Here is a 112938-nt window from a genome sequence, read left to right on the forward strand (position 1 = left end):
ACTTCAATAATTTTTTGCTGCTGTTCATCTAGCGCGCTGTAAAGGCGCTGGCAGCGCTGGGCATTGATAGCGAGAAAGCGCTTGCGAATAGTACTTAGATTTTGCCTGTCAAAACCGTTGGCAATGCGCTTTATGCTGTGCTGATTGTGTTCCACTGAGACCTGCTGTTTGCTGTCGAGCGCACAAACGCACTCCAGCTTTCAGCTTAGTCGAGCGGCGCTGTTCAGGCTTTGAACTTTTCTCGCAGCGCCGCTTCTACTTGTCGTGGCACAAATTTGCTGACGTCGCCGCCCAGAGAGGCGATCTCTTTGACCAGTGACGAGCTGATGTAGCTTAAGTGTTCGGCCGGGGTCAAAAACAGGCTCTCCATAGACGGGGCGAGCGCGCGGTTCATATTGGCCAGCTGGAATTCGTATTCAAAATCGCTGACAGCGCGCAAGCCGCGAACCACGCCGTAGGCGCCTTTGTCTTCGACCAGGTCTTTGAGCAGGCAGTCAAAACCACAGACTTCGATATTGGGGATGTGTTGCAGCACTTCTTTGCACATGTCGACGCGCTCGTCGATGCTGAACAGCGGGTTTTTCTTGCGGCTGGCAGCAACGGCGACAACCACGTAGTCGCTGAGCTTGCTCGCTCGCTGAACAAGGTCGATATGGCCGTTGGTGATCGGGTCAAAGGTGCCTGGATAGACAACACGTTTCATGGCAAACCTGGGGTCTGAGGAAAGAAAGTGCGCGGATTTTAGCGCTTTTTTAACTTGTGCGTCAGTTTTCTTAACTGAGCTGAATCAAATGCCGAGGGCTGTGATTACTCGAGAGAGATACTTTTCTTGTACTGCCGCTTAGCCAAGATAGCGAAACAGCTGCACTGTCACTGCGCCGGCCTTTAACTGTTTGTGCACAACAAAACCCTCTGGCAGCTCAAACTTTGTCTCATTCGGGCTTTCGACGTATATTAGCGCTTCGTCTGCCAGCAGCTTTTGTTCGACAAGCGCGGTTAAGCTTGTTTGCCAGAGCTCGGCGGCAAAAGGGGGGTCGACAAAGACTAATTTAAATTCTTTGTTGTGCTGCTGTTTAAGCCACGTCACGGCATCGCCGTTGTACAATTGCCAGCGATCTGGTTCGGCCTTAAGTGTCAGCAGGTTGTCTTTCAGCTGGGATGCTGCCTGAGAGTGTGTTTCGATAAACTGTACAAAGCCGGCACCGCGGCTGAGTGCCTCGAGGCCGAGTGCGCCGCTGCCTGCGTAAAGATCCAGGCACGCTGCGCCGTACAGCTCCGTTGCCAGCCAGTTGAACAGGGTCTCGCGCACGCGATCCCCGGTGGGCCTGAGCCCATCGAGCTCGCAGACGGGCAACAGGCGCCGCCGCCACTGGCCGGCAATAATACGAATTTTGGACTGGCCGTGCTGGCGTTGTTTCGAGCGCGCTTTATTCAAGGTCAGGTCTCTTATCTAAGTTTGAGCGAAGTTTAATGTTTTTCCGACGTAAAAAAAGCGAAGAAAAGAAGCAGCTTGACGAGCCGCAGGCGCAGGATCTTGCGCAGACAGCTGAACCGCCGCAGGCCGAGGTTGAAGCCGGCGAACAAAAGCCGAAAAAACTCAGCTTGTTTGAGCGCATTAAACAGGGCTTGGCGCGCACAGGAAAGCCGCTGAGCTCCGGCCTTGGCAATTTGCTGCTCGGCAAAAAGAAGATTGATGATGAGCTGCTCGAAGAGCTTGAAACCATTTTGCTGACAGCCGATATCGGTGTCGAGGCGACCGAGCAGATTATTGATGAACTGACGGCCAAGGTTGCGCGCAAGCAACTCAGCGACAGCGAAGCCCTGCTCGACGAGCTTAAGTTAATGCTGAAAAACATGCTGCAACAAGTCGAGAAACCTCTGCAGATTGATGCGGCCAAAGAGCCTTATGTGATTTTGGTTGTCGGTGTGAACGGTGTCGGCAAAACCACGACAATCGGCAAGCTCGCCAAGCGCTTACAGAACGAAGGTAAAAGCGTGATGCTCGCTGCCGGCGACACCTTTCGCGCGGCTGCAGTTGAGCAGCTGCAGACCTGGGGCGAGAGAAATAATGTGGCGGTTGTGGCGCAGCATACCGGCGCTGATTCCGCATCGGTGGTATTTGATGCGCTGCAAAGTGCCAAGTCCAAAGGTGTTGATGTACTGATTGCCGATACTGCCGGGCGCTTGCACAACAAGAGCAACCTGATGGAAGAGCTGGCTAAGGTCAAGCGAGTTATGGCGAAGCTCGATGACTCTGCGCCGCACGAAGTGTTATTAGTGCTCGATGCCGGTACCGGGCAAAACGCCGTTAGCCAGTTGGATCATTTCTACGAAAGCGCTGGGGTCAGTGGTTTGGCTTTGACCAAACTCGACGGCACCGCTCGCGGCGGGGTTATTTTTGCGTTGAGCCAGAAACACGGCGTGCCGCTGCGTTTTATCGGCGTCGGTGAGAGCATTGATGATTTACAGGTCTTCAATGCTCAGGCCTTTGTTGATGCTCTTTTTGCTTAAAAGAGCCAGGTAGTTACTCTGAGTTTTACATTGTCGCGACCTTGTATCTGGAATAATTCGCAATGATCAGTTTCAGCCATGTCTGCAAGCGTTACGCGGGCGGCAAAGATGCTTTGAACGATATCAGCTTTGATATTGGTGAAGGCGAAATGGTGTTTTTAACCGGCCACAGCGGTGCGGGTAAAAGCACTTTGTTAAAGTTAATTATGCAGATAGAGCGCGCAACCACGGGGCAGCTGGTTATTGCCGGTCGCAATTTAGGCCGTATGCGCAGCGCTCGTGTGCCCCAGCACCGGCGCCAAATTGGCGTCGTATTTCAGAACCACTCTTTGCTGTTTGATCGCAGTGTTTTTGACAACGTCGCTCTGCCACTGCAAATCGCCGGTTATAAACCGAGCGACTGCGGCAGGCGTGTGCGCGCTGCGCTCGACAAGGTTGGCCTGCTCGATAAAGAGCGGCAAATGCCCATTGCGCTAAGTGGCGGGGAACAGCAGCGCGTTGGCATCGCCCGCGCCATTGTCAATAAACCTCCTATCGTGCTGGCGGATGAGCCGACGGGGAATTTGGACCCGGCGCTGTCGGCGGAAATTATGCGTTTATTTGAGCAGTTTACCGAGGTGGGGGTGACGATGCTGATCGCCAGCCACGATCACGGGCTTATCAAACGCATGGATAAACGCATACTCGCCTTAAATGAGGGCTCTTTAGTTTTTGATGGCATGTTGCCGAAGGAGCCGCGCTGATGCCGGAACAACGCAGTGATGGAGCCTCGCTCGCCAAGCGCAGTTTGGCCGATAATTTCAGCGCCTGGCTGGCTCATCACAAATACAGTTTTCGCTCGACTTTAGCTCGCCTGGTCGCCGACAAGGCGCAGACCTTGCTGACGTCGCTGGTTGTGGCTATTGCTCTGGCATTGCCGGCACTGCTTTTTCTGGCCCTGCTCAATTTGCAGCAGCTTGGGCACAGCTGGGATACGGAGCCAAAATTAACCCTCTATTTGCACGAGCGTGCCAGCGAGGTGGCGATAGACAAGCTGCTAGTGAAGCTGCGCGGCGATGCTCGTATCGCCGAGCTGCGCTATATCGACGCCGACACGGCACTGCGCGAATTCGAAGCTTTGAGTGGTTTTGGTTCGGTATTGGAGGGGCTGGAGCAAAACCCGCTGCCGGCCGCTGTTGAGTTGAGCCCGGCTTACGGTTTTCAGAGTGCCGAGGCGCAGAGATTGTTGGCGCAAGAGTTGGCGGTTTTGCCGCTGGTGGCGGAGGCCGATATAGATTTGGCTTGGGTGCAGCGCTTTTTGGCTATCACTGAGCTGCTGCGTCAAGTTGTCTGGTTTTTGGCGCTGCTATTGGCGCTTGGGGCGCTGTTGGCCATCGGTAATACCGTGCGCCTGATTATAGAAAATCGCAAGGACGAGATTGTTATTATTAAGCTGGTTGGCGGTACCAATGGTTTTGTGCGCCGCCCTCTGCTTTATACCGGCGGTCTCTACGGTTTTTTTGGAGCGCTGCTGGCGCTGCTTTTGCTCGTATTGGTGAGCTTGTTGTCAGCGGCTAAAGTTGAGAGCATCGCCCAGGCCTACAATTCGTCTTTTTCGCTGCAGGGCTTAAGCCTTGTGCAGGTGTTGCAGTTGCTCGGCTTAGGCACTGCTTTGGGTTGGCTCGGCGCAGTGATTGCCGTAGGGCGCCACTTGAGCAAAATAGAACCGAGCTAGTTCGGCATTTAGTTGTGGTGTTTTGATGCTTTAGGTGACGTATCGCTGCATGTTGGCTTGTTTTCCCTTACTTTTGTAAGAAAACAGGAACTTTTGACTACTATAAATAGTCGGAGTTTGTGGAGCCCCGGTTGTGTCTCAATTCTTGCTATCTAGCTTATCACTAGAACTGATGACTTATGCCGGTTTTGGGATTGGAAGCAGTGCCGCCGCGATGCTAGTATTGGCGGTCCTATAGTTGGAGGTCTACCTAGATGGGAACCAGTTTACAAACAGTTGATGCATTGGCACCGGGTCAGAATCTGGCCGCATACATGCAGACTGTTAACTCGATTGCTGTGCTCAGCGCCGAGCAAGAAAAGCAGCTGGCCGAAGATCTGTATTACAACGAGAATCTTGAAGCTGCACGCCAGTTGGTCATGAGCCACCTGCGTTTTGTTGTGCATATCGCCAAAAGCTACAATGGTTACGGCCTGAACCAAGGTGACTTGATTCAGGAAGGCAATGTCGGTTTGATGAAGGCCGTCAAGCGTTTTAACCCGGAAAAGGGTGTGCGCCTGGTCAGCTTTGCTGTGCACTGGATTAAAGCTGAGATTCACGAGTTTATCTTGCGCAACTGGCGCATCGTCAAAGTGGCGACAACAAAAGCCCAGCGCAAGCTGTTCTTTAATTTGCGTGGACAAAAGAAAAAACTGGCGTGGTTGACGGCTGATGAGGCCAAGGCAGTTGCCGCAGACCTGAACGTTGATGTTAAGCAAGTACATGAGATGGAAGGCCGCCTTTCTGCTTACGATGCAGGTTTTGATGCCGGTGCTGACGACGATGATGAGACGGCATTTCAGGCACCGGCCGCCTACCTTGAAGACAAGCGCTACGACCCTTCCGTGCTGGTTGAAAACGACGATTGGCAGCAAGATAGTGTTAACGGCTTGCTGCTTGCTCTCGATGAACTTGACGAGCGCAGCCGGGATATTCTTCAGCAGCGCTGGTTGAACGATGAAAGCAAAGCTACTTTGCACGAGTTGGCCGACAAGTACGGTGTCAGTGCCGAGCGCATTCGCCAGTTGGAAAAAAACGCGATGAAAAAAGTTCGCGCAACAATGGAAGCTTAACTCGCTGTTTTTGCTCAAGGTTAAGTGCTCAAAAAAGCCGCTCTTAAGCGGCTTTTTTGTTGTCTGTAGATATTGTTTATGTATATAAAAAGTACCCGAGCAGTGCTCTTGTGGGCTGCGTTTTTTGGTTTTGCTGGTGTGGCTTTAGGAGCGTTTGCTGCCCACGCGTTAAAGCAGGCCCTGAATGCTTATTCGCTCGGCGTTTTGCGCACGGGGCTCGACTATCAGTTGTGGCATGTGCCGGTACTGCTGTGGTTGGCTAGTGCAATTAAGCTCTGGCCCCACCGTTTTTGGCTGTTGGCGGCAAATTTATTTATCGCCGGTTTAGTGCTGTTTTGTGGCAGTCTCTACCTTATCGCTTTTGGCGCACCCCGCTGGCTGGGTGCAGTTACGCCGCTTGGTGGCTTGTTGATGCTTGCCGCCTGGCTCACTTTGGCCTGGGCCGTACTAAAACATCGAGAATTATGAAAACAGAATTTAAACAAAAAGCTATTCGCAGTTATGTGATTCGTGGCGGCCGCATGACCGATGCGCAGCAAAAAGCCTTTGATCAGTGGTGGCCACACTACGGTCTGAGCTTGCACGATGGCATGATTGAACTAGAACAGGTATTTGGCCGCCGCGCTGAGCTTGTGGTTGAGGTTGGTTTTGGCATGGGGGATTCGCTTTTGGCGATGGCTCAGGCCGAACCTGAAAAAGACTTTATTGGCATTGAGGTGCATCCTCCCGGCGTTGGGCGGCTTATTAACGAGGCGGGCAAAGCGGGTTTAACTAATTTAAAGGTGTATCTTGCCGATGCTCTCGATGTGCTCGAAGACTGTTTACCCAAGGCAGTAGCTGCGCGCTTTCAGCTTTATTTCCCCGATCCGTGGCACAAGAAAAAGCACAACAAGCGGCGCATTGTTCAGCCCGCTTTTGTTGAGCAGGTCAGGCAATTGCTGAAAATCGGTGGTGTCTTTCATATGGCTACCGATTGGGAGCACTATGCAGAACACATGATGGAGGCGATGTTGGAGGCTCCGGGTTTTGTTAATCAGGCGGGCGATTATCTTTACAGCCCACGCCCGGACTTTCGCCCAATTACAAAGTTTGAACAGCGCGGTGAGCGCTTGGGGCACGGTGTTTGGGATCTGCTGTTTGAGCGCCGGGATTAACCGGTGTTGTTGCAGGGCTTTGCGATTGAACTTTGGCGGCAGCCTGACTTAAAAAGTCTGTGCTTGAGCCTGCAGGAGCAGTTTCATTTAAATGTAAACTTAGTTTTATTTGCGCTTTGGCTGGAAGCTCATCAGCTACAGTTAAGTGCAGGGTCTTGGTCTAAGGCCGAGCGTGTATTAAATGAATCCAGTCGCGATTTCTTACTTAACCTAAGAGCTCTGCGCAAGCAGCTTAAATACGAGCATTCAGAGCTAGCCTGCGCGCAGCAATTAAAACAGGCTCTGTTACAAGCTGAGCTGGAACTGGAACTGCGCGAACTTGCTCTGCTGCAAGAGCTGGCCGATAGCGAAGCTGTTTCGGGTGAATGTGATCAGCTCCGGCAATATCTAAAACAGTTTGATAATATCGACGCACAGCAATTTGCCGAGCAGTTAAGGTGTTGCTGCAAATAAAAAAGGCCGCTGATCGCGCAATGTTGTTCACTTAAGTGCAAGCTTCCCGGAACGAAGCTGATGCGGGCTTTCTTGGGATGCCGTAAACCCGTCCATGGGGGCTTCGCCGCCGCATCCTTGCGGCAGAGACCCAATCAAACCCACTTCAGCTTCGCTCCTTTCATTTCGTTACATCATTAAGTGAACAGTGTTGCGCTGATTGCGGCCTTTTTCGTCTGAGCGTAGCAGAATTTAGCTATCGAACAGGCTGCGAGTGCCAGCTTGTTGCTCTTCTTTTTTTTCATCACTTGAGCTAGCTGGTGAGCTTGCCGGAGCGGGGCTGCTAACTTTTTCCGGGCTTGTTGCCGTAGTGGCATCCGTTGTAGTTGCTTCGGGTACTTTTACTACTGGGCTTGCGGCTGGCTCGGCTGCTGGACTAGGTGTTGGTGCTTTACTCTCCACCGGTTTAACAGCGGCGTCACTGGAGTCCACTTTACTTGGTTTTGCTGCAGGAGCAGTTGTAGCAGCTGTTTTATCGGCGACAGGGGCTTTTTCTACAACAGCTTTTGTTTTAGCTGCACTTTTTTTAGCTGGGGCTTTTGTCGCGGCTGCTTTTTTTACAGCTGCTTTTTTGGCAGGGCTCTTAGCTGGAGCTTTTTTTACAGCGGCTTTTTTAGGGGCTGATTTTTTGGCCGGAGCTTTTTTAGCGGGGGCTTTGCTTGCCGCTGTTTTACTTTTTGTGCTTGTAGCCGTCGTTGTCGCAGGGCTCTTTGGTGCTGCCGCTTGCTTGCTTGTAGCTTTACTTGCCGTGCTGCTCTTGCGTTTTACTGGCTTTTTAGCTGCGCTTTTACGTGCGAGCTCTTTGCTGACTTTAGCGATGGCTTTGGCTAAGTCCGCAGCGTTTTTAACGGCTTCTTTCGCGCTTTTGAATTCTGTTTTTGCTGCACTTAATTCACCGTTAAGGTCCGCGAGCAGGTCGCGTTGTTTGGCAACGGCGGCTTTAGCACTAGTTGCTCGAGCTGGAGTTTTGGCTAGCTTGGCTTTATCGCGCAACGCGCTGAGCTTAGTTTTTGCACTTGCAACTTTCTTGCTTAGTGAGTTAACAGCGCGCTCGGCTTGAGTGGCTCGTTGATTGCGAAGCTTATCCAGTTTCGCACTACATGTTGCGATATCCTTTTCAAGCGTAGCGATAGGGTCGACAACTTTTTTCTTGGCGGCCATAGATCAATACCTGAGTAGAAATGTTGGGAAGGGAAGGTCGGTGAATAATAACCCTGTTCTACAAAAAGGTGTATAGACGATGAGCGCTTTTTCGTCGAAAAGTTCCTATCTTTTGATATTGGCGGCGCGGCCAAGTATTGCTTCACAAAACTAGCTTTGCTGTTTCTGTGCCGCACAATCTTGTTTGATGGCTTGCTTTGGGCTGTTAAGGCAATTGCTTTGCAAGATGCTGTGTATATTTGTTTTGATACTGAGCCTGTTGAACCTAGAACAAACTTGTATCGTTAAGGTTGAGTTTGTGCACGATGCCATTTGATGCCACCGCTACAAAATTTTGTTTGTCGCTGGTAAAGGCAAGGTCGATAACTGCTGCGCTTGTCGGTTTCCATACGTTGCGTTTGGGCAGGCGCCAGCGTTTTATTTCTTTAAGTGGTTGCAGTTGCCACAGCTGTACGATTTGGTCTGGACGCCCGGTTAATAACCATTGATTGTCGGAGCTAAAGCGCGCGGCGGTAAAGTGCAGCCCGCGCTTTACGCGTTCCGCTCGCAAAGGAATTTCCCCGAGCAAGCTCGCATCCTTGGTTCGCCAGACCAGCGCTTTGTCGTATTTGCTAACGCTCAACGCAAGTTCACCGTCGTCGGATAGCTTTACCAGTTGGACTTGTTCGCTGTGTTTAATTTGATTTAACAGCTCGCCGCTTTGTGCTTGCCAAAGTCTTGCGTAGTTGTCTTCCGAACCAGTTAACGCCAAGCTGCCATTTGCTGAAAGATCGACACTGCGCACTCTATTGTTATGAGCGAAACTGCGTTTGATGCCGCCGTTGCGAACGTCAAAAATAACAGCGCTGTGATCGCTGAGCCCTAAAAGCGCGAGCTGGGCGCGATTGTTGAGTTCGACATCGAGAATCTCAGCCGGTGCGCTCCAGTAGCGTTCGCCTTCGCCTGTTTGGGTATTCCACAGCACCATTGAATGCGGAGCTGCGCTTAGCAGCCACTGACCGCTGTCAGAAAAATCCATGGCGACTACGGTTGTGAGTTCTTCGGCCTTGTGGTTCCAGTTATAGAGCCGTTCATAATCACTCAAGCGCCAGTACGAAGCTCCGTGCCAGATAGATCCTATAGCAAGTTGTTCTCCGTTTTCGTCAATTGCAGCGCTGTGTAAACCTTTGCTGGCAACTTCAAAACTGTCTTGCGGGGCGGCGGCTCTGTCACAAGCACTTAATAAAACAAGAGCAAGAACGATCGCTTTTTTCATGGCTTGTCGCTGTTATTTATATTGCTACAAGCATAGCAGTCAAAACCTGTTGCAAGATCGGCGCGGGATTTGAATAAAATGAAAAAGTTGAGTGGCAACCCCGAGCCATAAGCGCTTGAGGTTGCCGCAGCATAAGCTGCTAGGAGGGCTTACGCGTTTTGCTCGATTTGATCTTGGTGGGCGTAGTGTAAAACTTCGATCATCTGATCTTCCGCTTCAAAGCGGGTCGCGAGTACTTCACCGAGGCGACTAAGATCGTTTTCGATGGCGTCGAGGTCATCGGTCTCTTGATATTTGTCGTTGAAGTCGAGGATAAACTCGGTGGTCTTGTCGACATCTTTATACAGCAGGCCCGCCGCCTTTAAGCCTTCGGTATCGTTCAGCTCCTGGCCTTCTTTAACGAGTTGATCGTAGATTTCAAAGTGGCCGGCGCTGATATAGTCAACCAGGATCTCGCAAAGTGCTGTCAGCTTGCTGCCGCAGGTTTTGTTATCGAGCTCTTCGACGCTCTCACTTAAAAAACAGTAATCAACTAACAGCTGCTGTCGCTCTTCGAGCCAGCGATCGATGATCTCGCTGACACCACCCCAGCGCTCTTGCGCGTTTTTGCAATTCTCTAACATGAAGCAACCTATGTGTGTATTCGTTATTAGTTTAACGCCGCTTTGTCTCGGCGTTAACCGTCTTGCTTAACGGATTTATTTCGCAAGGTGCGTATAAACAAAAATAGTTGAAAAACTACCAGTCCTGCAAATGCGACGAGTGTCCAAGCGGGGATAGTCAGGCCGAGAAAAGTAAAATACACATCGGCGCAGTTGCCGTCACCGGTAAACAGCAAACTCAATGCGTCAAACAGTGGCCGGGTTTCAAACATATAACCGAGGCCGGGGCCGCAGTCTGGCACCTGATCCGCTGGCAGGCTTTGTATCCATACGTGGCGAGCGGAGATACAGCCGCCAATAATTGCTAGCAAGGTACCGAGCACTTGGGCGCCGAGTTCGGCGACGCGCCAGCGACTAAGCAATAGGGCCAGGGCTGAAGCAAGGCCGACACCGATAATAAATATACGCTGACTTATGCACAGCGGGCAGGGTTCCATGTCAAAGCCGTATTGTGCAATCAGAGCGATGGCGATTGCACAAATGCTAAAAGCAATGATGAGCAGGTAGCCTATACGATTAGTGATCAGGTCGAGCAAAGCAAATAGTTTTTGCATGGCATTCATCTTGAGTACACGAAAGATGCCTCACGATAGGGCAAAGCCTGGGCTAACTCAAGCGCCGCCAATGGCGCTGGCGCGGGCCTGATCTATGCTAAGGGCTGAAACGAGAGGAAATTCACATGGCTTTGATGGCAATCAAGCTTCGCTATTTGGTCCCGGGGCTTTTTTTACTGTTATTTATCCCCTTATTGTCGGCACATGCCGAAGAGGAAACCGAAGAAGCAGAGGGTGAGTCGGCAGCGGCGGCTGCGCCGATATATATCCCGCTAAAACCCGCGTTTGTTGTAAATTACGGTGGTGCCGGGCGCTTAAAATATTTAAAAACAGAAGTGACTATTCGCCTGTCAAATCCCGAAGCGGCAAACGCCGTGCGCCACCACATGCCTTTTATTCGCAATAATTTGGTGATGGTGTTTGCCGCGCAAACAGATGAGACTCTGGAAAGCCAGGATGGTCGCGAGGCTATGCGCATGTCTGCGCTGGCAGAGATTCGCGACTTGTTGCAGCGAGAAGACGGGGTTGACCCCGAGTACGTTGTCGATGTTTTATTTAACCGCTTAACCTGGCATTAAGAGTTTTTTTGCTGTGCCTGCGGCTATGCCAGCAGCTTTTTGTACTGTTTGTAGTAACGCTTTAGAAATTCATCAAATTCACCCGCGCTAGCGTGTTCCAGTTTTTGTTGCGCGCTGTGGCTTTTTTCGGCCATATCATTAAAGCGCTGTGCCTGCCCTTCACAAACCGAGCGTTTTTGCAGCTCTAGTTGATTGTGGCGGCTCTGCTCGAGGCCGACATCAACAAAACTTTGTTTCTCCATTTTTTTTAACAGGCGCGCAGAAGGGCTTAGTTCCAAATTGTTCAGCACCTTTTGTTGTTGGCTCAAAGCTGCGCTGTGCTCGCGAGTGTCGTTGGCTTGGTCGAGCATTGACGCAATGGGCTGCATGGCCTCAACTAGGGCATCGGCCCAGTCTTTAAGAGCCAGATCGCCGTGCTCAAGGTGCTTGAGTTTGACGCCCGGGCGGCGGCCTTCGTTAATAACAAGGCGGTGGTTGTGAGCGATTAACGCCGTTTCTTCCATATTGGACTCAGGGCTCGGTGCAAGTGCGCACCAAAGTAAGAAACAGTCGATAAACGCACTCTGCCCGGCGGTGATGCCGAGCGCTTCAAAGGGGTCGACATCGAGGCAGCGCACCTCAATATATTCCACTCCCCGCCGGTGCAGGGCCGTGAGGGCTGTTTCTCCCGGTCTGGCGCTGCGCTTTGGGCGTATGCTGCTGTAGAACTCGTTTTCGATTTGCAACAGGCCGCGGCTAAGTTGTTGGTAATGCCCTTGCTGGTCTTTTAGCGGCAGGTTTTCATAGGCCGGGTGGTTTTCTAGTATGGCTTTAGCCAGCGTTTGGATATAGGTGTTTTTTTGGTTGTAGCAGACAAACAGCTCATCCTGAGCGCTGCTCTGATAACCCAGGTCACCCATGCGTAAACTGGTCGCCCAGGGCAGGTAGAGGCTCTGGCCGTCGTCGCTTTGTTCGAGTGTATGTTTGCGACCGTTGACAAAACTTTTATCCATAGCTGGCGATGCGCCAAACAGTAAAACTAACAGCCAGTAGTGACGGCGGAAATTGCGGATAAGCGAGAAGTAGCGCTGATTGCGATAGCGATCGAGGGTTTCCAGGCTGTTTTCTTTGTGGTGGAAGTGAGCCCAAAATGCAGGTGGCAGAGAAAAATTATAATGCAGGCCGGCGACGGTTTGCATACTGCGGCCGTAGCGCTGGCCCAAGCCGAGCCGGTAAATGGTTTTCATCTGGCCGTTGTGGCTGTCGCCGTAGCGCGCCACTGGAATGTGTTGTTCGCCCGGCAGGATGCACGGCATGCTCATTGCCCAGAGCAGCTCATCGTTTAACTGGCTTGAGGTGAAGCACTGTATTTGGCCGAGCTTTTCAAGCAGCTCGTCGCGCCGGTGGCTCGGCGGAGTAATAAATTCGAGCAGAGCTTCGCTAAAATCGGTGGTGATCAGCGGGTGGCACAGAGCGGAGCCGAGGCCGCTGGGGTGCGGGCTCTGACTGAGTTCGGCCCGGCCGTTAACACGCAGGGCTTCGCGTTCGACGCCGCGCATCAAGCCGTTGAGCAGGGCGTGATTGCTTTTATCGCGCAGTTCTTCAGGAAAGTCCTTTAGTTCAAACATTTAGCTGCCCTGGTTTTGAAATAAGCTGCTTTGGTCTGGCGTTTCATTTTTGATACTGGCTTCGGCTTCGGCTTCGGCTTCGGCTTCGGCTTCGGCTTCGGCTTCGGCTTCGGCTTCGGCTTCGGCTTCGATTGCGCGAGGCAGGAAGGTTTCACCGTCGATGCTCAGGCGGCCGTTGTTAAGCAGTTCAGCTTTTACAACATTTATACGCAAGTCGGGGAACTTTACTGTGAGTTCGACTTTCTCATTGATGATTTCATCGCGATGCGCGCTGCGCAACAGGGTCTTGGAGTCGCCGCTGGCGACCCATTCGTGACTTTTATTCAAATATTGTTGGTGTTGATTGCGCAGAATAAAGACGTTGGTGTCCATGGTGGGCCGCTAAAAACTACTGGTACTTGATAGGGTGAAATTACAGGCCAAGCTTAACCTTAAGCGCAACGAAGGCAAGGCTTGAATTTTTAAAGAAAGGCCTTAGGTGTCACAACTTCATCGCAGAAATGAGCTAAATTTCGTGGCGAACTGTGATCGGAAGCTCGTCAAAGCATAGGCACAGCGGCATACAGCCGGTACACTATTCGGTTCAAATAAGAGGATCGCCCGGCTAAGTTGGCATCCACGGGTAAGGTTCAGTAACGGGAACAAGCATGGCTGCACAAGCAGTGTTAACAAACCTTGAGCAACAAGCTCAGGTGCTGGTCGAGCGTTTAAAAACGCTGCCAGTCGACTTCTGGCGCGTGTCGCTTATGGTGTTGGCGCTTATTTGGGCCTGCCACAGCGCTGCCAATTTGTTCTGGTTGTTGTTTCCCGCGCCCGAGTTGGCCAGCCCCCCGAAGGTCGCATTGGCACCGAGTGTTGATGTCGGTGGCAACGAGAGCTACAGCGTTGATCTCGACGCCCTGCAGGAGCAGGAATTATTCGGCAAGGCCGAAGCGTTAGCGCCGGCTGCCCAGGCGGTACCTGCTGTAGCCGCACCAGATATCGGTGAAGATTTTGCCAAAACCAAACTCAACTTAAAGCTTGTGGGTGTCTTTGCCAGCTCCAATGCTCAGTTGTCATCGGCAATTATCGCCCAGGGCGCCAAACAGAAGATTTATCAGCTCGGTGACAAACTGCCTGCGGGCAACAATGTAAAGCTGGCCAAGGTGATGAACGACCGTGTCATTCTCGACAACAACGGCAACTATGAAGCGCTGTGGTTGTATTCCGATGCCGATTTGGCACTTAAAGCTCACTATGCTCCGGCTGCGAATCCGGTGCCTCAGCAGCAGTCGCGGCGCGCGCCGTCACCGGAATTCAGTGCCAAAATAAAGCCGTCACAAGTTCCTGAGAAAATTAGTGATGTGGTGCGCTTTAGTGTGCACCGCGAAGAGGGCCGCATGGTCGGTTTTCGCATCCGCCCCGGTAAAGACCGGGAATTATTCAGTCAGCTTGGCCTGCAGGCCAACGATGTCGTAACCTCAGTCAATGGCATTCCCATCGATAATGCCCAGGCGATTCGCGATAACTACCAACAGCTGAAAAGTGCTACCAGCGCCGATTTGGAAGTTAAGCGTGGTGAAGAAACTCTCTATATTAACGTAAGCCTGGATACAACAAGCGAGTAAGCAGTGTTCCTAACAAAAATTAAACCCGTCGTTCTTGGTTTGGCTATTGTAGCTGCGCCGCTAGTGCAGGCTCAAAATACCGATCAGCCCGAGCCAACTTATACGATCGGCTCAAATGAGCTGGACATCGTTAAGTTTATTCAGACGGTTGCCGCTGCAACGGGCAAAACCATCGTGCTTGACCCGGCAGTAAAGGGCAAAGTGCGCATCATGACCAACGATAATCCGATGACAAAAGACGAGCTCTACGAGCTGTTTCGTTCGGCGTTGGAGCTTAGCAATTTCGCAATTATTGAGGTCGGTGATGTCGCCAAGGTGATTCCGATTAAAGAGGCGCGCACCTCGCCTGTCGACGACGCCAATGCCCAAAGCGGTTTGCACGAGATCGTAACCGATGTGATCCCTGCGCAAAATATCAGTGCCGCTAAGCTGCTCGCGGCGCTTAGGCCTATGGTCAGTACCAATGCCAACCTGACCCATCACGACGGCTCCAACTCGATCATTATTACTGATACCAAAGCAAATATTGATCGCATTCGCCGCGTCATTCAGAAAATCGACACCGCAGCTGTGCCAGAGACAGAAGTTGTGCGCCTGCGCTACAGCGAGGCCGATGCCATGGTGCAGACGCTGACTAAGCTCGATGCCGCCGACAAGCAAGCGGCCGGCTTGAGCAACAAAATGACCATGGTTGCCGACAAGCGCAACAACGCCATTTTGATTGCCGGTGAAGATGTCCAGCGCGCACGTGTTAAGCACCTGATCAAAATGCTAGATCGCCCGGCGGCGCAAACCGGCAACGTTCGTGTGGTTTACCTCGAGTACGCCGAAGCGAAAAAAGTTGCCGAGGTGTTAACCAAGGTTGCGCAAAATATTACCAAGCTTGGCCCCGGCGGTGGCGGTGATAAAGGCGGCGCCAATGCTGCGACCGTTGAAGCCGATGAAGATACCAATGCGCTGCTGATTACCGCTGAAGGTGATACCTTAAACTCACTGCTCGCGGTGGTTGAACGCCTCGATATTCGCCGCGCCCAGGTTTTGGTTGAAGCGATTATTGTTGAGCTGAATATTACCGATGATAAAGAGCTCGGTTTCGAATGGCTGTTTAGCGACCCAGACAGCGGTGTCGTTGGCGCTGGGCCGCGCGGTGCTGGTTCCGGCACGGGCGCTCTGGCTTCCGGTATTCTCACCGGCACGCCTCAGTCTATCGGTGAAGGTTTGGCCGCCCAGGGCTCAGGTTCTGTGCTCGGCCTCGCCGGCACAACCGGCAGCGGTAATTTCCTGGCGCTGGCAAAAGCGCTCGATAGTTCGGGCAACGCAAATATTCTGTCAACGCCGACGCTGTTGACGATGGATAACCACGAAGCTGAAATCAGTATTGGCCAGGAAATTCCAGTGGCAACCGGTTCCTATACCTCAAGTTCGGGCAATGTTGGCAACCCGTTTACAACCTTTAACCGCGAGCAGGTCGGTATTTTGCTCAAGGTGACCCCACAGATTAACGAGGGCGACAAGGTGCTGTTAAACATCGAGCAAGAAGTTTCCGATGTCGATGATCAGCAAGCCGCAAACGGCGGAATTATTACCAAGCAAAGTAAGATCAATACTCAGATTATGGCTGAGGACGGCGAAATTATTGTGCTCGGTGGTCTGATGCAAGAAGAGGCCGATGGTTCGGAGAGCAAGGTGCCCATCCTCGGTTCGATCCCCATTCTCGGCAATTTGTTTAAGTATCAGAACTCCAATATTTCCAAGAAAAACTTAATGGTATTCCTGCGTGCCGATATTGTTCGTGAAGACGATGTTATTGATGCGGCGACAGCAGAGAAATACGAAAAGCTGCGCGAGTTGCAATTGCAGCAGCGCGAAGCAGGCCTGCCGCTTATGAGCGATGACCACATTCCTGTGTTGCCGGCCACAACCTTAGAAGAGTTGCGCGCTAGAACCGCCGCCAATGCCGCAGCCAAAGCTGCGAAGGACGCCCAGCAGTGAGTGAAGAAAATGTGCTGAGCCATACGCGCTTACCGTTTTCTTTTGCTTCGACTCACGGGGTCATGGTGGAAGATGGGCGCGTATTACACCGCAGTGATGTCAGTGCCGAGACCTTAATTGAGCTGCGCCGTCTGCTCGGTCGCTCCTATGAAATGGAAGAGCTCGACGACGAACCGTTTCAGGCCCGCTTGACCAAGCTTTATCAAAGCAGTGACGGCGAAGCCCAGCAGGCCGTTGACGATATGGGCGCTGAGTTTGATTTAAGCCAGTTGGCTGAAGATATCGACGATGGCGAACTGTTAAGCGGTGAAGATGACGCGCCAGTTATTCGTTTAATTAATGCGATTATCTCTCAGGCCATTCAAGAGAAAGCCTCGGATATTCACGTTGAACCTTTTGAAGACAGAGTGAGCATTCGCTTTCGAACCGATGGTGTGCTCGCCGAAGTTCTGAGCCCTAACCCTAAGTTAGCGCCGCTTCTGGTCAGCCGTCTTAAGGTTATGGCACGGCTCGATATTGCTGAAAAGCGCATTCCTCAAGATGGCCGAATCTCGGTGAAAATTGCCGGCCACGCGGTTGATATTCGTGTCTCGACCATTCCCTCTGCTCACGGAGAGCGTGTGGTATTGCGGGTACTCGATCAGGCTGCCGGTCAGTTGGGCCTCGGCCAGTTGAGTATGCCCGAACAGGTGCAGACCCGTTTCGAAAGTGCGCTGCGCAAGCCGCACGGCATTATTTTGGTAACCGGCCCAACGGGCTCCGGTAAAACCACCAGCCTCTATGCCGGCTTGAGCTTTTTGAATACGCGCGAGCGCAATATCCTTACCGTTGAAGACCCGATTGAATACTTGTTGCCGGGCATCGGTCAGACTCAGGTCAACACCAAGGTCGATATGACCTTTGCCCGCGGCCTGCGCGCGATTCTGCGCCAGGATCCGGATGTGGTGATGATCGGTGAGATTCGAGATACTGAAACAGCATCAATTGCTGTTCAGGCATCTTTAACCGGCCACTTGGTGTTATCGACACTGCACACCAATACCGCCATCGGCGCGGTAACTCGCCTGCACGATATGGGCGTAGAGCCTTTCTTATTGAGCTCGAGTTTAGAAGCTTTGATGGCTCAGCGTCTGGTGCGGCTTTTGTGCAAAGAGTGCAAGGCGCCACACCCGGCCAGTGAAAGTGAGCAGGTCCGCCTCGGTCTGCCCGAGGGCGCTGAAGTTTACCACGCCAAAGGTTGTGAACACTGCCACCACACAGGTTATCGCGGCCGTACAGGTATTTACGAGTTGATACCTATCGACGACGAGCTGCGCCTGCTGATTCACGAGGGCGCCGGTGAGCAAACCATGGTTGAGCACGCGCGCAAGACCAGCCGCAGTATTTTTGACGATGGCCGCGAAAAGGTGTTGCAGGGTATTACCAGTGTCGAAGAGGTACTGCGCGTTACCGCAGTTTCCTAACGGGATAGAATTGTGCCGGCATATAGCTATCAAGCCCTCGATCTGAAGGGCAAAAAAGTTAAAGGTGTTATCGAGGGCGACAGCGAGCGCCAGGTTCGCACCTTGTTGCGCGGCCGCGATTTAAAGCCGCTCGACGTAAAAACTGTCAAATCCAAGGCCGCTGCGCAGAGCGCAAATCAGGGTGGCCTGTTTAATTTTGGCGGCCCGCGCATGACCACGCGCGAACTGAGCTTGTTCACCCGCCAGCTCTCGTCTTTGGTTTTAAGTGGTCTGCCGCTCGACGAAGTGTTGGCGGCAGCGGCAAAACAAACCCGCAAACCGGCCGTTAAAAGTATTATTCTGCAAGTGCGCTCGCGCGTGGTTGAGGGGCTCAGCCTGGCTCAGGCCATGGCCGAGATGCCGAAGATTTTTGATAATCTCTACCGGGCTATGATCAAAGCCGGTGAAAGCTCCGGTTATCTCGGCCCCGTACTTGAACAGTTGGCCGAATACACTGAGCGCAGTCAGGAGACATCCCACAAACTTAAATCGGCGATGATTTATCCGATTGTTATGGTCTGTGTGTCGGTAGTCATTGTTTCCATTCTGATGGTCAAAGTGGTTCCGCAGCTGGTCGGCATGTTTGAAAGCAATAGTCGTGAACTTCCTGGCATAACCAAGTTCTTAATAGGCACCAGTGACTTTATGGTCAACTACGGTGTTTTTGCATTAATGGGGCTGACAGCGCTTATCGCCGGTATTCAGTGGTTGATGCGCGATCCTAAGCGCCAGCGCGCCTGGCATGTGATGCAATTAAAGTTGCCGCTGTTTGGTGGTTTTATTTTGCAAAGTGAAACGGCCCGTTACTCGAGCACGCTCGGTTTGTTGGCGCAAAGTGGTGTGCCACTGCTCGAAGCCCTAAAAATTGCATCACAGGTGTTAAATAACCTCGCACTGCAAGATGCGAGCAAGCAGGTCGCCGTGATGGTACAAGAGGGCTCGAGTCTCAGTAAGGCACTTGATCAGGTGGATATCTTCCCGCCACTTTTAGTGCAAATGGCCGCTTCGGGTGAGGCTAACGGCAGGTTGTCCGAGCAGTTGCTCTACGCCGCCCGCAATCAGGAGCGCGAGCTTGAGTTCAGCGTCAACGCGGTGATGAGCTTGATGGAGCCGGCGATGATTTTATTTATGGCAGGCATGGTCGGATTTATTGTCATGGCCATCTTGCTACCAATTTTCCAAATGAACGATCTGGCTGGGATTTAGCCGGCACAACGAGGATAGACAATGAAAATAAAACAACAGGGGTTCAGCCTTATTGAGATCATGGTGGTGCTGGTTATTATCGGCCTGCTTGCGACGATGGTTGGTCCGCGCGTTTTTGGTGTATTGAGCAAAGGTTATGAGGCGCGTGTAGTCAGTGACTTTGCCACGATCAAGACAGCGTTGACGACCTACAAGGTAGAAAACTACACCTTCCCAACAACGGAGCAGGGCCTTGAAGCGCTGGTTACCGAGCCGCAAATCGATCCCAAACCGCGCAACTGGTCCGGTTATCTCGACAAGCTGCCCCTCGACCCGTGGAAAAATCCCTACCAGTATGTCAGCCCTGCCGACGGTCGCCCGTTTGATGTTTACACTCTCGGTGCCGACGGCGTACGCGGTGGTGAAGCTGAAAATGCAGACGTCAGTATCTGGGACGAAGCCCCTTAAACCCAGGTTTTTAGTCCATGCTTGAACAGCGCCGCAGTGCCGGATTTAGTCTGATTGAAATCATGGCCGTGGTGCTGATCTTGGGCATGATGGCCACCGGTGCTATGGTGATTTTTTCCGCCGGCGGCCCGAAGCAAGACTATTACGGTGAACTTGAAAAGTTCACCGGTATTGCCCACCAAATTAATGACTTTGCCATTGTCACCGGCGAGCCGATGGGCCTGGTGTTAACACCGCCGCTGTGGTCGAGCCAGAGCCTTGAAAACCCCCAGTGGTCCTATACCTGGAAGCGTTTTGTTTCCGATCCGAGCAGCGCCGGCCAGGGTCAGAGCAGCTGGGAGGCCATCGACAATATTGAGCCGGTCAGGCTCGATGAAAACATCGAGCTCTATATCCGCATTCAGGGTGATGAGTGGGAGTGGGAAGACACGCCGCCAAACGACAACCCGATTTTTGTTATTTATCCAAGCGGCGAAGCTGAGCCATTTGAGTTTGAAGTTGAGTTTGTACATCGCAGCGGCGACTTCGAAGAGCAGCACGTCGAATTTCACAAAAGTGGCAAGCTGCAGTGGCGCGAAGCTTGGGAAGAGCGCGAAGCGCTGAAGGAAAAATTCTAATGCGCCGCCGTTCAAGTACCCGCGGTTTTGCGCTGATAGAAATCATGATTGCGATTACCATCGTCGGCCTTGCTTTGCCGGCGCTGATGCTGCGCATACAGAGCATCAGCAACAATGTGATTTTTATGGAAGAGCGCACGGTTGCCCACTGGATCGCTGAAAATTTAATGCAAGAGCTGTTGATTGATCAGCAGTTAAAGCAGGGTTTGGGTTCGGTGCGCAAAGACCAAGACCGGCTGGAATACGACGGCCGCGAATGGTTTTGGGAATACCAGTTAATTGAGGTCGAAGTACCCGAGCCCCTGAGGCCGGCAAAAATGTACCGTGTAGAAATTAATGTCGGTTTGGATGCAGAGCACCATCTGGCGAGCTTGTCGGGTTTCCTCAGCGATGCAAAATAAACAGCGCGGTATCACTCTGCTTGAACTGCTGATTGCAGCTGCGATCCTCGCCTCCATTTTAGTGGTTGCCGAGCAGGCAATTTCTACGTCCAATAAAAGTGCTGAGGTAGCTGCCAAGCGCGTACAGGATTTGCGCGATCTCGATAGGGTTTGGCTCTTGCTGGAAGCGGATTTGCGCAACGCCATCGCCCACGCTCAAGCGGGTGGCAGTTTTCAGGAAAGCTTGCCTGCCATGAAAATTGAGCAGGGTGGTGAGTGGACCTTGATGCTGCTGCGCGGTGGCCAGGCCAACCCTCTGTTGTTGCCTCGCTCGGAGCTTTTGCGTGTTGCCTACCGGCTCGAAGAAGAAGTGCTGTGGCGCGATTCGTGGATAGACCCCTACCAGATTGAAGAAGAGTTTGTTCGCCCTCAGCAATTGCTTGAAGGTGTCGAAGAGTTTGAGGTGCTGGCCTTGCCCAAAGCGCCGCGCGGGCGCTCGGTCAAAGAGGGGCCGTGGTTGGATGCGTGGCCCGAGGGGCAGATTCCCGCAAATGAACTGCCGCAGGCTGTAGAGATTATTTTGCGCTTAAAGGGCGAGCGTGAGCTCAAGCGTTTAATTGCCCTGGCCCCAGGTTCTTCCCCGGGAGCGCAGAACTGATGCGCGTCTTAGATAGACAGCGGGGCATGGCCGGCATGGGCATCTTGGCAGCGTTGATGGTTGTTGCGGTGGTTACCGCCGTGGCCGTCAAGCAGAGCTGGCAAAATGAGCTCGACATGCTGCGCAGCGGCCACCGCTGGGCGGGCATGCAGGCCGACGCCTACATGCGCGGCGCCGAGCAGCTGGCTATTTTGGGCTTAAAAAAAGACGCGCAGGAAAGCCAACACGACGGTCGCGAAGAAGCCTGGACCTCGGGTTTTGACTTTCCCACTGATCACGGCGGCTTGCGTATTGAAGTGTCCGATCCCAAAGGCCTTATCAATCTAAATGCTTTGGGCGCGCCCTATAAAACCGCGAACAACAGTACTTCACAACTGCCTGGTGCCGCGAAATACAATGAGGTGCAGCGGCGCTTTATCCGCTTACTGCAGACCTTGCCGCTGGATGAAGACGGCACGGTGCTCGGCCAGCCCGAGGCCGAGGCCATACTTGAGGCCGTTAAAGACTGGGTCGATAGCGATACTCAGCGCAGCGGTTACGGTGGTGCCGAGCGAGATTATTACGAGGGCCTGGAAGTACCTGTGACCATCGCCAATGGGCCGATGGTATCGACCAGTGAGCTGCTGCGTATAAAAGACATGACACCTGAGCTCTATTGGGCGCTCAGGCCTTATGTGACCGCGGTCTTGCCGGCGGCAGAAAAGTTGAATGTAAATACCATGCCTCAGCAGTTGGCGCGCACCTTTAATACGCCCGATTTACTTATTCCGCTCGACGAAGAGCAGGGCGCAGATTTATTCTCGGCTATAAGCGAACTCGATGACGACGGCAAGAGCCTTCAAGATGCGGCTAAGATTGATGATGCGATTGACGGCGCAGGTATTTTTGCCCCGCCGACAAATAAAGATCAGCAAGGCAACTCGAGCGTTTCTGCCAAAACCGGGCTGGATATCAGTGATTTGGCGGTGGCAAGCGGCTACTTTGAATTAAATATTACCGTCACAGTCGGCGATCATGTGCGCAGTGGGCGCTCACTTGTCGACAGAACAGGCAACCAAGTTCGCATTGTCAGAAGATCGGATAGCGCTTTTTAACAATCTTAATGGCTAGATGGGTACACAGAGGCCCAGACAGCGTAAACTAAAGTATTTCAAACAGATACAAAGCAATAACAACAGATAGGCATGCAAAATCAGCAATTAATAGCCCGAGAGCTCGGTGGCGGTGTTTGGCAGTGGGCCAGCCGTGACGCTGAGGGTCAGTGGCTCGAAGATGAGATAGCTACGGGTGATCGCGAAGCTTTGTTTGCCGCTCTGCCCGCGTCAAATACGCCGCTGAGCTTAGTCTTGCGCGGGCAACAAGTTGTGGCGACGCAGGTAGAGCTCGACAAAAAGCAGCTAAAGCATGCGGCCAAACTTATTCCGTATGAGCTTGAGGACAATTTAAGTGCGCCGGTAGACGACTTGCACTTTACCTTTAGTGCCCAAGCCGGCGATAGAGTGTCGGTGCTCTATACCGACAGTCAGGCCTGTGCCGAGCGCTTTGATCAGTTTGATGAGCAGGGCTGCGATGTGCGCTCAGCGCTTCCCGATTACCTGCTTTTGGCCCTGCCTGAACAGGGCATCACCCTGGTGCTGGAGCATGAGAGCCTGCTGGTTCGCTTGAGTAAAGACTGGGGTTTTGCGATCGAGCGCGAGCTTGCCCCAGTTTTGCTGTCGCGCCTGGCTGAGCACAGTGCGCTCGGAGAACAGGCCCCACACGTACTTCGCTTATTTGCTGCCGACGAAGATCAGCTCGAGTTGCTCAAGTCGTGGCTGCCCGATGGCTGGCAAATTATCGATCAAGACAGCTTTATCGGCAGCTTTTGGGATGCCATCGAATTTGACGAAGGTTTGCCCGCTCTAAATCTGCGCCGCGGCAGCTTTGCCCGCAAATTGCCGTTTGAGCGTTGGTGGTCCCTGTGGCGCAAGCCGGGCATTATTGTCGCTATCGCTTTTGTGTTGGCTCTGGTGGTCAATGTTGTTGCGTATTTTTCTGCCAAGGGCGAAGCCGAGCAGCTGCGCGAGCAGATCAATGCGGTATATCTCGACGCTGTGCCCAATGGGCGCCTCGGCGACGTCGAGCGCATGCTCGAAAGCAAGCTCTCTTCGGTCAAAAAAGTCTCGAATGACCCGAGCAATTTTGTATTTTTGCTCGACAAAGTGACAACCTTAATTGCCGGCGATAAAGACATCGAGCTGAGCAGCTTAAGTTATAACGGTGATCAACGCGCGTTACAGTTAACGATGAACTTCTCCAGCCTGGAAAAATTGGCCGATTTTCGCAATCAGTTGAGCGCGGTTGGTGTCGACAGCGATTCGCCTCGTACCACCTCGGTTGGCGATCAGTATCAGGCGCGTATGAAAGTGCGGGAGGCCCGCTAATGGACGCTATTAAAACATGGTGGCAAGAGGCCTCCAGTCGCGACCAGATGGCTGTGATGGCGCTCGCTTTTGCACTGATTATTTTTGCTTTATTTAGTTATGTGCTGACGCCGGTGCAGAACATGGCCGACTCACAGATAGCCAGAGTTGAAGCCCAGCAGGCCGCTCTTGAGCGAGTTAAAACCCTGGCCGCGCAGTGGAAAAACCGCAAACAAAGCGGTGCGGCATCGAGCTCAGCGAGCGTCGAGAAAAAAGTCCAGGGCAGTTTTGCCAAGCACGGTTTGCGCCCCTCGGGTTTTGACGCGAGCGGTCGCAGCGGCATTCGTGTGCGTTTTGACGCAGTCGAATACGTCAAGCTTTTGGGCTGGCTGTACGATCTTGAGTTGCAGCAGGGTATGAAAATGAAGGATATCAACCTCGCCGCGAGCAGCGATGTTGGCCGAGTGTCCGCGAGCATATTGATACAGAAAAAATAAACGCCAAAGCAATGAATTACAAAAACATCTTAAAGTTGCCGTTGGCACTGTTTCTCGTGCTGTATTTTCTCTACCTCGTGGTTTCGTCGGCACCCGCCGCATGGGCCGCATGGGCCGCGCACAAAGCCGTACCTAACTTGTGGTTAAATTCGGTCGAGGGTTCACTGTGGTCGGGCAAGGCGCAATCGGCTCAGGTGGATATAGGCCCTGAAAGTTTTGCTCTCGGCGCCCTCAACTGGCAGCTCAACCCCTGGACGCTGCTTATCCTCAAGCCCTGCGTCGATTTCAGCGCAAGCCTGCCAAATCAACAGCTCAGCGGTTCGGTTTGTCACGGCCTCGGTGGGACGACGGAGCTCAGCGATCTAAATATCGACCTGCCGCTCAGCGTAATCAAAGCTATTTTGCCTATGCCGGCTTCTGGCTCAGTGTCTGTGCAAGTGCTGAAGGCCAAGTTTGATAAGCAGCTGCACGTAGAGCAGCTCGCTGCGCGCGGCAGTTGGCAAAAAGCCAAAGTGCACAACGGCGAGACGTGGATGAGTTTTGGTAGCTTTGCCGCCAATGCTGAAGCTGATGGCCAAGGCGGCGTCAGTGCAAAAATCTTTGATCTTGAAGGGCCCTATAAAAGTGACTTCACTGCGTCGTGGGCGATGGGCAAAGACGCAAGTATTGCCGGTACGGTTGCGCCGCAAAACGGAGCTGACCAGGTGATTATTCAGGGCCTGCAGATCCTCGGTGAAGATCTTGGCGACGGCTCATATAGGGTTCAGTGGCCCTAGTTAGATGCCGTTTGAAAAGCTTTTGTTTGCAGCTTTTGGCTCAGCTCCTATAACAAAACAACAAGCCCACATTGCGCATTAATACATCCCATTGATGCGTCGGCTATTAGATCGGCAATACTACGAGAGGTGCCCTGGTTTGAAGCGCAGTGCTAAAGCATATTGCGGTCTGTTTGTTGTTTCTGTGCTGTTTTATTGCGCCGCGGTGCGAGCCGAGTGGCACAGCGAAAGCCAAGGAATTATGGGCACTGAGGTCAGCGTCACACTTTGGCACAAAGATAGCGCTGTGGCCAAGCAGGCAATCGCTGCGGTCATGCAAGAAATGCAGCGTATCGATGCTCAGTTCTCCCCTTACAAAAAAGACAGTGAACTCGCCCAACTTAATCGTCAGGCGGCCAGCAAGGCACAGCCAATTAGCGACGAGCTTGCGCTGCTAGTTGAAAAAAGTTTGGCGATTAGCGAACTAAGTGGTGGCGCCTTTGATTTGACCTTTGCCACACTTGCGCAGTATTACGATTATCGGCAAGCGCAAAAACCCAGCGAAGCGCAAATCGCCGAGTTAAAAAAACATATTAATTATCGTTTGCTCAAGTTTGACGCCAGTCAACCGAGCCTGTTTTACGCCCACCCAAAACTAAAAATTGATCTCGGTGGTATCGCCAAAGGCCATGCGGTTGATCGCTCTGTGGCTATACTTCAAAAGCTTGGCATAAAGCATGCCTCTGTAAGCGCCGGGGGTGACAGTCGTTTGCTTGGAGACAGGCGCGGGCGGCCATGGATAGTTGGTATCAAACACCCTCGGCAGCGGCCTGAAGAGCGGGAAGCTGTGTTGAAGTTGCCTCTGGAAAATTTAGCTATTTCCACCTCTGGTGATTACGAGCGCTTCTTTATCGATGAGCAAAGTGGTGAGCGAATTCACCACATTATCAATCCGCGAACAGGCAAGAGTGCTGCGCAATTGATGAGCGTTACGATCATTGGAGAGCGCGGCCTGGATACAGACCCGCTGTCGACAGCGGTGTTTATTCTCGGTGTCGATAAAGGCCTTGCGCTGATCAACGATCTCACCGGCTTTGACGCAATCATCATTGATGCCAACGGTAAAGTTCACTTTAGTGAAGGCCTGATGGAAGCCGAATAACATGAATTGAGCTGGCCAGTTTGTGTCGCGATGCACATCTGCTCAGCGCAAACTCGGTATACACTTGCGCCCGTATTGCAGGCGGGCTCTGGTTAGCTGCGCAGAGATTGGAGAAAGCTTTGAAGCGTCAAAAATTGTCATTTTTTGTCATTACGCTAGGTTTAATTTTGACCTGGCAGCCCCTTTCGGCAGAAGAAGCCGAAGCACAGCTGCACCCTGAGAGCTCAGATTCAAGCGCGCAAAACGAAGTCAAAATGCCCCGCATCGCCGCTGACGATGAATTAATGTTTGAAGCTAGTGATGGCGCTGCTGAAACAAACAGTGCCAGTGAAGCGGCTCAAAGTGAGCCTGTGCAAGCTGCAGAGGCCGAGCCGACAGCTGTTCCCGATAACCTTTCCGCTGAAGTTGAAGACCTAAAGCGCGCGACACTGCAGTTAAATCGCGACCTTCTCATTTTGGAAGAAGAGCTCTTATTCCCTGCTAACACACAGATCGCAGTATTTTTGTCTCTCGATCTCGGCGAGTATTTCCGCCTCGATGCAGTTAAATTAAAAATTGACGATACCCTGGTTGCCAGCCATCTCTATACCGAGCGTCAAAACTCCGCCCTTGAGCGCGGCGGCATTCAGCGCCTTTACGTAGGTAATCTTAAAAACGGCGAGCACGAGCTCACCGCCATTTTCACCGGCATGGGGCCCGACCAGCGCGAGTATAAGCGCGGAGCAACACTGACCCTGGTTAAGGATGACGACCCGAAGATGATTGAGATCAGGGTTTACGACTCGTCAGCCAATATGCAGCCGGAGTTTGATTTCAAAGAATGGGAGCTCTAATCCCCCGCACAATTGCCCGCTTGGCGCTCGGCGCTGTTCTGGCAAGTTCTACAGTAAGCTATGCGCGAGAAGAGCCACTGACAGCTGTGGCCGACTTGCGCTATGGCGTCGCGCTGTACCACTACCACCTCGATGACTATATGGCCGCGCTGTCTGAGCTGCTTGTGGCCGAGAAAAAAGGTGGTATAGGTGGCCACGGTGATAACCCCAAAATTATGGAAGCCGGCCTGGCTATGGGTTATCACATGGAGGGTTACGCCAGCGAGCTGTTTAACGAAGTGCTCGATGAAGATATCTCCGACGAAGTGCGCAACGCTGCGTGGTTTTATCTGGCACGCATCCGTTACAACCTCAGTGACTGGAGCGGCAGTAGTGAGGCTATCGCCCAGCTCGATAAAGAGCTCGACGCGTTTGTCAGAGACGACGTCAATGCGCTGCGAGTGAATTTACTGTTGCAAGAAGGCGATGCCGAAGCGGCAAACAGACTTCTGCAAAAAAGTAAGTTAGACAAGCGCTGGTTGCCGTATTTCTGGTTCAACCTCGGTTCTGCCTTGGCTCGAGAAGGCAGCTATCGCCGTGCAGCGGGCTTTTTTGAAAATTTAGCGCGAGACAAATACGCCGAAGAGCAGTACCGCGCGCTTTACGACAAAGCTATGACCGCCGCCGGTTATTGCTACATTTTCCTCGAAGAATACGAAGCGGCCGCCGAGCGCTTTTTGAAAGTGCGCCTGACAAGCACGCTGGCCAATCGCGCGATGCTCGGTTACGGCTGGGCAACCATTGAGCTCGGCCAGTACAGCGAAACCTTGAAGGCCTGGACCCATCTCAGTAACAGCGCCCTGATTGATGAAAACAATCAGGAGGCGATGATCGCTGTGCCCTATGTCTACGAGCAGATAGGCAATACGGTTAAAGCGCTTGAAGCTTATGAAAAGGCCTCGGAAAGTTTTACCCGCGAGATTCGCAAAATCGAAGAGGTGCGAGTCAGTCTCGATGCGGATGAAATGCTTACCGCATTAAACGTTGGCCCGGGTGAAGAGCTCGATTGGCTGCGCTTGGCCGAAGAACAAAACCTGTCGCCGAATCTGACTTACCTGATTCGCATGTTTGCGCGCGCCGAGTTTCAGACCAGTGTGATGCAATTAAGGGATCTGCTTTATTTAAAAAGGCATCTCAATGACTGGCACGCAAAGCTCGACTTTTATTTATCTATGTTGGCCGCTCGCGAACAGAAGCGCGGGGCCCGTGTTCGCCAAGCTGAACTCGAGCAGCAACAGCAAAACTATAGCCGTTTACGCCAGAGCCACGCGGATTTAGAACGCATTGTTTCAGCAATAAAAACAGAGCAAAACTGGCAGGCGCTAGCGAACGATGACGAAAAAGCATTGTTTGAGCGCGTAGAGCGCGGCCAGCAACGCGTAGAACTGTTGCGCGAAGAGGATCCGTTTGTCGACGAATACGATGAAGCACTTCGCCGCTATCGCGGCCTGTTGCTGTGGCAGGCAAGTGAGCAGTTCTCCGAGCGCTATTGGCAGCTTGAAAAAGCACTGCTGCAAGCTGAAGCTCAGCTTGTTGAAGCGCAACAAAAAGAGAAAAGTGTTCAAGAGTTGTTAAACAGCGCTGCCGACCTGCAGCCCAAACAGTTGGGTTTAGTTTCGGGGCAAAAAGACATTGCCGCGCTTATTGCTCGCATTGATTCAACTATTGTCAAAGCTGAAGAGGCTCTGCGTGAAGATATTCACGCTGAGTTAGCGCTGCAGCAAGAGCGCCTTTCTAACTATCTGGCAATGAGTGAGCTCAGTATTGCTCGTGTTCACGACGCCGCACTTCAGCAGCAGATGAAGCTTGATCTGGAGGCAAATGAACGAGAACAGCAGCGCCTGAAAGACGAGAACAAAACTAAGAAAGTATCGCGGCAACCTGCGTTATTGGCCGCGCCGACTTTAACTAAAAAGTCGCTGGCTGAGGAGGCCGACGCCGAGCCGAAGCTTGAACAAGCCGCTGAGGCAGCTGATACAACTGAGAGTGAAGCCACTGAGGCCGCGCGCGATGTCGACAGTAGTGATGACAAGGAGCAAAGCCAATGATGTGCTCCCGTTTGTTATTAGCTGTGGCTCTGGGCTCAACCGTGCTCAGCTCGTGCGCGTTTTTTGACCGCAGTGCCCACTACAGTAAAACCTTGGCGGATCTACCCGAGCCGCCGCGCTACGTCGCCAACTTAGACCCAGACCCGCTGCCGCCGGCGACACTGGATCAGATCGAAGACAGTTATCGCGGAGCGCTTGAAGCGGCAACAGACCCCGACGTACGCCACAAAATTCTGATTCGCCTGGCTGATATTGAAATGGCGCGCAGTGAAGATCGCCAGTTTGATGCGGTCGAAGAGCAGCGTTTCTTTGACGAAGCCATTGCCATGTATCAGGAATTACTGGTCTTGAACAAAGAGCGCGAAGACGAAGAAGGTATTCCAGAGAATCAGCGTTTGATGTACCAGTTGTCCAAGGCTTACGCTTTGGATGGTCGTATAGAAGAAAGTAACGCTGTGCTCAAACAGCTTGTTGCTGAGCACCCGGACTCGCCCTACGCTGCAGAAGCTGATTTTCGTCGTGCGGAGACGGCTTTTGTCGACTCTCAGTACGAGTTAGCCGAAGAGCTTTATACTAAAGTGATTGAGGCTGGCGACAGCACGCCATTTTATATTAACGCTGTTTATATGCAGGGTTGGAGTCGCTTTAAACGCAGCCGTTATCGCGCTGCGATTGCGCCATTTACCGAAGTGCTCGATCGAACTCTGGTGGCAGACAGCAACTGGGATGAATTGCGCAGCAGTCAAAAAAATCTCGCTCAAGATACTTTGCGTATTAGCAGCATCGTATTTTCTTATCTCGACGGCGCTAAGACCATCGACGAGGTTTATTCACAAGACGGCCTTGGCGAGCGCCACTACCAATATTTGTTGTACGCAAACCTCGGCGAGCTCTACTACGAAAAAGAGCGCTACAAAGACAGTGCCGATGCCTATCTGGCCTACGTGACGCGTTTTCCAAATACCGAGCACAGCCCGGCGTTTGCAGTGAAGGCAACAGAAGTCTATGAGCTAAGCGGTTTCCCCAGCTTAGTTCTGCCGGCGAAAGAGAGTTTTGTAAAACAGTACGGTGCTCACAGCGCCTATTGGGCCGGAAGTGATGAGGCCAGACAGCAGGCCTTGTCTCCATACTTAAAACAGTATCTGCGCGAACTCTCTAGTTTTTATCACGCGGAAGCCCAAGCGCTTGACGATGCCCGCGCAGTCTATGAACAAGCGCTTGCGCTCGGTAAAAAACCAAAGCGCCAGCCAGATGCGAGCGAAGCTGAATATCTGCGTGCAGCTGAACTTTACGGCGAATATGTCTTTACCTTCCCGGATGATCAAGCCACACCAGAGATGAGTTATCTGCAGGCCGAGGCCTATTATTCGGCCGGTAAACTGGCTGAGGCGGTAGCGGTTTATGACAAGGTAGCTTTTGACTACGTCGATGAAAAATTTGGTGCCGACGCGGCCTACAACGCTGTGGTCATTCTTGGCGAGCTGGTTGATGCAAGTGCCGATGCCCAGGATGAACAGGCGCTAGCTCAGCATCAGCTCTGGCAAGAGCAGCAAATCAGTACCGCAATTAGCCTTGCCGACTACTACGCAAATGACGAGCGCGCAGTTCCGGTGTTAACGCACGCGGCGGAAGATTTATTTGCCGAGCAGCAATATCAGCGCGCGATAGAAATAGCTACACGTTTAGTTGAGTGGCAGCCGAGCCCCAGTGTCGAGCAGCAGAAAACAGCTTGGTTGGTGTTGGCGCACAGCCAGTTTGACCTCGAGCTATACCCCGAAGCCGAGCAAGCCTATCGACAGTTGCTCGCGCGCCTCGGGCCTGAGGACAAGCAGCGCCCAGAAGTGCAAGAACGCATCGGCGCAAGTATGTACAAGCAGAGTGAGAGCGACATGCTTGAAGGGCCGAGCTTGCTTGCCGTTGAGCGCCTGTTGGCTATTGGTGAAATCGCTCCGGGCAGCGATGTTGCGCGCATTGCACACTACGATGCGGCCAATACCCTTATTGAGCTCGGCGAGTGGGATAGGGCAGAAGCTGAGCTCGATCGCTTTAAATACAACTATCCACAAGATGAGCTGACAAAAAATTTACCTGCCAAGCAGCTGGTTGTTTATCAAGAAACGGAGCAGTGGGCAAAAGCGGCCGCAGTCCTGGCCGGCATGGCGCAAAGTGGCGATCCCGAGCAAAAACGCACGTCGACCTACCTTGCGGCAGAACTGTACGAGCGCGCCGGTGACAAGAAAAAAGCGATTACCTATTACCGCAATTATGCCCACGATTATCCCGAGCCCTTTGATATTGCCACCGAAGCTCGCTTTAAGCTTTCCGAGCTTTATCTCGAAGCCGGTGATGAATACCGTCGAGATTACTGGTTAAAAGCTCTAATTGTTGAAGACCAGCGCGCCGGGTCTTTGCGTACCGCTCGCTCCAAGTCCTTGGCTGCGATGGCCAGCGCAAAGTTTGCCGACGATGATTTTGAACGCTTTAAATCAATTAAGCTGAATCTGCCGATTAAAAAGAGCATGAAAAATAAAAAGGCAGCGATGGACTCGGCGCTTGAACGTTACAAAGGCGTGCGCGAATACGGTATCGCCGACTATACCAGCGAAGCCAATCACCGCATTGCTGAGCTCTACGCAATTTTAAGTGCGGACTTAATGGAGAGTCAGCGGCCCAACGGCCTCGATGCGCTGGCCATGGAGCAGTACGAAATTCTTCTCGAAGAGCAGGCTTTCCCGTTTGAGGAAAAAGCCATTGGCATTTACGAATCCAACGCCGAACTCGCTCAACAAGGTGTTTACGACAACTGGGTTAAGGAGTCGTTTGCGGCGCTGGCAGCTTTACTTCCCGCGCGCTGGGGTAAAACAGAAAAACAAGTGGAGCTGAGCGATGAGCTGTTTTAAACGCTATGGCCTATGCCTGCTTGCTGTGCTGACGCTTGCTGCCTGTGGCGGTATGGCCAAAAAAGAAACGCCTGAACAGGGCGAAGCAGATACGCTGGCCGCGCCGAGCTTTGACACTGAAAATTTTGTTGCCATTGCCCGCCCTGCGCCTGAATTTATTCCAGTCATCAGCGATGCAGCCTGGGCAGAATTTGCCGAAGCAAAAAATGCGATGCTAGAGCAGAACTGGGCCGAGGCTGAAACCCGCCTGATATTGATGACTCAGACTTATCCTGAACTAACGGGCGCCTACACCAACCTCGCTATTGTTTACGGTAAACAAGAGCGCCTTGAAGAGGCCGAGCAAGCTTATCGTCAAGCGATTACAGGCAACGCGTACAATTTTGATGCCTACGCAAACCTCGGTGTTTTACTGAGAAGCGAAGGCCGCTTCGACGATGCCGAGCAAGTGTATTTAGAGGCTCTGGCTCTGTGGCCTCACCACCAGGCCTCTTTAATTAATCTCGGTGTGCTCTACGATTTATATATGGGGCGCAGCGCGGAGGCACTGCCGTTATTTATTACCGCGCAACAGTTAAACGATGAACCCGATAGGCAGCTTAAAGGTTGGATTATTGACTTGCAGAGGCGTGTAAAAACGCAAGCTCCGGTTAAAAAAACGCCGCCAAAGCCTGAAACTGAAGAAACGCCCGACGCGCAGTTAGAGACGGAAGTTGAGTCAGAGTCTGAAGTTGAAGCGGAGCCTGAAGCAGAAGGTGAGCCAGAGCCTGAAGCGGGCTCTGAGGTAGGGCTTGAGTCGGGCGCGGATGTGGAATCAGAAGCTGGCTTAGAGTCAGAGCCTGAAATGCCGTTAGAAGCTGACGCGGAGCTCAAAAATGAAAACGATTAGTTTTTTTAGCGCGATCTTTGTTATGTTGCTTGCCGCGCCAACGCTCGCGCAAGAAAACGATGAAGTGATCAGCTTAAGTGCAACCGTTACCGGTAATAAAGAGCAGCCAAAAGTTCTGTACATCGTTCCGTGGAAGCAAACCGAAGATAACCGCATTCTTGAACACGGCTTGCGCAGTTATCTGGGCGATGTTTTTGATCACGTCGAACCGCAAGAGCATCGGCGGGAAATAAATTATTTAGAAAAACTCGCCATTGGCGATAAAGAGCAATCAAGTAAGTAAATGAATGTTGTGGAGGCAACTAAACAATGAGTGCAATTGTTACTTTTTTTCAAACCGGTGGGCCTTTTATGTACCCGATTGCCGTGGTTTTAGTTTTGGGTTTGGCCCTGGCTATTGAACGGTGGGTATTTCTTAGCGCCGCTAAATCGTCCAACCGTCGCGCCTTTGATCGCATGCTGCCTATGTTGCGCAAGAAGGATTACAGCGCAGTGGTTGAACTCGCGCGCTCAAGCCGCGCTCCGATTGGCCGCATTGTTGCTGCCGGTCTTGCGCGCATGCAACAAACCCCGCGCCGCGAAGAGATCGAATACGCAATGGAAGAAGGTGTGATGGAAGCTGTTCCCCGCCTGGAAAAGCGCACCTCTTATTTGGCTACTTTGGCAAATATTGCAACGCTGTTGGGCCTACTTGGAACGATTATGGGGCTTATCGCTGCGTTTACCGCTGTTGCCAACGCGGAGCCCGCAGAGAAAGCAACGCTGCTTTCGCAGAGTATTTCTGTAGCGATGAATACCACCGCTTTTGGTTTGATCGCCGCGATCCCGCTTTTGTTAGTGCACGCGATGTTGGTTGAAAAGACAACCGAAATTGTCGACAGCCTGGAAATGGCTGGCACCAAGTGTCTGAACTTAATGAGTGGCTCAGCTAACTCAACAGCTCGTACTCGTAACACTGACAAATAACAGGCTTTAGTAATGCGCAGAAGCAGATTTCGCAATAAAGAAGCGGAGCTGGATATCACATCATTTATGAACCTGATGATTATTCTGGTTCCGGTGCTGCTAATGAGTATGGTGTTCAGTCACATCTCGGTCTTGGATCTGAAATTGCCGGATATTGCCTCCAACTCCCAGGCAAGTTCTGATAAAAAAAATGACGGCCTTGAGCTTGTTATTTTAAAAGATGAGATGGTTGTGAATTACCCTGCGGGAACGCCTTTGCGCCGCTTGCCTAAAGTCACAGACGCTGAGACAGCTGAGTTAGTTCACGACTTTAAATTGCTTTCAACTTTATTGCAGGAAATAAAACGCCAGCTTAAAGATCAAGGCAAAGAAAAGCGTGACATATTAATTTTGTCTCAGCCAGAAACCGACTATCAAACCATTGTTAAAGCTATGGATACTGTGCGCAGTTACAAAGCCGTCGTGGCAGCATCGGTGGTTGACGCCGAACTGTTTCCGGCTATTTCTCTTGGAGATGCGCCAGTTGCCGGCCCCGCAGTAAAGGGGACTTCAACTAAATGAAAAAATCCAAACGTACAAAGCGCATGGAGCGGCATCACCGCCGAGCAAAAAAGACGTCCAAGCTCAATCTGGTATCTCTGATGGATATCTTTACGATTTTGGTGTTCTTTTTGTTGGTGAACTCTTCTGATGTCGAAGTACTGCAAAATGATAAAACCATTAAATTGCCTGAGTCGGTTGCTGAGAAAAAGCCCGAAGACACTTTGGTAGTGGTGGTTAGTAAAGAAGATATTCTTGTTGGCGGCCGCAAAGTTGCGAGCTTAAAAACCATTATGGATGTTGATGCTGAGATAAGTGGCTTAAAGAAAGAGCTTGATTATCTGGCCAGCCGCAACCCCTATGCCGATGAAGAGGCAGAAAAAGCCGGGCGTGATATCAATATCATGGCCGATAAAGATACGCCGTACAAATTGCTAAAGAAGGTAATGGCGACCTGCGCAAAAGCAGAGTTTCGCAATATCTCCCTGGCGGTCAGTCAAGTTGCTTCGGATGATTCCTCAGCTGTTGATGCATCGGTGGAGGGATAATAATGGCCAGTTTTATCGCCCCTCCTAATTTGCAGTTGCCGTGGGCGTCGTCCGACGACGATAACCGCCGTTTTAAACGTATCTTTTTAGTATTGTTGGTGCCATTTTTGGTGCTGAGTATCGCTATTCCTTTAATTAAATTGCCGGAGCCTGATCGCAAGCAGTTAGAGAAACTGCCGCCGCAGCTTGCCCGAGTGCAGCTCGAAGAAAAAAAGCTGCCTCCACCGCCGCCGCCTCCGACTCCCGAGCCTAAAAAAGAGCAGCCCAAGCCAGAAGAAAAGCCGACGCCGCCACCTAAAAAAGAAGAGCCGAAGCCCGAGTCAAAACCAACGCCGCCACCGGTAAAAGAAGAGCCGCCGGCGCAGCTAGTTGAAGAGGCGAGGCAGGTTGCCGAAGCTGAGATCAATCAATTTGCCGATGCACTGTCGGATATGCGCGAAGCTTTTGATGTCGGCGATATGAGTGATGATGCTTCATCATTGACCCAGAGTGCCGGGGCAGCAGCGGAGGTGGATCGCTCAGTTATCGGTGCAGCTGCCAAGGCCGGCAGTGGCGGTATCAACACTGCTAAACTTAGCCGGGATACCGGCGGTAAAGCGCTCAGTGGTAAAAAAGATACCAAAGTTAAAAGTGAACTTGCCGCTGCGACGGGTAAAGCAAGTGTCGCAAAAGCAAAACCGGCCCGCGATGGCAGTAAGCGCAGCGAAGAAGAAATTCGCAAGACGATGGATAAAAACAAAGGCGCGATTGATGCAATTTATAATCGTGCTCTGCGCCGCAACCCTGCGTTAGAAGGTAAGGTTGTCTTTAAGTTGGTGATTGAACCGACAGGTAAAGTTAGCTCGGCCTCAATCGTCAGCAGTGAGCTTGAAGATCCTGCACTAGAGCGCAAGCTTCTTGCCCGTGTGCGTTTAATCAACTTTGGTCAGCGCAGTGTTGTGCAGACTACCATCAACTACAGCATTGATTTTCTTCCCTATTGATGCTCGAGCTCTAACCTTGTCACTGGGACAAGGTTAGAGCTATCACACACTGCCCGGGCAGTGTGTTTAACTGTCTGCTGGATTTATTAGTTTTAGTTTTTGTTTGCGACTTAGCTTCTTGATTTCGGCTTCTCTGCGACACGCTTGCTGGCGGCTGCTGACTTTTTCGCTGTAGGCTAGGCTGACAGGTCGTCTTGCCCTGGTGTAGCGGGCGCCTTTATTACTAAAATTGTGCTCCTTTACTCTGCGCTGCAGTTCGGTTGTTACGCCGCAGTACAGGCTATCGTCGGCGCAGCGTAGTAAATAAACGTACCACGAACTCATATGGCGCCCTGATTGTGCTGCACATACTTTTGCATTTTATTGTTCCTCTATTGCCGGCTGCGCTTGTTTGGCGAAAATGCTTTTGGCGCAGCTACGGCATAATGGTATTGACCATGCTGGTTGATATCGACCACCTGTTGGCCACGCCTATTTATGATGCAGAGCGCTGTTCTATTGGTTTTCATCCACTGCACGGGCTGTTGCCAATTATTGTTTATCTTTTAATGTTTCTACAGCCGCGTTTTTGCTACCTGCGCTACGCGGGCTTGGGCTTACTTATTCATATGGGCTTAGATAGCATTGATTGTTATGTCAATCAGGGTTACTGGTATCAGCCTTAAGCCTTAGTTAAGTTTGCTGGGCTTAATCAAGCTTTTTATCCAGCGCAGAGTTGAATTGTTGGCGAGTAAGTAGTGGTTTAATTGTTGTTGATTGTCGGCGTAGTCTGTTGCGCCGCTAAATAAAAACTCCCGCGTTAATCGGCGTTTATCTGCCTTGAGTCTTTTGATCACGCGGGCGGGGTTTCCGCCGACCACAACATTGGCTTCGACGTCTTCAACGACTACAGACCCTGCCGCAACGACACTGTTTTCCCCTATTTTTACCCCCTTGCCAACAACAGCCCTCATACCAATCCAAACATTATCGGCGATGCTTACCGGGGCCGAGCAGCGAAATGGGCGGGTGCGATTGTAAAGTCCGTGCCAGTCGCTGTCGCTAATATAGGCATCTGCTGCAATCATGCAATTTTTTCCTATCGTGATTTTTTCAGCTGAGGCGATGGTTACGCCAGGGGAAATAAGACAGAAATCCCCTATCTGAATATAACCCTGTTGGTTTTTACTGCTCCAGGTACTTAAGCCTATGGGTTTATCGCGACTGCAAATTAAGTGTAAGTGCCTGCCTGCATGAATATTGTGACCGAACAGCTTGAGGCTACGCGGGTGAAGTACGGCCAGGCCATCGCCGATGCTATCAAACTGAGGCTCGACAATATGACGGCAGTACAGGCCGCTAAGCCAGCTGTGTAAGCGGTAATACCAGTAGGGCTGATGGTTGTATCGCATGCCAGTTGAGTGTGTTGTGGGGCCAGTTAATCGCAAGCCAAATTGTACATTGCTGCTATGCTTTTACTACTAAGAGCGGCTCGGGAATTGGATTGTTCTTAAGATTGAAACAGTCGTTCATACATATTTGGCAATGTTTTAAACCGTGTTTTGAGTAGCCAGGTACGTGGGCATATGCAGGCTAAAACTGCGTCTCCGCGCTATCGCTGCTCAGAGGCAGATAACAAGATGTATAAAGGCGCTGAGTCGGCACAGCAGGGGCAAGATTCCGAGCAGCTCGAGCGCAGGGTTCGAGAGCTGGAGAACGAGCTTGCCGAGCACCACTATCTGTTCCGAACGGCCCTAGATAACTTGCCTTCACGAGTTTTCTGGAAAGATACCAACAGTTGCTATCTCGGTGCTAACAAGCAGTTTATTGACGATGCTGGCTGCAATTCGATTGATGAGCTCATAGGAAGAAGTGATCGGGAGCTACCTTGGGATAGTGAAACAGCCGAAGCCTATCGCCGCGATGATCAGCAGGTCATGCAAAGCTCTATTCCAAGGCTGAACTACGAAGAGCCGCAAGAGCGCAGCGATGGCAGTAAAAATTGGCTGCGTACCAATAAAGTTCCGCTGTTAAATGAGCACGGTGAGCTGATCGGGGTGCTTGGCACTTATGAAGATATCACCGAATTTAAGCTCAAGCAGCACGAGGCTCAACAGCAGTTAGAGCAGTTAAATAATTCGCTCGAGCAAAAAGTTAAGCAGCGCACGCTTGAGCTGGAAGCTAAAAACGCGGAACTACTTGAAGCTCTATTAGCTTTGCGCAGCGCTCAGGATGAACTAGAGCAAAACCAGAGTCTGGCATCGCTGGGAGCACTCGTAAGCAGTATCACGCACGAGATCAATACACCTCTTGGCGTCGGCTTGACGGCATCGTCACATATGTCCTCGACGGTGGACGAGCTTGAGGAAAAATTCCACAAGGGAAAATTAAGTAAAAGTGATCTCAACCGATTCTTTTTGATGGCCAAAGAGTGCGCTGAACTGGTACATGTTAACTTGAGCCGCGCCTCGTCACTTATCAGTAGTTTCAAGCGTGTCGCCGTAGACAAAAGTAGTGAGCAGATTCGAGAGTTTGAACTGGCCGCCTACTGTAAAGACATCGTGCTAAGCCTAAGCCCGCGTTTGCGCAGTGTGCAAGTAGAGCCAGCGTTACGGTATGACGACGACCTGATGATGAAGACATATGCCGGTGCTTTTGCTCAAGTGATCATTAATATGATTATGAATTCGCTGTATCACGCATTCAATGAGATAGATAAACCGGAAATAACCATCGAATTTAAGCGGCGGGGAGACATGGTTGAATTTATTTATTCTGATAACGGCGTCGGTATTGATGCCGATACCGTGCAGCATATATTTGATCCGTTTTTTACTACAAAGAGAAACTCGGGTGGCAGTGGCTTAGGTTTGAGTATTGTACACAATATCGTCACAAATAAGTTGGGTGGCAGCATTGAATGTACAAGCTCGCCGGGTCGCGGCGCCGTGTTTGTTCTAAATTTACCAATAGTAATTGATTTGTGAGTTTACAATGGAAGAATTTATTTTTGCTCCTGAACACGATTATTCCAAAGACGAACAAGTTCAGAAAAGTGGTAAAAAGCCGTGGCGTATAGCCGTGGTTGATGACGAAGAGAATATTCACAAGGTTACCAAGTTTGCTTTGTCGGATTTCAGCTTTGAGGGGAGGCCGCTGGAATTTGTTGATGCTTTTTCAGGTGAAGAAGCCCGGCGGCTTTTTAAAGATTACGACGATATTGCTGTTGTTCTGCTTGATGTGGTGATGGAGAGTGAACATGCGGGTTTGGATACGGCGCGTTTTATTCGAGAAGAACTGCGCAATACCAGCGTGCGTATTGTTTTGCGCACCGGTCAGCCCGGCCAGGCACCCGAACGAGATGTGATAAGTGAATACGATATTAATGACTACAAAGAAAAAACCGAGCTTACCTCGAGAAAACTCTATACGTTAATGTACAGCTGCCTGCGTTCGTACCGAGATATTCTTGCGCTTGATGAAAGCAGAAAAGGTTTGGAACGAGTTATTCAAGCATCAAAAAATATTTATGAAAAAAGGTTTTTTGATGAGTTTACAGCGGGTGTATTGCAGCAAATCACGTCGATACTTCATATAGATGAAGATGCCTTTTTTGGAAAGTTAGAGGGCCTGACCGCGCAAGATCACGACGGCGAATGTCGGGTGGTTGCAGGCACGGGAATGTTCGGTGAAAAATCTGGTGAAAGAGTTAGTGATTTACTTGATAGGGATTTTATCGAACTTATTAACTCGACTGACGATAGCCGGGGCTTGCATAAGGGGGATCAGTACTTAACTATTTCAAAAGGTCAGGATGGTCAGAAAAATGTACTGTTTTTAAGTGGTATTAAAGAACAGAATCAGCTCGATTCGCATTTGATAGAGCTTTTTTGTGACAACGTATTGATTGCGTTTGATAATCTCTATCTCAAAGATCAATTAGTAGAGACGCAAAAAGAACTGGTTTATCGCCTCGGTGAGGCAGTTGAAAGTCGATCTCGGGAAACGGGTAACCACGTTAAGCGCGTTGCTGCGATTAGCCGTTTACTCGGCCGTGCTTTGGGCATGAGTGAGGCTAGAGCAGAAGTTCTGCACTATGCATCTCCACTGCACGATCTTGGCAAAATTGGTATTCCGGATGCGATACTAAATAAGCCGGGAAAGCTCGATGATGCAGAGTGGCAGGTAATGAAAAGCCACGCGTCGATTGGCCATGATTTACTCGGAGACAGCAAAAGGGAAATATTACAGGTTGGCGCGTTGGTGAGTTTGCAGCACCACGAAAAATGGGATGGCTCAGGTTATCCAGAGGGATTGCAGGGTCAAGAAATCGCGCTTGAGGCGCGAATTACCAGCGTTGCTGATGTCTATGATGCGCTTGCGAGCGATCGAGTCTACAAGCAGGCTTGGCCGCTTGAAAAAGTAAATCAGCATATGCAAGAGCAAGCGGGCAAACACTTTGATCCCCAAGTTATTGCGGCACTGTTCGAAAATCTTGATGAAATAACCGCAATTCGTACCCGCTATGTCGATAAGTTTAGCGGCATCGACGACGTCGCGAGTTAGCGTTTAACTGACAAGCAATAACGCCAACCATGGCACAAGATTAAAAACAATGACAAGAATTTTATAGTTGCCAAGAAAGCGCAAGTATTCCAGTTTTAATTGTTGTGCTGGTATACCGCTAATGCGCTGGTGAATGTTTAGCACAAGCTTGGGGCCGATTAGAAGCACAGCAGAGGATATTAACAGTAAGGCAGCATTCACTATAAGTGACCAGCCAAGCCATGATTGAAGTAAGGCGAGATCCATAACCGCTCCTTGTGGTGTAAGTGCTGAGAACTTATTACCTTAGACTGTAAATGCAAACAAAAGATCCCTATGGTTTGGCGCAGGGGTATTAGCATGAATAAATTGTTGTTGGTACGTGTAAGCACACGCGATATTTTGTTAGCCCTGTGCGTTTTTCTGTCAACCGCTTGGGCTGACGAGCACTCAGCAAAACCAGTCTTGACCCTGCGTATCGCTGCAGTGGCTTCCAATATAGATATATACAAACGCGAGCTGGAAGATCAAAGCTGCGATAAATATGAGGTGCCTGAGCACCACAACTTTCCCCGCGGTGCGCTAGAGATGTTGCTGATCTGCCAGGCACTTCATTTGGCGGGTGTGCAGCCTAGAATTGAGTTAGTTGTAGCGCCTAGCTACGCCCGTGCACTGGAGATGGTGAAAAGCGGCAGTGTCGATATCAGTGGTGAAACTGTTTGGTCGCAAGACATCGATACCGACAGACTGCGCTACACCGTTCCTGTGATTCGTTATGGGGAATATGAAAAAGGTATTTATATTCTTGCTGGGCACGACTTGCAGGGTAAGTATGGCACTGCTGTTGAATTTCGTAGTTATCGCGGTGTTGTTGTTCACAATTGGCACATAGACAAACAAGCGCTATTTGATTTAACACCAAAGGTGCGTCAAGCGGTACGTTTTGATTCAATCTTTGAAATGATGCGTTTTGGTCGCGCCGATTTTACCTTATTGAAATTTCCGACGAGTAGCGATTTAAGTGTGCACCTTTACGGCCACGATTTGCTACCAATAAAAGGGGTGAAAGTTAAGCTCAACGGTGAGCGTCATTTTGTTGTTTCGCGGGTGAGCCCGGGGGCCGACGTTTTGTTTGAAAAACTTAACAACGGTATTGAGCTTATGCGTCGGCAAGAGCAGCTAGACGCGTATTTAAACAAGCTGGGTTTGGCTCACCCCGCGGTCAGTGACTGGAAAGTACTAAACCACTGGTGAGCTATATATTGTTATTTAAAAAACGTTTTTAGCCATCTTCACCGAGAAAACCGCCACTTTGGTGTTGCCACAAGCGCGCGTAAATACCACCTTGTTTGAGTAATTGCGCATGAGAACCCTGCTCAACAATTTTTCCTTCGTCCATAACAATTAATCTATCGAGTTCGGCAATCGTCGATAAACGGTGGGCAATAGCTATGACGGTTTTGTCTTTCATCAGTTTGTGCAAATTCTGCTGAATAGCATTTTCAACTTCAGAGTCCAAAGCTGATGTCGCTTCATCTAATATAAGAATTGGGGCGTTTTTGAGCAGTGCCCTGGCGATAGCGATGCGCTGGCGCTGGCCTCCGCTCAGTTTTACGCCGCGCTCTCCGACGTGCGCTTCGAGCCCTTTGCGACCTTTGGCGTCTTCGAGCTCTTGAATAAACTCCAGTGCCGAAGCCTGTTTGCAAGCTTGAATAATTTGCTCTTCGCTGGCATCGGGGCGCCCGTAACAGAGGTTGTCGCGCACACTGCGGTGCAGCAATGAAGTATCCTGCGTTACCATGCCTATGTGCTGGCGCAAGCTTTCTTGAGTCAGGTCTGCGATATTCTGCCCATCAATATTTATGCTGCCAGCGTCGATATCGTAAAAGCGCAGCAGCAAGTTAACCAGCGTGCTTTTGCCGGCGCCGCTGCGCCCGACTAAACCAACCTTTTCACCTGGCTGGATATCTAGCTCAAATTGCTCGATAACGTTTTTATCTTTGCCGTAACTGAAGTCGAGCTGTTTGAAATGAATGTGACCCTGTTTAAACTCAAAGGCCCTGGCATCGGCTTTGTCTTGTACGTGGCGTTTGGCGGTCAGTGTATTGATGCCGTCGCGCACCGTGCCCATGTTTTCAAACAGGGCTGATACTTCCCACATAATCCAGTGACTCATGCCGTTTAGGCGAAGAACCAGGGCGCAGGCCGCAGCGATGGCTCCGGTACTGATGGCATCAATGGACCAGAGCCACAGGCTAATGGCGCCGACGGAACCGATAAGCAGTGCGCTTGCTGCCCAGACCAGTGAAGTGAGGCTCGTGGCGAGGCGCATTTGCGGGTACACGGTGTCGAGAAAGCCTTGCATGGCGTCGCGCGCATAGCCGAGCTCCCGGCCACTGTGGCTAAAGAGTTTAACGGTGGCGATATTGGTGTAGGTGTCGACAATGCGCCCGGTCATGACCGAGCGGGCATCGGCCTGTTTTTCACTGATTTTGCCGAGCTTGGGCAAGAAAATTTTCAGCAGAGTAATGTAGCAAGCTAACCACAACAAAAAAGGTAGTGCCAGGCGCCAGTCGAGACTGGCAACAAGAATTAACCCACTGATGAAATAAATCACAACGTAGAGCAGCACGTCGACAAACTTCATAATTGTTTCGCGCACGGCCAGTGCCGTTTGCATAACTTTCGTGGCCAGGCGTCCGGCAAACTCATCCTGATAATAGGCCATGCTGTGACCGAGCAGGTGGCGGTGAGCCAACCAGCGTATACGCATCGGGAAGTTGCCCAGCAGCGTCTGATGCAAAAGCATGTTCTGCATAAAGATGCCAAAAGGTAATAACAGTAAGACCAGTGCTGCTAACCACAAAGTGGTATTGTCCGATGAGAACACGTCGCGGTGAGGCTGGCTGTTGAGCCAATCGACAATGTGGCCGACAAAGCCGTACAGAGACACTTCCAGCGCGGCGATCAGTGCAGTAAAAAAGCCCATATAAAACAAGTAGCGTTTGGCGCCGGTTGCGTAGTGCAGGCAAAAACCCAGCAAGCTCTTGGGCGGCTCACCTTGTTGCTGTTTTGGGAAGGGGGCTAGGAGGCGTTCAAAAAAAGCGTACATCTTGTTTCGGCTCTCAAAGGTAGCTTGGCATTATGCCACAGGCCCAAAAGTGATTTGCGAATAAGCTGTTATAGTGCGCTTCGAAGGAGAACAGCATATGATTTTTACTTTGCAAATAGATGTGTCAGGTCAGGGTTTGTTTGCTTTTACTGACAAAGTTAATGCGTTGGTTCGCGGCAGCGGCCTCGAGCAGGGCCTGTGCACCTTATTTATCCAGCATACATCTGCCAGCCTGTTGATACAGGAAAACTACGACGCCTCTGCTCAGCGAGACTTGGAGCACTGGCTCAATCGTTTGGTGCCCGAGCGGGACCCACTTTACACGCACACTCTTGAGGGTGATGACGACATGCCCGCGCATATAAAAGCGGCGCTGACTGCTAGCAGTATCTCTGTGCCGGTTGACGGTGGCGAATTGGCGCTGGGTACCTGGCAGGGAATTTATTTGTGGGAGCACCGGCGCTCAGCGCAGCGCCGCCGTGTTGTTGTGCACTTGGGGGCGTGAGCGTGAGCCTTAAAGCGCGCTCACTTTTTTGATGACGCAGCCCTGCTCAACTTTTAGTTTGTGAAAATCGAGGCCAAACTCGCTAAAGCACTCGCGTGGGTCGTGAAAAATTCGCACATCCCAAGATAAACCGTCGGCGAGATGTTTGTACCAGGCCGCCAGCGACAAACCGCTTTCATTGCGCTTAACGATGCTGGCGTTGCGGGCGTCCGGGCACAGGCGCGCCATTACTTTTAAGCAGGCCATCAGCTCGCGCACGTGTTCGGTACTAATTTCTGTGCGCTCTACCTGAGACCAGTCTCCGATAACGTACTTGATGTTTTCAAAGCGCTCATCGCCACTGGCGCCGAGCGCGTAGCTGATCAGTTGTTCACCGCTGACTACCCCAAGGTATTGGGTGTAGAGGACGTCGGGCAAGCTCCAGTTCTCGATAATCACGTTTGTTCACTTAAATACACTTATAGTTCAGTCTAGGAAAAGGCCCCTTGAACGCAAGCTGCTCAAAGGGCTTGTGGCCTTAAGTCTTAGTGGTGCTGGTGACCGCCCGGGCCGTGAGCATGGCCGTGAGCAAGCTCGTCGGCTTCGGCCTGCCTGATTTCTGCGATCTCGACATTGAAGCTCAAGTTTTTACCTGCAAGTGGATGATTGAAGTCGAGCTCGACCATAAACTTTCCCGGTTTTATGACGCTGGCATCAATCGCACCCTTTTCGCTGTTTACTTTAACAAATTGACCCGCTTTTAGCTTTTTAGGTTTACCGAGTAAGTGCTTGACCGGCACCTTCTTTGTGGCGTTTTCTCGTCGCTCGCCGTAGGCTTCGCTGGGGCTTAGTTCAACCAGCCGCTGTGCGCCAACTTCCAGGCCGGTCAGTTCGTTTTCTAGTTTTTTAAAAAGGTTGCCGTGGCCGTGGAGATAGCTCATCGGTGTACTGCCGAAGTTGTTTTCCAGTTCGTTGCCGTCGCTGTCGTGCAGGCTGTAATAAAAACTCACGACCAGGTCTTGCTCTACTTGCATAGTGTTTTTTCCAAAAAGTAATCATTGTAAATGCCGTGATCGGCGACATCGACCACGGTCATATTGGCTGCGCGGCCCGCGGCTAAGCCCAATACACTGTCTTCGAAAACGACACATTGCTCAGGCTTAACACCGAGCTCTTCGGCGCAGAGTAAAAAGGTATCGGGTTCGGGTTTGTGGCCACTTACTTTATCTCCGCCAACGACAACAGGGAAAAACTTGCGTAAGCCCAGTTGTTCGAGGATATTCTCAGCCTCAGAGCTTTCGGCGCCGGTACCGAGCGCGATTTTCTTTTTACCAGCCCAGTGGCGAACAAGGTTTGCCAGCGCGGTTTCTTTTAATAGTGTCGGGGCTAGTTCTGCCGCGAAGCGGCTCTTATCGAGCGCAACAGTGCGGGAATCCAGGTTTGGGTTCAGGGCAAAGTGTTGTTTAAGCCTATCGACAGTTTGTATTGTTGGTACACCTGCCAGCGAGCGCATCAGCGCAGCATCAATAGGAATATTGTGTTTTGTTAAAGCCTGGCTCCAGGCTTGTTCATGCACTTGGCCGCTGTCAACCAAGGTGCCGTCCATATCAAAAATCAGGGCGTCAAAGTCAGCCCACTGCTGTACATTGATTGTCATAAGCTACCTCGTTAGTACAGCGACTATACCTAGTTGGGGACGTACCCTAAAGCTCGATCAGCAAAAAAGAAGGATATCTGCGCCATCTTGTCTGGCGCATAAATTCTACTTGTGGCGCGCTTGAACATTGCTTCTTCGGGGGCGTTCAGGCTGTAATAGACTATAGTGAATTAACAGGGGCCGGGTGCCATAGGGCTCTACCGGCGTTAGACTAGAGCAGCAAGATTACACAAGAAGTGCCACACCTGTGACAGAAACGCTCGCTGTCGATGAACGACAGATTCAACGCGCTCGCGGCCCCAGATATGGCAGCTTACAGCGCTTTCTCCTTTTTATCGTGGTCATGTCGGTAGCCGTGCCCGCGACCCTCACAGGTTTTCTTCTTATTCGTGAAAATTTTTATCGAACGGTGGATCACGATAGCCGGGAGATGGCAAACAACTATATCGAGTTGCTTGAAGCGGGTATGACGATGCCGCTGTGGAATATTGCCGCAGATTTGGGCCAGCCGCTGATCGACTCGGTTAGTATTGATCCGGCGGTGACTGCGATTGAAGTCAAAGCGGTGCACGGTGAGAGTTTCCTAAGTTATACCCGCCAGGAAAGTTTTGCCGATGACAGCCAGATTGAAGTGACCCGCGACATTATTTACGAGGGTGAAAAACTCGGCCAAGTCACCTTGGTATACAGCTTGGCTCGGGCAAAATCTCGCGCAGTTGCCGAGAGCCGCTTGTTACTTACGATCATTATTATTCAGTTGGTGTTTACCATTGTACTGGTGAGTTATTTCTTGCGCCGGCGAGTTGTAACCCCGGTAAAACTTTTGGAGCAAGCCGCCGTTGGTATTGCCGAGGGCGATCTGAAAACAGCCATTCCACCGTTAAATGACGATGAATTCGGAGCTTTGAGCTTGCAGCTTGAGCGGATGCGGGGCTCGTTAGAAAGCTCGTTTACCACACTTGAAGATAGAGTGCGCGAGCGCACGGTTGACTTAGTAGAGGTGAACCAGGAGCTGCAACAGACTTTGGATCAACTCAAACAGACTCAAGGCAATCTGGTACAAAGTGAAAAGCTTGCAGCGCTGGGTTCACTGGTTGCCGGTGTTGCTCACGAATTGAATACGCCGATAGGTAATGGCCTGACTGTCGCTTCGTCTTTATTTGATGAGAGCCGCTCGCTGAATCGCCAAATGGAAGAGGGCTTAACACGCTCGGCCCTGGAGACTTATGTCAACGATATGATTGAGGGCACATCGCTTGTGGTTAGTAGCCTCGACCGCGCCTCTGAGCTCGTTAGCAGTTTTAAACAAGTGGCGATGGATAGGACCTCGGCTCAACGCCGCAATTTTGATTTGCTTGCGGTTCTGAAAGAAACCAAGTTGACCGTATCACCGGCCTTTAAACACACGCCTTATGTCGTCGATATCGAATGTGATGAAGCGATTTTGCTCGACAGTTACCCCGGGCCGCTCGGTCAGATTGTGACCAACCTGCTCAACAATACCTTGATTCACGCCTTTGACGGGCGCGATCACGGGCGTGCACTTATTCGCGGCCAGAAGCTTGGCGATGATCAGTGTTTGGTCTCCGTTACCGACGACGGCGCAGGTATTCCCGAGGCGAATTTAAAACGTATCTTTGACCCCTTTTTCACAACCAAGCTCGGGGAAGGTGGCAATGGTTTGGGCATGCATATTGTGCACAACTTGGTGACGGGCGTGCTCGGTGGCACTATTGAAGTTAGTTCCAAACTTGGTGAGGGTACGACCTTTACCATGGTGGTGCCGATCAAGGCTCCACAGCGCGATGACCACGGCATGGTCAGCGACGTTGAAAACTCTTAGGCTAGTAACCAATAACAATTAATAAAAGGATGCATGCAGTAACATGAGCGATGATCTGATGACCTTTCTCGGCGAGGAAGGGCCGGGAAAAGCAGAGCAAGCCGCAGAGAAGCCGGCCAGTTGGAAAGTGCTAATTACCGACGACGAGCAGGACGTGCACTCGGCAACAACTTTTGCGCTTCGCAATACTAAAGTGATGGGAAGGCGCCTGGAGTTTTTGCATGCAAACTCCGCGGAAGAGGCGTTAAAAGTCCTCAAGTCTCACGATGATATTGCCGTTATTTTGCTAGACGTGGTGATGGAGACTCCCAATGCTGGCCTGGACCTTGTTGCTGTCATTCGCAATGAGTTAAAAAACCATCGCGCGCGCATTATTCTGCGCACGGGCCAACCCAACCAGGCCCCTGAAATTGAAGTTATCCGCGACTACGATATCAACGATTACAAACTCAAGTCCGAACTGACCCAGAACAAGCTGTACGCATCGTTGACGGCGGCCATTCGCTCCTATCAGCAATTGCAGACGATAGAAGCCAGCAAAGTAGGGCTTGATCAGATTGTTCGCGCATCGGCTGAGCTGATGACTAAAAAGGGCATACACGAGTTTGCTCAGGGGGTGATTGTTCAGTTGGCGGCGCTGCTGGCGATTGAGCCGGAGGGGCTGATTTGTGTGCGTCGCAGTGGCAGCGATGAACCGCCGCAGATTATCGCGGCCGCCGGGCAGTACTGTGAATTAATTGATCACCCGCTGACGGATTTACAGAGTGAACACGAGCGCGGCATGTTGCAAGAGTGTTTAAGCAAGCGCCAGAATATTCTCGACAAACACGGTGTGGCGCTTTATTTAGGCAGCAGCGAGCGCGGAGATATGTGTGTTTATGTCGGCAGCGCAGGGCCGGTTGGCGAAGTCGACCGCTCCTTGCTTGAGCTTTTCTGCAGCAATATCGCTATCTGTGCCGATAACCTGGAACTGATTGATCGCCTGCGTCGTTTTGCTTATCGGGATTCATTGGTGGATCTGCCGAACAGCCACGCGCTCAATGAAAAAATTGCCAATTTGCAGGCAAGTGGTGAATTGGCAGACTACGCTCTGGTTCTGGCTGAAATCGATAACCTCGCTGAAATTCGTGCCGCTCACGGGGCTGAAATTGGTGAGCACCTGTTAAAAAGTGTTGCAGCGCGCTTGCGCCAAAGTTTTCCTGAGGATCAAGTTGAGCTCTGTCGGGTGGCGACTAATGGTTTTGCGCTGCTTGCAAATAAAGCGGCACTTAGTTCCGAGAGCGTCGATAAGGTTTTTAGCGATGAGTTTCAAGTCGACAATACTCAGTTGCAAGTGAATGAACACAGTGAGCTTGTTGCTTTGGATGAGCTTGAGGCCGGCGATCAGGATTGGTTGCGCGCAGCAAGTTATAAGCTCAGCCCTTCTTCCTCTCGTTAGTTTGGGTTCCACTGCCCAAGCCAGCGCTGATAACTGGCTTGGGCCATTTCGATATTACCGAGTTTGAAATGTAGTTTTTGCCCGGGGCGCCTCTGCCCGAGGGCTTCGAGGTCACAGCGGTAAACGCAACCTAACAACGGATAACCGCCTATGCTTTGGTGCTGTTTCATCAGCACTATCGGCTGCCCCTCTGGCGGCAACTGTATGCAGCCGGGGCTAAGCGGTGCCGACAAGCGGGGCCGTTGTGCTAATTCAAGTTTCTGCCCTTCCAGGCGCAGCCCCATTTGATTGCTCTGTGCGCCGATGCGCCACTCGCTTTGTAAAAACTCTTGCTGTTGAGCCGGGTTCAGTTGTTGCCAGTCGAAGTTCGGTATAAAGCGCAGTGCCAGCGCCGTGTCGTAGCGCGCTTGTGCGCTTGGGTGTACGCTGCTGCGGCTCTGGCGCTGTTGCTTGCGTTGGATAAACAGTAAGTCACCTTTAGTGAGCGCTTTGCCCTGTTTGTGGCCCAGACCTTCGCGCTCGTTCATCGCATAGCTGCCGAGGCTGGGGGCGAGCTTTTGTAGACCGCCGGCGAAGGCGACATAACTATAAAGGCCAGAGCGCGCCGGGCTTAGGCTTAGCTGCTCGCCTGCAGCTAAGTTAAAGCGGCTCCAATTTTGCTCGTTCCTGCCGCCGGCCTTGATATCGTACTCGGCGCCACATACGGCAACGACACAGTCACTGTGTGCTCTGAGCTTGAAGTTTGCCATGCACAGCTGCAGTACTGGGCTGTCAGCACTATTGGCAACTAAGGCGTTGGCCCAGCGCGCGGCGTGCTCGTCGGCAACGCCGCCCACAGAAACGCCAAGGTGCAGCCAGCCGCGGCGGCCGAGGTCTTGAATACTGCAGTGCAAACCTGCTTTTTCAATGCTTAAGCTTGCTGTCTCAGCTTTCAAGTTGACCTCCGAGTTCGATAAAGCGCGCTTCATCTATGGCTTCAAAACGCACGTGTTGCCCGGGTTTTAACAGGCATTTCTGCGCTCGCTCGGCGTTAAATAACTGCAGAGGGCAGCGGCCGATAATATTCCAGCCCCCGGGGCCTGCTTGGGGGTAGATGCCGGTCTGTCTATCGGCTATGCCGACACTGCCGGCGGCGACATGAATACGCGGACGAGCTAGGCGGGGGCTCGCCAGCTGAGGTGCAACCCAGCCGAGGTAGGGGAAACCCGGGCTAAAGCCTATGCAGAAAACCCGATAGCTGCGGCTTATATGCAGCTGAATTAGCTCTGCTGTACTCAGGCCTTTGGCTTGTGCAAGCCTTATAAGGTCGGGGGCGACACGCTCCGAGTATAAACAGGGCAGGGTTAGCACTGGCTCATTTGTACTTACCTGATCGACGCTGCTGTAGTTTGTTAACCACTGCTCGATGGCGGCAATAAATTGCTGTGGTTTGGCCCGGGCAAAATCAAACTGCACCAGTGCTGAGCGGTAGGCGGGCACGATTTCAATAACTGGCCAGTTTTGCTGCTTTAACCAGTGGGTAAAGTTCAACAGTGCGTCGGTGCAGCTTTGGCTAAGCTCGTCACTGTCGCTATTAAAAAGTGCGAAATCGATATGCAGGGCACTTTCGTTGATTTGCCTAATGTAGGGCGTCATAGATAGCCCGCACAGCCAGAAGTGCTGTATTGCTGTCGCCGTGTACACAGAGGCTATCGGCTCGCAATTTGAGGATATGATCGTCGATGCTGCGAACGCAGCCGTGTTGAGCAAAGCCAAGCGCTTGCTCGACAATGATGCTCAGCTGCTCGTGCACGGCGCCATTTTGTGTGCGTGGAACAAGCAGGCCACTTTTGCTGTAGGCTCTATCGGCAAAAGTTTCGTAAATCAGCTCTACGCCGTGCTCGGCGCCGAGCCGCTCTGCTTTGTCGTTGATTGGCAGGCTTTGCAGCATCAACGCGCAGTTAAAATCTCGGGCCAGCTGAACAAGCAGAGCCAGTAGTGCAGGGTCTTTGTTGCTGTCGTTATACAGCGCACCGTGCGCTTTAATATGTCGCAGTGTCACACCCCGACGCTGACAGAGCGCCTGCAGGCTGGCAACTTGTTCAAACAGGCTCTGCTCAAGTTTGTCGAGATCAATACTCATACTTTGGCGGCCAAAGTTGCTTCTGTCGGGATAGGACGGGTGGGCTCCGATGGCTACGCCGTACTGATCGGCGAGCTCTATGCAGTTGAGCATGCTGTGTTGATCGCCGGCATGACCGCCGCAGGCAATATTGGCCTGATCAATAAACGGCATCAATTTGCGGTCGAGCTCGGCAGAAATCTCTCCTAAATCGCAGTTAAGTTGTAAGTGTGTAGCTGCCACGGTGTTGTCTGTGTTGTCTTAGTTTTCGAGCAGAAAGGTTACGGGGCCGTCGTTGAGTAGCTGGACCTTCATATCTGCACCAAATTTTCCCGTTTCCACTTGGCAGCTGCTCTGCTTTAAATGTTGTAAAAATTCATCAAACAGTTGTTTGGCTTGTGCAGGTGCCGCTGCAGAGCTAAAGCCCGGCCTGAGCCCTTTTTTAGTTTCTGCAGCGAGGGTAAATTGACTAATAACCAGCAGGCCACCGTTTATTTGCTGAACGTTTAGGTTCATTTTGTCATCGGCGTCACTGAACACCCGATAGTTCAGTACTTTTTCAGCCATCTTTTTTAAATTTTCAGGGCCGTCGTGTTTTTCAATTCCGACAAGTAACACCAGGCCGCTGTCAATGGCGCCAACAATCTGCTTGTCGACGCACACCGAGGCCGGCCCGCTGCGTTGCAAAAGTACTTTCATGGATGGAAATTACCGCGATGTATGAAGCTGCAGTTTACACTGCTTTGTCGTCAGGCTGCTGCGTTGTCAGGCTGATTCGGGGTTTAGCCAGCAGCGGTCTTAGCTGAGTTGATCGCCGCCGCGGCCGAGCTCTTCGGCGATGCTTTTGGTGGCTTTGACCAGGGCATCGGCAATGCTTGGTTCAAGTGCACTGTGGCCGGCATCGCGGATAATTTGCAGCTCTGAGTTTGGCCAACGCTTGTGTAATTCAAACGCGTTGTCGAGTGGGCACACACAGTCGTAGCGACCGTGGATAATAATGCCGGGGATCTCCGCAATTCGATCGACATTGTTGAGTATCTGAGCCTCGTCTATAAATGCCTGATTGACAAAATAGTGCGCTTCAATGCGCGCAAGGCTCAGCGCCATATGCGGGTCGCTAAACGCGGCCACAACATCTGGATGGGGGCGCAAGGTTGCGCAGCGCCCCTCCCACAAAGACCAAGCTTTAGCTGCGGCCATTTTGGCAAGCTCGTTGTCGCCGGTTAGTTTGCGATAATACGCAGAGATCATATTGCTGCGCTCGGTTTCGGCAATGACAGAGACGTAATCTTGCCAATAGTCTGGAAATATACGCTCGGCGCCATCTTGGTAAAACCAGTGAAGATCGCGCTCGCGGCATAAAAAGATACCGCGCAAAATCATTGCGGATACTTTTTTGGGGTAGCGCTGAGCGTAAAGCAGCGCCAGTGTGGAACCCCAGGAGCCACCAAATAGAGCCCAGCGCTCTATCGACAAAAATTCGCGAATCTTCTCGCAGTCTTCGATAAGTAGTTCGGTGTTGTTATTTTCAAGCTCAGCGTGAGGCTGGGAACGACCACTGCCGCGCTGATCAAACAGCACGATGCGGTAGAGTTCCGGGTCAAAAAAGCGGCGGTCATCTTTGCCGCAGCCGGCACCCGGGCCACCGTGAAGAAAAACGATTGGCAGGCCGTCCGGGTTGCCACACTCCTCGATATAGAGAGTGTGTATAGCGTCAACCGCAAGTTCGTGGCGGGCGTAGGGTTTTATTTCCGGATACAGTGGGGTCATGGCAAGTCCTGAGCCTGGTTGTTGGCGGCTCTGTACGAGCCTGCCAACTTGCGCTTAAGTTCTTTGACCATAGTAGTACTCAGCGGCGTTTGACGAAAGCGTTCTCGGCCTTTTTATTCAAAGCTCAGAGGCTGACTGCGATATTCGCAATAGAACAGCTCGCTGTCGCAAATTTCGAGGATTAAATACAGGGATTCGGGCAGTTGCTCAAACAAAATGCTGGTATCGACGGCGGGCTGAAGTTCGGTATTTTGTGGCAATTCGCACTGCACACTGAAATCCTGTTGGTAATAACAGTACTGGTAGCTATCCCAGCCACAGTCTTGATTCGGGCCGCACCAACTGGAACTTAATCGCAGTGCGGATTCTAAGCTGGCCCTATTGTTAATAAATAGCTCGACGCGATGTCGCTCGCTGCTATCTACCTGCCAGTTTGTTTCAAACAGGCCGTCGTCGATGTAAGGCGATATTGAAAGTGTGTGCTGTTGTTCGCTGGCGTTTTGATAACTATCGACAAGGTTAAAGCTGATTAACCGGGGAGCTTCTGTGGAGCCTGGGTATTGGTGATCTGAGCTGCTACTACCGTGTTGGTCGGGGTGTTGCTCGCTGTAGCCGTGTTCGACGTACGAGCTCTCTTGGTAATAATAAGCTTCGTGGCAGGCACTTAGGCTAAACAGCAAGCTTAAGATCAGGGCGGGACGTAACATAAAAAAGCCTCCGTGGTGGGAGGCTTTAATTTAGTTTTGACGGGCTGAATTCGAGCTGAATAAGGGCCGCTAACAAAACAGCTTAAGGTTCTTCAGCTGTATGTTCGCTCTCATTTCGCTGTTGTTTGCGCTTGAGCATCAGCTTGCCAAAAAACAGGCCGGCTTCAAACAGCAGCCACATAGGGATGGCCAGTAATAACTGGCTGATCACATCGGGTGGTGTCATCAGCATGCCGAGCACAAAACAGAAGACGATGACGTAGGGCCGCTTTTTACCGAGGTTTTCGGCACTCATCATTTCTGCATAGATAAGTAAAATCGTTGCGATTGGAATTTCAAAAGCAATGCCAAAAGCAAAAAACAGCTTGGTGACAAAGGTTAAATATGAGCTGATATCGGTCATCACCGCGACACTTTCAGGGCCGATAGAGGTGAAAAACTGGAACACCAGAGGGAATACAACAAAATAGGCAAAGGCGGTGCCGGCGTAAAATAGAACAATACTGCTGGCCATCATCGGCACCACCACGGCTTTTTCTTTTTTGTACAGCGCGGGGCCGACAAAACGCCAGATTTGGTAGAGGATGTAAGGCATGGCGACGTAAATTGACGCAAACAGTGTCAACTTAAACGGCGTTAGGAACGGAGCGGCGACATCCGTCGCAATCATGGATGTGCTTTCAGGCAAAAAGCGCTGCAGTGGCTCTGCAATAAACTCGTAGATTTCGTTGGCAAAACTAAACAGGCCAAGGAAAACCAACAGCACAGCGACTAGCGCGTGCAGCAGGCAGGATCTTAGTTCAAGCAGGTGCTCGACGAGGGGTTGGCCCTTGTCGTCATCGGGCATGCTGGAGGATGTACTCATGGGCGGCGAAAGTGGTCGGGGTTGGCGTTGGTTTCGCTAAAAGGGTCGTTTTCGGCCTCTTGTTTGCTCTCAGCGCTTAAGTCGCCATCGGCAGCTTGAGTGTTCTGAGCTTCGAGGCCTTCGTTGGCATCGGCATTTGCATCGCGCTCGTGTGGCACGGGCTCGTCAATACTGTTTTCAATGCGTTTGATTTCAGCCTGTATCTGGGCATCGACCTTATTGATCTCTTTTTCAATGCCTTTGCTGCTGTCTTCGAGTTCGCGCAGAGAGGCCAGGACTTGTTCGTTGTGCAGTTCGCGCCGGATCTCATCCATGCCCAGTTGTTGTTCAAACTCGGCTTTGGTGTTGTTGATGGCTCGTTTCATGCGGCCCATCCACATAGCACCGGTGCGCAGGGCCTCGGGCAGGCGCTCGGGGCCAATAACTAGCAGGCCAACAACAACGATGACCAACAGTTCCCAGAAGCTCATTTATTTCGTTTCTTCTTTTTTGCTTTCGCTTTTAACGCTTTCGGTGGGCACTTCCTGGCTTTGTTCTTCAACCTTCTTGGTTTCTTTTTCGTCGTCGGTGACGGCCTTTTTGAAACCTTTAATGGCTCCGCCGAGGTCGCCGCCGAGGTTGCGCAGTTTTTTTGTACCGAATAGCAGCAGCACAATAACAAGAATAATGAGTAATGAAGGGATGCTAATACCGCCGAGTCCCATAGTTCTACCTTACTTAGTTGTTGGGTTGCGAGAGGCCTTTTCTTCGAGGCCGCTCAAATCAAAACGACGGCTGAGCTCGTTCAGCACGTCTTCACTGCTACAGTCTAGGTGAGAGAGCATGACCATGGAATGAAACCATAGATCGGCAGTTTCTGCTATCAGGGCCGCTTTGTCTTCGGCACAGTGCACATCTTTTGCAGCCAATATGGTTTCAGTGGCTTCTTCACCAACTTTTTCGAGGATTTTGTTAAGCCCTTTGTGGTGTAACTGGGCAACGTAACTGCTGCCTGGCTCGCCGTTTGCCTTGCGCTCAGCGAGCACGGACTCGAGCTGGGCTAATACCTCACTCATGAGTATATATCCTTTGGGTCTTTGATAACGGCTTCAGTACTTTGCCACTGGCCATCTGTAAGGGTTTTATAAAAGCAGCTTTGCCTACCTGTGTGACAGGCGATACCGCCGAGCTGCTCGACTTCCAGCACAATCGCATCGGCGTCGCAATCGAGTTTAATGGCTTTGACTAACTGAGTGTGGCCCGAGCTCTCACCTTTGCGCCACAGTGCCTGGCGCGAGCGAGACCAGTAAGTGGCGACCATGTTCTGTGCTGTCAATTGCAAAGACTCGCGGTTCATCCAGGCCATCATCAAGATTTTTCCGCTCTGTGCATCTTGTGCAATGGCGGGGCAAAGCCCGTCGGCTGTCCATTTAATTTCGTCGAGAAAACTGCTCACCTACTACTCCGCATACTCGGGTCATGGTTGTTGCCGCGAGGCGCTATTGCTCGGGCTCAAACTCGCTCAGTGTCAACTGACCATTCTGCTCTAACAGAACCTGAACTTTTTGTTCCGCGTCATTGAGGGCCTGCTGGCACTCGCGGCTCATTTTGATGCCTTTTTCAAAGTGGCTGAGGGCTTCTTCGAGGCTGAGTTCGCCGCTTTCCAGGGCCTGCACCAGAGCCTCGAGTTGGCCGAGGTTCTGTTCAAAGTTTTTAATCGCTGCTTTTTTGCTCACGTGGGCCTCCAGAGTTGGCACGAACAATAAAGGAGGCCTGCCACGTGGTCAATGCTCAAGGCCTGCGCTTGCTCGCCGATAGCTGAATAAGCCGGTCTGAAGGCGGCAAGGTTTATAACCTAGTGCTATTTATTGACTAGACTGACATAAGAGCTTGCCTAGCTAAATAAAGAGGAGTGCATTGTGGATTTAGCAACCATTGTCGGCATCATTGGTGCGTTTGCCCTGATTGTGGTGTCGATGTTGCTCAGTGGCGAACTCGGCATGTTTGTGAATGCCCCGTCTCTTGTGATTGTAGTGGGGGGCTCGTTATTTGCGGTGATGGCGAAGTTTGGTTTGGGGCAGTTTCTCGGGGCGGCTAAAGTGGCAGGTAAGAGTTTTTCCAATAAGCTGCCGGATGTCTACGAGCTGATTGACGAGATTGTTGCCCTTGCTGATGAAGCGCGCAAAGGTGGTTTGTTGTCGCTTGAGGGCAAAGAGGTCAGCTCGGACTTTTTGCAGCGCGGCATCCAGTTGTTGGTAGACGGTCACGACCCCGATGTCGTCAAGGCTACGCTGAGCAAAGATAAAATTCAGGCCGTTGAGCGCCACAACACGGGCTCACAGATTTTTATGTCGCTCGCGGATATGGCGCCGGCGATGGGCATGATTGGCACCCTTATTGGTTTGGTGGCCATGCTGGCGAATATGGATGACCCCAAAGCAATTGGCCCGGCGATGGCGGTTGCGCTGTTAACTACGCTTTACGGGGCCGTGCTCGCCAACGCGCTCTGCGCGCCGATCGGCGAAAAGCTCAAGTTGCGTGCCGCAGAAGAAGCGATGACCAAAAGCTTGGTTATCGATGCGCTTTTAGCTATTCAGGCCGGCCAAAACCCGAGGGTGATTGACGGGGTGCTGCGCACGTATTTGCCGGAGAACAAGCGCAGCGTTGAAGGCGGCGAATAAGCGTGGTCGATGACGAAGAAGAAGGATGCGACTGCCCGCCCGGATTGCCCGCGTGGATGGGCACTTTTGCGGATTTGATGTCGCTGCTGATGTGCTTTTTTGTACTGCTACTTTCGTTTTCTGAAATGGATGCAATGAAGTTTAAGCGCCTGGCCGGTTCAATGGCTCAGGCCTTTGGCGTTCAGAATCAACTCAATGTGACCGATATCCCCAAAGGCACCAGCATTATCGCTCAGGAGTTCAGCCCCGGGCGCCCCGACCCCACACCCATCAATGAAATTTGGCAAAAAACTGAAGACATAACCGAGATGTCGCTTGAGGTTGAATGCGCCGAAGAGTTTTCTATTGAGCAGGGTGAAGATGCCGTGGATGGTGGTGTCAAAGTTCAGGTTAAACAAAAGCTTGAAGAGTTGCTTGAGTCAACTCGCGCCGACGCCTATGAGTTGGCCGGGGCGCTGAACGAGCAGATCGCTGCAGGTCAGGTTGAGCTGGAGACACGGGGGCGTTTGATTATTATCCGCATTCGAGAAAAAGGCAGTTTTATTTCCGGTTCTGCGGAAATGGCCCCGGCCTACAAAGATGTTATGCGCGAAGTTAAAAGCGTGCTGGCAATGAAAAAAGGCAAGATAGAGGTCCAGGGCCACACGGATGATATTCCGATTAACACTGCTCGTTTTCGTTCAAACTGGGAGCTGAGTTCCTCGCGTGCGGTATCTGTTGCTCATGAACTTATGCTGGGCGGCGACATTAACGAGCGCCGTTTTCAGATAAGTGGTTATGCCGATACCTTGCCGCTTGTTGCAAATGACAGTTCGGAAAACCGTGCGCGAAATCGTCGCGTTGAAATTTTGGTGAAGCAAGGGCTTGAGGATGAGCTTGGTGAGGGCGATCTCAAGCTCCTGAAAGAAGACAAAGAAGGCCAGGATATCTTGCGGGAGCTTGATCTTGAGCCCGAATATCTTTTTGATCTCGATCCCGATGAAATTTTTTAGGGGTGACAATGAAAGACAGTGAGCGCCGCCGATATTTTAGGATCAATGACAGCATAGGTTTGACTGTTAAAACCTTAAATGAGAAAGAGCTAAGTGCGAGTAACTCTGCATTTTCGATGAACCCTTTGCGCCTGATTCACGACGGTGATGAAGAGCTGGAAAAACTAATTTTGGCGCTCGAATCGTCGAGTCCGGAACTCGCCAGGCTCGCCAGCCTGTTAAATCAAAAAATTGAACGGGTTGCGAATTTATTGGCTATGGAAAGTGATCTGCTTGATCATATCGATGAGCGCGTACAGCAGGTAAATATCAGCGCTTGTGGTTTAGCTTTTAACTACCACCAGGCGCTGCTAAATAACACCATGCTGGAACTAAGCATGCACCTTTTTCCAGAGCAGAAAAAAATACACAGCCGGGCTAATGTTGTGCACTGTGAAAAAGCGGAAAACGGCCTGTGGTGGGTGCGCGTAGATTTTGTTGCAATGGACAAAGACGACCAGGAACTTCTAATTCAACACATCGTTCGCAATCAAGGAGCCATGCTAAGAGAGCGGGCCTTGCAGAAGCGCTAACAGAAGGCTGCGTGGTAAAGCCCTCTATTTTATTGTTAACGACCCGGCGATGGTCAAGATACCAAAGTGGTATATATAAAAATAATCTGAAAAGACGATATATTTCCCGCCATTATACGATTCGATTATCCATTCCTGCCACGTAATTAAAGTGTCATTATAAAAACGTGAAAATAGCTTGACTCGTTATTAAAGACGCGTCATATTTTGTAAAACGCCTTGGAATGGAGGGTCTAGTTTTCAACTACCTACGCCACGCTCAAGGGCGGGCCTCGGTCGCCGTGACTTTGCTTAGAAATTTATGCGGTCACGATCCTGAGTTGCCGAGTTTTACAAGCCGCCCCGCTTTGTCACTGCCGCAGTCCTCCTGTTCGGCACAACAGACTTCCCTCCCCCCAAATTTTATTCAGACCCTGTCGCATCGACGACAATTAAAGCCTCCAGAACTACATCTTCTGCCGTCGTCAAAAAGACCTAGAGGCCGTTTTGAACCCAGCATCACCCTGTTGAAAAAGAAATGGTCATAACATGAGGTAATTGAGATGGAGGCTAAAATTCTTCGATTAAATATGGCCGGTCAACCGGTGGAGTGGTTGCATTGGAAAGAGGCTGTAAATTTATATGCTCGCGAACTTATTGCCTGGTCTTTGGGGGGCGTAGTAAAGCGAGTTCACGGTGGTCGTTCGCGCTTTAGTGGCTGCCAAACGTTTATTGATCTTCCCGCAATTGTTGCGAGTGATGGCGAGCGCCTGGCTCAAGCCAAAACTATCCCGCCTTTGACCAATGCCGGGCTTTTTCGTCGTGACAACGGCCAGTGCCTTTACTGTGGTCATTATTTTGATTATGCCGAATTAAGCCGCGATCATGTGTTTCCCTCTAGCAGAGGGGGGGAAGATCGTTGGGAAAATGTAGTTGCCGCTTGTTTGCGTTGTAATCAGCGCAAGGGTAATCATTTACTTGAAGATATTGATATGGATCTTCTGGCTCTGCCTTATCGGCCAAACCCCTACGAATATCTTGCGCTAATAAACAATGATCGCATTCGCGGTGATCAAATGGCCTATCTTCGGCCTCAGTTTAAACGCTACAGTGGCAAGCTAATTGGAGCGCGAGGAAACAGTTTTAGTTTACGATTTTAAGTTTACTACTTGTCGAATTCCGTACCTTTGCCGGCTTGTTGTACAGCCGGCTTTCTTTCATCTGCATAGCTCATTAAACTAGCGCGCTCAAATCCCCCTAACTACTGGAAGCTCAGTATGTCTCAAGTTGAACTTGCCCTGGATGCCCAGGCCGCGCTCGGTGAATGCCCTCGTTGGAACGCCGATGATCAAAAGTTGTATTGGATCGATATCAATAAATTTCAGTTGCACAGATTTGATCCTGATACGGCCAGCGATGAGTTTCTCCAGTTTGAAGAGGAAATAGGCTGTTTCGCTTTCCGCGAACAAGGCGGGTTTTTGTTGGCAATGCGCAGCGGCTATTATTTGCTCGATGGCTGGAATACTGAGCTCACGTTTATTAGTGACCCAGAAGCGGATCTTGAGCAGACTCGGTTTAATGACGGTCGCTGTGATGCCAAGGGGCGCCTATTTGCTGGGTCGTATTACCCGCCAAAAGATTACGACGGCGCCAATCTCTGGAGTCTCGATGCCAATAAACAAGTTGAGCTTATCGCGGATGACCTACTGACAACCAATGGTATCGCCTGGAGCCCGGACAACAGCGTATTTTATTACAGCGATACACCCAAGCACATTATCTATGCCTGCGACTACGAGCTCGATACAGGTAAAGTCGGTGAGCGCCGCACTTTCTGTGAATTCCCTCATGGCAAGGGCCGGCCCGACGGTGCATCAGTTGATGTAGAAGGTTACTACTGGGCTGCCCTGTACGAAGGAGGACGCATCGTTCGTATTAGTCCGGATGGTGAAATCGTGCAAGAGATTGCAGTGCCGGCGCGTTGCCCGACTATGGTTGCCTTTGGTGGTGAAGATATGAAAACACTTTATATCACCAGTGCCGGAGGGCGACCCGATGAAGAGCTAAAAGATTTCCCTCATCCGGGTGGGATATTTAAGCTGCGGGTTGATGTTGCCGGTATTAAAGAAAACAAATTCCCGGCCTAATTTTTTAGGGGCAGCAATGTATTCGTTTGCTGCCCCTGCGCCGTGCTTCCTCTCTGTCTTTTACCCTTCTTCAGTTGCTGTTGTGCGCTTTGTTGTGATTTTTGTGCGCCCTAACCGTATGCATAGATGTTTATCAAATAGCATTTATTTATTTTTTTTGCGAACTGTTATTGTTTTTGATGCATAGCTTGCAAGCTTGTATTTCTCGCCGCATTAATTTCGGTAGGATATTTACCGGAAGTACAGTTTTTTGAAATTGGTGGTGTCTCAGTATCAGTTGCTACCTTTTGTCTATTTATAAAAAGTGCACATGTTTAAATTTGAGTCCTTGCCTGAGCATATTTGTGATAGCCGCAAGCGGCAACGCCAAGCCGTTGAATTAGGCGATAGGGCGCCTGCCTTATTTCCTTATTTTCAAGCCATTGTTGATGTTAGAAGCTCAGCTATTGTTGGTTACGAATGCCTTGCGCGCATGAACAATCAGGAAAACAAGGCTGTCAGCGCCGCCTGGTTATTTGAAGACCAGTCACTGAGCTTTGAAGAGCGCCGTCGAGCCGATCGTTTGGTGCGAGAACAGGCTTTGAAACGTTTTGCGTCTGACAAAACTGCAGGCCTGCTTTTTTTAAATATCAGCCCGCGCTGGGTAACAGAGGCAAAGCTTAATACCCAGTTAAACAGCTTACGCATGATTGATAAGCTCGGTTTAGACCCTCGCCGAGTGGTGGTTGAAATTACCGAGCTCGGCGGCAATATGAAATCGCTGGCTGCGGCAATAAAAGCCTATAAGCGCGCAGGTCTTAAAGTCGCTATCGATGATTTTGGTGCGGGTGCTTCGCAATTAGACAGGCTGTTGTGTCTCGAACCAGATTATTTAAAGTTAGATATGGGCCTATTTAAACGTGCGGCATACAACACATCTTCGTCGAGGTTGCTGATGGCTCTGGCGCCGTTTGCTGAGCACAGTAGTTGTGAAATTATTTGTGAAGGTGTTGAAACAGAGCAGGAGTATCATTTTGCTTTAGAGTGCGGTGCTCAATACGTACAGGGCTGGTTAATGGCCCCTGCGCAGGCGGAACTTCTGCCGCAGCATCACTGTTATGAGTTGAACAAAAAAAATCAGCGAAGCTATCTACAGAGAAAAAAGCAGAAAATTCGCAGCAGTGTTGAAGTGGAAAATCAACTTAGGTCTTGTGTAAAAACAATTAAAAGAGCCATCGAAATAGATGCTTTATATGAGCTAGATGCAAAGTCATTGGCTGCTGATGGGGTTCTGCGATTTTGCTTGTACAGCGAAGATGCTGAGCAAATCTCTGCTCGCTATAATGTGCTGGGTGGGCATTTAAGTTGCGATTACCCAAGAGCTAGCTGGTGTTGGGCTCATCGACCTTATTTATCAGTGGTAATGGATGTCGCCAGTCAGTCGCGGGGTAGCTACTGCTTGTCGCAAAGCTATTTTGATACGCAGGCCCAGGTTTTGTGCAAGGCCTGGGCGGCTAAGTTAGATGACGGACGCATCATCTTGCTTGATTGTGTTGCTGCGGAAACAACCCTGTTCTGCGAAGAAAAGAGCTAAAAATCTCTGCTCTTTAAAGCCTCCATAAGTGCAATACTGGCAATTGCACGATGACTGATGCGGTTTTTTTCGTGTTTATCGAGCTCCGCCGATGTGCACTGATGGCTGTCTAGCCAGAACAGTGGGTCGTAACCAAAACCACCTTCGCCACGAGTCTCGGTAAGTATTTTCCCTTCCCAGGATCCCTGAGCAATGATTGGCGTCGGGTCATCTTTATGTCGCATAAAAACTAATACGCATTGATAGCGCGCGCTGCGCTGCGCTTCTGGTACCTCGGCTAGGGCTTCGAGTAATTTGATATTGTTCTTGCTGTCGTCGGCATTTGCGCCTGCATAGCGGGCAGAATAGATACCGGGTGCCCCATTTAAGGCATCAACCTCAATGCCGCTGTCATCGGCAAGTGCGGGCAGCCCGCTGCATGCTGCGGCGTGTCTGGCTTTGATAATGGCGTTTTCCACAAAGCTGAGACCAGTTTCATCGGCATCACTAATTGCAAGCTGTTTTTGCGGTATTAGCTGCCTGTCAAATTGCGCAAATAATTTGCTCAGTTCATTTAGCTTGCCTTGATTGCCGCTGGCCAACACTACTTTTTTCATTTTAATCGCTATAAAGTTTTTTATTGAAGTTCACATTCAGCGTTTCGTTACTGCCGTCGGGTGTCACCTTGAGTTCAAAGTGCACGACCTCTTCGCCATTGATGCGCACAGGGGCGATATAATAAACAGCGTTTTTTTCTTTGATTTCTATAAAATCCAGTTTTTTACTTTGCTGAAGCAGGTTGCGTACGCGACCGTTAATATCCGCAGCGATGCTCTGCATAGGTTTATTATTATTGTAAATACTTACATTAATAAGGCTTTCATAAGCGCTCCGTTTAATTCCGTAAATCTTTGCTACATCAGCGGGAATAAAGGTGCTGTTAAAAACGCTGTAGTGCACGCTGTACTGGTCAAAGTCTGAGTGGCTTTGAGGGGCTTTGATGTCAGCAAGGGCTGCTGGGGCAGCAACAAGCAATATTGCGCACCAGGCTGCGAGCAATTTTCGTAGGGGGTTCATTATTTAATCCTTGCTTACGCGATAGAGCGCTGTTTCACCAAATAAGTTTGGGCACATGCCTCGAAGTGACTGCCCCCAGGAATTTGTCGCTATCACTTCACGATTGATTACGCGAGCGCCGATGTCTTTACACATCTGATCAAAATCTTTAAATGTACAAAAGTGAATATTGGGCGTGTTGTACCACTCGTACGGAAGCAGGTCACTGACTGGCATGCGCCCTTTAGTCGCGAGCATGAGGCGTGCTTTCCAGTGGCCAAAATTAGGGAAGGTAATAATGCATTCCCGGCCGACTCTCAACATTTCTGCTAAGGCTTGGTCGGGGCGCTTTAGTGTTTGAATTGCCTGGCTCATAATTACCGTATCGAAGCGCTTATCCGCAAAACTCGACAGCCCGCCTTCTATATCAAACTCAATTACGTTGACATCATTTTGCACGCAGCGAAGAATTTTTTCGGGGTCAATTTCAAGGCCGTAACCGTGAGTGTTTTTTTCTTGCTCCAGGCGCTTTAGTAATACACCGTCACCGCAGCCGAGGTCGAGAACCTGACTGCCGTTTGCAACCCAATTTGCAACAATGCTGTAATCTAGCCGCATTGGCTTACCTTATTCATATAATTTTTAAATATGTCTTCATAGCGCGCTTGATTGGCAACTAAAAAAGCGTCGTGACCGTAGTGGCTTTCGATTTCTGCATAGACAACGTCTTTGTTTGCCTGCATTAAAGCATCGACTATTTCTCGTGAGCGCTCGGGGGCAAAACGCCAGTCGGAAGTGAAAGAAATGACCAGGAATTTGCATTTGGCGTGGCTAAAGGCTTCAGCGGCATCATTATTGTACTCGCGGGCCAGGTCAAAATAATCAAGCGCCTTAGTCATCAAAATATATGTATTTGCATCAAAGGCGGTTGAGAACTTACTGCCCTGGTAGCGAAGATAGCTTTCTATTTGAAATTCAACAGGTTCTTCTGTGCCCTGGGCAAAGGTCCCTGAGCGCAGTTCCCTGCCAAATTTTTTGCCCATGCCATCATCGGACAAATAAGTGATGTGGCCGATCATTCGGGCGACACCGAGACCGCGAGCGGGCAGGGTGTTCTGCTCTAGGTAATCGCCGCCACAAAAATTGGGGTCGCTCTGAATGGCGCTGCGCGCAGTCTCGTTAAAGGCTATATTTTGCGCGGTCAGCTTCATCGATGAGGCGATAACTACACAGTGGCGCAAGCGCTGCGGGTACTCGAGTGCCCAGCGCATTGCCTGCATGCCTCCCAAGCTGCCGCCGACCACCGCGGCCCATTGCTCGATGCCCAGTTTATCTGCCAGGCGCGCCTGACTGTGTACCCAGTCGCGCACGCGAAGGTGGGGGAAGTCTGAGCCCCAGATCTTGCCATTTTCAGGGTTGATAGACGAGGGCCCGGTTGAGCCGTTGCAGCCGCCGAGATTGTTTGGGCAGATAATAAAAAACTTATCGGTATCCAGAGCTTTACCGGGGCCAACGTAGGCATCCCACCAGCCGGGTTTTTTATCTTCGGCGCTGTTGTAGCCGGCCAGATGTTGATTGCCGCTTAGCGCATGGCAGACCAAGATTGCATTGCTTTTGCTCTCATTGAGTTGCCCGTAACTTTCGTAAACCAGGTCGTAACTTTGCAAAGCGCGGCCACAGGCGAGCTCCAGCGCTTCATCAAAGTGCATGGTTTGGGCACTGACAATGCCAACGCTATCTGCGGGAATGGATTCTGGCATATTAAAAACCGACAACTAAATTGGGGATGAGACGCACACTGACGGCAGTGGCGTAGACGAGCTTTTGCAGTATCACCATGCCCATGCCGATAAACATCACTGAAAAATCCAGGCCGCCAAGCGCGGGAATAATTTTTCTAACGGGGTCTACAATCGGCGCCATAAGCTGATGCACCAATAGCAATAACGGGTGGCGGCTGTGCGGTGCAACAAAGCTTGATATGACCATGACAATGATGCACGCAAATACGATGTAGCAAACGATATTGAGTATGCCGAGTGTACCCCAGAGCAGTAGTTGCAAAGGGCTGTACCAGCTTTGGAAAAGTATCAGGCAAAGCAGCTCACTGATGAATAATTGTACCAACAAGGCGAGCACAACAGCGGCGAGATCGACACCGAAGATGCCGGGAATAATACGCCGAAGTGGAATAAGTAACGGGTTGGTGATTTTTACAATAGCCTGTGAAAACGGGTTGTAAAAATCTGCGCGGGCGAGCTGGAGAAAAAAGCGCAGGATAACAAACAGCAAAAACAAGCTGCCGAGGCTGCCGACAATAAAAGTCAGGATGTCTTGCGTAGTACTCATGGTTTTTTTCCTAGTTGGTCAGATAGTTCGACGGCGCGTTCGGCGCAGGCTTGCATGGCTTTTTCAACCGTCTTGCGCAAGCCCTCTTGTTCAAAACAGTTGATGGCGCGCTCGGTTGTGCCGTTGGGGGAGGTCACTTGGCGGCGAAGCTCCGCGACGTCGATGTCGCTGCTATAAGCGAGTTCAGCAGCGCCACGCGCTGTTTGTATCGCCAGCGATGCGGCTGTTTGTTGGTCTAGGCCGAGCTTGCAGCCGGCTTCTTTCATGGCTTCAATAAACAAGAAAAAATATGCCGGGCCACTGCCGCTGACGGCAGTGACGGCATCGATTAGCTCTTCGCTATCGACGTGCTGGCATAGCCCCACTGCTTCAAGTACAGCACTTGCTTGATCGCGCTGCGCCGTTGAACACAGTTTGTTGCAATACAAACCGCTGGCACCGAGACCTATTGCAGAGGGGGTATTGGGCATGCTGCGGGCAATGGCGAAATCTCCGAGCCAATACTGCAGGCTGTCGCTGCGTATGCCGGCGGCCACACTTAAAACCAGGGTGCCGGGCTCAAGTTCACTTTTAATTTCTTCGCAGAGTGTTTGCAGTCGCTGCGGTTTTACCGCCAGTACAACAATATCGGCGTGCTTGACCGCATTTTTGTTGTCGGTACCGCAATCGATGCCCAGTTTTTCGCTAACGCGTCTAGCGCTTTCGGCGCTGGCGGTGGTTGCGCACAGTTGCGAATGGGTAAGCCCCTGCTTTAGCAGGCCGTTGATAATTGCTTGGGCCATGTTGCCGGCGCCGAGGAAGCTCAATTTGAGCGCTGGATTTAGAGACACAGTGTGATCCGAGTGATTCATTTAGACAGTGGTGGTTTAGCTGCGCGGGCCAAAAAGTGCGCTGCCAATTCTAACAATTGTGGCGCCTTCGGCAATTGCTGCATCCATATCCGCGCTCATGCCCATTGATAGAGTATCCATATTTAGCTGGTTCTGTGCATTGATCTTATGCATAAGCTCGCGCGCTTGGGCAAAGATTGTACGCTGGGCCTTGTAGTTGTTGCGCTGCTTGGGAATGAGCATCAAGCCGCGCAGCTGAATGTTATCAAGCCCGTTAATCTGACGGCAAAGTTCGCTGGCATGTTTTGCCTGGACGCCGGCTTTGCTGTCTTCGTTGTCGAGATTCAGCTGGACACAAACTTGCAGTGGCGCTTTATTTTGGTCGCGCTGCTCGCTTAATCTCTGAGCGACTTTGAGCCTGTCGACGCTGTGTACCCAGTCAAAGTGCTCGGCGATGGCGCGTGTTTTATTGGATTGAATCGGGCCGATAAAGTGCCAGCGCAGCTTGAAATCTGCGAGCAGTTTTTGGTGGGCGAGTGCTTCTTGCAGGTAGTTTTCACCAAAATCAATCAGGCCCGATGTCGCCGCTTCGAGCAATTTTTCATCACTTTGTTTTTTACTTACTCCGAGTAGAGTGATTTCGTTGGCATTCCGTTCGCTAGAGCAAGCCGCAGCTTGTATCTGATTTTGGAGTTGCGATAGTGTGTCGTTTATTCTGTGCATATACTGATAGTTGCTAAGAGCTCTCTCGGGAGCATTATTGTGCTCGATTCAGCCTGAATTTTCTCGTTCCAGGCTTTTTATTAAAACCCATTGTTTAGCGCAAGGCGCGTTAAACCGGCCCGAGTGGGCCAGACGTCAGAGGCAAGTTATGGATATTACGGAGTTACTCGCTTTTTCTGCCAAGCAGGGCGCGTCGGATTTGCATCTAAGTGCCGGTTTGCCGCCGATGATCCGCGTAGATGGCGATGTGCGCCGAATCAATGTGCCACCAATGAAGCACAAACAAGTTCACGGTCTGATCTATGAGATCATGAACGATAAACAGCGCAAAGACTACGAAGAGTTCCTCGAAACCGATTTTTCATTTGAAGTGCCTGGTGTCGCCCGCTTCAGGGTAAATGCCTTTAACCAGCACCGCGGCGCCGGAGCCGTATTTCGTACGATTCCATCGAAGGTATTGACGATGGAAGAGCTGGGCATGGGGCAAGTGTTTAGAGATATCTGCGCCGTACCGCGAGGCTTGGTGTTGGTGACGGGGCCAACCGGCTCCGGTAAGTCAACGACCCTTGCGGCGATGATGGACTTTATTAACGAGTCTAAATACGAACATATTCTGACCATCGAAGACCCCATCGAATTTGTGCACGAAAGTAAAAAGTGCCTGGTGAACCAGCGCGAGGTGCACAAAGATACGCACGGGTTTGCTGAAGCTCTGCGCTCGGCTTTGCGTGAAGACCCCGATATTATTCTTGTTGGTGAGATGCGAGATCTGGAAACTATTCGCCTGGCCCTGACGGCAGCGGAGACGGGGCACTTGGTATTTGGCACCTTGCACACCACGTCTGCGGCAAAAACGATTGACCGGGTTGTCGACGTCTTCCCAGCGGCGGAAAAAGACATGGTGCGCTCCATGCTCTCTGAGTCACTGCAGGCGGTTATTTCGCAGACGCTGCTGAAGCGTTCGGGTGGTGGCCGGGTCGCCGCACATGAAATTATGCGCGGTACACCGGCCATTCGTAACTTGATTCGTGAAGACAAGGTCGCGCAAATGTACTCTGCCATTCAGACTGGCGGTTCACTTGGCATGCAGACTATGGATCAGTGCCTCGCTGACTTGGTGGAGCGCCGTATTGTTACCCGCGATATCGCCAAAGAAAAAGCAAAGATGCCCGAAAACTTCTAACACGGTCTAAATTATAAAAAGCTGCTGAGCTACGGGAAAAAATTATGGAACTCGATCGCCTGCTGTCACTGATGGTTGAGAAAAAAGCCTCGGATCTGTTTATTACTGCAGGCGTTCCGCCATCCATTAAGGTGCACGGCCGCATTGTGCCGGTCAGTTCAACTCCTCTGTCGCCGGAAAAAGCGCGAGAGACGGTGCTGTCGGTGATGAACGAGCGCCAGCGCAAAGAGTTTGTCGAAAACAAAGAGTTGAACTTTGCCATCTCCGCCCGCGGTGTCGGCCGCTTTCGTACATCGGCGTTTTTCCAGCGCAATCTCGCCGGCATGGTGTTGCGGCGGATTGAAACTCAGATCCCCCAGATCGATGAGCTCGGCCTGCCTGAGGTAATCAAAGAGCTGGCCATGACCAAGCGCGGCCTGGTGATTTTTGTTGGGGCGACTGGAACCGGTAAATCAACCTCGCTGGCGGCGATGATCGGCCACCGCAATCGCAATTCAAAGGGCCATATTATTTCGATTGAGGACCCGATTGAATTTATCCATCAGCACGACGGCTGTGTAATTACTCAGCGCGAAGTCGGTATTGATACTGAGAGTTTTGAAATTGCTCTGAAAAATACCCTGCGTCAGGCTCCGGATGTTATCCTCATTGGCGAGGTGCGTTCACGCGAGACCATGGATCACGCTATCGCGTTTGCTGAAACTGGTCACCTTTGCCTCTGTACTTTGCACGCGAACAATGCCAACCAGGCGCTCGATCGCATTATTCACTTCTTCCCGGCCGATCGCCACGAGCAGCTGTGGATGGATTTGAGCTTGAACCTCAAGGGCATTGTCGCTCAGCAGTTGGTGCCTACCCCCGATGGCAATGGTCGCCGAGCTTGTCTCGAAGTCTTTTTAAATACGCCGCTGGCTTCGGATTTAATTCGCAAAGGCGCCGTGCACGAGCTTAAAGACTTGATGAAGCGCTCGACCGAGGTCGGCATGCAAACCTTTGATCAGGCGCTGTATGAGTTGTACGACGCCGGTGAGATCACCTATGAGGATGCCTTGAGTCATGCGGATTCACCGAATGATCTGCGCCTGCGCATCAAACTCGGCTCGGAGACAGATTCCGAATACTTGTCGAATGCAGCGGATGAGCTTGAGGTTGAGGCCGAAGATACAGGCGGTTTCCGCCGCTTTTAAACTCGGAGCTGACCGGGGCCAATCAGTGGCCCTGATTCCACCAATCCTCAATTAATACGCTGGCGGCCAGTGAGTCGATTGGGCGCTCGCCGTAATTTCCCCTGTGGCCCTGGCTAAGGGCAATTTCTTTGGCTTCTCGGGTGCTCAAGCGCTCATCAACCATACTCACTTGCACGCCATAACGCCCGTGCAGACGATTGCCGAACTTTCTCGCGCGCGCGCTCATGTCGCTGTCAGTGCCGTCCATATTCAAGGGCAGGCCGACGAGTACGCGAGATGGTTTCCATTCATCCAGTAGCGCGGATACAAGTTTCCAGTCGGGTACACCGTCGCGCGCTTTCAGTGCTTGTAGAGGGCGGGCGCTGTGGCTGAGGGCTTGGCCTATGGCGACACCAATGTTTTTCAGGCCGTAATCAAAGGCCAGAACATAACCGTTGTCGTGTTGCATTAGGCGTGGCCGGCAGCGGAAGAGATTAAGTTGAGATCGACACCGAGGGCTTGCGCGGCGGCATTCCAGCGCTGCTCTGTCGGTGTATCAAAGATAATGGCATTGTCTGCAGGCATGGTCAGCCACATATTGTTACTGAGCTCTTCTTCGAGCTGTCCTGCACTCCAGCCTGCGTAACCAAGTGCGAGTTGTGCACCGCTTGGGCCCTGGTTATTGGCCATGGCTTCGACTATATCTTTGGAGGCTGTTAAGCAGATATCGGGGGTGATGCGCAGGGTGCTTTCCCAGTGGCCTTCGTCGCGATGCAGCACCAGGCCCTGTTGAGAATTAACTGGGCCGCCAGCTAACACATGGGCGTCACTTAGCGCGGGGCTGCTTTCGAGCTGCAGTTGCTGGAAAACGTCGCTTAAGTTGATGCCGAGGGGCTGGTTGATAATAAGGCCCATCGCGCCATTTTTATTGTGGTCACAGATAAAGGTGAGGCTGTGAGAAAAAAGGGAGTCGTCAAGGCCCGGCATGGCAATCAAAAACTGATTGCGCAGGCTCTCGCACTTATCGATCGTAAAGCTGGTTTTCTCGGTCATAATACGCTCCCGTTATAGCTTCATTATGGGGCCGCACGGCGCAAAAGCAACACTTTCAGTAAGTACTCAATGGCTGGTACTCAAGCCGCCGATTTCGAAGTTCCAGGTGCGAATAATCTCGAATAGATCGGTTTGTTTTTTGATCTCCGGGGGGAAAGGGTCGAAGGGGGAGGCGAGACGAACAATGCGCAGCGCTGCTTGATCTAGCATTTTATAACCCGAACTTTCGAGCAGCTCGACGCGCGCAACACTGCCATCTGGGCGCACGCTGACACTCAGGCGTAAAGATCCGAAGGTGTTGCTGCGTCGGGCTTCTTCGGGAAAGTTGTCGGTGCCTATACGCTCGACTTTCTGGCTCCAGCGATTGTAGTACGCCGCTTCTTCCGAACTTTTCGTTGAGGTGGAGGTAAAGCGTTTAATGCGCGGCTTGTTCGCCAGGGTTTGTTTTTCCTGATCAAGCTTGGCCTGCAGGCTGGCCATCTTGCGCTTTAGTTCCATCAGGCGATCCTGCTCCTGCTGGCCGTCGTGTTGATTTTGTTGTTTTTCAGTATCTTGGCGACTGACTTTGCGAGCCCGCTCGTTGTTGCTGTCGAGCAGTTCCGTTTCCGGTTTTGGTTGGGCGGCGGCCTGCTGCTGCGGCAGGGGGTTGACTTGGTTGATATTGACATCGGCAATTTGCGCGAGCTCGGTGGTTTTTAGCTCCTTTACTTCGTCGGCACTGCCGCTGGCTTCCTGATTGTGCTGGGCGAGAAAGTCGGCTTTATCGGGTGCCTTTGCGCTTTTGTGGGTAGCGAGGGTAATGTTGAGCGTCGGTGCGAGCTTGTCACTCTTGTTGATTGAAAAGCTAATGCCAAAAATCAACAGCGCATGCAGGGCTAGAGCTAAAAAAATTGTAAAACTGAGCCTGTCGGCGCTGTTGTGTTGATGATCCATTAGTTGCGCAGCGCCTCAATAGCCAGCATCAAGCGCTCACCTATGCGCGTATCGTAGGCGGCGTCTATTTCGCGCACGCAGGTTGGGCTGGTTACGTTAATTTCCGTAAGGTAGTCGCCGATAATATCGAGGCCAACAAACAGCAGGCCTTTCGCTTTCAGTGTTGGCGCGACTTGCTCGACAATCCACTGATCGCGCTCGCTCAGGGCCTGAGGGCGACCGCTGCCACCGGCGGCGAGGTTGCCCCGGCTTTCGCCAGAGGCGGGAATGCGGGCCAGCGCGTAAGGCACGGCCTCACCATCGACAACAAGTACACGCTTGTCGCCGTGTTTTATTTCCGGCAGGTACTTTTGCGCCATGATGAAGCTGCTGCCGTGATTGGTCAGCGTCTCGAGGATAACACTGACATTGCTGTCGTCGCTTTTACAGCGGAATATGCCGGCGCCACCCATGCCGTCGAGCGGTTTAAAAATGACATCGCCGTGCTCGCGGTGAAAATCTCTCAGCATGCCGGCTTCGCGGGCTACAAGTACAGGCGGGCAGCACTGGGGAAATTGTGTGGCAAAGATCTTTTCGTTGCAGTCGCGTAGACTCTGAGCCTTGTTGACGACCAGGCAGCCCTCTTGCTCTGCTCGCTCGAGTACATAGGTTGCGTATATGTACTCGCTATCAAACGGCGGGTCTTTGCGCATCAGAATGACATCCAGCTCAGCCATCGCCTGGTTTTCGCTTTCGCCCAGTTCGTACCATCGCTCGGCATCGTTCCACACTTTTAAAGGCCTAAGCTTAGCTTGGGCCCGGCCCTGACTGAGGTAGATATCTTGCATTTCCATATAAAACAAGCTGTGCCCGCGTTCAGCTGCGGCCAATAGCAGGGCTAACGAGCTATCTTTTTTAAAGCTGATGTCGGCGATGGGATCCATGATAATGCCGATTTTGAGTGCTTGGCTCACTGCTGGGACTCCTGCGGGCTGGGTGTCAGTTGAATATGGTGCCAAAATTAAATTGGCGCTAAAAGAAATTTTGGGCAATTATAGTTTTGGCTAGTTTGATTCGGAAGCCTGTCTCAAATTTTTATATGAGCTTGGAATAAAGCGATTTTTCTATTTTTTTCAAGCGTTTATGGATTAAACTGCAGACATATGTTAAAAGTTTGCACGCGCAATTTTGTGATGCGTGTAGCTTAAGCTAGGTTGAACAGTCTTTGTTCAGCCGGAAATTTCATTTAGTAAGGTCAGCACTATGGAAGCCAATCTCGAGCACCTCAAAGTGATGGTGATTGATGATAGTAAAACCATTCGCAGAACAGCTGAAACGCTGCTGAAAAAAGTTGGATGTACGGTGGTTACGGCAACCGATGGCTTTGATGCTCTGGCGAAAATCGCTGATACTCGCCCGAACATCATCTTTGTAGATATTATGATGCCGCGCCTCGACGGTTACCAAACCTGCGCGCTTATCAAGAACAACAGTGAGTTCAAATCCACACCTGTCATCATGTTGTCCAGTAAGGACGGTCTTTTCGATAAAGCCAAAGGGCGCATCGTCGGCTCTGATCAATACCTCACCAAGCCTTTTAGCAAAGGCGAGCTTATCGGCGCAATTGAAGCGCACATCGGTAGCTAATCACCGCAACTACTCCAAAAGATATCTAGCGAGACAAAACATGGCGAAAATTCTAATTGTTGATGATTCCCCAACGGAAACTTACAAGCTCAGCGGTGTGCTCGAGAGAAATGGTCATACGGTTATTACGGCCGTCAATGGTGAAGACGGCGTTGCCACCGCCAAGCAGGAACTACCCGATTTAGTACTTATGGATATTGTTATGCCGGGCCTCAATGGTTTTCAGGCAACACGTCAACTTAGCAAGGCGCCAGAGACGGCCAACATTCCCGTGATTATTGTCACAACAAAAGATCAGGAAACCGATCGTGTTTGGGGCATGCGCCAAGGGGCCAAAGCCTATTTGACGAAACCCATCGATGAAAAAGAATTGATGAGTACCATCTCCAAGCTGGGAGGCTAAGCTGCATGGCGCAAGCGCCTTTTCAAGCCCTTGTTAACCTGGCCAAACAGTGTCAAAAAGCTGCGCAAGAGCTACCTGCCAAAATTGAATCCGCGCCCCGCTGGAGTGGGCTCGGATTTTTGCTTATGGGGCAGCGCTTTATTGCCCCTTTGGGGCAGGTGGCTGAAATTCTTGAGGTTCCTGGGCACACGCGTCTGCCCGGTGTCCAGCCTTGGGTTATCGGCCTGTCAAATGTGCGTGGCCGCCTGTTGCCGCTGATTGACCTGCCTATGTTTTTGGGGGCGCAACTAGGTTTACAGCGACGCAATCACCGAGTCCTGGTGTTTGATAGTGGCGATATTTTTTCAGGTTTAATGATTGAGCGTTCGCTGGGCATGCAACATTTTGAGCTCGGCCAGCACAGCGCGGAACAGGACGAGCAGGTTCCAGATTTGATTAAGTCTTATCTCGAAGGCTCTTATGTCGATGCGCAAGAGCAGCGCTGGAACGTAATTGATTTAAATAAATTGGCGGCCGATGCGCGTTTTGCTAACGCGTCTCTGCTCTAACAGGCCCGGCGACATACGCAGGGCTGGCCTCGTTTGAGGTGGATGATTTAGCGGGTGCGATGCACTCACAAAAATGAAAAGGCCGACCTTCGGTTGGTTGAGTTACACGCTTGGGAGCGCTTATGAAAGCTGATACAGCCGGACTATTTAGCCGGATGAAGGACAACCCGGTGATGTTGGCATTGATTGCTATGCTACTCATCTCTGTGGGAGTCATGGCGTACATCGCCTATGTCCTCTTCCAGGACTCAAAACGCGATCAGGGTTATCTGCAACTCGTCGCAGATTTGCGGGCTAGCTCGTTCCAGCTGACCTCATTGTCCCGAGATGCAACAGCTGGTGACGAGCAGGCGTTTGAGTCTCTTTCTCAGGTTGTAAAAGCTATGAGCGAGACTTCTCGTGCTTTGCAATCGGGCGACAATCAAACTCGCTTGCTGCTGAGCAGCGAGCTCTCGGCATATGAAGCCGCCTGGAACTCGACTCGCAAGAACGCCACGGTTATCACCGAAAACAAAGATACGATCCTTTTCCTACACAACGTTGCTACAACACTCAACGAAGCGATTCCCCAGCTGCAGAGTGAGCACGATCTGATTGTGGAAATCCTGCTTGAGAACAACGCACCTGCTGATCAGGTGGCGGTGGCACAGATGCAGAGCTGGCGTGCAGAGCGTATTGCACGTAACGTCGATAAAATGCTTCGCGGTGGCGGCGATGCAAACCGCGCGGCTGACCAGTTCAACCTCGATGCTAACCTGTTCGGTAAGGTACTCGCCGGTATGGAAAGTGGCGATGTCGCAATGGATATCAGCCCGATTACTGACCCAGAAGCAAAAGAAAGTTTAACGGAAGTAGCCGAACTATTTGGTTTTGTTAGTGGTCAGGTTCGCGATATTTTTGAAGCATCACCAGCGCTCTTCCAGGCTCGTCAGGCAGCTAATGGTATTCTCGATGAAAGTGCGAACTTACTCGGTGCCCTGACTGCGCTCAGCGACCGCATCGCCAGCCTGCCAACTGAGCGCAAGCTCAATACCGCCGTGCTCGGCATTATGGCTGCGATAGCACTTCTGTGTTTGCTCAGTATTGGCTTGTTATTGAACGGTGCTACTAAGCGACGCCTGAAAGAAACGGCCGATACCAACGACCGTAACCAAAACGCAATTTTGCGATTACTCGATGAGCTTGCCGACCTCGCAGATGGTGACTTGACCACCACCGCAACCGTAACCGAGGACTTCACCGGTGCGATTGCTGACTCGATTAACTACACCATTGACCAACTGCGTATCCTCGTTTCACGAATTAACGATACTTCCGGCCGAGTTGTGGGTTCATCTTCCGACACCCAGCAGACTGCACTGCACCTCGCCGAAGCTGCTGAGCACCAGGCCCAGGAAATTGCCGGAGCATCTGCCGCGATTAACGAAATGGCAGTAACAATTGACCAAGTATCTGCAAACGCCGCCGAATCAGCGGGCGTTGCGGAGCGATCGGTATCGATCGCGAAAAACGGCGCCAAGGTGGTACAGAATACGATCCACGGTATGGATACGATTCGTGAGCAGATTCAGGACACCTCAAAACGTATTAAACGACTCGGTGAATCATCCCAGGAAATTGGTGACATCGTTGGCCTGATTAACGACATTGCTGACCAGACCAACATTCTTGCACTTAACGCGGCAATTCAGGCATCGATGGCGGGTGACGCCGGTCGAGGCTTCGCGGTGGTTGCGGATGAGGTACAGCGACTCGCAGAACGTTCTGCAACAGCGACCAAGCAGATTGAATCACTGGTTAAGACGATCCAGAACGATACCAACGAAGCGGTAATCTCGATGGAACAAACCACCTCCGAGGTGGTACGAGGAGCTCGCCTTGCACAGGATGCGGGTGTTGCCCTGGAAGAGATTGAAACGGTATCTGCAAACCTTGCGGAATTGATTCAAAACATTTCGAACGCTGCACGTCAGCAGGCTTCATCAGCCGGTCATATTTCCAATACGATGAACGTAATTCAGGAAATTACTTCACAGACTTCTGCCGGTACCAACGCCACGGCGAAGTCGATTGGTAATCTCTCTGAGTTGGCGACGGAGCTTAGTGAATCTGTATCGGGCTTTAAGTTACCTGATGAGGTTGAGGCCGAAGAAGAGCTCAGCGATGAAGCTGACTACGAAGCCGATACCGAGCTAAACGAAGTTGAAGCGCTCGATGATGAAGTTATGGAATTGACTGACGAAGAGATGCTGACCGAATTCGAAGAGGCTTATGCCGAGGAAATCGGCGAAGAAAGCGACGATCAAGTGCGAGTCTAATTGTTCGCAATGGCTTGGACTTATGAAGCTGCGCCGGATTTGAGCGACCAGCAATTTGCTCTTTGGAGCCAGTTGCTGGAAATGCGTGTGGGTGTTCGCCTTGGCCAGCATCAGCGCCAGTTTCTGCAGAGCCAGGTCGGTATGCGCATGAGGGAGTTAGGCGAAGAGAGTTTTAGCGACTATTTTCACAGGGTTACAGATGCGCCAAATGCCCAGCTTGAGTGGGCTATCCTTGTCGATCGCTTAGTGGTCAAAGAGACAACTTTTTTTCGGCACAAACCCTCGTTGAACTATGTTGCCCACTTTCTGCAAGACCGTATTAATGCTCAAAAGCTGGGCTCTTCTTTTGATATATGGAGCTTGGGTTGTTCAAGTGGTGAAGAGGCTTATTCACTGGCGATGGTTACCAATGAAAGCTTTGAACTTGCGCAGCTGGAGCAACAGTTTAGTGTCACTGCGACCGACATCAGCAGGGTCGCAATTTCGCTGGCAAAGGCTGCAACTTATCCCGCGCGCAAATTAGAGTTTGTGCCGGCTTCGTTTAAGCGCAAATATTTTGTTGAAATGGCGGATGCAAATTACCGCTTTCAACACCCGGTAGTGAGCAAAATGTGTTTTAGTTGCTCCAATATTTTGAACCTAGATGATATGCCTTCACTAGATTTTGATGTTGTTTACTGCCAAAACCTGCTGGTTTATTTTCAACAGAGCCTTAGGCACAAACTGTTGGATTCTATTGTAAAAAAAATGAAGCCGGGTGCTTTATTGGTTATTGGCTTGGGTGAAGTGACCAGCTGGAGCAATGATCAATTGCAGCGCATACAACGGCCAGAAGTACAGGCTTATGTGAAGCCTGTAAGTAACAACTGAGAGGCAAAAGGGTAGGCGATGGCTGATCAACGCAATTACGCCGCTTTAGAGTGGGTACTGGGTGAAATTGGGGAGACCCTCAACGAAGCTCGGCAAGCCCTTGAGGCCTATGTTGAAAATCCAAAAGACGCAACTCAGCTGCGTTTTTGCATCACTCATATTCATCAGGTTCGCGGCAGCTTGCAAATTGCTGAGTTTAATGGTGCTTCCCTGCTTGCCGAGGAAATGGAGAAACTCGCACAGGCATTAATGCAGGGGGCTGTTACCAGTACAGTTGACGCTCAGGAAGTCCTGATGCGAGCGCTGCTGCAACTGCCGATTTATCTCGATCACGTTAAGGTTTATCGCGACGACAGTGTGCGCTCTATCTTATCGCTGTTAAATGATATACGCGCTGTTCGCAAAGAGCGCTTTTTAACTGAAAGCAATTTATTTACCCCTAAGTTGACAGCGATGGACAACGATTTAGGGGTGCGCCATCCAGTTCTACAAAATACCGTTAAATTAAAAGAGGTCAGCGGCAAGCTGCGCGAGATGTATCAGTTTGCTGCCGCGAGTGTGCTTCGCGGTATCAAGGTGCAGGACAACCTTGCCTATCTTGAAAAAGTTTTTGGACGCCTGTTGGCGTTGACCTCGGGAACCAAAAGTGCCCCATTGTGGTTGATATCTGCGGCATTGGTCGAAGGCCTTAAAAACGAAGGTATAGAACTCAGCATCGCGGTGCAAAACCTTCTGCGTCAACTTGCGCGCGAAATGCGATTATTAAACGAAGGGGCTCCAGCGTCGTTTGAGCATGCGCCCGCTGAAGGCCTTTTGAAGAACCTGCTTTATTATGTTGCAGCATGTGACGAACAGTCGCCACTGGTTGCGAAAGTAAAGCGTCTTTTTATCGAAGATAGCTCAGAGTCTGGCTCGGCAGAGGATGGGAGTGATGCTTACAGCGTTAGCGCCCTTGACCCGGAAGCCGTTCGCTCGGTTGTGGTTGCGCTAAGAGAAGAACTTAAAAGCATTAAGAGCAACCTCGATAACGCCCTGACGACACATGCGGCGCCATCGGAGTTGGTCGACGTGTTGCCCGTTGTTAAGCGTGTGGCCGATACGCTGGCTGTGCTTGGCATTGGTGATTTGCGCCGAAAAATGTTGGTGCAAGCTGAAGCGCTTGAGGAGCTGAGTAAGCGCAATAGTCTCGATGAAGCGACTTTGGTGGACTGTGCCAGCGACATTATTGATGTTGATACTAAGCTGGAAGCGATTGATAAGGCGGTCGATAAACACCGCGATTTAGCGAGTATTAATGAGCGTAGCATTGAAATCGATGAGGCTAAGCTCGCCGTTGTGCGGGAGTGCCAGGTTGGTCTTGAGAAAGCCAAAGAAGCGATTATTGACTACATCAGCTCCCAGTGGGATGCCGGTCATCTCGTTAACATAGAACAGTTGCTGCACGATATCCGCGGAGGTTTGGATATTATTCCTCTCGCGCGAGCGGGCACCATTATCGAGCGCTGCTCTCAATACATTGTCAACGAACTTGCGCAAAAAGACGGTGAAGAGCCAGCCTGGGCGACACTCGAATCCCTCGCTGATGCACTCGCCGGTGTTGAGTATTATCTCGAGCGCTTAAGTACCGATATGACAGAGAGCGGTGATTCGCTGCTCAGTTTGTCAGAGGCCAGCCTTGAGAAACTCGGCGATGCAGCTGCGCTAAGCCGCGAGAGCCTGCAGGCCCGTGAGCAGGCCTTGCAACATGCTCCAGCGCAAGAGAGTGAAAATGGGCCTGAGCAGCAAGTGCTTACTGAGAGTGACACTGTTGCCTCTGCGGATGACGATCGCTCGGAAACTCTTGCCGATGCTGAACAATTCGAAAAATTTGATGAATCAAGGCCGGCAGGTTCTGGCGCAGTTGAACACCCCAATGACGCTAGCGAACTACCAGGTCACAGTTCAGAGCCAGACAATCAGCAGGAAGTTAGCGCGCATATTGAGCTGCAAGAAAGCGAAGCGGTTGAGCCTGATTTAAGCCCAGAGCTGCCGAGTGCGAGTGTGCCGACCGAGCCCACACCCGCAGAGAGTGATGACGATGAAGATAGCCTGATCGACGATGAAATTCTCGAAATCTTTATCGAAGAAGCTGAGGAAGTACTCGAAACGCTTGCTGAATACATTCCTAAGTGGCTGGAAAATACAAAAGATGAAGAAAATCTGACCGTCGTTCGGCGCTCCTACCATACGCTTAAAGGTAGTGGGCGTATGGTTGAGGCGATGGAAGTTGGAGAGCTGGCCTGGTCGGTTGAGAACATGCTCAATCGTGTTATCGACAACACGGTTGAGTATCAGGATGCTCACGGTCAAGTTGTAAGCACGGTTGCGGCGCTGATGCCAACGCTGGTTTCGGCATTTCAACAGCGCAAAGCTAACCCCATCAAGGCGCTGACCGATCAAGTTGCCGAGTGGGCCTTTGCTCTGGCTAAAGGTGAACTAGGTGACGACTACGATGCGGCGCTGATGCGGCGCTTGCAGAGTGATCCAGGCTCGGCTTTGCAGCCGCCAGAGCAGAGCGAGGCTCAGGTAGCCGATGCAGAAGATCGCCATAGCTCGGAAAGCGAGGATGACGAAGATCACGCCCTGTTAGAAATCTTCTGCTCAGAAGTTCAAACTCACTTGAGTACTATCGGTCACTACATTGATGCGATGGAGGCAGCGGCGCCAATATTCACAGCGCCTACCGATGATTTACAGCGAGCCTTGCACACACTTAAAGGCAGCGCCAAGATGGCGGATGTGGCTGCCATTGCTGAACTCTACGAAGCCCTTGAGGGTTTTGCCAAGGAGATGGTCAGCTTCCAGGTCAGCATCAACGAAGATATTCTGCAATTGATCCGCGACGCGGTTACTTACACGCTTGAAGCCGTGACGCAGATACAAAACCGCCAAACCGTTGTTATCGAGAAGCTTGATCAGTTTCTTGCCCGCTGCGCTGAATTGCGCGAGTTGGCCGTCGGTCACCTCGTGCGAATGAAAGAGCAGGACAAAGACGGAGCTAAGCAGGTTGATCCGCGCTTGTTATCTATCTTTATGGCCGAAGAGATGCGCCTGCTGCTCGACGCTGATGAAATCGTCGATGCCTGGTGTTCAGATAGCAACAGTGTGCAGCCGATTGCAAAGATACAGGCTGAGTTGAGAACCCTCGCGGCTGGCGCAGATCAGGCGAGCTTACCGGCGATGAGCTCATTAGCTTTAGAGCTGGAATCTATATACAGCTCCCTGTCGGCAAATCGCGAGCTTGTTAATGATGAGGCTCGTTTGCATCTGACCAAGGCCCACAATGCCTTGCTCGACATGGTTGATGCAGCTGCTGCCGGACAAAATGTTAAAGAGCCGCCGCGAGAAGTGCTCGAGCAGCTCGAGAGTTATGCCGCTACGTTACCTGTTGAGCAGGTCGATGTTGCCGGCAATGACTCTGCGACGAGCGAGCCCGAATCGGCCGCGGCAGCAGACACTGAGCTCGTCGGCGACGGCATAGAGCTTGCCGATGCCTTACCGGGTGACGCAGACTCAGCTGAATTTGAAGACTCCTCAGCAAGCAATAGCGATGAAGAGCCTTTGGCTGATATCAACCTCGAGCCCGTTGCTTTTGACGCGGATGCTCAGAGTGAGCCGCCAGCCTTGCTTGTTCACGCTGAAGCTCCAGCACCACAAGCTGAGCCCGAGGTGCTTGATGTGGGTGATGCTGCGCAGGACTACCTGGATGACTACGCGGATGGTGAGCTAGAGCTCGAAGCCGAAGAACAGCCGGTTGTCACCTCAAGTGACGAACCTGCTCTCGATGACGGCATGCTTATCGAAGAGCAGGATGAAGAGCTAAGTGCAGAAGATATTCTTGGTGAATATGCTATTCCAGAGCCAGAGCCAGAGCCAGAGCCAGAGCCAGAGCTTGAAGAAATCGATATCAGTGTCGTCGATGTTTCTGTTGAGCCTTTGAGTGATACACCTGAAAGTACTGATGAGCCTGGCTTGTCTGATACTTTAGAGTCGGATGAGGTTCTGCCAGAAGAGGGCAGTGAAGTTGAGGGTGCTGCGCTTGAGTTAACAGAGCTCGAAGAAATTAGCATGTCTGCGCTTGAAACCGAGCAAGTTGAAGAGCTGCTTGCCGAACCCCCACTCGAGTCAGATACTTTGCAAGCCGAAGCCGAAGCCGAAGCCGAAGCCGAAGCCGAAGCCGAAGCCGAGTTTGATTTGGGCCTTGATGACTTTGCCGCGCAAGATACAAGCGAAGCGCGTGACGAGCTTCAGCAAGCGGCGCCAGCTGCTGTCACCGGGCTTGGTGAAAGCGGTTTACTGGATATTATCGATACCGAGTCCGAAGACTTTGACGCAGATATTCTGCAAGTCTTCCTCGAAGAAGCTGACGAGCTGTTTGAAGAGCTTGATCACGCTATTCACGCCCTTGAAGGCGGAGACGAAGGTAACGCTCTGGATGAAATGAAGCGTGCTTTGCATACACTTAAAGGTGGCGCGCGCCTAGCCAATCTCGACAACCTCGGTGAATTAGTACACGACTACGAAACCTTTATTATCGACAACGATCCGAGTGGCACAAACAAGGATGCGATGGCGAATATCCACCGTTTCCAGGATCAAGCTTTTCGCGCTGTCAACGCGGTTAAGCTGTCCGTGGGTGCAGGGGGCGATCCCGAGCTCGCCGTTAACGTACCAGAGCCTGAGCCGCCAGTTATCACTGAGGTAGTTGATGCGCCAGCAGTTAGCGATATTGTCGATACTCAAGGCGCCGCGCCTGAGCCTGGCGGCGATAGCAACGTACTGCCCTTTGTCGGTAAAGAGCCTGCTGTTGAACCCACCCCTGCCGGGGCAGCCGAGACCGCTGTGGCGGTGTCGGCCACCGGCGCGGCAGCTGTGGCGACACCTCAGAAAAAACAGGGCCCGCAAGAGGTTATTCGGGTTAACTCGGACCTGCTTGAGGAGCTGGTTAACCTTGCCGGTGAAACCTCCATTTCTCGCTCTCGTCTGGAAGAGCAAGTTAACGAATTTAAGAGCTCACTCGACGAGGTAGACTCAACGATTGACCGTTTGCAAGAACAGCTGCGACGTTTAGATATTGAGACCGAAGCACAGATCCTGTTCCGCCAGGAACAGATGGCCGAGCATTCGGAGAACTTCGACCCACTGGAAATGGATCGCTACTCAGCGCTACAGCAGTTGTCTCGCTCACTCGTCGAGTCGGCATCGGATTTACGTGACTTGCGCGATGACCTCGGTGATCGGGTTCGCGATGCTGAAACCACGTTGCTACAGCAGAGTCGAATTAATACCACCTTGCAAGAGGGTTTGATGCGCTCTCGTATGGTGCCGTTTTCCCGCTTGGTTCCGCGTCTGCGTCGAATCGTACGCCAGGTTGCTGCCGAGCTTGGTAAAAAAGTTAGTTTTGAACTCGACAATGTTGAAGGTGAGTTGGACCGCAACGTCTTGGAGCGCATGGTTCCGCCATTTGAACATATGCTGCGCAATGCTGTTGACCACGGTATCGAAGACCCGGAAAGTCGTATTGCCGCTGGCAAGAGTGAAACCGGGCGCATCGTACTTACGCTTGGCCGCGAGGGTGGCAACGTTGTTATTCGCCTCGCTGATGATGGCCGCGGTGTGGATTTAGGCCGGGTACGCAAAAAAGCGATTGAGCGCGGTTTAATGGCGGCTGATGCTGATTTAAGCGACCACGACATCACCCAGTTTATTCTGCATGCAGGCTTCTCAACCGCTGAGAACGTTACCCAGATCTCCGGCCGCGGTGTAGGCATGGATGTGGTTAACGCCGAAATTAAGCAGCTTGGTGGTGATGTCACTATCAACTCAGATTTTGGCAAAGGTACCGAGTTTGTTATTCACCTGCCGTTTACACTGTCGGTCAACCGAGCATTGATGGTGGGTATTGGCCAGGAAAACTATGCTATCCCGCTCAACTCGATTGAAGGTATTGTGCGTATCAGTCCCTTTGAGCTCGAGCACTACTACGCCCACCCAGATTCGGAGTTTGAGTACGCCGGCGATAAATTTAAGGTGCGCTATCTCGGAGCACTGTTATATCCGGGCTCAAAACCGCGTATAGACAGCGAAGCCTTGCAAATGCCAATTATTTTGGTTCGCACAGCTCAGCACACGATGGCCTTGCAGGTCGATGCGCTGATGGGCAGTCGCGAAGTTGTGGTAAAAAGTCTCGGTGCGCAGTTCTCTGCTGTGCAGGGGCTGAGCGGGGCGACAGTTATGGGGGACGGTAGTGTTGTTGTGATTCTCGACCCCCACTCTCTCGTCAGACAAGAAATTGCTCGCTCTGATTTAATGCTCGATGCCAGCAAACGTGCTCAGCTTGATTTGCACAGTGAAGAGCACGAAGAAGAAAGGGAGCGAATTCAAACGGTTATGGTTGTCGACGACTCGGTAACGGTACGCAAGGTAACCACCCGCTTCCTTGAGCGCGAAGGCTACAATGTTATCACGGCCAAAGATGGCATCGATGCCCTACAGGTACTCGCCAATGAAAGCCCGGATTTGATGTTACTCGATATCGAAATGCCGCGTATGGATGGTTTTGAGGTGGCAAAAAATGTCCGTGGTTCGCAGTCGACTAAGAACTTACCTATCATCATGATCACGTCGCGTACCGGTGATAAACACCGTGAGCACGCAATGAGCCTCGGTGTGAATCGCTACATGGGTAAACCGTATCAGGAAGAGTTACTTATCTCGACCATCCAGGAATTGATTGGTGCTGAGGTCAAGCACTGAGATTGAGCGCGCGGCTTTAAGGCTCGGCCTGCTCGCCGATTCGTCATCTGAGCTCGGTGCTCTGGTGGCGGTCGCGCGTGCGACTTCTCACAAAATAGTTTGTTCGGCTCTGACTCGCTCTTTTTCAGTGCCTCTGCGCGATGATGTCGACGCCTGGGTACTCAGAATTGCTGAGCACTGCGATGCCACTGACGCCATTGTCGAGTGGCTCAGTGAACACGACATACCAATGGTCATTCAAGATGTCAGTGCCAGTGCAGCTATTAATGCAGGTGAATTTGACAGCAAGTTGCGAGACTGTGTCTCGGCGTATCAAGGCGAGACGCGCCTGCTGTCAAAACCAAGCCAGGTATGGGTTTTAGCGGCGTCCACGGGTGGGCCGGAAGTGCTCAATCAGTTTTTTAAACTGGTCGATGATGAGCAAGTTAAGCGTTTTGCGTTTGTGATTGCCCAGCATATTGATGTCGGTGGCCTGCCGGCTTTGTTTGAAAGTTTGGCGCGAAACACGAGCTTGTTATTAAAAAGCTTTGAGCCGGGCATGGCCATTGAAGCCGGTTCTATTTACGTGGTGTCTCCGGCGCGTGAGTTTAGCTTAAGTGATAGCCAGCGCTTGGTGATGACGGGGGGGGAATGGCGCGGCCCCTATCAGCCTTCAATTAACCAAGTAATTGCCAAGGTGGCCAAAGCCTTTCGTGCCAAGGCCGGCGCGGTGGTGTTTACCGGCATGGGCGACGACGGCGCCGCGGCGACAAGTTTGCTTCGGGGCTACGGCGGTAAAGTTGCGATTCAGGAATTTAGCAGTTGCACGGTAGACAGCATGCCGCGCAGTGTTAAAGAGCGCGGTTATGTTAATTTTTGTGGTGATGTAGCGGCTTTAGCCAACTATATTTCCAAACGAGCTCTTGCTGCTCGATAGACATTTACGGGATAAGTTATGAGTTTAGAAGAACTGGATGACGGCAGCGATATCGGCTGTATGATTCTGCCAATGGTAGAATCGAACCTGTTATTGCCAACGGTAACCGTCGCAGAGATGGCGCCGATACAGCCGTTTGATATCAAGCCCAATACGCCGGATTGGTTTCTCGGTTATTACCCGTGGCGAAACCTGCGGGTGCCAGTGCTAAGTTATGAAACGCTCAATAACCAGTGTTCGCCAAAATTAAACGCGGATGGCCGAGTCGCTATTTTAAACAGTACTGGTGTCGACGAAAGTCTGCCTTTTATCAGTTTTTTGAGCCAATCTCTGCCGCGTTCACTGCGCCTTACCCAGGCTGATATTGAAAATAATGAGGCACAGCCTGCGCGCGAGTTTGAAATGTTGTCGGTGAATGTGCACGGAGAAGCCCTGCTGGTGCCCGATTTAGAAAAAATTGAAAAGGCTATTTTAGCTTTGAACCTCAGGCTCTAGCTGGGAGCTCAAATATATCGAGCTTTATTTACAGCCGCTGTGCGATCGTTGCCATCGGCTGTAAATAAAGCCCTGGGCTCAGTGCTTTTGGCTGAGCTTATCGTGTATTTTCTTCAGTGTTGTTTTGTCAAAGTGGTAGTTCTTGCCGCAAAACTGGCAGCCCATATCAATATAACCCTGATCGTCAATAATAGCCTGGACCTCATTCGAGCCCAGAGTTTCAATTGCGCGCAGGCTGCGCTCACTTGAACAGTGGCAGCGAAACAGTAAGTCTTTGGCTTCAAATACTCTGCAATCGTGCTCGTGAAACAAGCGGTAGAGCAAGGTCGGGTGATCGAGTTCGAAAATTTCTTCGGCTTTAGTTGTTGCTGCAAGTTGAAGCAATGTTTGCCATTGTTCGCTGCGCGAGCTCGCATCGGTGACCAGTTGTGCGGGTAAGGCCTGAAGGAAAATGCCCCCGGCACTGTGTTCTGAGGCAAATAGCTTAAAGTACGTAGGCAACTGCTCACTTTGAGTAAAGTAGTGCTCCAGGCAGCTTGCTAAATCGGCGCCATCTAAAGGCACAATGCCTTGGTAGCGCTGGCCTTGTGCGGGGTCCATCGTCAAGCTCAGTATGCCGTTACCCAATAAAGCTGCGAGTGGAAGTAAGTCCTTACTATCGTTGCATTGTAGGGCAGTTGGGTCTGCGACCTGTGCATAACCGCGAAGATGGCCTTTCTGGTTGCTCTCGGCCATGATCACCGGCAGGGCGCCATCACCCCGAGCCTGCAGGGTAATCGTACCGTCGAACTTGAGCATCTCCGCAATCAAGGCAACGGCGGCCATAAATTCGCCATAGAGTGGAAGCAGTGCGCTCGGCAGGCCCTGGGCACTTGTGGCATCCTGAAAGCTCTTTTCGAGAGTGACGATTTCACCGCGTATGTCACTGTTGTCGAATAGAAAGCGGTGCACCTGATCTTTTGTTGCGCTCATGCTTATACCTAGTCATAGCTGGGGGCGCAATTTTGCGCTTTCATCTGTGCTCTGTCGAGCGTTGATCTGAGCAATGAGCTTATCTAGCGTGCCGGCAGGGTGGTTGTTCAACAGCTTAGTCTGAATCTAAAACAGCGCGCTTAAAGCGGTGGATATGGCGCCGTTGGCGCGTATTTGGTTTATTGGCCGGGCGCTCGCTAAACTGCTGGCTTGCTCGGCGCTGTTCGGCCTGTTCTGCGCGTTTGGCGATACTCTGCTCGGTCTCTTCATAGAGTGTTGCTGCGACCGGCGCTGGGCCGCGCTTGTCACTAAGGGCGCGGATAAGTACTTCTTTTTCATCCCAGCCCTGGCGCAACACCAGGGTAAGGCCAACCTCAACTTCTTTACTGGCTTTGATCCGGTGGCCGTCTATATGTACCTTGCCGCCGTCAATGGCTTGTTTGGCCAACGAGCGGGTTTTATAAAAGCGAGCCGCCCACAACCATTTATCTATACGGACCTTGCTCAGTGTTTTTTCGCCCATGTGGCCCCCTCGTTTTGCAGCGGTAGTAGCTCGTCAAAGTCGTTAATACCGATAAAGGGGCTGCTATCGTGTGCCGGCTTTTGGCTGTCCGGGCGCGTGATACAAACTAAGTGTTTAACACCGTAGTCTTCAGCGCTGCGCAAAATGCGCGGGCTGTCATCGATAAACACACTGCGCTCGGGATCAAAGGGCTCTTCAAGCTGCAGTTGTTGCCAAAAGCGTAAATCTTCCTTGGGGCTCTGAAATTGATGTGAGCTGATGATAATGTCCAGCCAGCGGTCGATCTTAGTGACCTGGAGTTTCAACTCGAGCCCCGCTGGATGACTGTTAGTGATCAGCACCAGCTTTTTGCCGAGCTGTCTGAGCTCTTGCAGGAAGCGCTCGGCATGAGGGCGAATCTGTATCTTGTGTTTGACCTCGTGTTTGAGCGCGGGTACGTCGAGGCGCATCAATTCAGACCAGTGGTCAAGGCAGTACCACTGCAGCGTGCCCTCAAGGTTTTTGATCTGCTCGTGAATATGCTTGCGCGCTTGCTCAAGTTCAACGCTGTGACTTTCGGCGTAGCGTTTGGGTAGGTGATGCAGCCAAAAATAATTGTCGAAGTGTAGGTCGAGCAAAGTGCCGTCCATATCGAGCAGTACAGTATCGATGGTAGACCAGTTAATCATGCGTCTTTATTCAGGGCCTTGTTTTCGTTGTCGCGGCGAAACGGCGTTATACTCTGCGGCCAAGCGAGCAATACGTCTTGATCACATAAGGTAAAAGGAAAGCATTATGCCCGAGCTGCCCAAAATACTCACCCGTCGGCCAGTATGCAACGGACGTCTATTTAAGGTCGAGGCTGCTGATATTCGATTCAGCAATGGCGAAGAGCGGGAATATGAGTATTTGCGATCAGGCTCGACCGCTGCGGTGATTATTGTACCCGTGAATGAAAATAATGAGGTTCTGCTGGTACAGGAATATGGCATAGGTGTCGAAGCCTACGAGTGGACACTGCCAAAAGGCAAAGTAGACCCGGGGGAAAGTCACCTTGAGGCCGCCAATCGGGAGCTAAAAGAAGAGGCCGGCTTTGGTGCACGCGATCTGGTTTTGCTCAAGTGTATGAGCCAGAGCCCAAACTATATGCAGCACTTTACCCAGATAGTGTTGGCGCGCGATCTCTACGCTGAATCGCTGCCGGGCGACGAACCTGAACCGCTGGCCGTCAGGGCATTTTCGTTAGAGCACTTAAGTGAATTGGTCGCCAGAGAAGATTTGACCGAGGCGCGCACAATAGCGGCTTTATATCTTGCCAGAGATTGGCTGCAGGCTGAGCGGTAAACTAGCACTCACCTTGGCAATGACGCTGTAAGTATTATTCAAAATCAAGCTAAAACAGAGCCTTTTCGTAGCCTGGCGCAATCAAAACTTTGTCTAGACTAAGACTTAGTATTTTGATCACGCCAGTATCTGGCCGTTGACGGAGAGGTAAGTAACAGTGATGTACCGCCAATCTAGCCACAATATTTTGCCGGCGAATCTGGAAGACACGAGTTTGCTCAAATCGCAATTACAGCGCGAAATTCACTGTCTTGAAATGCAGCTCTCAAAGCTGCGTCGCCGAGATGATTTCCTCGATTTGGTGACTCTGCAGACCTACCAGGAAATGATCAGTTCCCGCCAGGATATGCTCGACTCGCTTTAAACCCAGCTCGATTTGCTCTAAACCCAATACGGCCCGCGTTTGGCAGCTTATAGGTGCACCGTTACAATAGCGGCGTCAGCTAGTTTTGCCTGTCTAAAAAAGGCCCAGCCGCAATGAGCGTATTTGATAGACCCAAAGTATTGAAACAAAAAATGCGACAGCGCGTTCGCAATAAAGCGATCAGTCGTGCGGAAACTCGCATCTTACTTGCCGGACGTAAACCCGAAGAGTTCAGTGAAGATGAACTTGAAATTATTGTTGCCGAAGAAGAAGACAAGCTTTATGGCGCAATCAAAGAAAAGGGCTTGATTGCACTTGCCGCCGCACTTGGCTTGGGGTGGTGGCTGTAGATGTTTAATAAGCTGCTAAAGTGGAGCGTGCTGATAGCGATTTGGCGACGCTACGGCGGAATAATAAAAACTGTTCCGCTTGTTTTAATCGTGCTTGTACTTATCTGGACGATGCACAGCGACTTTCTCGCTTATGTAAATGTTAGTGATGAACGCAGCTACGTACTGCAGTCATTTTTACTTAAGTGGGGTTTGATACTTGCTGTTGTGTATTTCTATTGGCGCTATTGTCAGCGTTTGTTGCAGCCTTCCGACCCCAAAACAGCAGCTCGAAGTAAATATCGTAATAACGATCAAAAACAGCACAGCTCAAATTCATCTGCGGCGGCGAATCAAGCGCAAAGTGATGAATCTGCATCGGCTGTTGATGCCGGTGCTGACAAGAACGACCCCTTTGCTTCAATCCGGGCTAAACCTAAGCTCGATAGAAAAGCGGATAAAGTACTAAAAAATAAGCGTTAAGGTATTTCTCTGGTGGGGTATTTGCAATTTTTGTGTTTTTGTAAACTTAAAGCATCTGAAATATTTGTGTCATTTAACTGCAGCTCTTGAGTAATATTTCACGCCAACAATAAGGCCTCATTTTAATACTTATAATTTGGGGGCACTTATGGCCGTAAACTTAAAGCAGCTATCTTTTATTACTGCTGTTTCTACTTTTCTCTTCGCCTGCGGCGGAGACAACAACGCAGGCGCGGATAAAAATTTTAATCGCATAGCCAGCTTTCCCGTTTGTGAGCAGCTACATATGAGCTGCGACGTCGACGATGAAACCGCGGCGGAAATTGTTGCGGTCAGCGAAGACGGGCAGGTGCTTGTATACACCGATAGCCCACTTGGCGCCCTCGGCTTTGTTGATATCAGTGACGCCAGCAAGCCGATGGCGGCGGGTTTGATTGAGTTGGCGGGCGAGCCGACTTCGCTTGCTGTAAAAGGCAATTATGCTCTGGTCGCCGTCAACACGTCTGAAGACTATGTCAATGTCGGCGGCGAGCTGGCCATCTTTGATATTGCCAACAAGCGATTAGCAGCGACACTGCCTTTAAGCGGTCAGCCGGATTCTATTGCTGTTAGCCCCGATAAAAATTACGCGGCGGTTGTGATTGAAAATGAGCGCAATGAACTGTTGTGTGTGAGTGGCGCTTACGCCGGCACAGCTTATGATGACGAAGATCTTGCCGAGCAGCAATGCAAGGGTGAAGGGCAAGGTGAGCTCGGTTTGCCACCGCAAACGCCGGCCGGTGAACTTGTGATAGTTGATATTAGTACCGAGAACCCGGGCCTCTGGACGACAAGTCCACTTAGCTTAAGCAATATTGCCGAGCTGTATCCGCTGGATCCAGAGCCGGAATATGTCGATATCAACAGTAATAATATTGCTGTTGTCAGCCTGCAGGAAAATAATCACCTTGTGCTTGTTGATCTGGCGAGCAAAACATTGCTGCACCACTTTTCCGCCGGTAGTGTTGATCTCAAGGATATTGATCGCCGCGAAGAAAAGCCGGCAAGGATACTGCTGAACGATAGCTTAGATGCTGTTTTACGCGAGCCAGATGGCGTTGCCTGGATTGATGAGCATCACTTTGCTACGGCCGATGAAGGTGACCTAAATGGTGGCAGCCGCAGTGTCAGTATCTTTAATACTCAAGGCGAGCTGGTTTGGACCAGTGGTAACAGTCTTGATCATTGGGCGGTGCGTCTCGGTCACTACCCCGACGGGCGTTCAAAAAACAAAGGTAATGAAGCGGAAAACGTCGAAGTTGCCCGCTATGGCGACAATACTTATTTATTTGTGAACTCAGAGCGTTCGAACTTGGTTTTTGTTTATCAGGTTAACGACCCGGCGGCACCGAAGTTAAAGCAGGTGTTGCCTGCAGGAGTGGCCCCAGAAGGAGCGGTTGCTTTACCTTCGCGCAACTTGTTGATCGTTGCCAGTGAAAAAGATAAACGCGGCGATAAGATACGCTCAGTATTAAACCTGTATCACTATCAGCGCGGTGATGCTGTTTATCCAACTTTGCAATCCGAAAACGATGTTCATGCTAAGCCAATCGCTTGGTCGGCGTTGAGCGCGCTGAGCTACGATATGCGAGAAGACCATGTATTGTGGTCGGTTGAAGATAGTTTTTTTGCGTCGACCCGTTTATTTAAAATCAATACCAGTAGTCAGCCGGCCAAAATAGAGCGCGCGCTGCGTTTGCGCGATAGCAATAATGTTCTCGCATCGATGGCAACGTCTGGGCCGCAGCAGCGCGCTGATAGCTTTGATGCGCATGATCTAGCTGCGATGATCAATGATGACAAAAGTGTAAATATTGATGCGGAAGGTTTAAGCATTGGTGTTGATGGTGGTTTTTGGATAGCATCAGAAGGGGCCGGAACAATGGCGCAAAGCGACACGCGCCCAATTGAAAAGTTAAATATGCTTATTCACGCAGATAGTTCCGGTGTGATAGACCGGGTTGTAACGCTGCCAGCTGAGCTCAACAACAAACAAGTACGCTTTGGTTTTGAAGGGGTCGCCGAATACGGTGATAAACTGTATGTCGCTTTTCAGCGAGCTTGGCAAGGAGAAGAGCAAGCTCGTATTGGTATCTATGATTTACAGAATAAAAGCTGGAGCTTTGTCTTTTATCCTTTAGATCAAGTTAGTTCGCAGCGAGGCGGTTGGGTCGGTTTAAGTGAGATTACTTCAGTTGGTGGCGGGCATTTTCTGGTGCTCGAGCGAGATAATCAAGGTGGCCCTGATGCTGCAATCAAGCGCATCTACAAAATCGATATAAATACCGTTGGCAGTGGTGATACACTCAATAAAACTCTCGTGCGCGATCTGGTTAAAGACCTGCAATCAACCGCGGCCTTAACCTATGAAAAAATTGAAGGCCTGGCTGTCGATGCCGAGCGCAATATGTGGATAGTCAACGACAACGACGGTGTCGACGCCAATAGTGGCGAGACACAGCTGATGATGATTGGCGAATACCCCGGGGAATAAGGCTGTATATTGCTGAAAGGCCTTAGTTTTATATAGCTAAGGCCTTATTCTTCACTCTAGAGTTATTGTTAAATCAAGCTTTGTTCAAATTCGCGCAGAGCAACAATTTCCTGATCTAAAAATCGCTGTGAACTGCGGATAGCCGGTAGTAAAACATCGTCGGCGTAGCGGCAGCCACAGGTGCCGGGGTCTAGCTGTTTCATCTTTTTGCTATCGCGAATTTGGTGGCCGTGACCTTTGTCGTGAAAACTCATCATTAATTCGTAGCCGGGCTGCCAGGCTTGCATGCCCTCAAAGCTTTTGCGCAGGGCTCTTAAAATAGCAAGCCCCGCGTAATCCATATCGCCCCAGAAGTAGCACGGGGCCTCGCCACCATCAAACCACCAACGCTGAAATTCAATCAGCATTTCCGGGCTGGCGCTATTGAGAGTACTAAATATTGCATTGCCTTTTTTTCTAACGGTTAGGGAGCTACCTTTAAAGCCTGAGCTGTAAACAAAAGCACTGTGCATAAAACGAGGGTTAAGGTCGGCCAGTTGTTTAAGCATTAAAAAGCTATCTTGGTTTTCGACAAAAATAATTTCATCGAGCTGGTCGGGCAGTACCACGTTCATCATAATGGGGCGCGGTTCAATTGCCATGCTGGCTTGGGGGAATAGGGCGCAGACTAAATCAAATTTATTGTCGAGAAATTTGCTGTCGCCCCAGAAGCATTTTGCACTGAGGTTGCGCAGGGTTTGAGGTGTGGCGATTTGCTCGGCTAGGCTGGCGAAAGCTTGTAAAACTTCGCCGGCACTGCGGCCTTCTACTCGCAAGGGTTTTTCTAAGGCCGCGCCATTGTCCTCAAAAACGTGATGAACTTTTGCAAAGCGTTCGTTCCAGGTTAGTGTATAAGGGTCAAACGCAGGCCTGTTTAACCAAGCTCGAACCAGCGCCTCTTGATCGCTGTTAAAAACCAATAGTGCGTTTTCATTGGCGTCGCGCCCGCTTTTTCCACGCTGCTTTTGCACGCTTAAAATATGATACTCATTGTCGAGGCTTTTAAGCAGGTGCCAGAGATATTGAGGGTCGTCGTCGACGTAATCAAAAAGCTCTGGTGTGCTTTTGGCGCTCACCCTTAGCTGAGCTTTCACGCTTCGATCACACTGATCCAGAAAGCGGTTCAGTATTTCCTGAACCAGGGGCTCTTCATCTACCCATGACGGGCGCTGCCTATAGGCATTCATAGCTGGCCTTCCTTAGGGCGACGATAGGCGCCGCCTAAACCAACTATATATGCAAATTACAGCCAATGGGAAGTGTTTTTGCCAATCAGTTGGTCTTAAACTATTCCTTCCATAAAGTCCAAACTCGCTTGGTTGCGGATAGTGCTTCGGTGTTTTGCCCAAAGATCTTTAATCTTATCTTGGTTGCATGTTTTGCGGTCGACTAAAACCCGCGTATTTAATTCGCCAATTGCAACTGCGCTTGGGCACTTGCTAAACACCACTTGGTGACTGATTAAGTCCATAAATGGCCCGCTTTTGCTAGAGGGCATAATAAACACTAACTGCAGGCCCAGGCTTTCCGTTAAATAGTTGATAACTTCTCGCGATCGCGTTTCATCCATTTTGGAAAACGCTTCATCGACAAGCACCATACGGCAGTGGCTGCGCCCTTCATTAAACCGAAATGCAGATGTAATCGCGGCGGAGCGAATAATGTAAGCTGGTGTTTCCAGCTGGCCACCAGAACCGGTTCCGTAGGTTGACAATGGAATTGGCTGTTTGTTAAGAGGTTCTTTAAAAATTTCGTAGCGCCGATAATTTCGGTAGTCACTAATGCGTTTTAACTCATTTAGGGCGCTTTGTTCATCCTTGTCTAGTAGCATGCTTAACAGCTTATCGCGCACTTCAGTCGCGCGTTTATCGAGATTAACCTCAAATAGGTTGTTGCCGTCACCCAGGCTCGGGCTTTTAATGATTTCCTTAAAGAAGTGCCAGTATTCACGAAACTCCGGCAGCCAATCCCATGAGAAATAAAAGCGTTCACGGTCTGCACCAAAACGGTGGTGCTCAAGTTCTCGGTTGAGTTCTTCGAGGCAGCGTTTACCGTCGTTGATACTTTGAAAAATGCTGTGGCAAAGGTTGGTGACAAAAGTTGTATTAAAACTATCGCGCAGTACGACTAACTTTTCATGTTTGCCCACTAAAACATTATTTTTCAGGCTGTTGTAAATTCGCTGAATCTCATCTTGCATGCCGAGCACCGCGGCATAGTTCTCAGATGTTTCATGGGTTTCGTCAAGCGCTTGGTATTGCAGGCTGTTGTAGCGCTGGGCACTTCGGTTGTGCTCGAGTACGCATTCGTAGAGGCGGCGCTCGTTGCGTTCCAGTTCGCGCTGAGCGTGGCTCGCCTCTTCGTTAAAGTTATTGCTGCCCTTAGCATTTTCATCGGCCTGTGCGAGCTCGACCTGGGCGTTAAAATCACTGTTGTAGCTGGCTAGTTTAACAACAGCTTGTTCAGCACTGTCTTTTTTATCGGCAAGTTGTTCTTGTTCTGAACTTAAGCGAGATGCTCTAAGCTCGCTGTTGCGCAATTCATTCTCAGCGGCACCGCTTTGTTTGCTGAGCTGCTGCGCTTCGTGTTCTAGCTCTTTAAGTGTTGTTTTTATGTGTTCGAGTTTTTGTTCCAGCTCGGCAAAGTCTTCAAGGTTAAGGTTCGCTAGCGCGTGCTCATTTTTAGTCAGGCTCTGATGTAATTGCAGCATGTTTTGAATTAACTTACTGCAGTGAATGCTTTTGAAGTTAGCGAGATGGTTGCGCAGTTCGCTCAGTTTCTGGCTCTGCTGCTCGAATTGTTGGGCTTGCTGTTGGAGTTTTATTAGCTGATCTTGTTTGGCTGTAAGCGCGCGTTCGCGCGCGCCTTGGCCAAATACCAGATCAGCTTCGTCGATATCACAGCGGAACATAGAATACGAACCGCTGCCCATGCCGTCGCGGGTTAAACCGCGCGCTGTGCCCCGGAGCTGTTCTGCACTGTCGACTCGTTTGACGGAGGCGTAACTAGCGCGCACATAGTACTCAACGATTTTATGTTCAAAGCGCATAACATCAACAATGCTGCGGCCATCGGTCTGCAGCCTTTGTGCATCGCGCTGAGCTTTGCTGCCTTGAATTACTCGAGCGTTATTGCGGCGGCCAGGCAGGCGGCGCACTATTTGTATGGCTTCGGCTTCATATTCTGGCTCAACCACAATGCCAAAGCGAGCGCCGCCGAGATAACCTTCAATCGCCATTTGCCAATCTGGATCTTTGATATCAATAAAATCACAAAGTACCGCCGGCCGCGCATCTGGGCATTGATGTTTGATAGCTTGTACAGCGCTTTCAACATGGGCGGGGTAACTGACACGCTGCTGTTGTAGCTTTTGGATCTCTTGCTGTTTTAAATTAAATTGGGCTTTGGCTTTATCGCGTTGCTCGTTTAATCGGTGTAGGTTTAAATAAAGTTGATCCGCCGGGCTTTGCTCGCCTAGGTGAATCATATCGGCGAGTTGATTGTGCAGTAGTTCAAGTTCGGCAATAGAGGTTAATTTGCTTTCCAGTGCGTCATTGTTAACCCAATCTCTTGTCTGCAAGTTCTGCGCATTGATACCGCTGTCCGAGCCGGCGTCGATCAAGCGCTTTAATTTTAGCGCAAGATCTTTTAAGTCTATCTTGCTGAATTCGGCACCGAGCTCTTTATTTTTTATCGCTTCTGCGAGCTGTACTGCACTTCGCAGGTTGAGACTTATCTGCTGGTCTTCGTTTACAAGCGGTACAACGAGCTGCCCAAGTTCGCTCTGCAGACGTTGAATATCCCGCTCGAGTTGGTCCTTGTCTTTTAGCGCACTAATACCTTGGCGCTGGGCGGTAAGCTCGACAAGCTCTTCTTGCAAGCTTGTGCGCTTGTCACTTAGCAGTGTGTTCTTCTGTTTATACTCGGCGATCAGTGTCTTTTTTTCGCTTTGGTTTTTAAGCTCGTTTAAATAATCGCGCTGTTTGAATCCGGCCTGACGTGCAGCCTCTGCATAGCGCAGCAGGGCACGGTTTTGCCAGGCACTGATATAGATCTGGCTGTGGTTTTGAGCTTGCTCAAGGTTGTTAATCGCATCGTTGAGCTGGCGGGTATCCTGTTCCATGGCACTGATGGTTTTCATCAGCTCGCTGACTTCTTTTATATCGTCACTTAAGTCCTTGGGTTCCAGTACTTCGCGAGCAACAAAATCAGTGATGCTTTTAACGGGCTTGTAAGCCATGAAATTAGAGAAGGTTCGAGCCGCATGTTTGGCTTCACGGTCGCTAACACCGGCTCGTTCGCCGCGAAAAATACCGTAGAGTCGGCGCAGGTAAGGGCCTTTTTTGTCGTATACCTCAACCCGGTCGCGGCCGAATTTTTTCATAAGCTGCAGGCGTAAATCCTGCTGGGGTACGATATATTTGCCACCTTTATCCTGCTTGACGATATCGCTTAAAAATACTTCTTCACCAGAAATAATAATAAATTGCAGCTCATCGAGCCGCGCCTGACGGCTCGAACCAGCCGTATCGAGGCTGGCTCTCATGCACATCAAGGCGACAAATTTTTCCGCGTCTTCACCTTGAGTTGGGTGAAAGTTGCCGACGATGTAACCGTCGCATGTGCGTGGCCTGGCGTAACTGCCATCGTCGCAGCCGAGCACATAACTTTGCAGGGTGCGTACTTGTTTGCCTCCACGTCCGCGTTGAGTCGTCTCGTCTTGGCCAGGGTTAAAATTAAATAAGTTTTCATGCGCAGCGGTCATCAAGGACTGAAGTGCATCGGCGGCGGTGGTCTTGCCAGAGCCATTGCCGCCGGAAAATAAATTGATCGGCCCGAATTCGAATTCCTGAGCGGGAATATTTCCCCAGTTGACTAGTACCGCGCGCTTACAATACATCGCTGTTCTCCGCTTCGCGGTTAATGTTGTTACTTTTTTCGACGTCGCTTTCCGTGCTGGGATAAAGCGCGTCGAGTGCTTCGCTGCTGACAAAATTGACAATGGCTGGCTGGATACTCAGCCAATACTCGTTGCCGGCTAAGGCTTCTTCATTGGCAAATTGGATGAGTCGCAACTGGCGAAGGCGTTTAAAAATTGCCATGCGCTCACTGGCGTTTTCCGGCAGCGGGCGTTTTAATAAATTACTCATAGCCATGCTTAACGCTTCAAACGCAAGCATGACACAGCCTTTATCATCGACCAGACCTTCGCGCAGAGCTTTTTCATACTCAACCCGTAGAATTAGGATGATGGCGACCTCTTGCTGGCTTGGGCGGTAGCGCATGCCGCCATTAAACGGACGGTGGATGTCGTCTATTAGCCCGGGAACCTCTGCGCTAGGCGGGAATACCCGGAGGCTCATAAATTGAGCGTCGTGCATTAACCTCAGGCCGATAACATTGAGGTATTCCTCAACCAGCTCTGCGCATACAAGGTATCTGTCGTAAAGTTGGGCCTCGATACCGCTTTCATCGCGGTTAATCACACCGTAATCCAGCAGTCGACAAAGCAGCTCGCTAAAGTCGTTGTAGGCAATATTTAATTTGGCCAATTCTTGTTTTATTAAGTCTTCTAACATAAAGCGTATTTGCCAGCCAAGTCGGCTCGGGGGTTAACTTGAGTGTCGCAGTCTTATTCACTTGCTACGGTCGATGCCTAGTAACTAACCTTGTCAGGTTTCACTGTCGGTATCGACAAGCGAAATACTAAATACATCGGATTGCTGATAATACTTTGAAAAATTATCGCGCAGCCCTTCATGTTGTATTTCAAATTTTAAACCTGAGTCGAGATTATTTACTGCACCCAGTTCGATAACGTGGGCAATTGCCAACAGATCGCGGGCGTTCTCGACAGGCAGGTCGCGTGTATTTACTGATTGCCCATTGCGCATAGCTTGCAGCATATAGTTTTGTAAGTTTTCGCGATTAAATACAAAGGCCTGATCAAGCAGTTGTTGCACCATCAATTGTTGGCGCGCACCTAAATCGACTTCGCGCTCATCTTCGACTCGGGTATCAACTACAGCCTTCTTTCGGCGTTCGTTGACTTTGATGCTGCGCGGGTCAAGCAGACGCAGGCGCGTCGTAGCCATTTTTTCTGCGGCGCGATCCAGGCGTTTGCTATAGCTGTCTTGATCTAGGTCGGCGAGCTCACGGCAAATATCTACTAGCGCTTCGTCTGCCTGCGAGCTCAAAAAACTCAACTGCCGAATAACAATGTCGGCACGCTTGGTAAAGCCGTGAAGAGCTCTGCGCAGGGCTGGTAACATTATGTCCGCGGCATTGCGCATGCGCAGTTCAATGGTGTCCAATACCCACCACAAATAACTTTGCTGATCGTGGCATAGCTGTGGCGCGCTCTGGCGCAGCGCCTGCTCGGCCTGTTGTTTAAACTCTTTTTTCTTGCGCCGAATACTGGTGATGACTTTGTTGATGTCGTCGCGGTGTTTTTCGACACTATCGGCGCTTAAGCGCACAGCAATATCCGGTTGAAAGCGCTTTTCCATATAGTCGAAAAACTGGTCACTGGCTTCGTGTACTAACTGTTGCGCTTCAACTTCTCGCACAAGTTCGCGCTTTAAGTCTTCAAGCTCGCTAATAATGTCGCTGAAATCAGTGACGATACGCTCGCTGTAATCGAGCGCGTCGAGTAGGTCGTAAATCTCCCCGCGGCTGGCAAATGCTTCAAGTGCATTTAGGGTGTTGCGGGTATTGCGGTGGCGGGTGCGTATTTGTTTGCTGTCGGCGTCATTTAGGGCCTGGGTAAACAGGCGACCCATACGCGAAAAAGGGTAGCGCGACTGAAATGTCGCGTTGTCGACCTGCCGCTCTATCCATCCGGCATCGAGCAGGGCTTTGAGCACCCAGCTGGCCTGTTCTCGGTGATTGCGAAAACGCTGTTCTGAGGATTCGTCACTATCTTCGAATACCGGGGCTTGCGAACGAGCCAGCGCCTCTTCAAATAGTTCGACCAGTTGTTCGCGCTTTAAGCTCTGCCCGTAGTCAGCACTAGCGCTGTAGAGGCGCTGGTAGAGCAAGCTTAGGCACTGCACGATCTGTTCGCGGTACTTGCTGGTCAGCGGCTTAAAAAAGTTCTGGCGCTCGGAGCTAAAAAACATGGTGTCAGGCTTGTGTTACGAACACGGATGTTAGCAGAAAAGCGCTCAACACACTTATAGATTTTCAGTCTAGCGGCCGGGCTTGTGCCCAAGTTTGACAGCAGTTCTCAAAAGGTGGGGGCGAAGGTCCAACAGGCGCTAGCGCGGGATTTCGGCAATCTCCGGAGCCAGCCACAACACGCCCTTGCCGGTAACGCGCTTTTCAAGGCTGATTTTGGCGTCCCGTTGATAACTTTCGAGCTTGTGAGCTATTGCTAATTGTTCAAGAAAGTTGGCGTAAGCCGTAGTGCTCGGCCAATTTGGCGACTGCTGGTCTGCAAGTAATAGAAGTTTGACTTTCAAAGGGCTCTGACTCAAAGCGTAGTCAAATGCTAGTTGCCAGCTGTTGTCTTTATTTAGGCCGCTGTCAGCACTTTGCTGGCTGTTCTGATACTCCCATTGCATACCCGGGTTGACGGCAATTGCTCGGGCAAACAATTCAGGGTGTTTAAACAGCCAGCGTGTTGCTGCGCGTGCACCTTCGCCGCTGCCGAGCAGGATGCGACCGTGGCGCTGTCTAACGGTGGCGAGTTGTTGATCCAGGTGACTGATCAAACTGAGCGCTGCGCTCTCGCCCTGAGCTTTTTTATCGGCGTCGTAATAAGCTTTGGGGCCGCCGTTTAGGCTGACGACATACATAGGTGGCAGCAGTTTAAGTTCGATTGCTTCAACCAGAGTTTGCGCCTGCTTCAAACCGCTGTATTCATTGCCAACGGCGCTATCGCCAAGTACGTAAATAACCGGCGCCTGCTGGTAGTCTAAATCGGGTTCATACAGTAGGTAGCCGATATCTCTGCGGTTTTCTTTACAGTGAAACTTTTTGTGCTGAATTTTTGCGCTTATTGGGCTATCTATGTGTGAGTTTTGCGGGGTATTTGACCAGGAAAAGTCTTCAACTGGTTGCGGCGCTTTTTCATAGAAGAAATGTAGCTCCGGAATTTGTGCATGACTCGCGCCGATCGATGCGAATGCAAAAAAACATAAACTAGTAGCGGCGCGCAGCGTTTTCAGCATGGATCGCACAAAACCTTATCTAAATAAACCGAGAGGGGCTTAAAGCTCTAAAAGCCGTAACTACAGCGAGTATGCCATAAACTTAAGCGAAGTCACTGCTTATCCCCGGCTTCCAGCCGAAAGATATAAAATTAAACAGCTGTTTAATGATTAAGTATGGGCGCCGCTGTCAGACCTATTTATGTTTTGTCGGCACCGCGCTGGTTTGTTTATTTATTAAATTTGCCGGAGCTGAGCAGGTCGTCAATGCTCTGCGGTTTCGCCAGGTAAAAACCTTGTAAATATTCACATCCGTGTTTGGCAAGAAAATCTGCCTGAGCCTTGGTTTCAACACCTTCTGCAACTACTGTCATGCCGAGGTTGTGAGCAAGGTTGATAATCGCACAGGTTATTTCTCTATCGTTGTCGTCTTCTGGTAGATCAATAACAAAGGAGCGATCTATCTTTAAACTTGTGATTGGGAATCTTTTAAGGTAACTAAGCGAGCTATATCCTGTGCCGAAATCATCAATGCTGAGCCGGCAACCGACATCTCGCAGTGACGCCATTATTTCAATGGCCCGGTCCATATCGTCGGTGACGGTGGATTCTGTTAATTCAAATTCAACTTGAGCTGGATTGATGCTGTATTTTTTCAGGGTTCGGCCAATTTCAGTCTCCAGCGAACTTGAAAAGAATTGTTGAGCGCTTAGATTGACACTAATACCCTCAATACCTAAGCGGGCTAATTCTTTTTCATGTTGGCTGAGAATTTCACAAACCCGATCGAGTACAAATTTTCCAAGCTCGTGAATGAGCCCGCTATCTTCAGCAATTGGAATAAATTTAGATGGAGGAATAAAACCTTCGTCTTTATCTATCCAGCGAACCAGCGCTTCTGCCCAGCAGGCCTGTAAATTTTTAGATTGGTATTGAGGCTGCAAAAATACGTCAATTTCACGATGGTCAATGGCGTGGCGCAATTTTTGTTCGAGGCGTATTTGTTCCCTTATTTCCTCGTCGAGTTTGGCAGAATAGCAAGAGAAACTATTGCCGCCACCTTCTTTGCTGTTGTATAGCGCCATGTCGGCAAAGCGCAGTAACTCTTCGGGGGTGCTGGCGTCATCGGGGTACAGCGCGACACCGATGGAGCCGCTGACCGCCAGCGAGGCAACTTCATTGGCAGTGTCGGTTTTCATTGCACTTAACAGGCGCTTACAGATAAATTCGACACTGTTAATATTTTCTATACCTTCAACTAGAACCAGGAATTCATCCCCACCCATACGTGCGACGACGTCTTCGCGAAATACAGCACTGCGAAGGCTTTCTGCAGTGCGGCTCAAAAGGCGATCTCCTGCATCGTGGCCCAGGCTGTCGTTAACACGTTTAAAATTGTCGAGATCCATCATAAAGGCGGCAATTTTTAACTGTTTTTTCTCTGCGCTGGCAAATGCGTATTTTAAGTGGTCACTTAAAAAGCGGCGGTTGGGCAGGTGAGTTAAAGGGTCGTAATAGGCGAGTTTTTCGAGTTCATTCTGGGCTTTTTTGAGGTCGGTAACATCTACCAGGGTGCCGACGTAAAAAGTACGCTTGCCTTCTCTAACGATGCTTACGTGCTCTTGTAAGTAGCGGTAATCCCCGGTGTAGTGAAGAAATTCGAATTCGGCTTGTACAAATAACTGCCCGTGTTGAAGCTTACTCATGCTCTCGATGTAGCGGCGTTTGTATTCGCTGTCGATAAAGTCACTAAAGTTGTTTGCGTGCTCTTCGTTAAGGCCGGTAATTTTTGTCCACGCCGGGTTGACGTAGTCGTAGTTTTTGGGCGAGTTACGCAGAAAAACTCCGACTGGAGAATTTTCGGCAAGGGTTCTGAAGGTGGTTTCAGAGCTTTTGAGTTTCTGGTTCTCAATGCGAAAAACATCGAGCATATGGTTAATGGTATCGACAAGATCGCCGACTTCGTCGTTGCTGCGTTTTTTTGCTCGCTCAGAATTAAGTGGGTTGGCGGCAATGCGCTCGCCGAGCTTAGACAACTCGCTCAGCGGCTGCAGCGAGCGGTTTAGCTGGCGGCTGCCAAATAAATACGCCAGCATCACCGCGACAAACAGAGCGCCAAAAATAGCCAGGCTAGTTAACAAAAACTGGCGTTGCAGTGAATTGCCGGTACTTTCAATAATTAAGTGCCCGAAGGTTTCTCCGTCGAGGCTGACCGGCGTGTAGATAGTTTGGTGGCGAGTAAAAGCATGGCTTGTCTGCAAATGTGCCTGCGGTTGAAAGTTACTTAAACAGCTATCGCCGACATCGGCGGCGAGATAACTGGCGTAGAGTTTACTGTCGCGCTGATACAGGCATACCCGGGCGATATCGTTGTGGTGGCGGGCACTTTCGAGGTTTTCTCTGACTTCGTCGGCATAACTCTGCCCCAGGCTCAAACCAAAACTGACTTTCTCGGCGAGTATATCGCCGATTAGGCGCAGATCATCGTTGGTGTTGTTGTGAGCTTCGAGTCGGCTAAAGGCGAGCAAGGCTACACCGCTGACCACGATGGCGACAATCAGGGTTAAACCGACGATGCGCAGCAGCTTAAAACGAAGCGAGAGGCGGGTATCGTTCATATCCCGCCCTCGACATTGCTGGCGGCCTTGAGCACACTCGAGCGGAAGTGCACGCCGCTATTTTTGGCCGCCCGCTGGTTGATGTCGAACTGGATTTTATCGCCGTGGCGGTAGAGGTGGATGGCGGCAATATCTTTCGACGCGCAGCCTGAGCAAATTAAAAATTTACTTTGAGTCGTTTTGATATCAAGTACCTCAGTTTTAGGGCCGAGGATCAGTACCGAGCAGCTCGCAGGGGGCGGCATGTTGACGTTGTGAACGGCGATATCTTTACTACCTCGCTGGCTGATATGTCTAAGTTGCTGGCCGATGGCTTTGTCGCCAATCACACAGATTTCTGCCTGGTCTTGCCCCTGCCAGCGACTGAATTGAAGCAGGCGCAATACAATCATTGCGCGCAGTTCAGTATCGCTAACAGCTAGAGGCCTGGCCCGCGATGACGAGGTGCACAGTAGGGCGGTACCCACCAACAAGCAGAGGGCAAACCTTAGCGTTGCTTCACGTCTTGAGGTGGGGCGTGTTGGCATAAGTTCCTTAGATACGTTCTAAAGCTGTGCTGATTGCAGCTGTATCGTTTGATTATAGTTAAGGCTCAGGGCTTCGTTGCATACGAGAGAGCATCGCGCAGTCCGGCGATGCGATTGGAGGGCTAGGTGCGGTGTCTGCAGTGTTACGCGGCAGGGCTATTGGCAGCTTGTCTGCTGCACAAATAGGTTTGCTGGATAAGCAGGGCGTCGGAGCTGGCGCGGTGGCGAACCATTTGCAGTTTGTGTTCGAGCTCGCTTTTGACTTTGTCCCAAACGTTAAATTGTTCTTCGAGCATGATGTGTTCAATGGCTCTGAGTTTGAAGCTCTGGTTAACGCGCATGGTATTAAACAGTTTGTTGAGCCAGCTTTGGTCGTGGGCGAGGGCGTCGGAGAAAACTTGGCTTCGGCCTAAAAAAGCGTTGATCTCATGACAGACTTGTTTGGCAGGTTTACCGCGCTGTAGTAATACATCCCGGCTAATGCCGTGAAGCTGTTCGGCGCTGTCGCTCCAGTAGGTCCAGTGAGCTTCCGGTTTGATAAGGGCGCAGTAACGCTCACCGGTACTTTTGGCGATGCCTATCTCCACCGGGTAACTTAGATTGCCAAAACCCGATGCTTCGATATCGACGATATTAGGGCAGCGTTGCTCGTTCATATGTTTCTCCTTTTACAGCTCGACCAGATCCTTCCAGTAACTGTTTTATATCATGATCATAGTGTATGCGTACGCCTTTTTCCGCTTTGCTATGCTAAAAGCGAAAGCCAAGCTAGCTGTACTCTTGTGTTTCCCGCGTTGACATCGCTGTTGTTTGTTTAGGTTTGGGAGCCAAGCGTTGAATAGCGCAATTATTGAGGTGGAGCCGGAGCCAACGATGAAGAACAAATCAGCTGCGCAGACAGCTGAGCTATTGCTGCCGCCAGCCTTGCGGACCATAGACTTTGAGCGTAAAAAGCCGGATATCGCTCGCCGCGCCAGTGCGTATGTGCGTGTACTTAAATCTTATACTGAGCACAATCAATACACGGAAGCTGAGTTGCGCGCAGCTTACGGTGATACAGATGGCGATCAGCTGCGTCACTTGATTCACGGTTTAAAGGGCGCTGCTGGCAACCTCGCTATGATGCCGCTTTATGAATTGGCCGCCGAGCAGGAGACGTGGCTGCGCGAAGGTGGAGAAATTCATCAAGCAGTGTTTGACGAGCTGCTTAAGTTGCTGCGCGACTCTCTGCACGACGCCCAAGCTATTGTTGATTTGAACGAACAAACCGAGCGCTCTGAGCAGCAAGCTCAACTTCGCCCCGCAGTACAAGAATTGGCTCGCTACCTTGCCCGCAGTGAAGTGCCGAGCGCCGAACTGTTAATGTCATTAAGGCAGCTCGAACAGAGCTCAAGTGGCAACAAACAGCTGGCTTTGCTGCTGCAAGCGGTTGTCCGATACGACTACGATGAGGCTTTGCTGTTGCTGTCAGAGCTGGAGTAAAGCAAGCTGTTTTGTTTGCAAAGCTCTTGTCGGCGCGGGGCTCGCGTTACTCTAAGTCGCCATAGACAATGCGAGCCCTGCCTCGGCCTTTGGCTTCGTACAAAGCGGTATCCGCGCAGCGGATGAGGTCGTCGGGTTTGACAAGTTCATCCGGCACGGTTGAACAAAGCCCGGCACTAAAACTCAGATAATCACTGACTTGAGAACCACTGTGCTCGATGCACAATTGCTGCACTGCGTCGAGTGCATTGTTCATCAGGCGCTCGGCAATAACCTGGTCGCTGTTGTAAATAAGGATGGCAAATTCTTCACCGCCGTAGCGAGCGATAAAGTCAGAACTGCGTTTGAAGGTATTTTTGAGCGAACGGGCCACCGCTTTGAGGGCTTCGTCCCCGGCCGGGTGGCCATATATATCGTTATACTGTTTAAAAAAGTCTACATCGAGCAGGCACAGGCTGAGGCTCTGGTCCTCGCGCATGCAGCGATTCCACTCAATTCTAAGCTGATCGTCAAAGGCGCGGCGATTGTGCACTTCGGTCAGACCGTCGATGCGGGCGAGCTGCGACAGCAGCTCGGTTTGGCGAATCAATTGGGTCTGTAGGTTCAGGCGCGCGCGCAGTACGGTGATATTAATCGGTTTGGTAATGTAGTCTCGGGCGCCGAGCTCTATGCCTTTGGCTTCGTCATCGGGTTGGTCCATACCGGTCATAAAGACGATGGCAAGAGGGCCAAAATCGCGTTCGTTTTCCACCAGGGTGTGGCAGATCTCAAAACCGTTGCCGTCGGGCAAGCCGACGTCCAGCAATACCAGGTGCATGTCTTGCTGCTCGAGTACACGCATGGCTTTGGCCCGGCTTTTGGCGACAAACAAACGAAAGCGACCGCTCAGGGCATCGACAATTATGTCGATATTGACGGGGTCATCTTCGACGATCAGTATGTTGTAGTGCTGCTCGTTACTGAGTGCGCTCATAAATAGCTAAGGCTGCTGTGCCTTGGTAGATGGCTCAAATGCAAATGTGGCGAATTGTCGGCCACGTTGTTTTAAGTCTAGACAAAGTTTTCACGAGGTCGCCATTGGCTCAACCTGCACCGCTGATAGACAGTCACTGTCATTTTGATTTCAGTGATTTTGACCGCGATCGAGCGCTTGTGTGGCAGCGCTGTCAGAATTTGAATATTGAAGCCCTTTTGATACCGGGGGTGGAGCCTGGCCAGTGGCCAGTGGCGCGCGATTTGTGCCTGGCCCATCCGGGCTGGCGTTATGCGGTGGGTTTGCACCCGTGGTATAGCGAGGTCTATTTACAGCACAATTCACTGGCGCAGCTCAAACACAGCTTGCTAAGCGCCGCCAGAGACAAGCTCTGTGTTGCTGTCGGCGAATGTGGTTTAGATAAGCTCAAAGGTATGGATATGCAGCTGCAGCGGCAAATTCTACAGCTGCATATCGACGTTGCGACACAGCTAAACAAACCGCTTATATTGCACTGCGTCAAGGCGCACGAGCAGCTTCTGGCAGAGCTGAAAGCGACCCCGCCACCGGCCGGTGCGGTGCTGCACGCGTTTTCGGGCAGCGTGCAGCTTGCCAGGCAATATGTGGCGCTGGGGCTTGTGCTCGGTGCCGGCGGTGTATTTACCTACGAGCGGGCAAAAAAAACTCGCCAAGCTTTTGCCGAGATTCCGCTCGACAATATTGTATTAGAGACCGATGCGCCGGCGATGGCGCCGAGCTGGGTGGGCCGGGGGCAGCGCAATAGCCCGGAACACGTGGCGGAGATTGCCCGGGCTTTAGCCGAGCTGCGCGGTCAACCTGAAGATGAAATTCGCCGTCGCTGCAGCGACAATTGCCGGCGTTTATTTGCCTTTTAAACAGTCTTCGAGATAGCGCTCAATGGCTTTGGCCGCAGCAACAAAACCGAAGCTACCTGTCACCATCACCGAACTGCCGAGCCCGCCGGCGCAATCGAGTTTGACGCCGTCAACCAGAGCTTTTTTGTTTGCACACACCGAGCCGTCAGGTTTGGCATAGACCATGGCTTCTTTGCTAAAAACCGCGTCTACCCTGAATTTGCGCCCGCTTGAGCTGCGTTTAAAGCCGTGGTGGCGATAGAGCTGGTTGCGCAACTTAGCGAGCATGGGGTCGGCTTCTGTTTGGCCGAGATCACCCACACATATTTTACCGGGGTCGCGTTTGCCGCCCGAACTGCCAACACAGATAAGGCGTTTTTTTTGTCGGCTGCAGTAGGCCAGCAGAGCAGATTTAACGTTGACAGAGTCAATCGCGTCTAGCACCACATTTAGCTCTGGGACAATCAGCTGCTCGATATTCTTGGGTGTCAGAAAATCGTATACACAGTGCAGCTGAATATCGGGGTTGATTAGTTTTAGCCGCGCGGCGATAACATCGAGTTTATTCTGGCCGATGGTGTCACTGAGTGTATGCAGCTGGCGGTTGCTATTGGTGAGGCAGATATCGTCTAGTTCAATCAAGGTCAGTGCTCCGACCCCACTGCGCGCGAGCGCTTCGGCTGCCCATGAACCGACGCCGCCGAGACCGATAACCGCCATATGGGCAGTGGCAAGTTGTTGCTGTTGTTCGGCCCCGTAAAGCCGGCTGACGCCGCCGAAGCGCATCGAATACAAATCGTCTGACATAAATACTCGCAGATAAAAGGACAGCGTTGCGCGCAATGTTGTTCACTTAAGTGAAAGCTTTCCGGAACGAAGCTTGAGCGGGCTTTCTTGGGGCGCCGTAAACCCGTCCATGGGGGCTTCGCCGCCGCATCCTTGCGGCAGAGACCCAATCAAACCCACTTCAGCTTCGCTCCTACCATCTCGTTACATCATTGAGTGAACAGTGTTGCGCGGGCTTTTTAGCTTAATTAGTCAAGTATCTCAAGTGCTTAAGCCGGGCGCGCGGCCTGTGGCTTGGCGTTTGTTTCAATATAAATTGGCCGAAGTTTGTTCTATGCTAACGGCAACTGCCTTGTTTGTGGTCGCAATGTATGCGCAATCGAGAACTTAAACTTGCTTTTGAGCTCAGTGCCAGCCTGCTTGAACACAGCAGTTATCATACGATGACTCAGCGCTTTTTAGAGATTTTGCGCGGCCTCAAAGGGGTGGAGTCGGTCGCTTCCTATGAAATCTTCGGCGATGTTGCCAAGCGCACGGCCGAGATCAATCACCACCACGATTTTCTCGTGCGTCGCTTTCCGAATAGCCTCGAGGAGGCCAGCCGCGACGAGCACTACGAAACCTTGCAAAAAGTGCTCGACAGCCACCGCGGCGGCATACACTACCTCGTCGAACGCAGTGGGCCGTGGATGAGCCTGGATGTCAGTCGCGATGTAAAACCCCGGCGTGTGGTATTGCTCAAGGGTAAGCTAAATGGCTTTAACGTTGCGCTGGTTAACGGCTTGTTTGCGGTTTACGCCAACCAAGTAGCCCTGCTTGATAAAAAAGAAAGGGACAAGCTCAGCTCACTGCCAAACCGGCACAGTTTTGATCTGATTCTGTCTCAAGTGCTCGATTTCTATCGTCGCAGTAAAACGCTGCCGCCGAAGTGCTCGTGGTTGGCCATGCTCGATATCGATCACTTCAAGCAGATTAACGACAGTCGCGGCCACTTGTACGGCGATGAAGTCCTGTTGCAGTTTGCACGCCTGTTTGAGCAGACTTTCAGGTATTCCGACTTTCTTTTTCGTTTCGGCGGCGATGAGTTTGTGGTCATACTCAACCAGACCAACCTCGAAGGGGCCAAGCTTTCGCTTGAGCGCTTTCGCCGCCGTGTTGAGGGCCACTGCTTTCCCGGTGGGCAGGTGACAGTCAGTGTCGGCTTTACCGTTGTTGAGCCTCAAAAAGCGGCGGCCAGGCTGGTTGAAGAAGCCGATCGCGCGCTCTATCGCAGCAAGGCTTTGGGGCGCAATAAGCTCACGCTGTATAGCGCTGAGCTGGATCAAAGCAAGTTTGAGCTCGACAATGCTGAGCTGTTTTAGCCCGCTTTCGGATGCCAGCGCGAAGTCTATTAGAAGCGCGCGCCGCACTCAGGTAGAATGGCGGCCGTTTCCCACCCCAATTAAATTCCATGACCGCAATTATTAAAGCGCCTCACCTGTTGAGCTATCCAAAATACTGGGCTTCTTGTTTTGAGCCCGCGCCGTTTCTGCCAATGAGCCGCGCGGAGATGGACAAACTCGGTTGGGACAGCTGCGACATTATTGTTATCAATGGCGATGCTTATGTGGATCACCCGAGCTTTGGCGGGGCTTTAATCGGCCGCCTATTAGAGGCGCAGGGTTTTCGGGTCGGCATGATTAGCCAGCCGGATTGGAAAGATGGCGAGGCTTTTAAGCAGCTCGGTGAGCCCAATCTGTTCTTTGGTATCAGTGCCGGCAATATGGATTCGATGATCAATCGCTATACTGCCGATCTGCGCCTGCGCCACGACGATGCCTACACACCCAACAACGAAGGTGGTAAGCGCCCCGACCGCGCGGTGACGGTTTACACGCAAAAATGTCGCGAAGCATATAAGGATGTGCCGATTGTTGTCGGTGGCATAGAGGCGAGCCTGCGCCGCATAGCCCAATACGACTACTGGAGCGATGAAGTGCGCCGATCGGTGCTGATTGACAGCGGCGCCGATATCTTGCTCTACGGCAATGCCGAGCGCGCTATTATCGAAGTGGCGACACGCGCAGCGGCAGGTGAGCGCATTGTTGATATGCACGATGTGCGCGGCACTGCGGTGCTTAAAAAGTCTGTGCCTGACGCCTGGACGGTTATTGATTCGAGCCGCATCGATTGGGCCAAGAATATCGATGCTATTCCCAATCCCTATGCGATGGAAGGCATGGGTGATCAGAACTGTAAAACCGAGGCCAACAGCGCTGCGGATGTAGCGATGCAGGAGCCGGAACCAACCCCGGCCGAGCCGATACGCATCATTCCGATGCCGTTGCAGCGCAAGCACGAGCTCGACGAGAGCCGCACCGTTATCCGCATCCCGAGCTTTGAAAAAGTTCGCAACGACAAGGCGCTCTACAGTCACGCCTCGCGTGTTTTGCACCTCGAGAGCAACCCGCAAAATGCGCGTGCGATTGTGCAAAAACACGGCAACAGGGAGGTGTGGATTAACCCGCCGCCGATACCGCTCGAAACTGACGAAATGGACGCGGTGTTTGCGCTGCCCTATGCGCGTGTGCCGCACCCGGCTTATGGCGATGCGCAAATCCCCGCTTACGACATGATTAAAACCTCGGTCAATATTATGCGCGGCTGCTTTGGTGGCTGCTCGTTTTGTTCGATTACCGAGCACGAAGGCCGGGTGATTCAAAGCCGTTCGGAAGAGAGTATTTTGACCGAGCTCGAGGCGATACGGGATAAGACCCCCGGTTTTACCGGGCAGATTTCTGATCTCGGTGGGCCGACCGCCAATATGTACATGCTCAACTGCAAGGACCCGCAGATTCACGCGAACTGCCGCCGCCTGAGCTGTGTTTTTCCAAGTATTTGCAAAAACCTTGTAACAGATCACGCGCCGACGACTCAGCTTTATCGCAAGGCGCGAGCAATTCCGGGTATTAAAAAAATCGCTATCGCTTCGGGCCTGCGTTACGACTTGGCGGTTAAAGACCCGGAGTACATAAAAGAGCTTGTAACGCATCACGTTGGCGGTTATTTAAAAATTGCACCGGAACACACCGAAGAGCGCCCGCTCAACAAAATGATGAAGCCGGGCATAGATACGTTTTACGAGTTTAAGCGCCTTTTTGATAAGTTCTCTAAACAGGCCGGCAAAAAGCAGTATTTAATTCCGTATTTCATCGCCGCCCACCCGGGCTGCGAAGATGAAGACATGATCAACTTGGCGTTCTGGCTGAAAAAGAACAAATACCGCTTAGATCAGGTACAGACGTTTTATCCATCGCCGATGTCGTTGGCTACAGCGATGTATTACGGCGGAAAAGACCCGCTCAAGCGTGTTGGCTACAAAAAAGGTGGGGTTCATACACCGCGCAACTTAAAACAGCGTCGTTTTCAGAAAGCCCTGCTGCGTTTTCACGATGAAAAAAACTGGAAGCTCTTGCGCGAAGAATTTAAAGCGATGGGGCGTAAGGATTTAATCGGCACGGGTGAAAACGCGCTGGTGCCGCCCGAGCAGGGCAAGGGTACTCGCTCTGGTAGCGGCCGTCGCTCAAGCCCGGCTCGCAGGCCGCAGGGGCGCAGGAATACAACCCGGCGGCCTCGAAATTAGTTTGTCTCTATTCCTTTGGGGGGATGCTCTAAGTCTACTGCACGCCTGGGGCGGTAAATTTTAACCGCCCGTTATTGTAACTAAGGGCTTTGGTAAGACAGATAAATAGGTGTTGGCATTGAGCGCCGGGCCTGCGATTACTACAATGCGCGCCCCGGGAAGCGGGTGAAGCAGTAACAAACACTACAAGAGTTTTATGTCTGAATTTGTACAAGGCCAGCGCTGGGTTGTCGATAGCGAACCCGAGCTTGGTTTAGGTATTGTGGTTGCGATTGAAGGTCGCAGTGTCAATTTATTTTTCCCCGTCGGGGATTGCGAGCGTCGCTACGCGCTTGATCAAGCGCCGCTCACGCGCATTCACTTTCAAGAAGGTGAAGAGATTAAAGACCTCGATGGCAAGGCCTACAAAGTTAAGGCCGTGCACGAACAGGGCGGGCTACTGATTTACGAAACCGATCAAGGCTCACTTGTTGTTGAAACTCAATTGAGCCCTGAAATTCAGCTGAACCAGCCGTTTATGCGTTTATTGATGGGGCAAATTGATCGGCGCCGCTGGTTTAACTTCCGCCGCGAGTTTGAACAAAAAATTGCGCGCTTAAATGCTTCGCGCTTAAACGGTTTGCTCGGTGCGCGCGCTGATTTAATTGCCCATCAGCTCTATGTTGCCAATACGGCCTGCAATTTTGAAAAGGTGCGTGTCTTGCTTGCCGATGAGGTTGGCCTCGGTAAAACAATTGAGGCGGGTTTGATTTTAAACCGCCTGCTTAAGCAAGAGCGCGTCAGCCGAGTTTTAATTGCCGTGCCTCCGGCTTTACAGGTGCAGTGGCTGGTGGAGCTCATCCGCCGCTTTGGTATCAGCCCGGTTTTGTACAACGAAGAAGACCACGATTTTAACGGTGCTCAGATTCACCTGCTGCCGCACTGGGCTTTGAGCCTTGAGCGTGAAGAAATTCTTGAGGCTGGCTTTGATCTGTTAATTATCGACGAAGCTCACCACGTTGAGCTCGCAAGCAAAGAGTTTTCGGCGCTCGAGCAAATGGCCGCAGCGTTTGAACACTTGGTGCTGATGACGGCAACACCCGAGCAGCTGGGTTTTGATAGCCATTTTGCTCGCTTAAATTTACTTGATGCAAATAAATACAGTTCCGCTGAAGCTTTAAAGCAGGAAGAGCAGGGCTACGAGGCTTTAAATAAACTGCTGCGCGACATGCCTGAAAGTCGCGATGAGCTCTGCGCGCTCTATCAGCTTGATTCTAAACTCGACGATCAAACCTTGATTTCCGAAGTGCTCGACTGTCACGGCGTCGGCCGAACCCTGTTCCGCAATGCCCGTACTGCCGTTGCCGGTTTTCCTAAGCGCGTAGCCCACAAACACAGTATCGACAGCGGCGAATGGCAAGCGCGTTTTGACTGGCTTGCTGAATTTTTAAAACAGCACGCTCAGGAAAAGGTGCTGGTAATTATGCACAGCCGCGAACACGTCGCTGAGTGTGAGAATTTCCTCTGGCAAAATCACGGCATCGATTCGGCTACTTTCCACGAGCAAATGTCTTTAGTTGAGCGCGATCGTGCGGCGGCCTATTTTGCCGATATGGAAGAGGGCACCAGAGTTTTATTGTGCTCTGAGATAGGCAGTGAAGGGCGCAACTTCCAGTTCAGCAATAAGCTCGTTTGTCTCGATCTTCCCGAGCACCCGGATTTACTTGAACAGCGCATAGGCCGCCTGGATCGTATTGGCCAACAGCGAGACGTTGAAATTCACGTGCCGAGCTCGGCAAACTGTGACAATGCCCAGCGCTGGTCTTGGTATCACCAGGTACTTAACTGCGTAGAGCAGCAAAACCCCGCTGCAGCGGCGGTGCACGACGAGCTTTGCCCTCACGATCTGGACGATATTG

The 112938-nt window shown here is 51.1% G+C and carries 115 protein-coding genes (2 of these 115 only partly in view); 63 read left to right on the forward strand and 52 right to left on the reverse strand.

Translation table 11 applies throughout. The features are described from left to right. The 3 genes from CFK45_RS06220 to rsmD all read right to left on the reverse strand — a co-directional run. On the reverse strand, window positions 1–155 hold the 5' end (the start) of the coding sequence (locus tag CFK45_RS06220) for a class I adenylate cyclase (protein WP_096085574.1). The gene continues 2638 nt to the left of window position 1, outside the view; the window shows 155 of its 2793 coding nt (coding positions 1–155); it begins with the start codon at window positions 153–155; its stop codon lies off the left edge, out of view. Window positions 156–223: 68 nt separating this feature from the next. After that, complete coding sequence (gene coaD, locus CFK45_RS06225) at window positions 224–703, reverse strand: pantetheine-phosphate adenylyltransferase (RefSeq protein WP_096085575.1); 480 nt, start codon at window positions 701–703, stop codon at window positions 224–226. A gap of 138 nt (window positions 704–841) precedes the next feature. Then, the gene (gene rsmD, locus CFK45_RS06230; RefSeq protein ID WP_096085576.1) at window positions 842–1435 is read right to left on the reverse strand and encodes a 16S rRNA (guanine(966)-N(2))-methyltransferase RsmD; all 594 of its coding nucleotides are present in this window, start codon (window positions 1433–1435) and stop codon (window positions 842–844) included. 35 nt (window positions 1436–1470) lie between these two features. Between rsmD and ftsY the strand changes: the two genes are divergently transcribed. From ftsY to CFK45_RS06265, 7 genes are all read left to right on the forward strand, one after another. Beyond that, window positions 1471–2511 carry a signal recognition particle-docking protein FtsY gene (ftsY, locus tag CFK45_RS06235; RefSeq protein WP_096085577.1) on the forward strand — a complete coding sequence of 347 codons (1041 nt, stop codon included), beginning with the start codon at window positions 1471–1473 and terminating at the stop codon, window positions 2509–2511. 62 nt (window positions 2512–2573) lie between these two features. Further along, the gene (gene ftsE, locus CFK45_RS06240; RefSeq protein WP_096085578.1) at window positions 2574–3254 is read left to right on the forward strand and encodes a cell division ATP-binding protein FtsE; all 681 of its coding nucleotides are present in this window, start codon (window positions 2574–2576) and stop codon (window positions 3252–3254) included. Next, window positions 3254–4225 (forward strand): permease-like cell division protein FtsX, encoded by a 972-nt coding sequence (ftsX, locus tag CFK45_RS06245; RefSeq protein WP_096085579.1) that lies wholly within the window; start codon window positions 3254–3256, stop codon window positions 4223–4225. Before ftsE ends, ftsX begins: the two co-directional genes overlap by 1 nt. A 254-nt stretch (window positions 4226–4479) precedes the next feature. Then, a complete protein-coding gene (rpoH, locus tag CFK45_RS06250; RefSeq protein WP_096085580.1) occupies window positions 4480–5337 on the forward strand; it encodes an RNA polymerase sigma factor RpoH in 858 nt (285 codons plus the stop codon). Between the two features lie 78 nt (window positions 5338–5415). Beyond that, the gene (locus CFK45_RS06255) at window positions 5416–5805 is read left to right on the forward strand and encodes a DUF423 domain-containing protein (protein ID WP_096085581.1); all 390 of its coding nucleotides are present in this window, start codon (window positions 5416–5418) and stop codon (window positions 5803–5805) included. Continuing rightward, window positions 5802–6491 carry a tRNA (guanosine(46)-N7)-methyltransferase TrmB gene (gene trmB, locus CFK45_RS06260; protein ID WP_096085582.1) on the forward strand — a complete coding sequence of 230 codons (690 nt, stop codon included), beginning with the start codon at window positions 5802–5804 and terminating at the stop codon, window positions 6489–6491. The genes CFK45_RS06255 and trmB overlap by 4 nt, the downstream gene beginning before the upstream one ends. A 3-nt stretch (window positions 6492–6494) precedes the next feature. After that, window positions 6495–6944, forward strand: a complete 450-nt coding sequence (locus CFK45_RS06265; RefSeq protein WP_096085583.1) for a TIGR02444 family protein — start codon at window positions 6495–6497, stop codon at window positions 6942–6944. A 231-nt stretch (window positions 6945–7175) separates the two neighbouring features. Here CFK45_RS06265 and CFK45_RS06270 read toward each other — a convergent pair whose 3' ends face one another. The 4 genes from CFK45_RS06270 to CFK45_RS06285 form a co-directional block, all read right to left on the reverse strand. Then, window positions 7176–8144 (reverse strand): histidine kinase, encoded by a 969-nt coding sequence (locus CFK45_RS06270; protein WP_096085584.1) that lies wholly within the window; start codon window positions 8142–8144, stop codon window positions 7176–7178. A gap of 265 nt (window positions 8145–8409) precedes the next feature. Continuing rightward, window positions 8410–9399 carry a WD40 repeat domain-containing protein gene (locus CFK45_RS06275; RefSeq protein ID WP_096085585.1) on the reverse strand — a complete coding sequence of 330 codons (990 nt, stop codon included), beginning with the start codon at window positions 9397–9399 and terminating at the stop codon, window positions 8410–8412. Between the two features lie 149 nt (window positions 9400–9548). Continuing rightward, a complete protein-coding gene (gene rsd, locus CFK45_RS06280) occupies window positions 9549–10022 on the reverse strand; it encodes a sigma D regulator (RefSeq protein WP_096085586.1) in 474 nt (157 codons plus the stop codon). 53 nt (window positions 10023–10075) lie between these two features. After that, window positions 10076–10615 carry a disulfide bond formation protein B gene (locus CFK45_RS06285; RefSeq protein ID WP_096085747.1) on the reverse strand — a complete coding sequence of 180 codons (540 nt, stop codon included), beginning with the start codon at window positions 10613–10615 and terminating at the stop codon, window positions 10076–10078. 125 nt (window positions 10616–10740) lie between these two features. Here CFK45_RS06285 and CFK45_RS06290 point away from each other — a divergent pair, with 125 nt between their 5' ends. Beyond that, entirely contained in the window at window positions 10741–11193 is a 453-nt protein-coding gene (locus CFK45_RS06290) for a flagellar basal body-associated FliL family protein (protein WP_239923592.1), read from the forward strand. Between the two features lie 23 nt (window positions 11194–11216). Here CFK45_RS06290 and gshA read toward each other — a convergent pair whose 3' ends face one another. Both gshA and CFK45_RS18555 read right to left on the reverse strand, forming a co-directional pair. Further along, window positions 11217–12800 carry a glutamate--cysteine ligase gene (gene gshA, locus CFK45_RS06295; protein ID WP_096085587.1) on the reverse strand — a complete coding sequence of 528 codons (1584 nt, stop codon included), beginning with the start codon at window positions 12798–12800 and terminating at the stop codon, window positions 11217–11219. Continuing rightward, window positions 12801–13172, reverse strand: a complete 372-nt coding sequence (locus CFK45_RS18555; protein ID WP_192870741.1) for a hypothetical protein — start codon at window positions 13170–13172, stop codon at window positions 12801–12803. 275 nt (window positions 13173–13447) lie between these two features. Here CFK45_RS18555 and gspC point away from each other — a divergent pair, with 275 nt between their 5' ends. From gspC to CFK45_RS06405, 22 genes are all read left to right on the forward strand, one after another. Continuing rightward, window positions 13448–14407 carry a type II secretion system protein GspC gene (gene gspC / locus CFK45_RS06300; protein WP_096085588.1) on the forward strand — a complete coding sequence of 320 codons (960 nt, stop codon included), beginning with the start codon at window positions 13448–13450 and terminating at the stop codon, window positions 14405–14407. A 3-nt stretch (window positions 14408–14410) separates the two neighbouring features. Further along, window positions 14411–16399, forward strand: a complete 1989-nt coding sequence (gspD, locus tag CFK45_RS06305; protein WP_096085589.1) for a type II secretion system secretin GspD — start codon at window positions 14411–14413, stop codon at window positions 16397–16399. Next, window positions 16396–17862: a type II secretion system ATPase GspE gene (gspE, locus tag CFK45_RS06310; protein WP_096085590.1), complete on the forward strand. Its 1467-nt coding sequence runs from the start codon at window positions 16396–16398 to the stop codon at window positions 17860–17862. The genes gspD and gspE overlap by 4 nt, the downstream gene beginning before the upstream one ends. 12 nt (window positions 17863–17874) lie before the next feature. Next, complete coding sequence (gspF, locus tag CFK45_RS06315) at window positions 17875–19107, forward strand: type II secretion system inner membrane protein GspF (protein ID WP_096085591.1); 1233 nt, start codon at window positions 17875–17877, stop codon at window positions 19105–19107. A 21-nt stretch (window positions 19108–19128) separates the two neighbouring features. After that, on the forward strand, window positions 19129–19554 hold the full coding sequence (gene gspG, locus CFK45_RS06320) for a type II secretion system major pseudopilin GspG (protein WP_096085592.1): 426 nt from the start codon (window positions 19129–19131) through the stop codon (window positions 19552–19554). Window positions 19555–19571: 17 nt separating this feature from the next. Continuing rightward, complete coding sequence (locus CFK45_RS06325) at window positions 19572–20171, forward strand: pilus assembly FimT family protein (protein WP_096085593.1); 600 nt, start codon at window positions 19572–19574, stop codon at window positions 20169–20171. Further along, on the forward strand, window positions 20171–20572 hold the full coding sequence (gene gspI / locus CFK45_RS06330) for a type II secretion system minor pseudopilin GspI (RefSeq protein ID WP_096085594.1): 402 nt from the start codon (window positions 20171–20173) through the stop codon (window positions 20570–20572). The genes CFK45_RS06325 and gspI overlap by 1 nt, the downstream gene beginning before the upstream one ends. Next, window positions 20562–21209: a type II secretion system minor pseudopilin GspJ gene (gene gspJ / locus CFK45_RS06335; RefSeq protein ID WP_158224617.1), complete on the forward strand. Its 648-nt coding sequence runs from the start codon at window positions 20562–20564 to the stop codon at window positions 21207–21209. Before gspI ends, gspJ begins: the two co-directional genes overlap by 11 nt. Then, entirely contained in the window at window positions 21209–22303 is a 1095-nt protein-coding gene (gspK, locus tag CFK45_RS06340; protein ID WP_096085596.1) for a type II secretion system minor pseudopilin GspK, read from the forward strand. Before gspJ ends, gspK begins: the two co-directional genes overlap by 1 nt. A gap of 90 nt (window positions 22304–22393) precedes the next feature. After that, a complete protein-coding gene (gene gspL / locus CFK45_RS06345) occupies window positions 22394–23632 on the forward strand; it encodes a type II secretion system protein GspL (protein ID WP_096085597.1) in 1239 nt (412 codons plus the stop codon). Beyond that, window positions 23632–24108 carry a type II secretion system protein GspM gene (gene gspM / locus CFK45_RS06350; RefSeq protein WP_096085598.1) on the forward strand — a complete coding sequence of 159 codons (477 nt, stop codon included), beginning with the start codon at window positions 23632–23634 and terminating at the stop codon, window positions 24106–24108. The genes gspL and gspM overlap by 1 nt, the downstream gene beginning before the upstream one ends. 11 nt (window positions 24109–24119) lie before the next feature. Continuing rightward, on the forward strand, window positions 24120–24884 hold the full coding sequence (locus tag CFK45_RS06355; protein ID WP_096085599.1) for a type II secretion system protein N: 765 nt from the start codon (window positions 24120–24122) through the stop codon (window positions 24882–24884). A gap of 139 nt (window positions 24885–25023) precedes the next feature. Next, the gene (locus CFK45_RS06360; RefSeq protein WP_239923594.1) at window positions 25024–26025 is read left to right on the forward strand and encodes an FAD:protein FMN transferase; all 1002 of its coding nucleotides are present in this window, start codon (window positions 25024–25026) and stop codon (window positions 26023–26025) included. A 284-nt stretch (window positions 26026–26309) separates the two neighbouring features. Then, window positions 26310–26858: an AraC family transcriptional regulator gene (locus CFK45_RS06365; protein WP_096085749.1), complete on the forward strand. Its 549-nt coding sequence runs from the start codon at window positions 26310–26312 to the stop codon at window positions 26856–26858. Then, window positions 26846–28945 carry a coiled-coil domain-containing protein gene (locus CFK45_RS06370; protein WP_096085601.1) on the forward strand — a complete coding sequence of 700 codons (2100 nt, stop codon included), beginning with the start codon at window positions 26846–26848 and terminating at the stop codon, window positions 28943–28945. Before CFK45_RS06365 ends, CFK45_RS06370 begins: the two co-directional genes overlap by 13 nt. Continuing rightward, window positions 28942–31845 (forward strand): tetratricopeptide repeat protein, encoded by a 2904-nt coding sequence (locus CFK45_RS06375; RefSeq protein ID WP_239923596.1) that lies wholly within the window; start codon window positions 28942–28944, stop codon window positions 31843–31845. The genes CFK45_RS06370 and CFK45_RS06375 overlap by 4 nt, the downstream gene beginning before the upstream one ends. Further along, a complete protein-coding gene (locus CFK45_RS06380) occupies window positions 31832–32734 on the forward strand; it encodes a tetratricopeptide repeat protein (protein ID WP_096085603.1) in 903 nt (300 codons plus the stop codon). The genes CFK45_RS06375 and CFK45_RS06380 overlap by 14 nt, the downstream gene beginning before the upstream one ends. Further along, on the forward strand, window positions 32721–33017 hold the full coding sequence (locus CFK45_RS06385; RefSeq protein WP_096085604.1) for a cell division protein FtsY: 297 nt from the start codon (window positions 32721–32723) through the stop codon (window positions 33015–33017). Before CFK45_RS06380 ends, CFK45_RS06385 begins: the two co-directional genes overlap by 14 nt. A 26-nt stretch (window positions 33018–33043) precedes the next feature. After that, entirely contained in the window at window positions 33044–33700 is a 657-nt protein-coding gene (locus CFK45_RS06390) for a MotA/TolQ/ExbB proton channel family protein (RefSeq protein ID WP_096085605.1), read from the forward strand. 12 nt (window positions 33701–33712) lie between these two features. Beyond that, window positions 33713–34261: an ExbD/TolR family protein gene (locus CFK45_RS06395; RefSeq protein WP_096085606.1), complete on the forward strand. Its 549-nt coding sequence runs from the start codon at window positions 33713–33715 to the stop codon at window positions 34259–34261. Further along, the gene (locus CFK45_RS06400) at window positions 34258–34788 is read left to right on the forward strand and encodes an ExbD/TolR family protein (protein WP_192870742.1); all 531 of its coding nucleotides are present in this window, start codon (window positions 34258–34260) and stop codon (window positions 34786–34788) included. Before CFK45_RS06395 ends, CFK45_RS06400 begins: the two co-directional genes overlap by 4 nt. Before the next feature lie 2 nt (window positions 34789–34790). Continuing rightward, window positions 34791–35771 carry an AgmX/PglI C-terminal domain-containing protein gene (locus CFK45_RS06405; protein ID WP_096085607.1) on the forward strand — a complete coding sequence of 327 codons (981 nt, stop codon included), beginning with the start codon at window positions 34791–34793 and terminating at the stop codon, window positions 35769–35771. Window positions 35772–35837: 66 nt separating this feature from the next. Here the strand turns inward: CFK45_RS06405 and CFK45_RS06410 are convergent, their stop codons facing one another. Next, window positions 35838–36095 (reverse strand): GIY-YIG nuclease family protein, encoded by a 258-nt coding sequence (locus CFK45_RS06410; RefSeq protein WP_096085608.1) that lies wholly within the window; start codon window positions 36093–36095, stop codon window positions 35838–35840. A 14-nt stretch (window positions 36096–36109) separates the two neighbouring features. On the opposite strand from CFK45_RS06410, the gene CFK45_RS06415 reads away from it, so the two are divergent. Further along, window positions 36110–36436 carry a DUF6122 family protein gene (locus tag CFK45_RS06415; RefSeq protein WP_192870743.1) on the forward strand — a complete coding sequence of 109 codons (327 nt, stop codon included), beginning with the start codon at window positions 36110–36112 and terminating at the stop codon, window positions 36434–36436. Window positions 36437–36439: 3 nt separating this feature from the next. Here the strand turns inward: CFK45_RS06415 and CFK45_RS06420 are convergent, their stop codons facing one another. After that, complete coding sequence (locus CFK45_RS06420) at window positions 36440–37162, reverse strand: acyltransferase (RefSeq protein WP_096085609.1); 723 nt, start codon at window positions 37160–37162, stop codon at window positions 36440–36442. A gap of 174 nt (window positions 37163–37336) precedes the next feature. Here CFK45_RS06420 and CFK45_RS06425 point away from each other — a divergent pair, with 174 nt between their 5' ends. After that, window positions 37337–38737, forward strand: a complete 1401-nt coding sequence (locus CFK45_RS06425) for a sensor histidine kinase (protein ID WP_096085610.1) — start codon at window positions 37337–37339, stop codon at window positions 38735–38737. A gap of 7 nt (window positions 38738–38744) precedes the next feature. Further along, window positions 38745–40316, forward strand: a complete 1572-nt coding sequence (locus tag CFK45_RS06430) for a DUF3369 domain-containing protein (protein WP_096085752.1) — start codon at window positions 38745–38747, stop codon at window positions 40314–40316. A gap of 3 nt (window positions 40317–40319) precedes the next feature. On the opposite strand, the gene CFK45_RS06435 is transcribed toward CFK45_RS06430, so the two are convergent. Further along, a complete protein-coding gene (locus CFK45_RS06435; RefSeq protein ID WP_096085611.1) occupies window positions 40320–40562 on the reverse strand; it encodes a DUF6868 family protein in 243 nt (80 codons plus the stop codon). 93 nt (window positions 40563–40655) lie between these two features. Between CFK45_RS06435 and CFK45_RS06440 the strand changes: the two genes are divergently transcribed. After that, the gene (locus tag CFK45_RS06440; protein WP_096085612.1) at window positions 40656–41549 is read left to right on the forward strand and encodes a type 2 periplasmic-binding domain-containing protein; all 894 of its coding nucleotides are present in this window, start codon (window positions 40656–40658) and stop codon (window positions 41547–41549) included. A 28-nt stretch (window positions 41550–41577) separates the two neighbouring features. Here CFK45_RS06440 and CFK45_RS06445 read toward each other — a convergent pair whose 3' ends face one another. Beyond that, the gene (locus CFK45_RS06445) at window positions 41578–43407 is read right to left on the reverse strand and encodes an ABC transporter ATP-binding protein (protein WP_096085613.1); all 1830 of its coding nucleotides are present in this window, start codon (window positions 43405–43407) and stop codon (window positions 41578–41580) included. Window positions 43408–43504: 97 nt separating this feature from the next. Here CFK45_RS06445 and CFK45_RS06450 point away from each other — a divergent pair, with 97 nt between their 5' ends. Next, a complete protein-coding gene (locus CFK45_RS06450) occupies window positions 43505–43912 on the forward strand; it encodes a secondary thiamine-phosphate synthase enzyme YjbQ (RefSeq protein WP_096085614.1) in 408 nt (135 codons plus the stop codon). Between the two features lie 9 nt (window positions 43913–43921). Here the strand turns inward: CFK45_RS06450 and CFK45_RS06455 are convergent, their stop codons facing one another. The 3 genes from CFK45_RS06455 to CFK45_RS06465 all read right to left on the reverse strand — a co-directional run bounded on the left by CFK45_RS06455 (window position 43922) and on the right by CFK45_RS06465 (window position 45548). Continuing rightward, the gene (locus tag CFK45_RS06455) at window positions 43922–44350 is read right to left on the reverse strand and encodes a hypothetical protein (RefSeq protein WP_096085615.1); all 429 of its coding nucleotides are present in this window, start codon (window positions 44348–44350) and stop codon (window positions 43922–43924) included. Between the two features lie 86 nt (window positions 44351–44436). Next, complete coding sequence (locus tag CFK45_RS06460; RefSeq protein ID WP_096085616.1) at window positions 44437–44925, reverse strand: FKBP-type peptidyl-prolyl cis-trans isomerase; 489 nt, start codon at window positions 44923–44925, stop codon at window positions 44437–44439. Beyond that, window positions 44916–45548 carry an HAD family hydrolase gene (locus CFK45_RS06465; protein ID WP_096085617.1) on the reverse strand — a complete coding sequence of 211 codons (633 nt, stop codon included), beginning with the start codon at window positions 45546–45548 and terminating at the stop codon, window positions 44916–44918. Before CFK45_RS06465 ends, CFK45_RS06460 begins: the two co-directional genes overlap by 10 nt. A 247-nt stretch (window positions 45549–45795) precedes the next feature. Between CFK45_RS06465 and CFK45_RS06470 the strand changes: the two genes are divergently transcribed. Together CFK45_RS06470 and CFK45_RS06475 are read left to right on the forward strand one after the other, a co-directional pair. Continuing rightward, complete coding sequence (locus CFK45_RS06470; RefSeq protein ID WP_239923597.1) at window positions 45796–47391, forward strand: sensor histidine kinase; 1596 nt, start codon at window positions 45796–45798, stop codon at window positions 47389–47391. A gap of 43 nt (window positions 47392–47434) precedes the next feature. Further along, window positions 47435–48829 (forward strand): DUF3369 domain-containing protein, encoded by a 1395-nt coding sequence (locus tag CFK45_RS06475; protein WP_096085618.1) that lies wholly within the window; start codon window positions 47435–47437, stop codon window positions 48827–48829. Here CFK45_RS06475 and CFK45_RS06480 read toward each other — a convergent pair. The 12 genes from CFK45_RS06480 to CFK45_RS06535 all read right to left on the reverse strand — a co-directional run bounded on the left by CFK45_RS06480 (window position 48826) and on the right by CFK45_RS06535 (window position 55987). Then, the gene (locus CFK45_RS06480; protein WP_158224618.1) at window positions 48826–49764 is read right to left on the reverse strand and encodes a 5-oxoprolinase subunit C family protein; all 939 of its coding nucleotides are present in this window, start codon (window positions 49762–49764) and stop codon (window positions 48826–48828) included. The genes CFK45_RS06475 and CFK45_RS06480 overlap by 4 nt on opposite strands. Further along, the gene (gene pxpB / locus CFK45_RS06485) at window positions 49754–50464 is read right to left on the reverse strand and encodes a 5-oxoprolinase subunit PxpB (protein ID WP_096085620.1); all 711 of its coding nucleotides are present in this window, start codon (window positions 50462–50464) and stop codon (window positions 49754–49756) included. The genes CFK45_RS06480 and pxpB overlap by 11 nt, the downstream gene beginning before the upstream one ends. Beyond that, window positions 50448–51173 (reverse strand): 5-oxoprolinase subunit PxpA, encoded by a 726-nt coding sequence (locus CFK45_RS06490; RefSeq protein WP_096085621.1) that lies wholly within the window; start codon window positions 51171–51173, stop codon window positions 50448–50450. The genes pxpB and CFK45_RS06490 overlap by 17 nt, the downstream gene beginning before the upstream one ends. 18 nt (window positions 51174–51191) lie before the next feature. Beyond that, window positions 51192–51629, reverse strand: coding sequence for a D-aminoacyl-tRNA deacylase (gene dtd, locus CFK45_RS06495; protein ID WP_096085622.1), 438 nt, complete (start codon window positions 51627–51629; stop codon window positions 51192–51194). 99 nt (window positions 51630–51728) lie between these two features. Then, entirely contained in the window at window positions 51729–52700 is a 972-nt protein-coding gene (pip, locus tag CFK45_RS06500; RefSeq protein WP_096085623.1) for a prolyl aminopeptidase, read from the reverse strand. A 113-nt stretch (window positions 52701–52813) separates the two neighbouring features. Continuing rightward, window positions 52814–53407, reverse strand: coding sequence for a hypothetical protein (locus CFK45_RS06505; RefSeq protein ID WP_096085624.1), 594 nt, complete (start codon window positions 53405–53407; stop codon window positions 52814–52816). 82 nt (window positions 53408–53489) lie between these two features. Beyond that, on the reverse strand, window positions 53490–54272 hold the full coding sequence (tatC, locus tag CFK45_RS06510; RefSeq protein WP_096085625.1) for a twin-arginine translocase subunit TatC: 783 nt from the start codon (window positions 54270–54272) through the stop codon (window positions 53490–53492). Next, window positions 54269–54742: a Sec-independent protein translocase protein TatB gene (gene tatB, locus CFK45_RS06515; RefSeq protein ID WP_096085626.1), complete on the reverse strand. Its 474-nt coding sequence runs from the start codon at window positions 54740–54742 to the stop codon at window positions 54269–54271. Before tatB ends, tatC begins: the two co-directional genes overlap by 4 nt. Further along, a complete protein-coding gene (gene tatA, locus CFK45_RS06520; protein ID WP_096085627.1) occupies window positions 54743–54976 on the reverse strand; it encodes a twin-arginine translocase TatA/TatE family subunit in 234 nt (77 codons plus the stop codon). A 9-nt stretch (window positions 54977–54985) separates the two neighbouring features. Next, window positions 54986–55327 (reverse strand): phosphoribosyl-ATP diphosphatase, encoded by a 342-nt coding sequence (locus CFK45_RS06525; protein ID WP_096085628.1) that lies wholly within the window; start codon window positions 55325–55327, stop codon window positions 54986–54988. Beyond that, complete coding sequence (gene hisI, locus CFK45_RS06530) at window positions 55324–55707, reverse strand: phosphoribosyl-AMP cyclohydrolase (RefSeq protein WP_096085629.1); 384 nt, start codon at window positions 55705–55707, stop codon at window positions 55324–55326. Before hisI ends, CFK45_RS06525 begins: the two co-directional genes overlap by 4 nt. Window positions 55708–55750: 43 nt before the next feature. After that, on the reverse strand, window positions 55751–55987 hold the full coding sequence (locus CFK45_RS06535) for an exodeoxyribonuclease VII small subunit (protein ID WP_096085630.1): 237 nt from the start codon (window positions 55985–55987) through the stop codon (window positions 55751–55753). 183 nt (window positions 55988–56170) lie between these two features. Between CFK45_RS06535 and pomA the strand changes: the two genes are divergently transcribed. The 6 genes from pomA (at window position 56171) to CFK45_RS06565 (ending at window position 62195) form a co-directional block, all read left to right on the forward strand. Continuing rightward, window positions 56171–56932: a flagellar motor protein PomA gene (gene pomA, locus CFK45_RS06540; RefSeq protein ID WP_096085631.1), complete on the forward strand. Its 762-nt coding sequence runs from the start codon at window positions 56171–56173 to the stop codon at window positions 56930–56932. Between the two features lie 2 nt (window positions 56933–56934). Then, the gene (locus CFK45_RS06545; RefSeq protein WP_096085632.1) at window positions 56935–57924 is read left to right on the forward strand and encodes a flagellar motor protein MotB; all 990 of its coding nucleotides are present in this window, start codon (window positions 56935–56937) and stop codon (window positions 57922–57924) included. A gap of 8 nt (window positions 57925–57932) precedes the next feature. Further along, complete coding sequence (locus CFK45_RS06550) at window positions 57933–58496, forward strand: PilZ domain-containing protein (RefSeq protein WP_096085633.1); 564 nt, start codon at window positions 57933–57935, stop codon at window positions 58494–58496. 542 nt (window positions 58497–59038) lie between these two features. Continuing rightward, complete coding sequence (locus CFK45_RS06555) at window positions 59039–59635, forward strand: HNH endonuclease (RefSeq protein ID WP_096085634.1); 597 nt, start codon at window positions 59039–59041, stop codon at window positions 59633–59635. 117 nt (window positions 59636–59752) lie between these two features. Beyond that, window positions 59753–60622 (forward strand): SMP-30/gluconolactonase/LRE family protein, encoded by an 870-nt coding sequence (locus CFK45_RS06560; RefSeq protein ID WP_096085635.1) that lies wholly within the window; start codon window positions 59753–59755, stop codon window positions 60620–60622. 310 nt (window positions 60623–60932) lie between these two features. Then, window positions 60933–62195 (forward strand): EAL domain-containing protein, encoded by a 1263-nt coding sequence (locus CFK45_RS06565; protein WP_096085636.1) that lies wholly within the window; start codon window positions 60933–60935, stop codon window positions 62193–62195. On the opposite strand, the gene rdgB is transcribed toward CFK45_RS06565, so the two are convergent. The 7 genes from rdgB to CFK45_RS06600 are packed head-to-tail and all read right to left on the reverse strand — an operon-like array spanning window position 62192 to window position 67132. Continuing rightward, window positions 62192–62791: an RdgB/HAM1 family non-canonical purine NTP pyrophosphatase gene (gene rdgB / locus CFK45_RS06570; protein ID WP_096085637.1), complete on the reverse strand. Its 600-nt coding sequence runs from the start codon at window positions 62789–62791 to the stop codon at window positions 62192–62194. The two genes, CFK45_RS06565 and rdgB, sit on opposite strands and share 4 nt — an antisense overlap. 1 nt (window position 62792) lies before the next feature. Continuing rightward, window positions 62793–63251, reverse strand: coding sequence for a DUF4426 domain-containing protein (locus CFK45_RS06575; RefSeq protein WP_096085638.1), 459 nt, complete (start codon window positions 63249–63251; stop codon window positions 62793–62795). Window positions 63252–63254: 3 nt separating this feature from the next. Then, complete coding sequence (gene metW / locus CFK45_RS06580) at window positions 63255–63848, reverse strand: methionine biosynthesis protein MetW (protein WP_096085639.1); 594 nt, start codon at window positions 63846–63848, stop codon at window positions 63255–63257. Continuing rightward, window positions 63839–64990 (reverse strand): homoserine O-succinyltransferase MetX, encoded by a 1152-nt coding sequence (metX, locus tag CFK45_RS06585; protein WP_096085754.1) that lies wholly within the window; start codon window positions 64988–64990, stop codon window positions 63839–63841. The genes metW and metX overlap by 10 nt, the downstream gene beginning before the upstream one ends. Window position 64991: 1 nt before the next feature. Next, window positions 64992–65579 carry a YggT family protein gene (locus CFK45_RS06590; RefSeq protein WP_096085640.1) on the reverse strand — a complete coding sequence of 196 codons (588 nt, stop codon included), beginning with the start codon at window positions 65577–65579 and terminating at the stop codon, window positions 64992–64994. Further along, window positions 65576–66409 (reverse strand): pyrroline-5-carboxylate reductase, encoded by an 834-nt coding sequence (gene proC, locus CFK45_RS06595; RefSeq protein WP_239923598.1) that lies wholly within the window; start codon window positions 66407–66409, stop codon window positions 65576–65578. The genes CFK45_RS06590 and proC overlap by 4 nt, the downstream gene beginning before the upstream one ends. Window positions 66410–66445: 36 nt before the next feature. Further along, window positions 66446–67132, reverse strand: coding sequence for a YggS family pyridoxal phosphate-dependent enzyme (locus tag CFK45_RS06600; protein WP_096085642.1), 687 nt, complete (start codon window positions 67130–67132; stop codon window positions 66446–66448). A 148-nt stretch (window positions 67133–67280) separates the two neighbouring features. Between CFK45_RS06600 and CFK45_RS06605 the strand changes: the two genes are divergently transcribed. Both CFK45_RS06605 and CFK45_RS06610 read left to right on the forward strand, forming a co-directional pair. Further along, complete coding sequence (locus tag CFK45_RS06605; protein ID WP_096085643.1) at window positions 67281–68315, forward strand: type IV pilus twitching motility protein PilT; 1035 nt, start codon at window positions 67281–67283, stop codon at window positions 68313–68315. A 44-nt stretch (window positions 68316–68359) separates the two neighbouring features. Then, complete coding sequence (locus CFK45_RS06610) at window positions 68360–69502, forward strand: PilT/PilU family type 4a pilus ATPase (protein ID WP_096085644.1); 1143 nt, start codon at window positions 68360–68362, stop codon at window positions 69500–69502. 22 nt (window positions 69503–69524) lie between these two features. Here the strand turns inward: CFK45_RS06610 and ruvX are convergent, their stop codons facing one another. The 4 genes from ruvX to gshB all read right to left on the reverse strand — a co-directional run bounded on the left by ruvX (window position 69525) and on the right by gshB (window position 72420). After that, window positions 69525–69950 carry a Holliday junction resolvase RuvX gene (ruvX, locus tag CFK45_RS06615; RefSeq protein WP_096085645.1) on the reverse strand — a complete coding sequence of 142 codons (426 nt, stop codon included), beginning with the start codon at window positions 69948–69950 and terminating at the stop codon, window positions 69525–69527. Further along, window positions 69950–70534: a YqgE/AlgH family protein gene (locus CFK45_RS06620; RefSeq protein WP_096085646.1), complete on the reverse strand. Its 585-nt coding sequence runs from the start codon at window positions 70532–70534 to the stop codon at window positions 69950–69952. The genes ruvX and CFK45_RS06620 overlap by 1 nt, the downstream gene beginning before the upstream one ends. A 66-nt stretch (window positions 70535–70600) precedes the next feature. Continuing rightward, window positions 70601–71467: a TonB family protein gene (locus tag CFK45_RS06625; RefSeq protein ID WP_096085647.1), complete on the reverse strand. Its 867-nt coding sequence runs from the start codon at window positions 71465–71467 to the stop codon at window positions 70601–70603. Next, window positions 71467–72420, reverse strand: coding sequence for a glutathione synthase (gshB, locus tag CFK45_RS06630; RefSeq protein WP_096085648.1), 954 nt, complete (start codon window positions 72418–72420; stop codon window positions 71467–71469). Before gshB ends, CFK45_RS06625 begins: the two co-directional genes overlap by 1 nt. A 289-nt stretch (window positions 72421–72709) precedes the next feature. Between gshB and pilG the strand changes: the two genes are divergently transcribed. From pilG to CFK45_RS06670, 8 genes are all read left to right on the forward strand, one after another. After that, the gene (gene pilG / locus CFK45_RS06635; RefSeq protein ID WP_096085649.1) at window positions 72710–73093 is read left to right on the forward strand and encodes a twitching motility response regulator PilG; all 384 of its coding nucleotides are present in this window, start codon (window positions 72710–72712) and stop codon (window positions 73091–73093) included. A gap of 40 nt (window positions 73094–73133) precedes the next feature. Beyond that, window positions 73134–73496, forward strand: a complete 363-nt coding sequence (gene pilH / locus CFK45_RS06640; protein WP_096085650.1) for a twitching motility response regulator PilH — start codon at window positions 73134–73136, stop codon at window positions 73494–73496. 5 nt (window positions 73497–73501) lie between these two features. Beyond that, on the forward strand, window positions 73502–74044 hold the full coding sequence (locus CFK45_RS06645; RefSeq protein ID WP_096085651.1) for a chemotaxis protein CheW: 543 nt from the start codon (window positions 73502–73504) through the stop codon (window positions 74042–74044). A 122-nt stretch (window positions 74045–74166) separates the two neighbouring features. Next, window positions 74167–76362: a methyl-accepting chemotaxis protein gene (locus CFK45_RS06650; protein WP_096085652.1), complete on the forward strand. Its 2196-nt coding sequence runs from the start codon at window positions 74167–74169 to the stop codon at window positions 76360–76362. Window positions 76363–76371: 9 nt separating this feature from the next. After that, on the forward strand, window positions 76372–77232 hold the full coding sequence (locus CFK45_RS06655) for a CheR family methyltransferase (RefSeq protein WP_096085653.1): 861 nt from the start codon (window positions 76372–76374) through the stop codon (window positions 77230–77232). Between the two features lie 18 nt (window positions 77233–77250). Next, window positions 77251–84027: an Hpt domain-containing protein gene (locus tag CFK45_RS06660; RefSeq protein ID WP_096085654.1), complete on the forward strand. Its 6777-nt coding sequence runs from the start codon at window positions 77251–77253 to the stop codon at window positions 84025–84027. Next, on the forward strand, window positions 84008–84943 hold the full coding sequence (locus CFK45_RS06665; protein ID WP_143247490.1) for a chemotaxis protein CheB: 936 nt from the start codon (window positions 84008–84010) through the stop codon (window positions 84941–84943). The genes CFK45_RS06660 and CFK45_RS06665 overlap by 20 nt, the downstream gene beginning before the upstream one ends. 18 nt (window positions 84944–84961) lie before the next feature. Beyond that, window positions 84962–85438: a chemotaxis protein CheW gene (locus tag CFK45_RS06670; RefSeq protein WP_096085656.1), complete on the forward strand. Its 477-nt coding sequence runs from the start codon at window positions 84962–84964 to the stop codon at window positions 85436–85438. 78 nt (window positions 85439–85516) lie between these two features. Here CFK45_RS06670 and hslO read toward each other — a convergent pair whose 3' ends face one another. The 3 genes from hslO to yrfG form a co-directional block, all read right to left on the reverse strand. Next, on the reverse strand, window positions 85517–86410 hold the full coding sequence (hslO, locus tag CFK45_RS06675) for an Hsp33 family molecular chaperone HslO (protein WP_096085657.1): 894 nt from the start codon (window positions 86408–86410) through the stop codon (window positions 85517–85519). Window positions 86411–86525: 115 nt separating this feature from the next. Beyond that, on the reverse strand, window positions 86526–86918 hold the full coding sequence (locus tag CFK45_RS06680) for an RNA-binding S4 domain-containing protein (protein WP_096085755.1): 393 nt from the start codon (window positions 86916–86918) through the stop codon (window positions 86526–86528). Then, a complete protein-coding gene (gene yrfG / locus CFK45_RS06685) occupies window positions 86915–87601 on the reverse strand; it encodes a GMP/IMP nucleotidase (RefSeq protein ID WP_096085658.1) in 687 nt (228 codons plus the stop codon). Before yrfG ends, CFK45_RS06680 begins: the two co-directional genes overlap by 4 nt. 106 nt (window positions 87602–87707) lie before the next feature. Here yrfG and nudE point away from each other — a divergent pair, with 106 nt between their 5' ends. From nudE to CFK45_RS06710, 5 genes are all read left to right on the forward strand, one after another. Continuing rightward, window positions 87708–88256 carry an ADP compounds hydrolase NudE gene (nudE, locus tag CFK45_RS06690; RefSeq protein WP_096085659.1) on the forward strand — a complete coding sequence of 183 codons (549 nt, stop codon included), beginning with the start codon at window positions 87708–87710 and terminating at the stop codon, window positions 88254–88256. Window positions 88257–88416: 160 nt separating this feature from the next. Further along, entirely contained in the window at window positions 88417–88620 is a 204-nt protein-coding gene (locus CFK45_RS06695) for a hypothetical protein (protein ID WP_096085660.1), read from the forward strand. Window positions 88621–88733: 113 nt separating this feature from the next. After that, window positions 88734–88970, forward strand: a complete 237-nt coding sequence (locus CFK45_RS06700) for a hypothetical protein (RefSeq protein WP_096085661.1) — start codon at window positions 88734–88736, stop codon at window positions 88968–88970. Further along, window positions 88971–89432 carry a hypothetical protein gene (locus CFK45_RS06705; protein ID WP_096085662.1) on the forward strand — a complete coding sequence of 154 codons (462 nt, stop codon included), beginning with the start codon at window positions 88971–88973 and terminating at the stop codon, window positions 89430–89432. A 148-nt stretch (window positions 89433–89580) separates the two neighbouring features. After that, on the forward strand, window positions 89581–91965 hold the full coding sequence (locus CFK45_RS06710) for an esterase-like activity of phytase family protein (protein WP_096085663.1): 2385 nt from the start codon (window positions 89581–89583) through the stop codon (window positions 91963–91965). A gap of 68 nt (window positions 91966–92033) precedes the next feature. On the opposite strand, the gene CFK45_RS06715 is transcribed toward CFK45_RS06710, so the two are convergent. From CFK45_RS06715 to CFK45_RS06750, 8 genes are all read right to left on the reverse strand, one after another. Further along, window positions 92034–93191, reverse strand: a complete 1158-nt coding sequence (locus CFK45_RS06715; RefSeq protein ID WP_096085664.1) for a Wadjet anti-phage system protein JetD domain-containing protein — start codon at window positions 93189–93191, stop codon at window positions 92034–92036. Between the two features lie 95 nt (window positions 93192–93286). Continuing rightward, window positions 93287–96904, reverse strand: a complete 3618-nt coding sequence (locus CFK45_RS06720; protein WP_096085665.1) for an ATP-binding protein — start codon at window positions 96902–96904, stop codon at window positions 93287–93289. Then, window positions 96894–97583, reverse strand: coding sequence for a DUF4194 domain-containing protein (locus CFK45_RS06725; protein WP_096085666.1), 690 nt, complete (start codon window positions 97581–97583; stop codon window positions 96894–96896). Before CFK45_RS06725 ends, CFK45_RS06720 begins: the two co-directional genes overlap by 11 nt. Window positions 97584–97676: 93 nt before the next feature. Then, complete coding sequence (locus tag CFK45_RS06730; RefSeq protein ID WP_096085667.1) at window positions 97677–99125, reverse strand: Wadjet anti-phage system protein JetA family protein; 1449 nt, start codon at window positions 99123–99125, stop codon at window positions 97677–97679. A 138-nt stretch (window positions 99126–99263) separates the two neighbouring features. After that, window positions 99264–100178: an alpha/beta hydrolase gene (locus CFK45_RS06735; protein WP_096085668.1), complete on the reverse strand. Its 915-nt coding sequence runs from the start codon at window positions 100176–100178 to the stop codon at window positions 99264–99266. A gap of 209 nt (window positions 100179–100387) precedes the next feature. Further along, window positions 100388–102775 (reverse strand): EAL domain-containing protein, encoded by a 2388-nt coding sequence (locus CFK45_RS06740; protein WP_096085669.1) that lies wholly within the window; start codon window positions 102773–102775, stop codon window positions 100388–100390. Then, window positions 102772–103302, reverse strand: coding sequence for a YfiR family protein (locus CFK45_RS06745; protein ID WP_096085670.1), 531 nt, complete (start codon window positions 103300–103302; stop codon window positions 102772–102774). Before CFK45_RS06745 ends, CFK45_RS06740 begins: the two co-directional genes overlap by 4 nt. Before the next feature lie 143 nt (window positions 103303–103445). Further along, on the reverse strand, window positions 103446–103958 hold the full coding sequence (locus tag CFK45_RS06750; protein WP_096085671.1) for a 3'-5' exonuclease: 513 nt from the start codon (window positions 103956–103958) through the stop codon (window positions 103446–103448). Between the two features lie 217 nt (window positions 103959–104175). Here CFK45_RS06750 and CFK45_RS06755 point away from each other — a divergent pair, with 217 nt between their 5' ends. Further along, complete coding sequence (locus tag CFK45_RS06755) at window positions 104176–104784, forward strand: Hpt domain-containing protein (RefSeq protein ID WP_143247491.1); 609 nt, start codon at window positions 104176–104178, stop codon at window positions 104782–104784. A 46-nt stretch (window positions 104785–104830) separates the two neighbouring features. Here CFK45_RS06755 and CFK45_RS06760 read toward each other — a convergent pair whose 3' ends face one another. Next, a complete protein-coding gene (locus CFK45_RS06760) occupies window positions 104831–105757 on the reverse strand; it encodes a GGDEF domain-containing response regulator (RefSeq protein ID WP_096085673.1) in 927 nt (308 codons plus the stop codon). Window positions 105758–105861: 104 nt separating this feature from the next. Between CFK45_RS06760 and CFK45_RS06765 the strand changes: the two genes are divergently transcribed. Then, on the forward strand, window positions 105862–106653 hold the full coding sequence (locus CFK45_RS06765; RefSeq protein ID WP_158224619.1) for a TatD family hydrolase: 792 nt from the start codon (window positions 105862–105864) through the stop codon (window positions 106651–106653). On the opposite strand, the gene tcdA is transcribed toward CFK45_RS06765, so the two are convergent. Further along, window positions 106639–107439 carry a tRNA cyclic N6-threonylcarbamoyladenosine(37) synthase TcdA gene (gene tcdA / locus CFK45_RS06770; protein ID WP_096085675.1) on the reverse strand — a complete coding sequence of 267 codons (801 nt, stop codon included), beginning with the start codon at window positions 107437–107439 and terminating at the stop codon, window positions 106639–106641. The two genes, CFK45_RS06765 and tcdA, sit on opposite strands and share 15 nt — an antisense overlap. 350 nt (window positions 107440–107789) lie before the next feature. Here tcdA and CFK45_RS06775 point away from each other — a divergent pair, with 350 nt between their 5' ends. From CFK45_RS06775 to CFK45_RS06785, 3 genes are all read left to right on the forward strand, one after another. After that, window positions 107790–108779 (forward strand): GGDEF domain-containing protein, encoded by a 990-nt coding sequence (locus tag CFK45_RS06775; protein WP_096085676.1) that lies wholly within the window; start codon window positions 107790–107792, stop codon window positions 108777–108779. A gap of 89 nt (window positions 108780–108868) precedes the next feature. Further along, the gene (locus tag CFK45_RS06780) at window positions 108869–111040 is read left to right on the forward strand and encodes a YgiQ family radical SAM protein (RefSeq protein WP_096085677.1); all 2172 of its coding nucleotides are present in this window, start codon (window positions 108869–108871) and stop codon (window positions 111038–111040) included. A 196-nt stretch (window positions 111041–111236) separates the two neighbouring features. Beyond that, window positions 111237–112938 carry the 5' portion of a helicase-related protein gene (locus CFK45_RS06785; protein WP_096085678.1) on the forward strand. It continues 923 nt past the right edge of the window, so only the first 1702 of its 2625 coding nucleotides appear in the window; it begins with the start codon at window positions 111237–111239; its stop codon lies beyond the right edge, outside the window.

It is taken from the genome of Agaribacterium haliotis (assembly GCF_002312815.1).
In the GTDB taxonomy this organism is placed as follows: domain Bacteria; phylum Pseudomonadota; class Gammaproteobacteria; order Pseudomonadales; family Cellvibrionaceae; genus Agaribacterium; species Agaribacterium haliotis.

What these genes read in the sequence shown, in the direction of transcription:
- pip (WP_096085623.1), bottom strand. Translation starts at nt 52,700, where the DNA reads ATGACCCCACTGTATCCGGAAATAAAACCCTACGCCCGCCACGAACTT.
- CFK45_RS06755 (WP_143247491.1), top strand. Translation starts at nt 104,176, where the DNA reads ATGAAGAACAAATCAGCTGCGCAGACAGCTGAGCTATTGCTGCCGCCA.
- tatB (WP_096085626.1), bottom strand. Translation starts at nt 54,742, where the DNA reads ATGAGCTTCTGGGAACTGTTGGTCATCGTTGTTGTTGGCCTGCTAGTT.
- CFK45_RS06565 (WP_096085636.1), top strand. Translation starts at nt 60,933, where the DNA reads ATGTTTAAATTTGAGTCCTTGCCTGAGCATATTTGTGATAGCCGCAAG.
- CFK45_RS06555 (WP_096085634.1), top strand. Translation starts at nt 59,039, where the DNA reads ATGGAGGCTAAAATTCTTCGATTAAATATGGCCGGTCAACCGGTGGAG.
- gspM (WP_096085598.1), top strand. Translation starts at nt 23,632, where the DNA reads ATGGACGCTATTAAAACATGGTGGCAAGAGGCCTCCAGTCGCGACCAG.
- CFK45_RS06650 (WP_096085652.1), top strand. Translation starts at nt 74,167, where the DNA reads ATGAAAGCTGATACAGCCGGACTATTTAGCCGGATGAAGGACAACCCG.
- CFK45_RS06575 (WP_096085638.1), bottom strand. Translation starts at nt 63,251, where the DNA reads ATGAACCCCCTACGAAAATTGCTCGCAGCCTGGTGCGCAATATTGCTT.
- CFK45_RS06460 (WP_096085616.1), bottom strand. Translation starts at nt 44,925, where the DNA reads ATGCAAGTAGAGCAAGACCTGGTCGTGAGTTTTTATTACAGCCTGCAC.
- CFK45_RS06705 (WP_096085662.1), top strand. Translation starts at nt 88,971, where the DNA reads ATGTTTAATAAGCTGCTAAAGTGGAGCGTGCTGATAGCGATTTGGCGA.
- gspL (WP_096085597.1), top strand. Translation starts at nt 22,394, where the DNA reads ATGCAAAATCAGCAATTAATAGCCCGAGAGCTCGGTGGCGGTGTTTGG.
- CFK45_RS06440 (WP_096085612.1), top strand. Translation starts at nt 40,656, where the DNA reads ATGAATAAATTGTTGTTGGTACGTGTAAGCACACGCGATATTTTGTTA.
- CFK45_RS06355 (WP_096085599.1), top strand. Translation starts at nt 24,120, where the DNA reads ATGAATTACAAAAACATCTTAAAGTTGCCGTTGGCACTGTTTCTCGTG.
- rdgB (WP_096085637.1), bottom strand. Translation starts at nt 62,791, where the DNA reads ATGAAAAAAGTAGTGTTGGCCAGCGGCAATCAAGGCAAGCTAAATGAA.
- CFK45_RS06380 (WP_096085603.1), top strand. Translation starts at nt 31,832, where the DNA reads ATGAGCTGTTTTAAACGCTATGGCCTATGCCTGCTTGCTGTGCTGACG.
- CFK45_RS06430 (WP_096085752.1), top strand. Translation starts at nt 38,745, where the DNA reads ATGGAAGAATTTATTTTTGCTCCTGAACACGATTATTCCAAAGACGAA.
- CFK45_RS06780 (WP_096085677.1), top strand. Translation starts at nt 108,869, where the DNA reads ATGACCGCAATTATTAAAGCGCCTCACCTGTTGAGCTATCCAAAATAC.
- CFK45_RS06400 (WP_192870742.1), top strand. Translation starts at nt 34,258, where the DNA reads ATGAAAAAATCCAAACGTACAAAGCGCATGGAGCGGCATCACCGCCGA.
- CFK45_RS06760 (WP_096085673.1), bottom strand. Translation starts at nt 105,757, where the DNA reads ATGAGCGCACTCAGTAACGAGCAGCACTACAACATACTGATCGTCGAA.
- CFK45_RS06385 (WP_096085604.1), top strand. Translation starts at nt 32,721, where the DNA reads ATGAAAACGATTAGTTTTTTTAGCGCGATCTTTGTTATGTTGCTTGCC.
- CFK45_RS06375 (WP_239923596.1), top strand. Translation starts at nt 28,942, where the DNA reads ATGATGTGCTCCCGTTTGTTATTAGCTGTGGCTCTGGGCTCAACCGTG.
- CFK45_RS06365 (WP_096085749.1), top strand. Translation starts at nt 26,310, where the DNA reads ATGTTTGAAGCTAGTGATGGCGCTGCTGAAACAAACAGTGCCAGTGAA.
- CFK45_RS06465 (WP_096085617.1), bottom strand. Translation starts at nt 45,548, where the DNA reads ATGACAATCAATGTACAGCAGTGGGCTGACTTTGACGCCCTGATTTTT.
- ftsE (WP_096085578.1), top strand. Translation starts at nt 2,574, where the DNA reads ATGATCAGTTTCAGCCATGTCTGCAAGCGTTACGCGGGCGGCAAAGAT.
- CFK45_RS06730 (WP_096085667.1), bottom strand. Translation starts at nt 99,125, where the DNA reads ATGTTTTTTAGCTCCGAGCGCCAGAACTTTTTTAAGCCGCTGACCAGC.
- CFK45_RS06420 (WP_096085609.1), bottom strand. Translation starts at nt 37,162, where the DNA reads ATGCGATACAACCATCAGCCCTACTGGTATTACCGCTTACACAGCTGG.
- CFK45_RS06290 (WP_239923592.1), top strand. Translation starts at nt 10,741, where the DNA reads ATGGCTTTGATGGCAATCAAGCTTCGCTATTTGGTCCCGGGGCTTTTT.
- rpoH (WP_096085580.1), top strand. Translation starts at nt 4,480, where the DNA reads ATGGGAACCAGTTTACAAACAGTTGATGCATTGGCACCGGGTCAGAAT.
- CFK45_RS06600 (WP_096085642.1), bottom strand. Translation starts at nt 67,132, where the DNA reads ATGCACAGAATAAACGACACACTATCGCAACTCCAAAATCAGATACAA.
- CFK45_RS06255 (WP_096085581.1), top strand. Translation starts at nt 5,416, where the DNA reads ATGTATATAAAAAGTACCCGAGCAGTGCTCTTGTGGGCTGCGTTTTTT.
- CFK45_RS06710 (WP_096085663.1), top strand. Translation starts at nt 89,581, where the DNA reads ATGGCCGTAAACTTAAAGCAGCTATCTTTTATTACTGCTGTTTCTACT.
- CFK45_RS06590 (WP_096085640.1), bottom strand. Translation starts at nt 65,579, where the DNA reads ATGAGTACTACGCAAGACATCCTGACTTTTATTGTCGGCAGCCTCGGC.
- ftsX (WP_096085579.1), top strand. Translation starts at nt 3,254, where the DNA reads ATGCCGGAACAACGCAGTGATGGAGCCTCGCTCGCCAAGCGCAGTTTG.
- pilG (WP_096085649.1), top strand. Translation starts at nt 72,710, where the DNA reads ATGGAAGCCAATCTCGAGCACCTCAAAGTGATGGTGATTGATGATAGT.
- CFK45_RS06695 (WP_096085660.1), top strand. Translation starts at nt 88,417, where the DNA reads ATGTACCGCCAATCTAGCCACAATATTTTGCCGGCGAATCTGGAAGAC.
- pilH (WP_096085650.1), top strand. Translation starts at nt 73,134, where the DNA reads ATGGCGAAAATTCTAATTGTTGATGATTCCCCAACGGAAACTTACAAG.
- CFK45_RS06405 (WP_096085607.1), top strand. Translation starts at nt 34,791, where the DNA reads ATGGCCAGTTTTATCGCCCCTCCTAATTTGCAGTTGCCGTGGGCGTCG.
- CFK45_RS06620 (WP_096085646.1), bottom strand. Translation starts at nt 70,534, where the DNA reads ATGACCGAGAAAACCAGCTTTACGATCGATAAGTGCGAGAGCCTGCGC.
- CFK45_RS06720 (WP_096085665.1), bottom strand. Translation starts at nt 96,904, where the DNA reads ATGTATTGTAAGCGCGCGGTACTAGTCAACTGGGGAAATATTCCCGCT.
- CFK45_RS06475 (WP_096085618.1), top strand. Translation starts at nt 47,435, where the DNA reads ATGAGCGATGATCTGATGACCTTTCTCGGCGAGGAAGGGCCGGGAAAA.
- tatC (WP_096085625.1), bottom strand. Translation starts at nt 54,272, where the DNA reads ATGAGTACATCCTCCAGCATGCCCGATGACGACAAGGGCCAACCCCTC.
- ftsY (WP_096085577.1), top strand. Translation starts at nt 1,471, where the DNA reads ATGTTTTTCCGACGTAAAAAAAGCGAAGAAAAGAAGCAGCTTGACGAG.
- CFK45_RS06645 (WP_096085651.1), top strand. Translation starts at nt 73,502, where the DNA reads ATGGCGCAAGCGCCTTTTCAAGCCCTTGTTAACCTGGCCAAACAGTGT.
- coaD (WP_096085575.1), bottom strand. Translation starts at nt 703, where the DNA reads ATGAAACGTGTTGTCTATCCAGGCACCTTTGACCCGATCACCAACGGC.
- yrfG (WP_096085658.1), bottom strand. Translation starts at nt 87,601, where the DNA reads ATGATTAACTGGTCTACCATCGATACTGTACTGCTCGATATGGACGGC.
- CFK45_RS06610 (WP_096085644.1), top strand. Translation starts at nt 68,360, where the DNA reads ATGGAACTCGATCGCCTGCTGTCACTGATGGTTGAGAAAAAAGCCTCG.
- CFK45_RS06525 (WP_096085628.1), bottom strand. Translation starts at nt 55,327, where the DNA reads ATGAGTGAGGTATTAGCCCAGCTCGAGTCCGTGCTCGCTGAGCGCAAG.
- CFK45_RS06270 (WP_096085584.1), bottom strand. Translation starts at nt 8,144, where the DNA reads ATGGCCGCCAAGAAAAAAGTTGTCGACCCTATCGCTACGCTTGAAAAG.
- rsd (WP_096085586.1), bottom strand. Translation starts at nt 10,022, where the DNA reads ATGTTAGAGAATTGCAAAAACGCGCAAGAGCGCTGGGGTGGTGTCAGC.
- CFK45_RS06450 (WP_096085614.1), top strand. Translation starts at nt 43,505, where the DNA reads ATGATTTTTACTTTGCAAATAGATGTGTCAGGTCAGGGTTTGTTTGCT.
- metW (WP_096085639.1), bottom strand. Translation starts at nt 63,848, where the DNA reads ATGCGGCTAGATTACAGCATTGTTGCAAATTGGGTTGCAAACGGCAGT.
- CFK45_RS06735 (WP_096085668.1), bottom strand. Translation starts at nt 100,178, where the DNA reads ATGCTGAAAACGCTGCGCGCCGCTACTAGTTTATGTTTTTTTGCATTC.
- hslO (WP_096085657.1), bottom strand. Translation starts at nt 86,410, where the DNA reads ATGAGCGCAACAAAAGATCAGGTGCACCGCTTTCTATTCGACAACAGT.
- pxpB (WP_096085620.1), bottom strand. Translation starts at nt 50,464, where the DNA reads ATGACGCCCTACATTAGGCAAATCAACGAAAGTGCCCTGCATATCGAT.
- CFK45_RS06775 (WP_096085676.1), top strand. Translation starts at nt 107,790, where the DNA reads ATGCGCAATCGAGAACTTAAACTTGCTTTTGAGCTCAGTGCCAGCCTG.
- dtd (WP_096085622.1), bottom strand. Translation starts at nt 51,629, where the DNA reads ATGAAAGTACTTTTGCAACGCAGCGGGCCGGCCTCGGTGTGCGTCGAC.
- CFK45_RS06670 (WP_096085656.1), top strand. Translation starts at nt 84,962, where the DNA reads ATGAGTTTAGAAGAACTGGATGACGGCAGCGATATCGGCTGTATGATT.
- trmB (WP_096085582.1), top strand. Translation starts at nt 5,802, where the DNA reads ATGAAAACAGAATTTAAACAAAAAGCTATTCGCAGTTATGTGATTCGT.
- CFK45_RS06560 (WP_096085635.1), top strand. Translation starts at nt 59,753, where the DNA reads ATGTCTCAAGTTGAACTTGCCCTGGATGCCCAGGCCGCGCTCGGTGAA.
- CFK45_RS06370 (WP_096085601.1), top strand. Translation starts at nt 26,846, where the DNA reads ATGGGAGCTCTAATCCCCCGCACAATTGCCCGCTTGGCGCTCGGCGCT.
- CFK45_RS06410 (WP_096085608.1), bottom strand. Translation starts at nt 36,095, where the DNA reads ATGAGTTCGTGGTACGTTTATTTACTACGCTGCGCCGACGATAGCCTG.
- gspK (WP_096085596.1), top strand. Translation starts at nt 21,209, where the DNA reads ATGCGCGTCTTAGATAGACAGCGGGGCATGGCCGGCATGGGCATCTTG.
- CFK45_RS06740 (WP_096085669.1), bottom strand. Translation starts at nt 102,775, where the DNA reads ATGAACGATACCCGCCTCTCGCTTCGTTTTAAGCTGCTGCGCATCGTC.
- gspI (WP_096085594.1), top strand. Translation starts at nt 20,171, where the DNA reads ATGCGCCGCCGTTCAAGTACCCGCGGTTTTGCGCTGATAGAAATCATG.
- gspG (WP_096085592.1), top strand. Translation starts at nt 19,129, where the DNA reads ATGAAAATAAAACAACAGGGGTTCAGCCTTATTGAGATCATGGTGGTG.
- tatA (WP_096085627.1), bottom strand. Translation starts at nt 54,976, where the DNA reads ATGGGACTCGGCGGTATTAGCATCCCTTCATTACTCATTATTCTTGTT.
- CFK45_RS06505 (WP_096085624.1), bottom strand. Translation starts at nt 53,407, where the DNA reads ATGTTACGTCCCGCCCTGATCTTAAGCTTGCTGTTTAGCCTAAGTGCC.
- CFK45_RS06700 (WP_096085661.1), top strand. Translation starts at nt 88,734, where the DNA reads ATGAGCGTATTTGATAGACCCAAAGTATTGAAACAAAAAATGCGACAG.
- CFK45_RS06435 (WP_096085611.1), bottom strand. Translation starts at nt 40,562, where the DNA reads ATGGATCTCGCCTTACTTCAATCATGGCTTGGCTGGTCACTTATAGTG.
- tcdA (WP_096085675.1), bottom strand. Translation starts at nt 107,439, where the DNA reads ATGTCAGACGATTTGTATTCGATGCGCTTCGGCGGCGTCAGCCGGCTT.
- CFK45_RS06390 (WP_096085605.1), top strand. Translation starts at nt 33,044, where the DNA reads ATGAGTGCAATTGTTACTTTTTTTCAAACCGGTGGGCCTTTTATGTAC.
- gspJ (WP_158224617.1), top strand. Translation starts at nt 20,562, where the DNA reads ATGCAAAATAAACAGCGCGGTATCACTCTGCTTGAACTGCTGATTGCA.
- CFK45_RS06395 (WP_096085606.1), top strand. Translation starts at nt 33,713, where the DNA reads ATGCGCAGAAGCAGATTTCGCAATAAAGAAGCGGAGCTGGATATCACA.
- CFK45_RS18555 (WP_192870741.1), bottom strand. Translation starts at nt 13,172, where the DNA reads ATGGACACCAACGTCTTTATTCTGCGCAATCAACACCAACAATATTTG.
- CFK45_RS06325 (WP_096085593.1), top strand. Translation starts at nt 19,572, where the DNA reads ATGCTTGAACAGCGCCGCAGTGCCGGATTTAGTCTGATTGAAATCATG.
- CFK45_RS06275 (WP_096085585.1), bottom strand. Translation starts at nt 9,399, where the DNA reads ATGAAAAAAGCGATCGTTCTTGCTCTTGTTTTATTAAGTGCTTGTGAC.
- CFK45_RS06445 (WP_096085613.1), bottom strand. Translation starts at nt 43,407, where the DNA reads ATGTACGCTTTTTTTGAACGCCTCCTAGCCCCCTTCCCAAAACAGCAA.
- CFK45_RS06605 (WP_096085643.1), top strand. Translation starts at nt 67,281, where the DNA reads ATGGATATTACGGAGTTACTCGCTTTTTCTGCCAAGCAGGGCGCGTCG.
- CFK45_RS06285 (WP_096085747.1), bottom strand. Translation starts at nt 10,615, where the DNA reads ATGCAAAAACTATTTGCTTTGCTCGACCTGATCACTAATCGTATAGGC.
- CFK45_RS06745 (WP_096085670.1), bottom strand. Translation starts at nt 103,302, where the DNA reads ATGCCAACACGCCCCACCTCAAGACGTGAAGCAACGCTAAGGTTTGCC.
- CFK45_RS06725 (WP_096085666.1), bottom strand. Translation starts at nt 97,583, where the DNA reads ATGTTAGAAGACTTAATAAAACAAGAATTGGCCAAATTAAATATTGCC.
- gshA (WP_096085587.1), bottom strand. Translation starts at nt 12,800, where the DNA reads ATGTTTGAACTAAAGGACTTTCCTGAAGAACTGCGCGATAAAAGCAAT.
- CFK45_RS06425 (WP_096085610.1), top strand. Translation starts at nt 37,337, where the DNA reads ATGCAGGCTAAAACTGCGTCTCCGCGCTATCGCTGCTCAGAGGCAGAT.
- CFK45_RS06550 (WP_096085633.1), top strand. Translation starts at nt 57,933, where the DNA reads ATGAAAGACAGTGAGCGCCGCCGATATTTTAGGATCAATGACAGCATA.
- CFK45_RS06625 (WP_096085647.1), bottom strand. Translation starts at nt 71,467, where the DNA reads ATGGATCATCAACACAACAGCGCCGACAGGCTCAGTTTTACAATTTTT.
- CFK45_RS06715 (WP_096085664.1), bottom strand. Translation starts at nt 93,191, where the DNA reads ATGAATGCCTATAGGCAGCGCCCGTCATGGGTAGATGAAGAGCCCCTG.
- CFK45_RS06750 (WP_096085671.1), bottom strand. Translation starts at nt 103,958, where the DNA reads ATGAACGAGCAACGCTGCCCTAATATCGTCGATATCGAAGCATCGGGT.
- gspC (WP_096085588.1), top strand. Translation starts at nt 13,448, where the DNA reads ATGGCTGCACAAGCAGTGTTAACAAACCTTGAGCAACAAGCTCAGGTG.
- nudE (WP_096085659.1), top strand. Translation starts at nt 87,708, where the DNA reads ATGCCCGAGCTGCCCAAAATACTCACCCGTCGGCCAGTATGCAACGGA.
- CFK45_RS06655 (WP_096085653.1), top strand. Translation starts at nt 76,372, where the DNA reads ATGGCTTGGACTTATGAAGCTGCGCCGGATTTGAGCGACCAGCAATTT.
- CFK45_RS06660 (WP_096085654.1), top strand. Translation starts at nt 77,251, where the DNA reads ATGGCTGATCAACGCAATTACGCCGCTTTAGAGTGGGTACTGGGTGAA.
- metX (WP_096085754.1), bottom strand. Translation starts at nt 64,990, where the DNA reads ATGCCAGAATCCATTCCCGCAGATAGCGTTGGCATTGTCAGTGCCCAA.
- ruvX (WP_096085645.1), bottom strand. Translation starts at nt 69,950, where the DNA reads ATGCAACACGACAACGGTTATGTTCTGGCCTTTGATTACGGCCTGAAA.